General features: G+C 66.8%; 113 protein-coding genes and 10 pseudogenes (2 of these 123 cut by a window edge). 59 read left to right on the plus strand and 64 right to left on the minus strand.

All coding sequences use genetic code 11. The features are described from left to right. A protein-coding gene (locus tag GO592_RS41225) for a helix-turn-helix transcriptional regulator (protein ID WP_011599178.1) crosses the window boundary here: on the minus strand, window positions 1-489 show its 5' portion. The gene continues 201 nt to the left of window position 1, outside the view; the window shows 489 of its 690 coding nt (coding positions 1-489); it begins with the start codon at window positions 487-489; its stop codon lies beyond the left edge, outside the window. A 60-nt stretch (window positions 490-549) separates the two neighbouring features. Between GO592_RS41225 and fdxA the strand changes: the two genes are divergently transcribed. From fdxA to GO592_RS41255, 6 genes are all read left to right on the plus strand, one after another. Next, on the plus strand, window positions 550-936 hold the full coding sequence (gene fdxA, locus GO592_RS41230; RefSeq protein WP_007300312.1) for a ferredoxin: 387 nt from the start codon (window positions 550-552) through the stop codon (window positions 934-936). Next, window positions 933-2,681, plus strand: coding sequence for an aa3-type cytochrome oxidase subunit I (ctaD, locus tag GO592_RS41235; protein ID WP_007300311.1), 1,749 nt, complete (start codon window positions 933-935; stop codon window positions 2,679-2,681). The genes fdxA and ctaD overlap by 4 nt, the downstream gene beginning before the upstream one ends. Before the next feature lie 180 nt (window positions 2,682-2,861). Next, entirely contained in the window at window positions 2,862-3,308 is a 447-nt protein-coding gene (locus tag GO592_RS41240) for a hypothetical protein (protein WP_007300310.1), read from the plus strand. Next, window positions 3,296-3,964: a group III truncated hemoglobin gene (locus GO592_RS45480; protein ID WP_007300309.1), complete on the plus strand. Its 669-nt coding sequence runs from the start codon at window positions 3,296-3,298 to the stop codon at window positions 3,962-3,964. The genes GO592_RS41240 and GO592_RS45480 overlap by 13 nt, the downstream gene beginning before the upstream one ends. Next, entirely contained in the window at window positions 3,961-4,272 is a 312-nt protein-coding gene (locus tag GO592_RS41250) for a dsRBD fold-containing protein (RefSeq protein WP_007300308.1), read from the plus strand. The genes GO592_RS45480 and GO592_RS41250 overlap by 4 nt, the downstream gene beginning before the upstream one ends. A 94-nt stretch (window positions 4,273-4,366) precedes the next feature. Next, window positions 4,367-4,777 carry a DUF952 domain-containing protein gene (locus GO592_RS41255; RefSeq protein WP_007300307.1) on the plus strand — a complete coding sequence of 137 codons (411 nt, stop codon included), beginning with the start codon at window positions 4,367-4,369 and terminating at the stop codon, window positions 4,775-4,777. A gap of 330 nt (window positions 4,778-5,107) precedes the next feature. On the opposite strand, the gene GO592_RS41260 is transcribed toward GO592_RS41255, so the two are convergent. Then, window positions 5,108-5,803: a helix-turn-helix transcriptional regulator gene (locus tag GO592_RS41260; RefSeq protein ID WP_007300306.1), complete on the minus strand. Its 696-nt coding sequence runs from the start codon at window positions 5,801-5,803 to the stop codon at window positions 5,108-5,110. 157 nt (window positions 5,804-5,960) lie between these two features. On the opposite strand from GO592_RS41260, the pseudogene GO592_RS41265 reads away from it, so the two are divergent. The 3 genes and pseudogenes from GO592_RS41265 to GO592_RS41275 all read left to right on the plus strand — a co-directional run bounded on the left by GO592_RS41265 (window position 5,961) and on the right by GO592_RS41275 (window position 8,654). Next, window positions 5,961-6,820 (plus strand): annotated as a pseudogene (locus GO592_RS41265) (GTP pyrophosphokinase). A gap of 154 nt (window positions 6,821-6,974) precedes the next feature. After that, a complete protein-coding gene (locus GO592_RS41270) occupies window positions 6,975-7,490 on the plus strand; it encodes a DUF5994 family protein (protein WP_007300304.1) in 516 nt (171 codons plus the stop codon). A 735-nt stretch (window positions 7,491-8,225) separates the two neighbouring features. Beyond that, window positions 8,226-8,654 (plus strand): hypothetical protein, encoded by a 429-nt coding sequence (locus GO592_RS41275; RefSeq protein ID WP_007300303.1) that lies wholly within the window; start codon window positions 8,226-8,228, stop codon window positions 8,652-8,654. Here the strand turns inward: GO592_RS41275 and GO592_RS46795 are convergent. Further along, a pseudogene (locus tag GO592_RS46795) lies at window positions 8,651-8,913 on the minus strand (IS701 family transposase); the annotation flags it as partial. The gene GO592_RS41275 and the pseudogene GO592_RS46795 sit on opposite strands and share 4 nt — an antisense overlap. 49 nt (window positions 8,914-8,962) lie before the next feature. Next, complete coding sequence (locus tag GO592_RS41285; RefSeq protein WP_007300301.1) at window positions 8,963-9,457, minus strand: MarR family winged helix-turn-helix transcriptional regulator; 495 nt, start codon at window positions 9,455-9,457, stop codon at window positions 8,963-8,965. Window positions 9,458-9,654: 197 nt separating this feature from the next. Here GO592_RS41285 and GO592_RS41290 point away from each other — a divergent pair, with 197 nt between their 5' ends. The 4 genes and pseudogenes from GO592_RS41290 to GO592_RS41300 form a co-directional block, all read left to right on the plus strand. Further along, window positions 9,655-10,272 (plus strand): carbonic anhydrase, encoded by a 618-nt coding sequence (locus GO592_RS41290; RefSeq protein WP_007300300.1) that lies wholly within the window; start codon window positions 9,655-9,657, stop codon window positions 10,270-10,272. Beyond that, a pseudogene (locus GO592_RS45485) lies at window positions 10,256-10,513 on the plus strand (amidase family protein); the annotation flags it as partial. The gene GO592_RS41290 and the pseudogene GO592_RS45485, both read left to right, overlap by 17 nt. A gap of 71 nt (window positions 10,514-10,584) precedes the next feature. Beyond that, complete coding sequence (locus GO592_RS45490; RefSeq protein WP_007300298.1) at window positions 10,585-10,818, plus strand: molybdopterin dinucleotide binding domain-containing protein; 234 nt, start codon at window positions 10,585-10,587, stop codon at window positions 10,816-10,818. 125 nt (window positions 10,819-10,943) lie between these two features. After that, window positions 10,944-11,459 (plus strand): annotated as a pseudogene (locus GO592_RS41300) (IS256 family transposase); the annotation flags it as partial. Window positions 11,460-11,474: 15 nt separating this feature from the next. Here the strand turns inward: GO592_RS41300 and GO592_RS41305 are convergent. Beyond that, entirely contained in the window at window positions 11,475-12,659 is a 1,185-nt protein-coding gene (locus GO592_RS41305; RefSeq protein WP_172651997.1) for an IS30 family transposase, read from the minus strand. 48 nt (window positions 12,660-12,707) lie between these two features. Between GO592_RS41305 and GO592_RS41310 the strand changes: the two are divergent. The 6 genes and pseudogenes from GO592_RS41310 to GO592_RS41335 form a co-directional block, all read left to right on the plus strand. After that, window positions 12,708-12,854, plus strand: a pseudogene (locus GO592_RS41310) (transposase); the annotation flags it as partial. 143 nt (window positions 12,855-12,997) lie between these two features. Next, window positions 12,998-14,051 (plus strand): annotated as a pseudogene (locus tag GO592_RS41315) (tyrosine-type recombinase/integrase). 2 nt (window positions 14,052-14,053) lie between these two features. After that, window positions 14,054-14,371: a helix-turn-helix domain-containing protein gene (locus GO592_RS41320; protein WP_007296740.1), complete on the plus strand. Its 318-nt coding sequence runs from the start codon at window positions 14,054-14,056 to the stop codon at window positions 14,369-14,371. A 2-nt stretch (window positions 14,372-14,373) separates the two neighbouring features. Further along, window positions 14,374-15,984, plus strand: a complete 1,611-nt coding sequence (locus GO592_RS41325) for a hypothetical protein (protein WP_007296739.1) — start codon at window positions 14,374-14,376, stop codon at window positions 15,982-15,984. A 36-nt stretch (window positions 15,985-16,020) separates the two neighbouring features. Continuing rightward, window positions 16,021-16,632: an IS256 family transposase gene (locus GO592_RS41330; protein WP_011599191.1), complete on the plus strand. Its 612-nt coding sequence runs from the start codon at window positions 16,021-16,023 to the stop codon at window positions 16,630-16,632. Window positions 16,633-17,269: 637 nt separating this feature from the next. After that, complete coding sequence (locus GO592_RS41335) at window positions 17,270-17,533, plus strand: YciI family protein (RefSeq protein WP_007296737.1); 264 nt, start codon at window positions 17,270-17,272, stop codon at window positions 17,531-17,533. Between the two features lie 438 nt (window positions 17,534-17,971). On the opposite strand, the gene GO592_RS41340 is transcribed toward GO592_RS41335, so the two are convergent. Then, complete coding sequence (locus GO592_RS41340) at window positions 17,972-19,579, minus strand: FMN-binding glutamate synthase family protein (RefSeq protein WP_007296736.1); 1,608 nt, start codon at window positions 19,577-19,579, stop codon at window positions 17,972-17,974. A gap of 296 nt (window positions 19,580-19,875) precedes the next feature. On the opposite strand from GO592_RS41340, the gene GO592_RS41345 reads away from it, so the two are divergent. Then, window positions 19,876-20,382, plus strand: coding sequence for a MarR family winged helix-turn-helix transcriptional regulator (locus tag GO592_RS41345; RefSeq protein WP_007296735.1), 507 nt, complete (start codon window positions 19,876-19,878; stop codon window positions 20,380-20,382). On the opposite strand, the gene GO592_RS41350 is transcribed toward GO592_RS41345, so the two are convergent. From GO592_RS41350 to GO592_RS41360, 3 genes are read right to left on the minus strand one after another with little or no spacing between them, the layout of a single operon-like run. After that, window positions 20,354-20,731, minus strand: coding sequence for a hypothetical protein (locus tag GO592_RS41350; protein ID WP_007296734.1), 378 nt, complete (start codon window positions 20,729-20,731; stop codon window positions 20,354-20,356). The genes GO592_RS41345 and GO592_RS41350 overlap by 29 nt on opposite strands. After that, entirely contained in the window at window positions 20,728-21,750 is a 1,023-nt protein-coding gene (locus GO592_RS41355; RefSeq protein ID WP_007296733.1) for an SDR family oxidoreductase, read from the minus strand. Before GO592_RS41355 ends, GO592_RS41350 begins: the two co-directional genes overlap by 4 nt. Window positions 21,751-21,797: 47 nt before the next feature. Then, the gene (locus GO592_RS41360; RefSeq protein ID WP_011599193.1) at window positions 21,798-23,558 is read right to left on the minus strand and encodes a glycoside hydrolase family 15 protein; all 1,761 of its coding nucleotides are present in this window, start codon (window positions 23,556-23,558) and stop codon (window positions 21,798-21,800) included. A 355-nt stretch (window positions 23,559-23,913) separates the two neighbouring features. Between GO592_RS41360 and GO592_RS41365 the strand changes: the two genes are divergently transcribed. The 5 genes from GO592_RS41365 to GO592_RS41385 all read left to right on the plus strand — a co-directional run bounded on the left by GO592_RS41365 (window position 23,914) and on the right by GO592_RS41385 (window position 32,113). Then, window positions 23,914-25,707, plus strand: a complete 1,794-nt coding sequence (locus GO592_RS41365) for a thiamine pyrophosphate-requiring protein (protein ID WP_007296731.1) — start codon at window positions 23,914-23,916, stop codon at window positions 25,705-25,707. 13 nt (window positions 25,708-25,720) lie between these two features. Further along, window positions 25,721-26,824 carry an enolase C-terminal domain-like protein gene (locus GO592_RS41370; RefSeq protein WP_007296730.1) on the plus strand — a complete coding sequence of 368 codons (1,104 nt, stop codon included), beginning with the start codon at window positions 25,721-25,723 and terminating at the stop codon, window positions 26,822-26,824. A 72-nt stretch (window positions 26,825-26,896) separates the two neighbouring features. Continuing rightward, window positions 26,897-29,968, plus strand: a complete 3,072-nt coding sequence (locus GO592_RS41375; RefSeq protein WP_011599194.1) for an FAD-binding and (Fe-S)-binding domain-containing protein — start codon at window positions 26,897-26,899, stop codon at window positions 29,966-29,968. A gap of 23 nt (window positions 29,969-29,991) precedes the next feature. Next, entirely contained in the window at window positions 29,992-31,551 is a 1,560-nt protein-coding gene (locus tag GO592_RS41380) for a phytoene desaturase family protein (RefSeq protein ID WP_007296728.1), read from the plus strand. A 283-nt stretch (window positions 31,552-31,834) separates the two neighbouring features. Then, a complete protein-coding gene (locus GO592_RS41385; protein ID WP_007296727.1) occupies window positions 31,835-32,113 on the plus strand; it encodes a hypothetical protein in 279 nt (92 codons plus the stop codon). Window positions 32,114-32,307: 194 nt separating this feature from the next. Here GO592_RS41385 and GO592_RS41390 read toward each other — a convergent pair whose 3' ends face one another. Beyond that, window positions 32,308-33,084, minus strand: a complete 777-nt coding sequence (locus GO592_RS41390; RefSeq protein WP_011599196.1) for a DUF998 domain-containing protein — start codon at window positions 33,082-33,084, stop codon at window positions 32,308-32,310. Between the two features lie 47 nt (window positions 33,085-33,131). Further along, window positions 33,132-33,569 carry a hypothetical protein gene (locus GO592_RS41395; protein ID WP_039950952.1) on the minus strand — a complete coding sequence of 146 codons (438 nt, stop codon included), beginning with the start codon at window positions 33,567-33,569 and terminating at the stop codon, window positions 33,132-33,134. Between the two features lie 362 nt (window positions 33,570-33,931). On the opposite strand from GO592_RS41395, the pseudogene GO592_RS41400 reads away from it, so the two are divergent. The 3 genes and pseudogenes from GO592_RS41400 to GO592_RS41410 form a co-directional block, all read left to right on the plus strand. After that, window positions 33,932-34,222: pseudogene (locus GO592_RS41400) on the plus strand (hypothetical protein); the annotation flags it as partial. Window positions 34,223-34,270: 48 nt separating this feature from the next. After that, window positions 34,271-35,353, plus strand: a complete 1,083-nt coding sequence (locus GO592_RS41405) for an IS630 family transposase (RefSeq protein ID WP_011599198.1) — start codon at window positions 34,271-34,273, stop codon at window positions 35,351-35,353. A 15-nt stretch (window positions 35,354-35,368) separates the two neighbouring features. Next, a pseudogene (locus GO592_RS41410) lies at window positions 35,369-35,770 on the plus strand (hypothetical protein); the annotation flags it as partial. 834 nt (window positions 35,771-36,604) lie between these two features. On the opposite strand, the gene GO592_RS41415 reads toward GO592_RS41410, so the two are convergent. Beyond that, window positions 36,605-38,074: an aminotransferase class I/II-fold pyridoxal phosphate-dependent enzyme gene (locus GO592_RS41415; RefSeq protein ID WP_007297490.1), complete on the minus strand. Its 1,470-nt coding sequence runs from the start codon at window positions 38,072-38,074 to the stop codon at window positions 36,605-36,607. A gap of 260 nt (window positions 38,075-38,334) precedes the next feature. Here GO592_RS41415 and GO592_RS41420 point away from each other — a divergent pair, with 260 nt between their 5' ends. Further along, complete coding sequence (locus GO592_RS41420) at window positions 38,335-39,411, plus strand: C45 family autoproteolytic acyltransferase/hydolase (RefSeq protein ID WP_007297491.1); 1,077 nt, start codon at window positions 38,335-38,337, stop codon at window positions 39,409-39,411. A gap of 242 nt (window positions 39,412-39,653) precedes the next feature. On the opposite strand, the gene GO592_RS41425 is transcribed toward GO592_RS41420, so the two are convergent. Continuing rightward, complete coding sequence (locus GO592_RS41425; protein WP_011599201.1) at window positions 39,654-40,262, minus strand: Rv1733c family protein; 609 nt, start codon at window positions 40,260-40,262, stop codon at window positions 39,654-39,656. A 140-nt stretch (window positions 40,263-40,402) separates the two neighbouring features. Here GO592_RS41425 and GO592_RS41430 point away from each other — a divergent pair, with 140 nt between their 5' ends. Continuing rightward, entirely contained in the window at window positions 40,403-41,566 is a 1,164-nt protein-coding gene (locus GO592_RS41430) for a patatin-like phospholipase family protein (protein WP_007297494.1), read from the plus strand. An 88-nt stretch (window positions 41,567-41,654) separates the two neighbouring features. Here GO592_RS41430 and GO592_RS41435 read toward each other — a convergent pair. Further along, window positions 41,655-42,848: pseudogene (locus GO592_RS41435) on the minus strand (IS110 family transposase). Between the two features lie 262 nt (window positions 42,849-43,110). On the opposite strand from GO592_RS41435, the gene GO592_RS41440 reads away from it, so the two are divergent. Continuing rightward, on the plus strand, window positions 43,111-43,560 hold the full coding sequence (locus GO592_RS41440) for a DUF1931 family protein (protein WP_007297498.1): 450 nt from the start codon (window positions 43,111-43,113) through the stop codon (window positions 43,558-43,560). A gap of 432 nt (window positions 43,561-43,992) precedes the next feature. On the opposite strand, the pseudogene GO592_RS45495 reads toward GO592_RS41440, so the two are convergent. Beyond that, window positions 43,993-44,477, minus strand: a pseudogene (locus tag GO592_RS45495) (dihydrofolate reductase family protein); the annotation flags it as partial. Window positions 44,478-45,337: 860 nt separating this feature from the next. On the opposite strand from GO592_RS45495, the gene phoU reads away from it, so the two are divergent. Then, window positions 45,338-45,985 (plus strand): phosphate signaling complex protein PhoU, encoded by a 648-nt coding sequence (phoU, locus tag GO592_RS41450; protein ID WP_007297502.1) that lies wholly within the window; start codon window positions 45,338-45,340, stop codon window positions 45,983-45,985. Window positions 45,986-46,642: 657 nt separating this feature from the next. Here phoU and GO592_RS41455 read toward each other — a convergent pair. Then, a complete protein-coding gene (locus tag GO592_RS41455; protein WP_007297503.1) occupies window positions 46,643-47,179 on the minus strand; it encodes a DUF488 domain-containing protein in 537 nt (178 codons plus the stop codon). Between the two features lie 300 nt (window positions 47,180-47,479). Here GO592_RS41455 and GO592_RS41460 point away from each other — a divergent pair, with 300 nt between their 5' ends. From GO592_RS41460 to GO592_RS41475, 4 genes are all read left to right on the plus strand, one after another. Further along, the gene (locus GO592_RS41460) at window positions 47,480-48,160 is read left to right on the plus strand and encodes a TetR/AcrR family transcriptional regulator (protein WP_007297504.1); all 681 of its coding nucleotides are present in this window, start codon (window positions 47,480-47,482) and stop codon (window positions 48,158-48,160) included. Between the two features lie 179 nt (window positions 48,161-48,339). After that, complete coding sequence (locus GO592_RS41465; protein ID WP_007297505.1) at window positions 48,340-48,651, plus strand: hypothetical protein; 312 nt, start codon at window positions 48,340-48,342, stop codon at window positions 48,649-48,651. A gap of 331 nt (window positions 48,652-48,982) precedes the next feature. Next, a complete protein-coding gene (locus tag GO592_RS41470; RefSeq protein ID WP_007297506.1) occupies window positions 48,983-50,203 on the plus strand; it encodes a L,D-transpeptidase in 1,221 nt (406 codons plus the stop codon). Between the two features lie 223 nt (window positions 50,204-50,426). Next, window positions 50,427-50,960, plus strand: coding sequence for an STAS domain-containing protein (locus GO592_RS41475; RefSeq protein WP_007297507.1), 534 nt, complete (start codon window positions 50,427-50,429; stop codon window positions 50,958-50,960). Between the two features lie 148 nt (window positions 50,961-51,108). On the opposite strand, the gene GO592_RS41480 is transcribed toward GO592_RS41475, so the two are convergent. The 6 genes from GO592_RS41480 to GO592_RS41505 all read right to left on the minus strand — a co-directional run bounded on the left by GO592_RS41480 (window position 51,109) and on the right by GO592_RS41505 (window position 54,927). Beyond that, the gene (locus tag GO592_RS41480; protein WP_039951302.1) at window positions 51,109-51,699 is read right to left on the minus strand and encodes an Rv1733c family protein; all 591 of its coding nucleotides are present in this window, start codon (window positions 51,697-51,699) and stop codon (window positions 51,109-51,111) included. 108 nt (window positions 51,700-51,807) lie between these two features. After that, the gene (locus GO592_RS41485; RefSeq protein WP_007297509.1) at window positions 51,808-52,587 is read right to left on the minus strand and encodes a GAF and ANTAR domain-containing protein; all 780 of its coding nucleotides are present in this window, start codon (window positions 52,585-52,587) and stop codon (window positions 51,808-51,810) included. A gap of 58 nt (window positions 52,588-52,645) precedes the next feature. Further along, entirely contained in the window at window positions 52,646-52,960 is a 315-nt protein-coding gene (locus GO592_RS41490; RefSeq protein ID WP_007297510.1) for a hypothetical protein, read from the minus strand. A 496-nt stretch (window positions 52,961-53,456) separates the two neighbouring features. Beyond that, window positions 53,457-53,891, minus strand: coding sequence for a hypothetical protein (locus GO592_RS41495; RefSeq protein ID WP_237720422.1), 435 nt, complete (start codon window positions 53,889-53,891; stop codon window positions 53,457-53,459). A gap of 99 nt (window positions 53,892-53,990) precedes the next feature. After that, a complete protein-coding gene (locus tag GO592_RS41500; protein ID WP_007297512.1) occupies window positions 53,991-54,224 on the minus strand; it encodes a hypothetical protein in 234 nt (77 codons plus the stop codon). Window positions 54,225-54,492: 268 nt separating this feature from the next. Further along, window positions 54,493-54,927, minus strand: coding sequence for a hypothetical protein (locus GO592_RS41505; RefSeq protein WP_007297513.1), 435 nt, complete (start codon window positions 54,925-54,927; stop codon window positions 54,493-54,495). A gap of 180 nt (window positions 54,928-55,107) precedes the next feature. Between GO592_RS41505 and GO592_RS41510 the strand changes: the two genes are divergently transcribed. Both GO592_RS41510 and GO592_RS41515 read left to right on the plus strand, forming a co-directional pair. Beyond that, window positions 55,108-55,272, plus strand: a complete 165-nt coding sequence (locus GO592_RS41510) for a hypothetical protein (protein ID WP_157234238.1) — start codon at window positions 55,108-55,110, stop codon at window positions 55,270-55,272. Window positions 55,273-55,491: 219 nt separating this feature from the next. After that, the gene (locus GO592_RS41515) at window positions 55,492-56,460 is read left to right on the plus strand and encodes a hypothetical protein (RefSeq protein ID WP_007297514.1); all 969 of its coding nucleotides are present in this window, start codon (window positions 55,492-55,494) and stop codon (window positions 56,458-56,460) included. Between the two features lie 2 nt (window positions 56,461-56,462). Here the strand turns inward: GO592_RS41515 and GO592_RS41520 are convergent, their stop codons facing one another. From GO592_RS41520 to GO592_RS41530, 3 genes are all read right to left on the minus strand, one after another. Then, window positions 56,463-56,915: a J domain-containing protein gene (locus GO592_RS41520; RefSeq protein WP_007297515.1), complete on the minus strand. Its 453-nt coding sequence runs from the start codon at window positions 56,913-56,915 to the stop codon at window positions 56,463-56,465. Window positions 56,916-57,296: 381 nt separating this feature from the next. Next, entirely contained in the window at window positions 57,297-57,641 is a 345-nt protein-coding gene (locus GO592_RS41525) for a hypothetical protein (protein ID WP_007297516.1), read from the minus strand. A 32-nt stretch (window positions 57,642-57,673) separates the two neighbouring features. After that, the gene (locus GO592_RS41530; RefSeq protein ID WP_007297517.1) at window positions 57,674-58,096 is read right to left on the minus strand and encodes an Hsp20/alpha crystallin family protein; all 423 of its coding nucleotides are present in this window, start codon (window positions 58,094-58,096) and stop codon (window positions 57,674-57,676) included. Between the two features lie 129 nt (window positions 58,097-58,225). Here GO592_RS41530 and GO592_RS41535 point away from each other — a divergent pair, with 129 nt between their 5' ends. Then, entirely contained in the window at window positions 58,226-58,723 is a 498-nt protein-coding gene (locus GO592_RS41535) for a MerR family transcriptional regulator (RefSeq protein ID WP_007297518.1), read from the plus strand. A gap of 674 nt (window positions 58,724-59,397) precedes the next feature. Then, entirely contained in the window at window positions 59,398-59,757 is a 360-nt protein-coding gene (locus GO592_RS41540; RefSeq protein ID WP_007297519.1) for a WhiB family transcriptional regulator, read from the plus strand. A 183-nt stretch (window positions 59,758-59,940) separates the two neighbouring features. Here the strand turns inward: GO592_RS41540 and GO592_RS41545 are convergent, their stop codons facing one another. Continuing rightward, complete coding sequence (locus tag GO592_RS41545; RefSeq protein ID WP_007300063.1) at window positions 59,941-60,117, minus strand: hypothetical protein; 177 nt, start codon at window positions 60,115-60,117, stop codon at window positions 59,941-59,943. A gap of 385 nt (window positions 60,118-60,502) precedes the next feature. Here GO592_RS41545 and GO592_RS41550 point away from each other — a divergent pair, with 385 nt between their 5' ends. The 3 genes from GO592_RS41550 to GO592_RS41560 all read left to right on the plus strand — a co-directional run bounded on the left by GO592_RS41550 (window position 60,503) and on the right by GO592_RS41560 (window position 61,866). Continuing rightward, the gene (locus GO592_RS41550) at window positions 60,503-60,769 is read left to right on the plus strand and encodes a hypothetical protein (protein WP_007300062.1); all 267 of its coding nucleotides are present in this window, start codon (window positions 60,503-60,505) and stop codon (window positions 60,767-60,769) included. Between the two features lie 81 nt (window positions 60,770-60,850). Beyond that, complete coding sequence (locus tag GO592_RS41555; protein ID WP_231869100.1) at window positions 60,851-61,417, plus strand: helix-turn-helix transcriptional regulator; 567 nt, start codon at window positions 60,851-60,853, stop codon at window positions 61,415-61,417. Further along, window positions 61,414-61,866, plus strand: a complete 453-nt coding sequence (locus GO592_RS41560; protein WP_007300060.1) for a hypothetical protein — start codon at window positions 61,414-61,416, stop codon at window positions 61,864-61,866. Before GO592_RS41555 ends, GO592_RS41560 begins: the two co-directional genes overlap by 4 nt. Before the next feature lie 21 nt (window positions 61,867-61,887). Here the strand turns inward: GO592_RS41560 and GO592_RS41565 are convergent, their stop codons facing one another. Genes GO592_RS41565 through GO592_RS41580 form a run of 4 tightly spaced genes read right to left on the minus strand, consistent with a single transcriptional unit; the run spans window position 61,888 to window position 68,208 of the window. Continuing rightward, entirely contained in the window at window positions 61,888-64,233 is a 2,346-nt protein-coding gene (locus tag GO592_RS41565) for a TniQ family protein (protein WP_007300059.1), read from the minus strand. After that, a complete protein-coding gene (locus GO592_RS41570; protein ID WP_007300058.1) occupies window positions 64,230-65,333 on the minus strand; it encodes a TniB family NTP-binding protein in 1,104 nt (367 codons plus the stop codon). Before GO592_RS41570 ends, GO592_RS41565 begins: the two co-directional genes overlap by 4 nt. Continuing rightward, window positions 65,330-67,471 carry a DDE-type integrase/transposase/recombinase gene (locus tag GO592_RS41575; protein WP_007300057.1) on the minus strand — a complete coding sequence of 714 codons (2,142 nt, stop codon included), beginning with the start codon at window positions 67,469-67,471 and terminating at the stop codon, window positions 65,330-65,332. Before GO592_RS41575 ends, GO592_RS41570 begins: the two co-directional genes overlap by 4 nt. Then, window positions 67,468-68,208 (minus strand): TnsA-like heteromeric transposase endonuclease subunit, encoded by a 741-nt coding sequence (locus GO592_RS41580; protein WP_012686801.1) that lies wholly within the window; start codon window positions 68,206-68,208, stop codon window positions 67,468-67,470. The genes GO592_RS41575 and GO592_RS41580 overlap by 4 nt, the downstream gene beginning before the upstream one ends. Window positions 68,209-68,459: 251 nt before the next feature. Between GO592_RS41580 and GO592_RS41585 the strand changes: the two genes are divergently transcribed. The 5 genes from GO592_RS41585 to GO592_RS41605 all read left to right on the plus strand — a co-directional run bounded on the left by GO592_RS41585 (window position 68,460) and on the right by GO592_RS41605 (window position 73,825). Beyond that, window positions 68,460-69,632 (plus strand): ATP-binding protein, encoded by a 1,173-nt coding sequence (locus GO592_RS41585; RefSeq protein ID WP_012686800.1) that lies wholly within the window; start codon window positions 68,460-68,462, stop codon window positions 69,630-69,632. Between the two features lie 558 nt (window positions 69,633-70,190). Then, the gene (locus tag GO592_RS41590) at window positions 70,191-70,700 is read left to right on the plus strand and encodes a helix-turn-helix domain-containing protein (RefSeq protein ID WP_237737256.1); all 510 of its coding nucleotides are present in this window, start codon (window positions 70,191-70,193) and stop codon (window positions 70,698-70,700) included. 220 nt (window positions 70,701-70,920) lie between these two features. Further along, the gene (locus tag GO592_RS41595) at window positions 70,921-71,874 is read left to right on the plus strand and encodes a phosphatidylserine/phosphatidylglycerophosphate/cardiolipin synthase family protein (protein ID WP_202715263.1); all 954 of its coding nucleotides are present in this window, start codon (window positions 70,921-70,923) and stop codon (window positions 71,872-71,874) included. A 357-nt stretch (window positions 71,875-72,231) separates the two neighbouring features. Continuing rightward, window positions 72,232-72,723, plus strand: coding sequence for a helicase associated domain-containing protein (locus tag GO592_RS41600; protein ID WP_080512611.1), 492 nt, complete (start codon window positions 72,232-72,234; stop codon window positions 72,721-72,723). Window positions 72,724-72,915: 192 nt separating this feature from the next. After that, window positions 72,916-73,825, plus strand: a protein-coding gene (locus tag GO592_RS41605; protein ID WP_231869098.1) for an IS5 family transposase whose coding sequence is annotated in 2 segments (ribosomal slippage) — window positions 72,916-73,290 and window positions 73,292-73,825 — 909 coding nt in all. Because the reading frame shifts where the segments join, the coding sequence is not laid out codon by codon here. A gap of 47 nt (window positions 73,826-73,872) precedes the next feature. Here GO592_RS41605 and GO592_RS41610 read toward each other — a convergent pair. The 9 genes from GO592_RS41610 to GO592_RS41650 all read right to left on the minus strand — a co-directional run bounded on the left by GO592_RS41610 (window position 73,873) and on the right by GO592_RS41650 (window position 82,642). After that, a complete protein-coding gene (locus GO592_RS41610) occupies window positions 73,873-74,670 on the minus strand; it encodes a hypothetical protein (RefSeq protein ID WP_007299925.1) in 798 nt (265 codons plus the stop codon). Further along, window positions 74,670-76,508 (minus strand): hypothetical protein, encoded by a 1,839-nt coding sequence (locus GO592_RS41615; protein ID WP_012686794.1) that lies wholly within the window; start codon window positions 76,506-76,508, stop codon window positions 74,670-74,672. Before GO592_RS41615 ends, GO592_RS41610 begins: the two co-directional genes overlap by 1 nt. A 2-nt stretch (window positions 76,509-76,510) precedes the next feature. Next, window positions 76,511-76,927 (minus strand): hypothetical protein, encoded by a 417-nt coding sequence (locus tag GO592_RS46800; protein WP_373418959.1) that lies wholly within the window; start codon window positions 76,925-76,927, stop codon window positions 76,511-76,513. Between the two features lie 243 nt (window positions 76,928-77,170). Next, window positions 77,171-77,515: a hypothetical protein gene (locus GO592_RS41625; protein WP_007299928.1), complete on the minus strand. Its 345-nt coding sequence runs from the start codon at window positions 77,513-77,515 to the stop codon at window positions 77,171-77,173. A gap of 27 nt (window positions 77,516-77,542) precedes the next feature. After that, window positions 77,543-78,841, minus strand: coding sequence for an AAA family ATPase (locus GO592_RS41630; protein WP_007299929.1), 1,299 nt, complete (start codon window positions 78,839-78,841; stop codon window positions 77,543-77,545). 69 nt (window positions 78,842-78,910) lie between these two features. Then, window positions 78,911-80,101, minus strand: coding sequence for a hypothetical protein (locus GO592_RS41635; protein ID WP_007299930.1), 1,191 nt, complete (start codon window positions 80,099-80,101; stop codon window positions 78,911-78,913). Further along, window positions 80,098-80,292 (minus strand): hypothetical protein, encoded by a 195-nt coding sequence (locus GO592_RS41640; protein WP_007299931.1) that lies wholly within the window; start codon window positions 80,290-80,292, stop codon window positions 80,098-80,100. Before GO592_RS41640 ends, GO592_RS41635 begins: the two co-directional genes overlap by 4 nt. Beyond that, on the minus strand, window positions 80,289-81,545 hold the full coding sequence (locus GO592_RS41645) for a vWA domain-containing protein (protein WP_007299932.1): 1,257 nt from the start codon (window positions 81,543-81,545) through the stop codon (window positions 80,289-80,291). Before GO592_RS41645 ends, GO592_RS41640 begins: the two co-directional genes overlap by 4 nt. Then, window positions 81,542-82,642, minus strand: coding sequence for an ATP-binding protein (locus GO592_RS41650; RefSeq protein WP_012686791.1), 1,101 nt, complete (start codon window positions 82,640-82,642; stop codon window positions 81,542-81,544). Before GO592_RS41650 ends, GO592_RS41645 begins: the two co-directional genes overlap by 4 nt. A 310-nt stretch (window positions 82,643-82,952) precedes the next feature. Here GO592_RS41650 and GO592_RS41655 point away from each other — a divergent pair, with 310 nt between their 5' ends. Both GO592_RS41655 and GO592_RS41660 read left to right on the plus strand, forming a co-directional pair. Next, window positions 82,953-83,171, plus strand: coding sequence for a hypothetical protein (locus GO592_RS41655; RefSeq protein ID WP_007299934.1), 219 nt, complete (start codon window positions 82,953-82,955; stop codon window positions 83,169-83,171). 32 nt (window positions 83,172-83,203) lie between these two features. Further along, window positions 83,204-83,500 carry a hypothetical protein gene (locus GO592_RS41660; RefSeq protein WP_007299935.1) on the plus strand — a complete coding sequence of 99 codons (297 nt, stop codon included), beginning with the start codon at window positions 83,204-83,206 and terminating at the stop codon, window positions 83,498-83,500. Window positions 83,501-83,734: 234 nt separating this feature from the next. Here GO592_RS41660 and GO592_RS41665 read toward each other — a convergent pair whose 3' ends face one another. From GO592_RS41665 to GO592_RS41675, 3 genes are all read right to left on the minus strand, one after another. Further along, window positions 83,735-83,914: a hypothetical protein gene (locus GO592_RS41665; RefSeq protein WP_007299936.1), complete on the minus strand. Its 180-nt coding sequence runs from the start codon at window positions 83,912-83,914 to the stop codon at window positions 83,735-83,737. A gap of 132 nt (window positions 83,915-84,046) precedes the next feature. Then, complete coding sequence (locus GO592_RS41670) at window positions 84,047-84,196, minus strand: hypothetical protein (protein WP_007299937.1); 150 nt, start codon at window positions 84,194-84,196, stop codon at window positions 84,047-84,049. A gap of 142 nt (window positions 84,197-84,338) precedes the next feature. Beyond that, window positions 84,339-85,199 carry a DUF3800 domain-containing protein gene (locus GO592_RS41675; protein ID WP_148222645.1) on the minus strand — a complete coding sequence of 287 codons (861 nt, stop codon included), beginning with the start codon at window positions 85,197-85,199 and terminating at the stop codon, window positions 84,339-84,341. A 457-nt stretch (window positions 85,200-85,656) separates the two neighbouring features. Between GO592_RS41675 and GO592_RS45505 the strand changes: the two genes are divergently transcribed. The 3 genes from GO592_RS45505 (at window position 85,657) to GO592_RS41690 (ending at window position 86,978) form a co-directional block, all read left to right on the plus strand. Further along, window positions 85,657-85,848, plus strand: a complete 192-nt coding sequence (locus GO592_RS45505) for a hypothetical protein (RefSeq protein ID WP_231869096.1) — start codon at window positions 85,657-85,659, stop codon at window positions 85,846-85,848. Then, window positions 85,838-86,335 (plus strand): hypothetical protein, encoded by a 498-nt coding sequence (locus GO592_RS41685; RefSeq protein WP_007299939.1) that lies wholly within the window; start codon window positions 85,838-85,840, stop codon window positions 86,333-86,335. The genes GO592_RS45505 and GO592_RS41685 overlap by 11 nt, the downstream gene beginning before the upstream one ends. Before the next feature lie 118 nt (window positions 86,336-86,453). Continuing rightward, window positions 86,454-86,978: a DUF2441 domain-containing protein gene (locus GO592_RS41690; RefSeq protein ID WP_007299940.1), complete on the plus strand. Its 525-nt coding sequence runs from the start codon at window positions 86,454-86,456 to the stop codon at window positions 86,976-86,978. 36 nt (window positions 86,979-87,014) lie between these two features. On the opposite strand, the gene GO592_RS41695 is transcribed toward GO592_RS41690, so the two are convergent. Continuing rightward, entirely contained in the window at window positions 87,015-87,275 is a 261-nt protein-coding gene (locus tag GO592_RS41695) for a hypothetical protein (protein ID WP_007299941.1), read from the minus strand. An 815-nt stretch (window positions 87,276-88,090) separates the two neighbouring features. Then, window positions 88,091-88,360, minus strand: a complete 270-nt coding sequence (locus GO592_RS41700) for a WhiB family transcriptional regulator (protein ID WP_007299942.1) — start codon at window positions 88,358-88,360, stop codon at window positions 88,091-88,093. A gap of 721 nt (window positions 88,361-89,081) precedes the next feature. Between GO592_RS41700 and GO592_RS45510 the strand changes: the two genes are divergently transcribed. After that, window positions 89,082-89,450, plus strand: a complete 369-nt coding sequence (locus GO592_RS45510; protein WP_237720584.1) for a hypothetical protein — start codon at window positions 89,082-89,084, stop codon at window positions 89,448-89,450. A gap of 25 nt (window positions 89,451-89,475) precedes the next feature. On the opposite strand, the gene GO592_RS41710 is transcribed toward GO592_RS45510, so the two are convergent. From GO592_RS41710 to GO592_RS41725, 4 genes are read right to left on the minus strand one after another with little or no spacing between them, the layout of a single operon-like run. Further along, window positions 89,476-90,201, minus strand: a complete 726-nt coding sequence (locus GO592_RS41710) for a hypothetical protein (RefSeq protein WP_007299944.1) — start codon at window positions 90,199-90,201, stop codon at window positions 89,476-89,478. After that, on the minus strand, window positions 90,198-91,067 hold the full coding sequence (locus GO592_RS41715) for an RAMP superfamily CRISPR-associated protein (RefSeq protein WP_012686783.1): 870 nt from the start codon (window positions 91,065-91,067) through the stop codon (window positions 90,198-90,200). The genes GO592_RS41710 and GO592_RS41715 overlap by 4 nt, the downstream gene beginning before the upstream one ends. Further along, window positions 91,064-91,480 carry a hypothetical protein gene (locus GO592_RS41720; RefSeq protein ID WP_007299946.1) on the minus strand — a complete coding sequence of 139 codons (417 nt, stop codon included), beginning with the start codon at window positions 91,478-91,480 and terminating at the stop codon, window positions 91,064-91,066. Before GO592_RS41720 ends, GO592_RS41715 begins: the two co-directional genes overlap by 4 nt. Further along, a complete protein-coding gene (locus GO592_RS41725) occupies window positions 91,477-92,154 on the minus strand; it encodes a hypothetical protein (protein ID WP_007299947.1) in 678 nt (225 codons plus the stop codon). The genes GO592_RS41720 and GO592_RS41725 overlap by 4 nt, the downstream gene beginning before the upstream one ends. Before the next feature lie 127 nt (window positions 92,155-92,281). Between GO592_RS41725 and GO592_RS41730 the strand changes: the two genes are divergently transcribed. Beyond that, window positions 92,282-93,136: a phosphoadenosine phosphosulfate reductase domain-containing protein gene (locus GO592_RS41730; RefSeq protein WP_007299948.1), complete on the plus strand. Its 855-nt coding sequence runs from the start codon at window positions 92,282-92,284 to the stop codon at window positions 93,134-93,136. Between the two features lie 160 nt (window positions 93,137-93,296). Here the strand turns inward: GO592_RS41730 and GO592_RS41735 are convergent, their stop codons facing one another. The 11 genes from GO592_RS41735 to GO592_RS41785 all read right to left on the minus strand — a co-directional run bounded on the left by GO592_RS41735 (window position 93,297) and on the right by GO592_RS41785 (window position 103,304). Beyond that, window positions 93,297-94,049 (minus strand): RES domain-containing protein, encoded by a 753-nt coding sequence (locus GO592_RS41735; RefSeq protein WP_007299949.1) that lies wholly within the window; start codon window positions 94,047-94,049, stop codon window positions 93,297-93,299. After that, window positions 94,046-94,438, minus strand: coding sequence for a hypothetical protein (locus GO592_RS41740; protein ID WP_007299950.1), 393 nt, complete (start codon window positions 94,436-94,438; stop codon window positions 94,046-94,048). The genes GO592_RS41735 and GO592_RS41740 overlap by 4 nt, the downstream gene beginning before the upstream one ends. Before the next feature lie 96 nt (window positions 94,439-94,534). Then, on the minus strand, window positions 94,535-95,107 hold the full coding sequence (locus GO592_RS41745) for a 3'-5' exonuclease (RefSeq protein WP_007299951.1): 573 nt from the start codon (window positions 95,105-95,107) through the stop codon (window positions 94,535-94,537). Between the two features lie 167 nt (window positions 95,108-95,274). Continuing rightward, a complete protein-coding gene (locus GO592_RS41750; RefSeq protein WP_007299952.1) occupies window positions 95,275-95,691 on the minus strand; it encodes a hypothetical protein in 417 nt (138 codons plus the stop codon). 128 nt (window positions 95,692-95,819) lie between these two features. After that, the gene (locus GO592_RS46165; protein ID WP_007299953.1) at window positions 95,820-96,767 is read right to left on the minus strand and encodes a C40 family peptidase; all 948 of its coding nucleotides are present in this window, start codon (window positions 96,765-96,767) and stop codon (window positions 95,820-95,822) included. Window positions 96,768-97,038: 271 nt separating this feature from the next. Beyond that, window positions 97,039-97,233, minus strand: a complete 195-nt coding sequence (locus GO592_RS41760) for a hypothetical protein (RefSeq protein WP_148222644.1) — start codon at window positions 97,231-97,233, stop codon at window positions 97,039-97,041. 56 nt (window positions 97,234-97,289) lie between these two features. Further along, window positions 97,290-98,177: a hypothetical protein gene (locus GO592_RS41765; RefSeq protein ID WP_007299954.1), complete on the minus strand. Its 888-nt coding sequence runs from the start codon at window positions 98,175-98,177 to the stop codon at window positions 97,290-97,292. Further along, window positions 98,177-99,214, minus strand: a complete 1,038-nt coding sequence (locus GO592_RS41770; protein ID WP_007299955.1) for a hypothetical protein — start codon at window positions 99,212-99,214, stop codon at window positions 98,177-98,179. The genes GO592_RS41765 and GO592_RS41770 overlap by 1 nt, the downstream gene beginning before the upstream one ends. Before the next feature lie 439 nt (window positions 99,215-99,653). Then, a complete protein-coding gene (locus GO592_RS41775; RefSeq protein ID WP_007299957.1) occupies window positions 99,654-100,607 on the minus strand; it encodes an alpha/beta fold hydrolase in 954 nt (317 codons plus the stop codon). Window positions 100,608-101,578: 971 nt separating this feature from the next. Then, entirely contained in the window at window positions 101,579-101,977 is a 399-nt protein-coding gene (locus GO592_RS41780; RefSeq protein WP_148222643.1) for a hypothetical protein, read from the minus strand. Window positions 101,978-102,440: 463 nt separating this feature from the next. After that, window positions 102,441-103,304 (minus strand): hypothetical protein, encoded by an 864-nt coding sequence (locus tag GO592_RS41785; RefSeq protein ID WP_012686779.1) that lies wholly within the window; start codon window positions 103,302-103,304, stop codon window positions 102,441-102,443. A gap of 422 nt (window positions 103,305-103,726) precedes the next feature. On the opposite strand from GO592_RS41785, the gene GO592_RS41790 reads away from it, so the two are divergent. The 4 genes from GO592_RS41790 (at window position 103,727) to GO592_RS41805 (ending at window position 107,914) form a co-directional block, all read left to right on the plus strand. Continuing rightward, on the plus strand, window positions 103,727-104,068 hold the full coding sequence (locus tag GO592_RS41790) for a hypothetical protein (protein ID WP_007299961.1): 342 nt from the start codon (window positions 103,727-103,729) through the stop codon (window positions 104,066-104,068). A 99-nt stretch (window positions 104,069-104,167) separates the two neighbouring features. Further along, entirely contained in the window at window positions 104,168-104,758 is a 591-nt protein-coding gene (locus GO592_RS41795) for a hypothetical protein (RefSeq protein ID WP_007299962.1), read from the plus strand. A 354-nt stretch (window positions 104,759-105,112) separates the two neighbouring features. After that, window positions 105,113-107,206 (plus strand): ISAzo13-like element ISRop2 family transposase, encoded by a 2,094-nt coding sequence (locus GO592_RS41800; protein ID WP_007299963.1) that lies wholly within the window; start codon window positions 105,113-105,115, stop codon window positions 107,204-107,206. A gap of 108 nt (window positions 107,207-107,314) precedes the next feature. After that, window positions 107,315-107,914: a CPBP family intramembrane glutamic endopeptidase gene (locus tag GO592_RS41805; protein ID WP_080512609.1), complete on the plus strand. Its 600-nt coding sequence runs from the start codon at window positions 107,315-107,317 to the stop codon at window positions 107,912-107,914. Window positions 107,915-108,033: 119 nt separating this feature from the next. Here the strand turns inward: GO592_RS41805 and GO592_RS41810 are convergent, their stop codons facing one another. The 5 genes from GO592_RS41810 to GO592_RS41830 all read right to left on the minus strand — a co-directional run. Next, a complete protein-coding gene (locus GO592_RS41810; protein WP_012686776.1) occupies window positions 108,034-108,900 on the minus strand; it encodes a CopG family transcriptional regulator in 867 nt (288 codons plus the stop codon). Between the two features lie 217 nt (window positions 108,901-109,117). Next, window positions 109,118-109,507: a hypothetical protein gene (locus GO592_RS41815; RefSeq protein WP_007299966.1), complete on the minus strand. Its 390-nt coding sequence runs from the start codon at window positions 109,505-109,507 to the stop codon at window positions 109,118-109,120. A 1,254-nt stretch (window positions 109,508-110,761) separates the two neighbouring features. Beyond that, window positions 110,762-111,400 (minus strand): hypothetical protein, encoded by a 639-nt coding sequence (locus GO592_RS41820; protein WP_007299967.1) that lies wholly within the window; start codon window positions 111,398-111,400, stop codon window positions 110,762-110,764. A gap of 11 nt (window positions 111,401-111,411) precedes the next feature. Further along, window positions 111,412-111,972, minus strand: a complete 561-nt coding sequence (locus GO592_RS41825; protein WP_007299968.1) for a hypothetical protein — start codon at window positions 111,970-111,972, stop codon at window positions 111,412-111,414. Continuing rightward, window positions 111,969-112,840: the end of a LysM peptidoglycan-binding domain-containing protein gene (locus tag GO592_RS41830; protein WP_007299969.1), read on the minus strand. Its footprint extends 2,320 nt past the window's final position; the window shows 872 of its 3,192 coding nt (coding positions 2,321-3,192); its start codon lies off the right edge, out of view; the stop codon is at window positions 111,969-111,971. Before GO592_RS41830 ends, GO592_RS41825 begins: the two co-directional genes overlap by 4 nt.

Below are 112,840 nucleotides of genomic sequence, written 5' to 3' on the forward strand. Positions count from 1 at the left end.
CTCGAGCTCGGGGTCGAATCCCATCTCCGCGAACAGGGTGGTGAGGGTGCTCGCGGCGTCCTCGATCGATCGGGGTGCCCCGGAGGTGCCGGTGAGGTCGTCGAGTGCCCACGCCCGCCCGGCCGCCTCCGCCCGGCCCACGGGGTCGTCCTCGGAGCTCGCCCAGTGCGCCGCCAACACCCGAGCCAACCCCTGGTATCCGGAATCGGCGTGCCCCGGTTCGAGGGGGGCCAGCGCCCGGTAGAGCCGACGCGGGCGGCCTCGCGCCGGATTCCGCTCGGGTTCGGCCGAGACCAATCCGGCGCCGGTCAACGCGTCGAGATGGAAGCGAACCGTGGTCACGTGCAGCTCGCACAGCGCCGCCAGTTCCCCGACGGTCATCGGTGTCGGACTGGCCCGCAAAGCGTCCAGCAGCTGGACCCGCCTGCGCGAGGCCAACACTGCGTGCGTCCCGGCGCGTCCGGCACCGGTTCCTTTTCGTATCGCCATACTGTATGACTTTAGAGGAAGGGATTCCTCTAAAAAAGGGTTAGCTTCCCGGAGGTGGCCATGACCTATGTGATCGCAGAGCCGTGCATCGATGTGATGGACCGGGCCTGCGTCGAGGAATGCCCGGTGGACTGCATCTACGAGGGCGGCCGGTCGCTGTACATCCACCCCGACGAATGCATCGACTGCGGCGCATGCGAGCCGGTCTGCCCGGTGGAGGCCATCTACTACGAGGCCGACCTGCCCGCCCGGTGGGAGGCGTTCACCGACGACAACGCCCGGTTCTTCCACAGCCCGCTCCCCGGCGCGAGTGCCGCACTGGGGATGCCGGGAGGGGCGGGCAAGCTCGGCCGGCTCGCCGCCGACACCGAATTGGTCAGTGGGCATCCACATTCGGACCCCGCCGCTACCGGCGAGGGGTCCCCCTGCGGCGGCGGTGCATCGTGACCCCTCTCACCGTAGACGTCGTCCCCGTCCGGCCGTACCCACAACGGCGCGGGATCAAGGGGACGTTCCTCTACAAGGCCGCCACCACCACCGACCCCAAGATGCTGGGTCTGATGTACATGGTCACCTCGTTCGTGTTCTTCATGGTCGGCGGGTTGATGGCGCTGCTGATCCGCACCGAACTCGCGGTCCCCGGTCTGCAGTTCCTGTCCAACGAGCAGTACAACCAGCTGTTCACGATGCACGGCACCATCATGCTGCTGCTGTACGCGACGCCGATCGTCTTCGGATTCGCGAACTACATTCTGCCGCTGCAGATCGGCGCACCCGACGTGGCGTTCCCCCGGCTGAACGCGCTGAGCTACTGGCTGTACCTGTTCGGCGCGATCATCACCGTGTCCGGGTTCCTCACCCCGGGAGGGGCCGCGGACTTCGGCTGGACCGGGTATTCCCCCCTGACCAGCGCGGTGCATTCGCCGGGGGTGGGCGGCGACCTGTGGATCACGGGACTGGCGTTGGCGGGTGTGGGCACCATCCTCGGTGGCGTCAACATGATCACCACCGTCATCTGCCTGCGGGCGCCGGGGATGACGATGTTCCGGATGCCGATCTTCACCTGGAACATCTTCATCACCATGATCCTGGTCCTGATCGCCTTCCCGATTCTGGCCGCGGCACTGTTGGGCCTACTCGTGGATCGGCACCTGGGGGCGCACCTGTTCGACCCGGCCACCGGCGGCGCCCTGCTCTGGCAACACCTGTTCTGGTTCTTCGGTCACCCCGAGGTGTACATCGTCGCGATCCCCTTCTTCGGCATCGTCTCGGAGATCTTCCCGGTCTTCAGCCGCAAACCGCTCTTCGGCTACACCGGCCTCGTCTACGCGACCATCGCCATCGCCGCACTGTCCACCGCGGTGTGGGCGCACCACATGTTCGCCACCGGCGCCGTTCTGCTGCCGTTCTTCTCGCTGATGAGCTTCTTCATCGCGGTGCCCACCGGGGTGAAGTTCTTCAACTGGATCGGCACCATGTGGAAAGGGCAGCTCACCTTCGAAACCCCCATGCTGTTCTCGCTCGGTTTCGTGGTGACCTTTCTGTTCGGTGGCCTGTCCGGCGTGTTGCTCGCGAGCCCGCCGCTGGACTTCCACGTCACCGACTCCTACTTCCTCGTCGCGCATTTCCACTACGTGCTGTTCGGCACCATCGTGTTCGCCACCTACGCCGGCATCTACTTCTGGTTCCCGAAGATGACCGGAAGGCTGATGGATGAACGCCTCGGCAGATGGCACTTCTGGACCACGTTCATCGGTTTCCACACCACCTTCCTGGTCCAACACTGGCTCGGCGCCGAGGGCATGCCCCGCCGCTACGCCGACTACCTCCCCACAGACGGGTTCACCACCCTCAACACGATCTCGACGATCGGCTCGTTCGTCCTCGGCGGGTCGGTGTTGCCGTTCGTCTGGAATGTCTTCAAGTCCTACCGGTACGGCCAGGTGGTCACGGTCGATGACCCCTGGGGTTACGGGAACTCGCTCGAGTGGGCCACCAGTTGTCCCCCACCGCGCCACAACTTCACCGAGCTGCCCCGAATCCGTTCCGAGCGCCCCGCGTTCGAATTGCACTACCCCCACATGGTGAAACGGATGCGCGCCGAAACGTACGTCGGCCGACGGCCCAAGTCGGTCACGGTCACCGCCGGCACAGCCCGGGTCCCGAGCGAGAAACGGGCCGGCGATGAGTGACACCGCCGATCGTTCCCACAGTTTCCTGCGGTGCCCCGAAGCCGAGGCGGCCGCGACGCCTGCACGGTCCTGGTCCGGTGAGCGGCGGCGACCGGCCGACCCCGCGGGACGACTACTGCTGCACCCGTCCACCGGAGAACGTCCGACGGACCCGAACCCGCCCGACAAGGGGGGTGGCACATGACTGAAGTGGCGCGCTACACGCAGTTGATCCTGCCGGTCTTCTGGTTCGGGATGGTGGTGGCGATTTCGTTTCTCGAGGCGCCGATCAAATTTCGGGCCCCGGGCGTGACCCTGGCCATCGGGCTCGGCATCGGCCGGAAGGTCTTCCTCGCCCTCAATGCGGTGGAATTGGTTCTGGCACTCGCGTTGTTGGCGTCGTGCGTCGGCGCGCCCCCGGACGCAACCGTGTTGACGGTGCTCGCGCTTGTCACGGTGGTGCTGGTGGTGCAGATCGCGGTGGTCCGCCCGCCCCTGAGTACACGATCGGACCGGATCCTCGCCGGAGAGCACCTGCCACGATCGAGGATGCACCTGGTGTACATCGGACTGGAAGTAGCGAAGGTCGCATTGCTGATCGCGTTGATCTTCCAGCTCTTTCGGGCGGTGGCCTCATGCCTTCACTGACACCAGACGAACCTACGCGCACGGATCTGGCCACTCGCACCGACATCGAGGACCTGCTCCGCCGCTTCTACGGGCGCGTGCTCGTCGACGACCTCCTCGCCGACCCGTTCGCCGAGATCCGCGAGAGCGGACTCGAATCACACCTGCCGATCATGTGCGACTTCTGGGAGACCGTCCTGTTCGGGGCCCGCCTCTACCAGGGCAGCGCCCTGCGGGTGCACCGGAGCGTCCACACCCGGCGTCGACTCGAGGCACGACACTTCCTACGATGGCTCACCCTCTGGTCCACCACGGTCGGGCAGATGTTTCAGGGTCCGATCGCCGAACACGCCACAGTCCACGCCACCAGGATCGCCCGGGCGATGCACCGCAATCTGACCGGCACCGACTCCGCCGAACTCGACGCCCTCACCTCCCGACTTCACCGTCGGGTCCGCGAGGACCACACGCCTGATCGCTCCCCCAGCGGTCACCTCGAGGACAGAACGGCATCGCATCGCCGGGCGCACGGTCAGGCCACGGATCTCCCGGAAAACCACCACAATCCGCGCCGAACAGAGCAGACAGTGGCCGCAGACACCCCCCCCCGGGGCCATCAGGGTCGACCCGGATGCGTCCGCGACGGCAGAACACGAAAGGAAGTGCATCAACCGTGAACGAGAAGACATGGTCGGTGAACATCGTCATCGACGAACACAAATCGGCGGAGACCGGCGCCCAGACACGCGCGAGGGCCCGTCTGCGTACCAGCGGCCGGGCCGCCTTCGTGGGAACGGGACTCGCCCGGCGCAATCCGCGCCATACCGACGTCCCGGAGGTCAGCGATGACATGGCCGCTGCCCGCGCCCTGGCAGACCTGTCGCATCAACTGTACGAAGCGGCCGCGCAGCGGGAAGCGGTCACGCGCAGCGCGCTCACCTCCGCACGCGCCGCCGACTTCGGCCGTCGACGTTCGTCGGCCTGAACTCGGCACGCACGAATCCCCTGTCGACCCGTTGGCGCGGGGCGGCGCCCGACACCTGCATTCCCCGCGGACATTCCTCCACAAGGACATCACGATGAGCGAACATCTCTTTCACATAGCCCTCGCCGACGACTGGGAAGGCGCCGCACGGTTCGGAGAATACGAGGCGTCCACCCGCGCCCACACACTCGATCAGATCGGATTCATCCACGCCGCGACCGCGGAGCAACTCGAGCACGTCCTCGCCGCCGTCTACGGTGACGTCAATCTTCCCCTGGCGGTGATTGTGATCGATCAGGACGCACTCCGCGATGCCGGTGTCGACGTTCGATGGGACGAGATGGCGGGGCCGTCGGGTACGCCCGGTCGGTGGGTTCCGCGGATCATGGGAGCGGTGCCGTTGGATCCGGACATTGTTGTGGCGACCATCCCGCTCGAGAAACACGGTGAGAATTGGGCCGTCCCCGACCTTTCCGGGTACAGCGTCGGCGAGGCGGCGTCGTAGCAATCCCCCTGCCCGTAAACCCGGCCCACCGCTGTCGGCACACGTCCGCCGACACGGGCCAACTGTGCAGATTCGCGCGCGGCCGCACCGGTAGCGTTGGCGCACAGTGCAGCTCGGGCGTTCACGAGTGCCTCACATCACCAGATGCGATCGAAAGAAACCCGGAGCCTACAGATTTCGATGGAATCGAACATTATCCACAGAGTCACTCTCGGAAACAACGTGTCACGACGCGTTCCGGAGAACGATCGCCACAATATTCCCGGCATCGCCGCCGTCACCCCGACCCAGACCCTGGCACCGGCAGCGCCGCGTTTCGGGCAACCTGACTCATCCCGCCACCAGCCTGGCCACGCACAGTTCGGGTTCGACGAACGGCTCGAGGTGAGCCGAGATGGCCGGTCGCTGCGGCTTTCGGTTTCCCTCGGTCGCTGACGTGTCCAGCAGACCCTGCAGCAACCCCCGATGCACTCCGCACACCACCTCTGGATGCGACCGGGCCAGATCCCGTACCGGGCAGGCGTGCAGGCGAATGATCCGTTCACGTTCGCCCGCGGGGCCGCCGCTGTCCGTCGACGGCGGTGTCGACGGTCCCGGCGCCGAGACCAGCTCGGGGCCGAACCCCATCCGCGCGAAAGCATTCGTGGTGCGGGCCGCCGCGTGATCGAGCGCATCATCGGCATCCGACTGCGGGGTGTGCCCGCTGTCACCGGTGCCTGCGCTGCGGGAAGCCGTCATCCGCGTGGCCCATTCGTGCCCGGCGTGCTGCGCGCGGCGAGCCCGCGTCTGCACCGTCTGGCCCAGCTCCATCGCGAGGACGTCGGCGAGAGTCCGGTAGTCCACGCGTTCCTCGATCGCCAGATAGCCGGTACGGGGCCGGCCGGCGCCCGGCCGGTTCATCCGGGTGCGCGTGATCGCGCCGTCGTCACACAGCGCGTCCAGATGGAACCGCACCGTCGTCACGTGCACACCGAGCTGTGATGCCAGTTCGACGGCGTCCACCGCACCCTCGTGCTCACGCACCATCCGAAGAACACGTTCCCGTTGCCGGTTGCGCGGCAGGAAATTTCGCCGCGGCCCCCGGGTATCGCTTTCCTCGTCCACCTCGTCACCTTACATTCGACCAATTTAACGGATATACTTCCGTTAAATACTAACCGCTTCACAACAGCAGAGGTAGGGCATGACGGTCGACAACATCTGCGATCCCGACTTACCGATGACGACGCAGTTCGAGCTCTTCGGTCCCGAATTCACCCAGTTCGTGTTGCCCTACCAATGCGCAATCGCGACGTTGACCACCAAAGTGCAAATCCTGCGAAAGGGTTTCACGCACCTGGATCGCCACTGCCCGATCGAGCATGTCTCGGCACGGGTGAAATCCCCGACAGCATCATGGCCAAAGCGCAGCGTCTGCGCTGCCCGCTCACGGCCGCCGACATTCGTCAGAACATCCGCGATATCGCCGGAGTCCGCATCACCTGCGGTCTCATCTCGGACACCTACCGCGTTGCGGACCTGATCGGCGGTCAGCCCGATGTCACCGTGCTCGAGGTCGAAGACTACATCGCGAAGCCGAAATCCAATGGCTACAAAAGTTTGCATGTGGCAGTCGAGATCCCGGTGTTCTTGAGCGACCGAGTTGTCCAGGTACCCGTCGAGCTGCAAATCCGGACAATCGCCATGGACTTCTGGGCCAGCCTCGAGCACAAGATCTACTACAAGTACCAGCGCTCCGTCCCCCGCCGATTGTTGCAGGAGCTGACCGAGGCCGCCGACGTCGCGCACCGACTCGACAGGAAGATGGAGCGGCTGCACAACGAAGTTGCCGGTCTGAAGTCGGCGCTGGACTCCGACGACGGTCCACTGAGCCTCAAGGCCATTGACCACGATCACGGCGATCGCTCTCAGAACCGTGCCGGAAACCACACAACGCGACCGCCGGGCCTCTCGTTCGATACCCGCCGGCAGGTCGTGTGGATGTCTGCCGAACCACCACACACGTCACCTAACGGAGCGTTGCAGGACAACACCCGAGAATGACCTAGCACCACAGCAGTGCCGACGAAACCCCAATCCGTAAATCCCACGACACCAGTTTCATCAATCATCAACAGGCGGGAGGCCACTCATGTCCACACCAACTTTGCATGTGGATGCCTCGAAGGCGACACCCTCAACCGGTCGAGGACTGCGATTGCGGCTCAAGCCCGCCCAGTCCCGTGGATTCGTACAGGGCGCCTGGTGGCCACGATCGACTCACCTCACCGATGAACTTCCGGCCCTGCTCACGGCCCTCTCGCGGCGGCTGGGCCACATCGACCGGATCATCTACGACGAGAACGGCTGGGCGCCAGCACCGTCGTGTATCGACCACGCAGGCAACACGGTGGATCTGCGACACTCCAGCGACCAGTCGAGCAATACCCTGGCGATCACCGGCGAGAAGTTCGGGCGGCTGGTCCTGCTGGTGGTCCCTCCCTACACCGACCCGGTCTTCGCCTATGCGACCATAATGACGGCGGCGAGTCCGCGCGACGTCTCCACCGCCGACGAACTGCTGGCGATCGGTGCGCGCGAGGCCGAGGATCGCCGGCTGGCACTGCTCGCCCAATACCGCTGGGAGTCCGAAGGCGGAGCACTACGCCACCGTGGAGACAGGTCTGTGCGGCCGCACCGCACCGGCGACCGCGACGGGGTGCGACGCGGCTGAGTGAGACCCTGGGGGACACAAATCTTGTCCGTCCACCCTGCCACCGCCACAGTGATCCTCGACAATGGGCGGTCAGGGTGAGAGCACCCAGTGCCCTCGTGGACAACGCGTGCGACAGCAGCCCGTCGAGCCACGCGCGAAACGTTGTCCAACGGACGCGGAAGTTCCGCATGCGCTCAGAAGTCGTGCGCGTCGCGGCGCGGTCATCGTGTTCCACCATTCACCTGGTGATAAACGACTCCACGGCGCAGAAGCGTCCGTACCGCTGAGTGAATGGGACACGTGCTCGCAGAATCGCAAGACGGTGCGGTCGGTGCCTTTTCATGTCCGCGGGTAGTTCGGCGGATTACCGACGGCCTCACCGAAGAGGGCGGAACTGCGACCCACACACGCCTCGATGCCCGAAGTTCGACATCCACAGGATGTCCCCCCGTCTGGTGCTGGTGCTGCCTCCTCCAGTGCCACTCCCCCCTGCCACCACCAGTCGCATAGCCGAGAGGCACTGTCGTTCCGGCCCACTCACACTACCGAGCACACAAGTGAGACAGCCAGTGCAAGTGTTGCTTGATACAATTGTCGTGCACACCACGGCACGGATACCAACGTCGTTTGCGTGCTGTGGGACGCGAAAAGTCCTCCTCCGATGGGATTCTCACGTCGAGGTTCTGTCTCAGTGGAAGTATGTCGAGTATGCGAAGACGCTGGCCGGCCGCACCCCCACCCTCGTGGCGCGGGGTGGGTATTGTTCACGGGCGTTCCGTTCTCGCTGCGGGCCTCGGGATCACCGTCGAACTCATCGACCTTCTTCGCTACCCGGCCGGGGTGGAACTGCGTCTTGCCCTCACCGCCTACGGGCACGCGGCCCAGCAGGCACGCTATGAAACACGACCGCTGACTGACCCCGGGGACCCGTCGCCGCGGTGGTCGTTCCTCCGGACGCACGTGCGCGCCGGGGATCTCACGGGCGAGGCCGACCCGTACCAGGCCCCGATCCTGTCGACCGGAACGACGCGGTTAATCGACTTCCGCACCACGCCGCGGTACTGGATAGACGGAATCCCCGCGCCGGTGTCGCTTACGGTGACCGTGGAATGGGCCCGGATCGGACTGGCGGCAACGTCGTCGACCATCGAGATCGGACCCGTACCCCACGCCCTCCCCTAGTAGGACGGCGCCAAGCGGTGTGGTGGCACAGTCGGCAGGTACCGATCCAACGAGCAAGTGCGCGTTGCACGTTCGCGGAGGCAGTTCTGCCCAGCCTGTTTTGGAGACAATCGGATCAATCGCAGGGCGGTAAGAGGTGGGCGGCGGCGGTGACCAGGGTGGCGTGGTGGTGCCTGTCGAGCCAGGTGGGCTCGCCGTAATGGTCCAGTCCGAGCCCGGTTTCCAGTTCCCGGTAGTCGCGCTCGATGCGCCATCGGATCGCACGTGTGACCTTTTCGCACGAGCCGGTCACCACGGGAGCGGGCAGTTCACCGCACGAACGAACTGAGCGCGGGTGGTGTCGACGTTCCGTCGAGGCACTCGTGTATGCGACGCAGGGTGGCCGCACAGTCGGACCGCTCGGTGGGGTCGAGTTGGTCGAGGATGCGACGTAGCTCCCCTTGCCGTCGTGCATTCACTTGCTCGACGACGGCGCGCCCCCGTGCCGTCGATTCCAGGGTGACGACGCTGCGATTCGATTGATCCGCGCCTCGTCTGAGGTGCCCGGAGGCGAGGAGACGATCCGCGAGGCGGGTGACCGTCGATGCGGCAACACCCAGTGCTCGCGCCGCTTGACTCGAACTCACTGTGCCCTCCTCGCTGAGTACCATCAGCAGCCTCAGCTGCGGCAACGTGACGTCGACGTCGCCGCCCTCGATGCTGCGGAGCGCCACACCCACGAGATCTCGGGTGGCGACTTCGAATGCTCGCAGATCCTCGGGGCTCGTGCTCACCGACTCGTCGTCACCGCCGCGTTTGCGCATAGCTCAAGTATTGCAGAAGCTAAGCCTTGCATGCTGCAAGAACTTGGGTAGCTTGGTGGGTACTGGACCACCGCGCCGGCTGAGCCTCGTCAGTGATGTTCGAGCTTCGGCCCGAGCCGGGCCCGGCGCAGCGACACGAGTACCCAGCCCGCTCGAGACGAAATGAGGCCTCAGTGCACACAGATTCCCCGCACCCTATGACCCCCGCGTCCGCATGGAAGATTCTGTGGCAGGGAAACGAGCGATTCGTCGACGGGACCCCACTGCATCCCAACCAGGGGATCGCGGACCGCGCAGCGCTCTCCGACGGGCAGCACCCCACCGCCGTGTTGTTCGGATGCGGAGACTCGCGAGTCGCCGCCGAAATCATCTTCGATCAGGGTCTCGGTGACGTGTTCGTCGTGCGCACCGCAGGCCACGTCCTCGACGACGCCGTTCTCGGCTCGATCGAGTACGCCGTCGAAATCGTGAACGTTCCGCTCATCGTCGTGCTCGGCCACGACGGCTGTGGCGCCGTGAAGGCGACGCTCGACGCGCTCGACAACGGCGCGGTGCCGGACGGGTTCATTCGCACTGTTGTCGAACGCGTGGCACCGTCGGTCATGACGGGACGTCGTGAAGGGCTCTGCACCGCAGACGAACTCGAGGCCCGTCACGTAGTGGAGACCGGCGAACTTCTCGCGCAGCGTTCACGCCTCATCGCCGGACGCATCGAGGCCGGTGCCTGCGCCATCGCGGGCGTCACCTACAAGCTGTCCGACGGCCGAATACATCTTCAGGGGACGGTGGGAGACATCGGTGAGCCCGGCAACTGACTCCCCAGAACCACGACTTACGTCGGATCCAACACCACCACATCACTCACCACCGGCGGATAGCGCGGGCGGGGCACCGGCGCGGCCGCGGATCGACCAGATCGACCCCGCGATCAACGCCATAGTCACTGTCCAACCCGAGCACGCACTCGAACTCGCCCGAAAAGCCTATGTCCGCACCATGTCTGGTGAACCACTCGGCCCCCTCCACGGGTTGCCGATCGCCCACAAGGACACCCTCGATACCGCGGGGCTGCGCACCACCCATGGGTCCCCGATCTTCGCCGACCACATCCCTCCCGCAGCCAACTCGTGGTCGAACGCACCCACGCCGCCGGCGCAATCCCGCACCAACACGGCATCGTCGACGGGGACGTGCTCGCGATCTCCACCCCGCGAGGAACCCTGCACGCCCAGGCGCGGATCACTGGCATCCGACCCGGCGTGCTGTTCGTCCCGTTCCACTACGGCTACATGAACACTCGCCGCATACAAGACCTCGTGTCGACTATAGGTCGAATGTTGCATATTGCCAGTAGCCGCTGAGCCGGTAGTACCCGACGGTGTCCAACCACTGCTCCGCGGCCGCGGGGTCGACGAGGGACTGTCGGGATAACGGTTGAACTGGATCTGGCCGACACGCCGAGTTCTCTTGGCGAGAAGGCAAGACGATGACCGAAACACTTGATCACATGGATCAGTCGAAGATTGACCACCAGAAGCTGGCCCAACAACTGTTGGCCCAGGCCAAAGCCGAGGGCGTCGAGCTGGTCGGACCGAACGGACTACTCAACCAGCTCACCGCGAACGTCCTCGAAACCGCACTCGAAGCCGAAATGGACGAGCACCTCGGCTACGAGAAACACCACGTCACGGGACGAAACAGAGAAAACTCCCGGAACGGGAGGCGGACGAAGACCGTGCTCACCGAAATCGGACCGGTACAGATCCAGGTGCCACGAGACACCGATGCCTCGTTCGATCCGCAGATCGTCAAGAAACGGCAGCGACGCCTGACCGGGGTCGACGAAATCATTTTGTCCCTCTCGGCGAAAGGCCTGACCACAGGCGAAATCGCAGCACACTTCGACGACGTCTACGGCGCATCGGTCTCGAAGGAGACCATCAGCAAGATCACCGACAAGGTCCTCACGGAGATGGCCGAATGGTCCGTCCGTCCCCTCGACCCGGGGCGGATTCCACTAGTCGTGGCGAATCATCGGGTAATCGTGCAGGGGCCACCATCGTCGCACAGCCTGGTTCGGAGTGAGGTCATTCAGGCATAGCCTCGGACGGTCGTTGAGTTCGGTGGCGACCTCGTCGAGCTGGTCTTGGGTCCAGCCGCTTAGGTCAGTTCCCTTCGGGAAATACTGCCGCAGAAGTCCATTCGTGTTTTCGTTTGATCCCCGCTGCCACGGCGAGTGGGGATCGGCGAAGTAGATCTTCAGGCCGGTGGCGTCCGCGATACGCTCGTGGTGAAACATCTCGTTGCCCTGGTCCCAGGTAAGCGACCGACGCAGGGAGACGGGCATCTGCGTGAAGCGCTCGATGAGAGCATCCCCGACGACTTGCGCGGAGTGGCCACCACGGATCGCGACCAGGATGGTCAATCGCGTCTTGCGCTCGACGAGTGTCGCGATCGCCGATCTCTGGCCGGCGCCGATGATGAGGTCGCCCTCGATATGCCCTACCCGACGACGTGATTCCACGTGGGCTGGCCGTTGCGCGATGGGCGTCATATTCGTTGACTGCTTGAGCGAACCGTCCCGGGATCGTCCGCGGCCACGGCGCCGGCGATAAGTCCGGCCGGTGCGCAAAGACCCGCCAGTCGCAGCCAAGACCAGTCCGCGGTACACCGCTTCATAGATCGTCTCAACGCACACGTGCCACGCCGTGCGGCGTGGGTAACGTCGCCGCAGCCACCGGCTGATCTGTGCCGGTGACCAGCGCTTGCCGAGCTTAGCGGCGACGAGCCGACGCAGCGTGTCATCGTGGGTGAACACACGCACTTTCGGGCGTCGTCGACGCTGGTGTGCCTGGTTGTGGGCGTACCACGGTTGGTAGCGACCATCGGATTTTCGATTGCGTGCGATCTCCTTGTACACCGACTGGAAGCTTTTGCCGATGCGTTCCGCGATCGTCTTGACCGACTCCTCACGGGCCAGCCCGTCGGCGATCTCGATACGGTCGTCTTGGCTCAAGTAACGGCTACTGATCGGACTCTCGACATAAGACATACTGCCAGCGTCGATGAACCACAGCGACCCACAGCTCAGCGACACGCCGACCGTCGCTGCCGCCTTCGATCCTGAGTGGCCTTGTCTGATCAGCTCGAAGTAGCGGCGCTTGTCTTCCTGTGGTGACTTGTTCCACGCATACCTGGGCATCGTAATCCTCTCGGGAAAGGATTCGCCTCGATCAGTGGAATCCGCCCGGTGTATCCGGTGCTGTTCATCGATGCCATCCACGTCAAGATCCGCGACGGTCAGGTCGCCAACCGGCCCGTCTATGTCGCCATCGGCGTCACCACCGCCGGGGAACGCGAGATCCTCGGGCTGTGGGCAGGTGACGGCGGGGAGGGATATGGAACGCGCACAGGTTCGTTTCCGTAGTTTTGTGCTGCTGCCTGAGGGTTTCCCACTGATTGGCGTGTCGTTGATCTTCGAGGTGGAAGCCCGCGAGTTAAGGTGTTACCGCGAAATGCTAGGTGCGAGGAAGGCGTGCGGTGGGCGACGAGCGATTGCGGGTGATCTCGGGCGACGTCGCACCGATCGTGGCGACGCGAGATCCGCAGTGGTTCCAGGCCGAATGCGTGGAGGCGTTCGTCGCGTCGTGGACCGCGCGTGGATTCGCGGCATCGACGATCGCCAACGACATCGGTGTCCTGGAGCGGATGCTCGCGGGGCTGGGTCGGCCGGTGTGGGAGGTGACCGCCGCCGACGTCGACCGGGTGGTGGGCGAGCTGGCCAACTCGGGTCGAGCGGTATCGACGCGGCGTAACTACCTGCAGGTGTTCAAGGGGTTTCACCGGTTCCTCGAGGTCCGCAAGGCCGCGGAGATCGAGGCAGCATTCGGGGTGCGGCTGGCCTGTCCGCTGGACGAGTTCAACGCCACCCGCCACGTCAGCGACGACTCGCCGGCTGCGGAGGCACCGCCGACACCGGAGCGGGTGGGCGGCGTTCTTCGAGGTCCTCAAGCAACGGATCGCGACCGCCCGCAAGTACGGCCCGGCCGCGCGGGACTACGCGTTGTTCCGCACGCTGTACCACGCCGGCCTACGATCCGAGGAGGTCGTGATGCTCGACCGCGGCGACGTCCACTTCGGGCGAGGCACGTTCGGCAAACTGCATGTGCGCTTCGGAAAGGGCGCCAAAGGATCCGGGCCGCGGCCGCGCTGGGTGCCGATGCTGGACGGGCTGGATCTGGTGTTGCGCTGGTATCTCGACGACGTGCGCGGCCGGTTCCCGGACAGCGCGGCGCTGCTGTGCGACGAGTCCGGCGGACGGATGGCCGCGGCCACGATCCGCAACCGGCTGCGGCACCTGATGAGCGTGGAAGGACGGCCCGAAGCGGAGTGGTTCAGCCCGCACGCGATGCGTCGCGCCTGCGCCACCCACAACTACGAGCGCGGCGTGGATCTGGTTGCCATCCAACAACTTCTAGGCCACTGGACGGTCGCGTCGACCATGCGGTACGTGCGCCCGTCGGAAACGTTCATCGAAGACGCCTACCAACGCGCGATCTCGGCGACGCTGACCGAGTTGGCCGGACAGGAGTGAGCATGCAGATCAGGTGGAAACTCCGGATGGCCGCCGCCCACCGCGAGGTCTGGACCGGCACCCAGCTGCAACGGCTGCTCGCCGAGAAGGCCGGATTGGAACTGTCCTCGGCGTCGGTGTCGGCGTTGTTCACCAAACAGCCCAGCCAGCTCAAGCTGTCCACCCTGATCGCGCTGTGCACCGCCTTGGACTGCACACCGAACGACCTGTTCGACATCGATACCACCCCAGTCGCACAACCGATCTCGTCGAACCCGACCAAGGTCGCGGCGAACGACACACAGGCGTCGCGGCGGGGCCGGTCGATGCCGCCGATCTGAGCATGACCCGCCGGATCCGGGACTGCCGCCGCTGCGGCCGCGCGGTCGGCAAACCCGACCGTGACCTGTGTGCACGCTGCCACTGGGCGGCCTCCCACGCCCCGGTCACCCACCCCTGCCCGCGCTGCGGCGTCGACCGGGTCCTGCAGCCGGACACCGGCCGCTGCGTGCGCTGCTCGCGCACCTGCCGACAGTGCCAGGCCCCGGTGTTGTTCGTCGACCGAGACCTGTGCAAGGAATGTCTCCGACGGCAACGGCGAGACGCCGATCGAGCCGACTGCCCGCGCTGCAGCAAACGCCGGATACTGCGACCGGCCACCGGCCTGTGCGGTTCGTGTTCGCATCCGGGCCGGCCACCGAATCCGGACACGGCCTGCGTCGACTGCGGCCGGGTCACCCGACTGACCGGTGCCGGGCGGTGTCGATCCTGTTGGGAACGCTCGCCGCACAGGATCACCGTCCGCGCCGCCAATCTCGCCGAGGCACTGGCTGATCCGCCAAACTGGCTGGGCACCTTCGCCGCCTACCTGGTCGGCCGCCATCACCCCAGCCGCGCGTGCGCCATGCTCACCCGACTCGGCAAGCACCTGACCGACGAGCACCCGACGCATCCGCAGGCACTGCTGGGAGCTGTCGCCGACGACGTGCCGCTCGCGCGGGCCCTGGAAGACTTCCTCACCGCGAGCAAGCTGGCACTGCCGCCCGACCGCGACGAACGCCGCGCCGCCGCCCGCCGCCAGTCCCGCATCGACGCCGTGCCCGCCCCCTTGCGACCGGCGGTGACCGGGTTCGCCGAACACCTTGTCGCCGGCCGCGATCGCGCCCGCCGCGCCGGCACCCGCCCGCGCGGGCACACCACGCTCGAGGCTCGCCTCACCGCGGTGCGTGACTTCGCGCAATTCCTGACCGCGCGCCGCTGCAAGACCGACTGGGCGACCGCCGATGTCGGCGACATCGAAGCGTTCCTGCACGCACATCCCGGCCGACGGGCCTCCTACCTGACCGGACTGCGCCAATTCTGCCGCTACGCGCTGCGCCGACGGTTGCTGCTCATCGACCCCACCGCAGGGGTGCAAGCGCCGCAGACCATGGCATTCAGGGGACCGACGCTTCCCGTCGACCGGCAGCGCGAGTTGTTCCGGCGATGGAGCACCGACCCCGAGGTGCACCCGCACGAGGCGTTCGTCGGGCTGGCCGCCCTACTGCACGGCGCTACCACCCAGGAACTGCAACACCTCACCGACGACGATATCGACCATGAACAGCACCGCATCAGGCTGGGGCGTCGACCGCAGCCTACTCCGTTGGACCCGTGGACCTGGACCGCGCTGCAACGCTGCCTGCAGCACCGTAAGAACTTGGGCAGCAACAACGCCCATGTGCTGATCACTATGCAGACCAAGGCCACCCGCGCGGCCGCCTCCGACTCCTACGTCAAGCAGACCCTGCGCGAGGTCGGTATCCAACCCAGAATCCTGCGCTCCACCCGGCTGGTCGACCTCATCGGCACGGTCGACGCGAAACTCGTCGCCGCCGCTTACGGCATGACCAGCGAGGCCGTCATCGCCTACCTCTCCGACCACGTCGACTTCGCCCGGCTGCCGAACCCGTGACAGTTCAGGCGCCACCTCGCACACGTTCGCGCGAACGTGTGCGCTTTGGCCAAGTTCTGGCTCGCCGTCCTGACGGAAATCCGCAACCGCGGGGTCGCAGACGTGTGCATCGCCGTCTGCGACGGACTCAAGGGACTGCCCGACGCGATCACTACCGTGTGGCCACTCACGGTGGTGCAGACCTGCCTGATTCACCTCTTGCGTAACACCTTTCGTTACGCATCGCGTCAGTACTGGGACGAAATGTCACGGGACCTGCGGCCGATATACACCGCTGTCAACGAGGCCGCGGCCAAGGAGCAGTTCACCGAGTTCGCCGACAAATGGGGGCCGAGGTATCCGGCGATTGTCCGGCTGTGGGAAAGCGCCTGGAGCGAGTTCGTGCCCTTCCTCGACTACGACCCCGAGATCCGCCGGGTCATTTGCTCAACGAACGCGATCGAGTCCCTCAACGCGCGCTACCGGCGGGCGGTGCGGGCGAGGGGCCACTTCCCCAGCGAGCAGGCCGCGCTCAAGTGCCTCTACCTCGCCACCCGGTCGCTGGACCCGACGGGTAAGGGAAGAGCACGATGGGTGACGAGGTGGAAGCCGGCCCTCAATGCGTTTGCTATCACATTCGAAGGCCGAATCACCCCAACCGTGATCTAGATTCATGCGCCAGAACTGGATCCACCGATGTTCTGACAGTCCCGTCGACGATCGTCATGCCCCGCGATTCCAGCAGCTGCCGTGCTGGGGAATGGTCTTGAACGGTTTGCCGTAGGCGGGCTGGCTCATGAGGATAAAGAAAACCAGCCTCCCCCTCGAATGAGTGGAAGGCTGGCCGTGTTGGCGTCAACTGTACCGGAACCGGTCTGGTCGTTCCTTCCTCGGTTCGGCGCCAGGTGTCGGCGCCACTTGTCTTCCATACAACGCGCAATGGTTGCGATTGCGCAATGGTTGGGTGCAGGATTGGGTATGAGGCGTGTGTGCGCCGGCAGCTGCAGACCGGCAACGGGGCAGGTGAGGCGGTGGTGTGACGTCGCGTGCTGGTCGGGCATCGCGACGGCGTCGGGTGTCGGGGTCGAGGACGTCGTCCCGACGCCGCACTGTAGGTGCGGTTGCCGAGGGCACGAGGTGAATTCGTCAGACGGTGACCTCGCGTCTAGGCAATGTGCCTGCGCCACCGACCGCCGTGCCGGAAGCGCGCACGCAACCATGGGAGTGGGCTGACAAGTGGCAGTGGTGGTCGTTCGCGACTGCGCACCATCCCGAGAGGTCGCCCCGGGAAGAAATCGAGAACAGTATGCCTACGTTCGTCGTCGAGTACACCTACAGTCCCGAATCCTCGTCCGGTCGTGACGATCACCGCACCGATCATCATGCATGGCTCGCGGAATTGGTTCGCCGCAAGGTGGTGCTGTCGTCGAGTCCCGTCGCCGACCACAGCGGCTTCCAGTTCATCGTCGACGCCGCCGATGCCGACACCGTGGCCCGCCTGTTCGGGCACGACCCGTTTGCGCAGGCACACCTCGTATCCCATGTATCCATCAGCCCCTGGAACCGGTGACAGGACGATCTCACGAGTTATGGGAGCCGGTTGTGGGCAAAGGTTGAGATGTCCGGTGACGAGGTAGCTGAGAGCGACTCGTACCCGCAACGGTGCAGCCTCCGGTCACGATCCGGGACCGGAGGGGCCCCGCGGGTGCCCGGAGGCGATCGACGTGGCTCCTCCCGCTGCCACGTGTCGAAGCGTCGCGCCCGCGCGATGTGGGGGTACCCCAACCGCGCGGTGGGGCACGGAACCTTCCGTAGCCGTCCGGCTGGGATGTGACGGTGAAAAGGGACTGTGACAGATTGCGCGGCAGAAGACCCGCACTGCGAGGGTTCGTACATTTCGGGTGGCGTCCTGACCCGTGACGCCGGCCGCTTTCCCGGGCGAGGGTCTTGCGCTGCCCGCCAACGTCCACGCGTCTGAGTATCACTCGTTTCCGGGGTTTGGTGCGCTTTAGGGTCGGTGTCCCGGCTCGGCGCCGGGGTGGAAGGTGTCCGCGCTGGCTTCGGCCCAGTCGGCGGCCCAGGCGCGCGGTGTGTGATGGAGAAGTTCACCGGGCGTCAACCATTCGTAGATTTCGGCGTAGGAACTCACCCGGGTCGGGGTGATCTTCTTTCGCAGCAGGTGCGGGCCGAGCCCGGACGGGTCGGTGACGCCCATCGAGGCCATGATCTGCACGGCCTGGCGGACGGTGGCCTCGTGGTAGCGGTACGCGCGAAGGCTCTTGTCCGCCACGTCGAGGGCCCGGGTGCGCTTCGGGTCCTGGGTCGCGACACCGACCGGGCAGGTGTTGGTGTGACAGCGTTGCGCCTGGATGCAGCCGATGGCCATCATCATCGCCCGGGCGGCGTTGGTGTAGTCCGCGCCCTGGATCAGCCGCTTGACGATGTCGTTGCCGACCGCGACCTTGCCGCTGGCCCCGAGCCGGATCTGCTCCCGCAGTCCGGTGCCGACGAGGGCGTTGTGGACGGTCATCAACCCATCGGTCAGCGGCAGACCCACATGGTCTTCGTATTCGAGGGGTGCGGCGGCGCTGCCGCCCTCGGCGCCGTCGACGACGATGAAGTCCGGTCCCGTGCCCATCTCCAGGATCGCCTTGCAGATCGCGAGGAGCTCCACCCGCGAGCCCACACACAGCTTCAGTCCAACCGGTTTGCCGCCGGAAATATCGCGCATCCGGGCAACGAATTCGATCATCTCCCGTGGGGTGTGGAACGCGGAATGCGCCGCGGGGCTGACGCATTTCTCCCCGACCGGCACGCCCCGGTATTCGGCGATCTCGGCGCTCACCTTCGCTGCCGGCAGCACACCCCCGACGCCGGGTTTCGCGCCCTGGCTCAGCTTCAGCGAGATCGCCTTGACCTGTTCGTGTGCGGCCTTGTCGGCGAACCGGTGCGGATCGAACTGCCCACCTGGGGTGCGGGTGCCGAAGTATCCGGACCCGATCTCCCAGATGATGTCACCGCCGCCGGACAGGTGGTACGGGGTCAGGCCGCCCTCGCCGGTATCGTGGGCGAACCCGCCCCGGGCGGCGGCGCTATTCAACGCGCGCAGCGCGTTCGCGGACAGCGCACCGAAACTCATCGAGGAAATGTTCAGCAGGGACATCGAATACGGCCGGGAGCAGTCCGCGCCGCCGACGAGCACCCGCGGCGGATGCTCGGGTTCGGCGGCCGGCATCACCGAGTGCACCAGATATTCGTAGCCGACCTCTTCGATGTCGCGTTCGGTGCCGAACGACAGTTCACCGTGGATCCCTTTGGCGCGTTCGTAGATGACGGTGCGCACGTCCCGGTCGAAGGGGCGGCCGTCGAAGTTGCGTTCGATGAAGTACTGCTGCAGTTCCGGGCGCAGGCTTTCCAGTAGATACCGCAGATGCCCGAGGATCGGATAGTTACGCAGCACCGAATGCCGACGCTGCAGCAGGTCGTAGAGGCCGACGATCAGCAACACCGCCAGCAGCGAAGCAACCGCCCACCATGCCCAGGACCCGAGCGCGGCCGCGGCGGTGACGACACCGAGCCCGAGGACGGTGAATCCGACGATCAGGAACCGGAACATCGACACCCTTCCCCGCCGAGGAACAACGAAGGCGGAGCATCCCAGGTTCGAGCTGATGGGCACGGAGTGCAGGACACCCCTGACCAACCGGCGTGCCCGCTCCCCCACGGCCCGGCGTTGCGACCATGCAGCCGTCTCATCGGCAGTTCACTTCCTTGAAGGCCGTCCCGCCGCGAGAGGCAGGTGGTCCCGGATGGTTGCGCCTGCCGGCAGGCGAGGTAGTTGCGGGGAGAGCCCACCTACCATCCAACGCGCAATGGTTGCGGTTGCGCAATGGTCGGGTGCAGGATTTGGGTATGAGCGCGGTGCGGGGACAGCAGGCGGAGTCGGGGCAACGGTTCACCGAGCAGGTGGAGGCGGTGTTGTGGGCGTCGCGGGCGCTGGTGGGGATCGCGGCGGCCTCGGTCGCCGAGGTCGAGGATCTCGTCACGGTGCCGCACCTGCGGATTCTGGTGATGGTCGACACCCGGGGGCCGCTGAATCTGGGGGCGGTCGCCGAGGCGCTGGGAGTCAATCCCTCCAACGCCTCGAGGGCGGTGGACCGGCTGATCAAGTCCGGGTTGCTGGATCGGCGCGATGCCCCGGAGGATCGGCGGAATCTGAATCTGACGCTCACCGCCGCCGGGCAGGAGCTGGTGGATCGGGTCAGCACCCATCGCCGGGAGGCGATTTCGGGGGTCCTGGAGCGGATGACACCGGAGGATCGGGATGCGTTGGCGTCCGCGTTGCGCCGCTTCGCCGCCGCCGCGGGCGAGCCGATCGACGGTGATGTGCTCACGTTGTTGTGGCCGCCCGCCCACTGAGCGTGCTGTCGGCGCAGGCGTGTGCGGTCCGCACACCGGCGATGGTGAAACCGTTGGCGCACACCATTTCTGCGATCGCGGTCCGGCGGCGGCGCCGATCGCACGCGGCGACCATCATGCTGGCCGCGTGCACGGCGTCGACACTCGCGCCGCACCGCAGCGCCGATGGTGTGGGCAGCGCGGTGGTGACCGCGGCCTGCAGCAGATGCCGGGCGCCGAGTAGCCGCAGCACCAGCTGGTCGCGGCGGCGCAGCGGCCGTCTCAGTAGGCGGGCGGGCACCAGGTTCGGGGCGCTCAGTTGCAGCAGCCCGTAACCGACTCGAATTACCACGAGGGTGCGGGCGGTCATCGTCGCCGCCGGGCCGTAAGGACGGTGGCGGCGCCGGCGGCGAGCAGGCCGGCGGCGGCGCCGAGGATCCCGTGGTGCTGGGAGGCCCACAGTTGCCCGCTGCGGGTGTGGGCTTGGGCGTCGAAGATGCCGTGGGCGCCGAAGTCGTGGCCGTCGGGGTCGTCGGCGGGGTGCCACAGATTCGTCGGTTGCTGCGGGTCGCGGGGCTGGTCGGTTTGCTGGGAGGAGATCCCGGTGGCCGCGAGGTACCGGTCGAGCAGACCCGGGGCGATGGCGTTGGCGGCGAGGGTGGCGGCGGTGCTGGCGCCGACCCAGTATTCGCGGCGGGCGGGGTGCTCGGCGGCGTAGAGGACGGCGCGGGCGGCGACCTCGGGTTGGAAGATCGGCGGCACCGGCTGCGCGTGGTGGGGCAGCCGGCTGAGCACCCAGGAGAACTGGGGGGTGTTGACCGCGGGCATCTGCACCATCGTCACCCGGATGTTCGAGCCCTCGTGCAGCAACTCGCAGCGCAGTGCCTCGTGAAATCCCTGGATGGCGTGCTTGGCGCCGCAGTAGGCGCTCTGCAGCGGGATGCCGCGGTAGGCGAGTGCGGAGCCGACCTGCACGATCGTGCCCGCATTCCGGGGCCGCATGCGGCGCAGCGCGGCCATCGTGGCGTAGACGTAGCCGAGGTAGCTGACCTCGGTAACCCGGCGGTATTCGGCCGCGGAGATGTCGGTGAACGGGGCGAAGACGGAGGTGAAGGCGACGTTGACCCAGATGTCGATCGGTCCGAGGGTGTTCTCGACGAGGTCGGCGGCGGCCTCGACCTGGTCGGGGTCGGCGACGTCGGTGGGCACCGCCAGCGCGATTGCCCCGGCGTCCTCCACCTCCCGAACGGCTCCTTCGAGGCCCTTCTTTCCGCGGGCGAGGAGGGCGATCTGGTCGTGGCGGCCGGCGAACGCGCGGGCGACGGCGCGGCCGATGCCGCCGGAGGCGCCGGTGATCACGACGACGCGTCCGGGTGCCGGTGTGCTCATGGTGGGCGTTCCTTTCGGGCGTGGCAGTTCCTGGCGGCAAGGGATTTTCAGGGGTCCGCCGGCCACGGGCGGGCGAGGCGGTGCGCGGATTCGAGCAGCAGTGCGTGGACGAACGCCTGCGGCAGGTTGCCCCGCAGTTGGTGTTCGATGACGTCGAATTCCTCGGTGAACAGGGCCGGGGAGCCGCAGGCGGCCCGGTTGCGTTCGAACCAGCGCACCGCGTCGATGTCGCGGCCTTGCTGGTGTTCGGCCAGGGCCAGGAGGAACCCGCAGAGCAGGAACGCGCCTTCGGCGTCGGCGAGGGGCCGCTCGTCCTGGCGGAACCGGTACACGTAGCCGTCGCGGCCGAGTTCGCTACGCACGGCGGCCAGGGTCCGGGTGGTGCGCGGATCCGAGGCCGGCAGGGCCCCGCGGAGCGCCGGCAGCAGCAGCGCCGCATCGACCCGCTCGTCACGGGGGGTGCGTTGCCACCGGCCGGTGTGGTGCACGCAATCTCGGGCGGTGTCGGTGACAATCCGGTCGGCGAGATGAGACCAGGACGCCGACTGCGGGGCCGGGGCGGCGGCGGCGATCGCCCGCAGCCCGGCCGCGCAGATCAGCCGCGAGTGCGCCCAATGCTCGTTACGGAGTTCCCAGATGCCGGCGTCGCGGCGTCGCCAGCGGTGCTCGATCGCCGCCACCGCGATTTCGGCGGACTTCCAGTGCTCGCGGTCGAGCCGGTCGTGGCGGTCGGCGGCGGCGAGCAGCAGCAGCGCCTCACCGAAATTGTCGAGTTGGAACTGGTCGTTGACCCAGTTTCCGGTGCGGGCGTCACCGCCCGGATAGCCGGGCAGATCGAGGGTGGTCTCGTCCGGAACGCGGCCCCCGCCGACGGTGTAGGCGGGTTTGAGGTCGGGGCCGTCGGCGAGCAGGCGGTCGCTGACGAAGCCGACGGCGTCGTCGAGGAGCGGCAGCGGACCGGCTGCGGCGACGGCGTGTCCGGCGTAGCACTGGTCCCGGATCCAGCAGTACCGGTAGTCGTAGTTGCGGCCCTGCTCGGCGCGTTCGGGCAGGGCGGTGGTGGCGGCGGCGACCATGCCCCCGGTGCTGCTGGTCAGCCCGCGCAGTACCGCGTAGGCGTGCCGGGTGTCGCGGTCGGCCAGCGATCCGTCGATCCGCGGAACCTCCTGGTGCCAGGCGTGTTCGGTGCGCTCCCACAACCGGCCTGGGTCCGGCACGGTACCGGGCAGGGCGTTGTCGCCGATCTCGAGGACCAGATCGTGATGATGGCCGGCGGGGATGTCGAGAACCGCCTCGAGCCGTCCGCTGCGGTGATGCGCCGCCGGCGCCCCGGACCAGCGCACCTGCAGGGGCCCGGCGCGCAGTGTCCGGATCCCGTCCCGGTGGCCGATCTGCTGCATCGGATGTGCACCGAAGTCGGCGGCCACGTCGAGTCGCACCGTGACCTGCGCGTCGCCGTCGACGGCCAGGACCCGGCGCAGCAGGACCGCGGTGTGCCGGTCGCCGGGAAAGGCGAGCGCCTCACGGCATTCGACGATGCCGGTGGTCGTAACCCAGCGGCTGCGCCAGATCAGCGTGCCGTGCTCGTAGTACCCACCCCAGGTGAACCGCCGGTCGGTCGGCGCGAGGGCGTAGACGCCGGGACCACCGAGCAACACCGAGAACACCGCGTCGTCGTGCCAGGTCGGCACGCACAACCACGCGATGTCCCCGCGCGGGCCGATCAACGCGCCGCGCTCACCGTCGGCGATCAACGAATACTCCCGCAGCACGTGTGGGGGAAACAGCGCACCGGCCGTGGTCACCATCGAACCACCCTTCACATCGCAATCTTTGCGCGCTCGCAAACAACTGTCGTCGAATCGAGTTCCCGATGACCGGACGCTCAAACCGTGAACTCGGATTGATCAGGAAAATCTCAGAATGTGCGACCGCCGCGGGGCCGCCGTCGAGATCGGCGAAACTTTGCCTCAGCCCTTGCGCTATCGCAACCTTTGCGCGTACAGATGGAGGAGGACGTCCGCCGCTCGAGAAGGCCACACCCTGCGAGCCGGCGCGGACCGCGTCACGTCGCGGGACGTCGATCCCGTGTCGGTCAGACGCCCCAGCCGGCCGACCCCCGCCGGGCCGAAGACGTCGCACCTGCCGCGAGGAGGACCACCGATGGCCAGCCAGAACGTCGCCGACTACCTACTCGAACGCCTGCGCGCGTGGGGGATCGAGCACGTGTTCGCCTACGCCGGGGACGGCATCAACGCCATCCTCGCCGCCTGGGCCCGCGCGGACAACCGGCCGCAGTTCGTCCAGGCCCGGCACGAGGAGATGTGCGCATTCGAAGCCGTCGGCTACGCGAAGTTCACCGGCCGGGTCGGGGTGTGCATGGCCACCTCCGGGCCGGGCGCGGTGCACCTGCTCAACGGCCTCTACGACGCCAAACTCGACCACGTCCCGGTGGTCGCGATCGTCGGGCAGACCAACCGCACCGCCATGGGCGGCTCCTATCAGCAGGAGATCGACCTACTCAGCCTCTACAAGGACGTCGCCAGCGACTACGTGCAGATGGTCACCGTCCCGCAGCAACTGCCCAACGTCCTCGACCGGGCCATCCGGGTGGCCCTGACCCAACGCGCCCCCACCGCCCTGATCATCCCGGCGGACGTGCAGGAACTCGACTACTCCCCGCCCACCCACGAGTTCAAGATGGTGCCCTCCAGCATCGGTATCGACTGGCCCACCACCACCCCCGACGATCAGGCGATCATGCGGGCGGCGGAGATCCTCAACGCCGGCAGCAAGGTCGCGATGTTGGTCGGGCAGGGTGCCCGCGGCGCGCACGAGGAGATCGCCCAGGTCGCCGACCTGCTCGGCGCCGGGGCCGCGAAGGCACTGCTGGGCAAGGACGTGCTCTCCGACGAACTGACCTGGGTCACCGGGTCCATCGGTCTGCTGGGTACCCGCCCGTCCTACGAGCTGATGACCGGCTGCGACACCCTACTCACCATCGGGTCGTCCTTCCCCTACAGCCAGTTCCTGCCCGAGTACGGGCAGGCCCGCGGCGTGCAGATCGACATCGACGGCCGGATGATCGGGATCCGCTACCCCAACGAGGTCAACCTGGTCGCCGACGCGACAACCGCGCTGCGCGCCCTGATCCCCCATCTGATCCGTAAGGACGATCGGTCCTGGCGGGAGGAGATCGAGGCGAATGTGGCCCGCTGGTGGGAAACGATGGACATGCAAGCCCAGGTGGACGGCGATCCGGTCAACCCTCTGCGGCTGTTCGGCGAACTGTCCCCCCGGCTGCCCGACGATGCGATCGTCACCGCCGACTCCGGGTCGTCGGCGAACTGGTACGCCCGCCAGTTGCGGTTCCGCGGGAACATGCGCGGCTCCCTGTCCGGGACGCTGGCAACCATGGGACCCGGTGTCCCGTACGGGATCGGCGCCAAATTCGCCCATCCCGGCCGCCCGGTGATCGTCTTCGCCGGCGACGGCGCCATGCAGATGAACGGGCTCGCCGAACTGATCACCGTCAAGCATTACTGGCGGCAGTGGGACGACCCTCGGCTGATCATCGCGATCCTGCACAACAACGACCTCAACCAGGTCACCTGGGAGATGCGGGCGATGTCCGGGTCCCCCAAATTCGCCGAGTCGCAAACCCTTCCGGACGTCGACTACGCCGGGTTCGCCGCGTCCCTGGGATTGCACGGCGACACCGTCACCGGCCCCGATCAACTCGCCGGGGTCTGGGAGACAGCGTTGTCGGCGGACCGGCCCACCGTCCTGGACGTGCACACCGACCCGAACATGCCCCCGATCCCCCCGCATGCGACGTGGGAGCAGTTCAAGTCCGCCACCGCCGCGGTCCTGGGCGGCGACGAGGACTCCTGGGGGTTCATCAAGACCGGGATCAAGACCAAGGCGCAGGAATTCCTCCCCCACAAGAACACGTGAGCCGAGATCCGTCATGATCGACACCCCGATCACCGACCTGACCGCGACCGCCTACACCATCCCCACCGACGCGCCGGAGGCCGACGGCACCCTGACCTGGGACTCCACCACGATGGTGCTGGCGCAGGTGTCCGCGGGCGGGCAGGTCGGGACGGGCTGGACCTACGCACCCCCCGCGGCCGCGGCCGTGGTCACCGGGATCCTCGCCGACCTGATCACCGGCGGCGACCCGACGGCAGTGCCCGGCCTGCACGAAACCATGGCCGCGGCAATCCGCAACGCCGGCCGCCCCGGGATCGCCGGGTGCGCCCTCTCCGCGGTCGACATCGCCCTGTGGGACCTCAAAGCCCGGCTACTCGCGGTGCCGCTGCACCGGTTGCTCGGCGCCGCCCGCGACACGGTGCCGATATACGGGTCCGGCGGATTCACCACCTATCACCGTCACCAACTCGAGACGCAACTGTCCGAATGGGTGCAGGAGCAGTCGATTCCGCGGGTGAAGATCAAGATCGGCGAAGGCTGGGGCACCCGCACCGACCGGGACCTCGACCGGATCCGGCAGGCCCGCCGCGTCATCGGTGACGACACCGAACTGTATGTGGACGCCAACGGCGCCTACGGGCGCAAACAGGCGATCCGGGTGGCCGCCAACGCCGCCGACGCGAATGTGGTCTGGTTCGAAGAACCGGTCTCCTCCGACGACCTCGACGGACTTCGCGAGATCCGGCAGGTCGTGCGCCCGGATGTGGCCGCCGGCGAATACGGCTACGACCTGCCCTATTTCGAGCGGATGTGCGCCGCCGGGGCGGTGGACTGCCTGCAGGCCGACATCACCCGCTGCGGCGGCATCACCGACTGGCTGCGGGTGGCCGCCGTCGCCGCCGCCCACAACCTGGAGATCTCCGGGCACTGCGCACCCCATGCGCACGCCCATGCCGCCGCCGCGATCCCGAATCTGCGGCACCTGGAGTGGTTTCACGACCACGTCCGGATCGAACAGCGGTTCTTCGACGGCGCGTTCAATCCCGCCGGCGGTGCCCTGCGACCGGACCCGCACGCTCCGGGGCACGGTCTTGCCCTGCGCGCACCCGACATCGCACCGTTCCAGATCGCCTGATCCGGACATGAAGGAGTCGACACCGATGTCCAGGACTTACCCCGGTCGCGTCCTCGCCGCACCGGTTCCCGCATGTTGCGAAGCTCTGTCCGCTCCTGGCTCGAGGAGGTTGCGGTGACCGTCGAGCACACCCGTACCACTCCCCTGTTCCAGGCTCTCGAACAGCGCCTGCGCGAGACGGTCGACGGTGAGGTGCGGTTCGACCCCGGTTCGCGGGCAGCGTATTCCACCGACGCCTCCAATTACCGGCAGGTCCCGATCGGGGTGGTCATCCCCCGCACCCCGGATGCCGCCGCGGCGGCGATCGCGGTGTGCCACGAGCACGACGTTCCAGTCCTCTCCCGCGGTGGGGCGACCAGCCTGGCTGGGCAGTGCTGCAACACCGCGGTGGTGCTGGATTGGAGCAAGCACTGCACCGACATCGAATCCCTGGACGCCGAGGCCGGCACCCTGGTGGTGCAACCCGGCATCGCCCTCGACCCGCTCAACGACCACCTCGCCCGGTGGGGGTGGATGGTCGGCCCGAAACCGTCCACCCACGTCTCCTGCACCATCGGCGGCATGATCGGCAACAACTCCTGCGGGTCCACCGCGCAGGCCTACGGGAAAATGGCCGACTCGGTCCGCCGCCTGGAAATCCTCACCTACGACGGACACCGGATGTGGGTCGGCCCCACCACACCAGCCGAACTCGAGCGCATCACCGCCACCGGCGACCGCACCGCCGACATCTACACCGGCCTACGTCAACTGGCCGACACCTACGCCGACGAGATCCGTGCCCGCTACCCCGACATCCCCCGCCGGGTATCCGGCTACAACCTCGACCAACTGTTGCCCGAGAACAACTTCCATGTCGCCCGCCTGCTCGTCGGCTCGGAAAGCACCCTGGTCACCGTCCTGCGGGCGGAACTGTCCCTGGTGCGGGTGCCGGCAGCGACATCGCTGGTCCTGCTCGGGTTCGACAACATCTGCGCCGCCGCCGACGCCGTCCCCCAGATCCTCGAACACACCCCGGCCGCACTGGAAGGGATCGACCACCGGTTGGTGCAGCTCGAGCACAGCCAGCACCTCGCCGCCGCCGCCCTGCGGGAGCTCCCCGACGGAAACGCGTGGCTGATGGTGCAATTCAACGGCGACACCAAAGACGACGCCGACCGCGCAGCGCAGGCCATGATCGACGACCTGCACTCGGTCACCCCGCACGCAAAGCTCCTCGACAATCCCGACCACGAGAAACAGGTATGGGCCGCCCGCGAGGCCGGCCTCGGCGCCACCGCCTATCCGCCGAACGACCCGGAAACCCACGAGGGCTGGGAGGACGCCGCCGTCCCACCCCGCTTCCTCGGCAACTACCTCCGCGACTTCCGCAGGCTGCTCGATGACTACGGGTACGGGACCGCGTCCCTGTACGGGCATTTCGGGCACGGCTGCGTCCACACCCGCATCCCGTTCGACCTGCGCACCGCCGAGGGCATCGCGAAGTACCGGTCCTTCGCCACCGCATCCGCCCAGCTGGTGGTCGACTACGGCGGATCTTTGTCCGGGGAGCACGGCGACGGGCAATCCCGCGGGGAACTGCTGCCGATCATGTTCGGGGACCGCCTGGTCACCGCCTTCGAAACCCTCAAACGACTCTTCGACCCCGACAACCGGATGAACCCCGGCAAGATCGTCCACCCCTACCGCCTCGACGAAAACCTGCGGCAAGGAACCCACTACCTGCCGCTCGAACCGGCCACCCACTTCGCCTACCCCGACGACGAGCACCGGTTCAGCCGCGCCGCCGCCCGCTGCGTCGGCGTCGGCAAATGCCGAGGCCACGAATCCGGGGTGATGTGCCCGTCCTACCGGGCCACCGGCGAAGAGGAACACTCCACCCGCGGACGCGCCCGACTGCTGTTCGAAATGCTCCAGGGCGAGGTCATCACCGACGGCTGGAAATCGGTCGCCGTCCGCGATGCCCTCGACCTGTGCCTGGCCTGCAAAGGCTGCCTGTCCGACTGCCCGGTGAACGTCGACATGGCCACCTACAAAGCCGAATTCCTCTCCCACCACTACCGGCGGCGGATCCGGCCCCGCGCCCACTATTCGATGGGCGCGATACCCCTATGGGCCCGGATTGCGGCCGTCGCACCCACCCTGATCAACAACCTCACCCACACCCCCGGACTGAAGACGGTGCTCGAGGCCGCCGGCGGCGTCGACTCCCGCCGGCCGTTCCCTCGGTTCGCGCGGCGGCGGTTCACCGCCACCTGGCGCCGCCGAGCACCGGCGCCCCGCCCCGGCAGCCGGGGACGGGTGGTGCTCTGGCCGGACACCTTCACCAACAACTTCGACCCGCAGATCGCCGCCGATGCGGTCACCGTGCTCGAGGCCGCCGGGTTCACCGTCGAGGTCCCCACCCAGGCGGTGTGCTGCGGGCTGACCTGGATCTCCACCGGCCAACTCACCACCGCCAAGCATGTTCTCCGCCGCACCCTGACGGTGCTGGCGCCCGCGCTGCGGGCCGGCACCCCGATCGTGGTCCTCGAACCGAGCTGCGCGGCGGTGTTCCGCTCGGACCTGCCGGAGTTGTTGCACGGCAACGAAGATGCCCACCGGCTCGCCCAACAGACCGTCACCCTGGGCGAGCTCCTGCAACAGAAGGCACCGGACTGGTCCCCACCGAGGCTTCACGGGGTGGCGGCGCTGGTCCAGCCGCATTGCCACCAGCACGCGGTCCTCGGCTACGACTCCGACGACAAGGCCCTGCGAGCGGCCGGGGTGGACACCCGCGTCCTCGACGCCGGATGCTGCGGTCTCGCCGGGAACTTCGGGTTCGAAAAAGGGCACTACGAGGTGTCCGTCGCCTGCGCCGAAGACACCCTCCTACCCACCCTCCGCACAGCGGACCCCTCGACCCTGGTGCTCGCCGACGGGTTCAGTTGCCGCACCCAGATCCGCGACCTGCACCCCGGCGCGTCGCCTCTGCACGGGGCGCAGGTCCTCGCCGCCGCCATCCGCGGCGACGACCCCACCGACTCCCGGGCACAGGCCGAGGTGTCCCGGCCCACCGTCCCGACGCGGACCGCGCTCCTGGCCGCCCCCACCGCGGTGGCCCTCGCCCTGCTCGTCCGCCGGATGCGCCACCCACACCACTGACCCCGCCCGGTACAGGAGAAATTATGCCCAGACACATCAACGATGTCGTGGTCATCGGATCGGGACCGAACGGGCTGGCCGCCGCCGTCCTCTGCGCCCGCGCCGGACTGGACGTCCAGGTCCTCGAGGACCAACCCACCCCCGGCGGTGGGTGCCGCACCGAGGAGATCGCCCTCGCCGGCGCCGCACTGCCGCACGACCTCTGCTCGGCGGTGCACCCGATGGCCGCCGCGTCCCCGTTCTTCACCGCCTTCGACCTCCCCGCCCGCGGGGTCCAACTCAACGTTCCCGCAGCGTCCTACGCCCACCCGCTCGACCACCGTCCCGCCGGGATCGCCTACCCCGACCTGACACGGACGACCACCGAACTCGCCGAATACGGCACCCCCGGCGACGCCGCCGCCTGGCAGAACCTGATGCACCCGCTGGTCGACGACTTCACCACCCTCGTCGCCCTCTGTCTCGGGGACATGCGCTCGATTCCCCCCGCCGCCCGCGACGTGCCCGGGATTCGGACCGCGCTCGGCTTCGCCACCCGGGTCCTCGAGCAAGGAACCCGGGCATGGAACCGCCGGTTCACCGACGACCTGGCGCCGGCGATGCTGACCGGCATCGGCGGGCACGTCCCCGCCCCCATGCCCTCGCTCGCCGGCGCCGCCACCATGCTGCTGCTCGGCTCCGCCGCCCACACCGTCGGCTGGCCGATCCCCACCGGCGGCTCCCAGGCCATCACCAACGCACTGATCAACGACCTGCACGCTCACGGCGGACACCTCGACTGCGAGCAAGGTGTCTCGGACTGGCGGCTGCTGCCCCCGGCCCGAGCGTATCTATTCGACACCTCCCCCTGGATGCTGGCCCACATCCTCGGCAACCGGCTGCCGAGCCGGTACCGGCGGGCGATCAACCGCTACCGTCCCGGCCTCGGGATCGCGAAGGTCGACTTCGTCCTCAATGATGCGGTGCCATGGGCGGATCCGCGGGTGCAGCAGGCCGGGTCGGTGCACTGCGGCGGCACCCGGGCCGAGATCACCGCCGCCGAAACCGCCATCGCCGCCGGCCACCACCCACCCAGACCCTTGGTTCTGGTCAGCCAACCCGCCGTCGTCGACCCCACCCGGGTCAATCGGGAGGCCCGGCCGCTGTGGACCTACACCCACGTCCCCAACGGCTCCGACACCGATGTCACCGAGACGATCACCGCGCAGATCGAACGATTCGCACCCGGCTTCCGCGACACCGTCGTCACCTCCCGCTGCACTCCCGCCGCCCGGCTGAGCGCCCACGACCTCAACTACCGCGGCGGCGACATCGCCGCCGGACGGGTGTCGATGTACCGGATGATTGCCCGCCCCGCACCGAAATGGAACCCGTACCGCACCCCGCTCGACGGCGTGTACCTGTGCTCGGCATCCACCCCACCCGGACCCAGCGTCCACGGAATGCCCGGCTACTACGCCGCCCGGCAGGTCCTGAAAGACAAATTCGGTATCACCACACTCCCCCACCTCGGACCCACCCCGGAACAACGCGCCACCGCACCGACGAACACCGACGATCGAAACCGGCGGTCGTCTCCGTGAACCCGCATCGGCTCCGCCACAACGACATCGACGTACAGCGCACCCGCGGCCCCGACCGTCGACGGTGCCGCGATCACCCCGTGCCGGTGCCTACCCGACAAGGTCGCTCACCGAACTGCTCTACGACCCACCGCCGTGGCAACCCAACCCTTCACCCTCCCACCGGCCTTCTGCCACTGTCGCCATCGGCGAGAACGGCCACGTGGCAGACGCACCGCGTCCACCGTCGCCCCACGGCACGGACAACCTTCCTACCCACCACAACTACACGAGGAGCACCGTCATGACCTGTCGGCACGTGACCACCGACCACAACGAGATCCGCCTCTGGATCCAAACCCACCACGGCGCACCCGCCCGCATCACACCCCCGGCCCGCACCGGCGACGCGCAACTGTGCATCGACTTCCTCGGCCTGAGCACCCCGAACCTCGAGCACCTCGGGTGGCAGGACTGGTTCACCGCGTTCGACGCGCAGTCACTCGCCCTGAGCTACCCCGACACCGCACCATCTCGCGGCCCCGGGATGTGGGAGCTGGTCCACCGCCCCCACACACGGTGAGATCCCGGCCCGCCTCCGCGGAATATCCCTGGGCTCGACGAGCACGCCCGAGAATTGTGACGGCGGCCGGCGGTCGGACCCGTTCCGGGACTACCGACGCGGCATCGAGCGTCACTTCCGCCACGCGGGGAGGCGGATGGTGGGGCGGTGTCGGTCCGCAGCTCACCGGCGATCATCGGAGCCTCCCCCACTCCTCATTCTTCGGCGGACCCGGGGTGCGGCGACGATGCGCGCGAGGTAATCGCGACCGCCAGCGGCCACACCGGCTGGGCGAACACGCACACCCGCTCCGCCAACCCGAGCAACGACCACCCATCGATGGCGGCACCGGCCAACCAACCCAGCAACCCGAGCAGCACCGCCGCCGCGGCGATCGCCACCGGCGCCCGGCACGCCGCCGCGGCGTCCGGTTCGCGGGAGATCACCAGAATCGGCCACACCGCGATCAACAGCGCCCCCACCGCCGTTGCGGCCACGTGCACCGGCACCGCCCGAGGCGCCGGCGGGAACACCGTCAGCACGAATCCGCACAAGCCCGCCAACGCCAGCGTGATCCGGGCCGGCATCCGCAGCACCCGCAACCCCACCGCGGTGACGACGTAACAGCAGGCGACCGCCAGGAACCCGGCGGTCATCACGGCATGACCGTGTCCATGGGCGGCCAGCGTGCTCAGTGTCTGCCCCAACGGGCTGTAGCCCGGCGGCTGCATCCACCGAGCCGCCGTCGCGGTCACCACCAGGATCACCGGGGACAGTGCCGCGGCCAGCAACGCCCACACCGGCACCACCGGTGCAGTCGCACGCGGTCCGCGACGCCGCCGCGCCCACTGCGGCACACCACCGGAGGCGAATGCCCGAACCTGCTCACACGGACCGGTCCGAGCGCCGACGCGGCGATCGTCGGTGCAGGGCCAAATCTGCCGGTCGCTGCCCGCCGCCGCGGCGGCGCCTGGGGCTACCCGCGGGCTCATGTTCTCCACCGCTCCACATCCTTGTAGGCCGTTCCGCCGAATCACCTCTACGCCGCGTCGGCATCGAGGAGATAGTCCAACCACACCACGGCATCGATGAGGATTTGGGTCCGCACCGACGCCTCACCACCGTCCGGTAACGGCGCCTGCGACCGGTGGCCGTGCGCCGCGATCGTCAGCACCGAATCGAGCAGCCACCGAGCCGGAATCGGCAACAGTTCCTGCCCGAGACCCCGCTGATCGTGCGCAATGAATAACACGGCAACGAAACTGTCGACGGCATGGGTGACACCGGCCCGGGCGGTGACCACCTCGGCGATCGTCATCACTAACCAATCCAACACCGATTCGAAAAGGGCCCGCCCACGTTCGCACGTCAACTGGCAGACCTCGTCCGCCAGAGCCTCCACCTCGCGGTCGCCGACAAGTTCGAGCAACCTCCCGCCACACCGGGCAGCATCTTTACCCGAATTGTGTACGTCCATGATGAAAGGATTCCCACACCAACACATTCCACACCCACGAACAGACAATGAAAGAGGATTCCCCCGAGTAGCGGCGGCGAAGGTGCACCCCGCGCGGAGGTCTGCGCACAGGGCGGGGTCACAAATCACGGCGAGCGAACCGAACAGAACCCTGAGATGAATCCCGCCCTTCCTCGGCCTCGTGCGTGACCCGTCCTCCGGCCATGTGAAAACCGTCGCCCCACCACTTCCCGCTGGCGGGGTGTGTCGCCATTCGCACATACAACCCCGCCAGTCACGCACGCGGTGCGCTCATGTATCCGGGCCCGGGCATCGACTATCTCCTCACACCGCCGAAGGCACGTCCGGATACCATCCCCCGCATGCTGACTGCCGTGCTGTATGGACTGGGGACTGCACTGCCTTTGCTGGTCGGGGCCGGCGTCGGCCTCCGGTACAACCTGCCCAGACCACTCCTCGCCGCGCTGATGGCGTTCGGGGCCGGCACCATGGTCGCCGCGGTCTCCACTGAACTGTTCCAGCCGGCGTTCGAGACCGAAGGCATCTGGGGGGCTGGTGCGGCCCTGTTCGCGGGCGCACTGGTCTACGTCGTCGCCGACCACGTGATCGAGAACAAACTCGGCGCCGGCGCCCTCGGATGGGCTCTGATGCTAGTGGTGTGTCTCGCAAATAATTCTTGATCGATTCGATAGAATCCGTACATGAGGAACCCGGTACCAGCTTTGGAGATTTCCGATGGGCAGCGCGTTGTACTCGAGTCGTTGGCGCGCTCGCAGTCGGGTGCACATCGGGAGGTGGTGCGGGCCAAGGCGTTGTTGATGGCGGCCGAGGGCTTGGCTAACACTGCTATCGCGCAGGCGTTGTCGGTATCGCCGGGATCGGTGGCGAACTGGCGGGTGCGGTTCGCCGAGGACGGCATGGCGCGGTTGGGTGAGGTGCGCAAGGGTCGTGGTCGCAAGCCCTCGATCCCGCAGGAGAAGATCGAGGAGATCGTGGACCTGACGCAGAACTACCGCCCGAAAGGCGAGACTCATTGGAGTTGCCGGACGATGGCAGAGTATGTCGGGGTCTCCAAGGACACCGTCCAGCGCGTGTGGTCTGCTCGCGGACTCAAGCCGCACCGGGTCGAGACGTTCAAACTGTCGAATGATCCGCGATTCGAGGACAAGCTCGTCGACGTCGTCGGTCTGTATCTGAACCCGCCCGAGCGGGCGATCGTGTTGTGCGCGGACGAGAAGTCGTCGGTGCAAGCCCTCGACCGGACCCAGGCCTCGCTCCCGATGATCAAGGGCCGCGGCGAGACGATGACCCACGACTACAAGCGTCACGGCACCACCACCTTGTTTGCCGCGCTCGACGTCCTTACCGGCAAGGTGATCGGCCAGTGCCTGCCGCGCCACCGTCACCAGGAGTTCTTGAGATTTCTGCGCACCATCGACCGTGAGGTGCCCAAGGACTTGGAGATCCATCTGATCCTGGACAACTACGCCACCCACAAGCACGAGAAGGTCCGGGCTTGGCTCGATAAGCATCCACGGTTCCACCTGCACTTCACTCCCACCTCCTCCTCGTGGCTTAATCTCGTCGAACGTTGGTTCCGAGAGCTGACAGATAAAGCTCTGCGGCGCGGGGTCTTTCACTCCGTACCGCACCTCATCGCCTCCATTGAGGAATACCTCGATGCCCACAATGAAAGCCCCCGACCGTACGAATGGACCGCGACCGCCGAATCCATCCTCGCCAAGGTTGCGCGCGGCCGCGTCGCACTGGAAAAGATCAGCTAAATCAGAGACACACCACTAGGTGCCCTACTCGACGGCGTACCGGAAAACACGGCACTCGGGGTCACCCTCGGCGGCACCGGCGGGATCGTGCTGCTCGTCGCGGTCGCGGTCGGCAACGTCCCCGAGGCCGTCGCCGGGGCGGCGTCGATGCGCGCCCAACCCGGTTTCAACCGTCTGCGAGCCTTCGCCGTGTGGGCAGCGACCGCAGCGCTACTCGTCCTCGTCGTCATCGGGGCGAATCTGGTCTCCGACCAGATCTCCGACGGCGCGATCGCCACCATCCAGGCCTTCGCCGGCGGCGCGACCATCGCCGTACTGGCGGATTCGTTGATGCCCGAGGCCTACAAGGAAGGCGGTTGGTGGGTCGGTCTGTCCACCGCGCTGGGATTCCTCGTCGCATTCGGACTCGGAGCATAAGCAGCCATGACGTCCTGTCCCTGCCGGACCATGGGTGCGGCCGCTCCCCCATATTGGTGTCCCGGGGGTGCCCTGTCGGAATGGTCGCAGCTCGCAGCAGGTCCGGGCTCGCCGAGACGGGCGCCCCCAGCCGAGTCGCCCGTCGCCGAGCCGGTGTTGACGATCCTGCCGTCCCGGCAACTACTGACGGTATGGAGCACCGCCGTCTTGCGGTACCGTCGATGTCCCAAATCTGTGCGCTCGCCCGGTGTGCCGCCGATTCGGCCGACATGGTCCAGCAGTCGGGCCCACCGACACGGCCGGATTCTGCCCCCTGCACGGACATTGAACCCCGGCGAGGCTCACCGTGGTGGACAGGAGGAACAGTGAGCGCGTGGGCTCAGTGGATCCTCGCGGTACTTTCTACGCAGGTGCTCGGCGGTCTCGGTGTGTACCAGCTGTGGTGGAGGCCCCGGGTGCGCAATGTGAGGTTGGCGCGTTGGATCGAGCAGGGCGGTCCCTGGGTAATTTTGGGGACCTGCTCCGGGCCGGTTGAGGTGCAGGTCCGCGACGGCGGTGTCATCCGTCGGTGACCGCTCGACGCCGCCGACGACCGTCGCCGCCGCGTCTTCGAACTTCTCGACGAGTACGGGTGAAGTCGCGTGGACCCCGCCACGATCGTCGACCAACAGACATTCTTCTTGCCGGTGACCCATCGGCCTCACCAGTGACCGCGAGGCACTGAAATACCCCCAACACGAGACCCATCCGGGTCGTCGGCAATCAGCGTGCACCCGGACAGGCGGAAAGATCCCGGGCTGTCCGGGTGCCAGGGCTATCGACCGGGCTACACTGTCATCGTGACCCGGTGACCACCCGGATGCGGCGGAGGGTGCCGTCGGCGGCATCGGGTATTCCCATTCCGGCATCCACGCCGCTGCGCAGATAGTCGATCACCGGTCGGTCGAGTCGCTCTCCCGGCACCACCGCGGGAATGCCCGGTGGATACGGGGTCAGGGGTTCGGCCGCGATCCGCCCGGCGGCCCGGTCCGCGTCGACCATCTCCGCCGCGCCGAAGAACGCATCCCGCGGTGACATCACCGACTCGAGCTGCAGTTGTTCGGGACTCGGCAACGACACCGGCGGTGGCGGATCGAACGAGGCCGCCGCCTGAGCCAGCTCGTCGAGCGCGGTGACCAGCCGGCCGCTGGTGGTGTCGTCGTCGGCCATCGACAAGGTCGCTGCGATGCGACGGTGATCGTGCATGCCGACGTCGAGGTGGCAGTGCTCCCGCAACCAGTCGGTGCACTGGAACCCGGATACACCGAGTTCGCTGACATCGATGAGGACCTGCAACCGGTCGAGGTCGTGCGAGGCCTGCTCCCCGAGCAGCCGGTCCTCGAGCACGGTCAATCCGTCGATACCGGCGATCCGTTCCCTGGTGCTGGCGGCGAGCGCGAGAGCGCGGCCGAGCAGGTCCGTGCCGTGCTCGGCCATCTGCCGGCGCCACCCGTCGATGGCCGCGTACAGCATCACGTTCGGGCTCGTGGTCGTCAACAGGTCCGCGCACTGCGACAGGTGCGTGCCGTCGACCAGCTCCCCCTGCAGGTGATAGACCGATCCCTGCTCGAAACCGGCGCCCATCTTGTGGACGCTGACCACGCAGACGTCGGCGCAGGCGTCCATCGCCCAGGTCGGCAGGTCGTCGTGGAAGGGAAGGTGCGCACCCCACGCCTCGTCCACGATCAGCGGCTTACCCCGCTCATGGCACACCCGTGCGATGGCGGCGAGGTCGGCGCACGTGCCGTACGGACTGGGGCTCACGATCAGCGCCCCGGCGGCGTCGGGGTACTTCTCCCACACAGCACGGACCTGGTCCGGGGACGGAGGATGAGAAAAGTGCATGTCCTCGTCCCAGCGCGGGGTGATCCAGCGGGGCGTCACACCACTGAAAATCAGTCCGGCGACGATCGACTTGTGCGAGTCGCGGGAGACCAACAAACCGCCGGGATCGTTTCCGGCGACGGCCAGCATCGCCGCCTTCACCGACAGTGAGCTGCCGCAGGTCGAGAAGAAGGCCCGCTCGGCCCGAACCGCGTCGGCCATCAGTTGCTCGGCCCGGGACAGGTACCCATTACTCGACCGACGGTCGTCCAGTCCGCCGGAGGCGAGCACGTCCGCACGGAACGGGTCGGCGCCGAGCACCTTCTTCACACGCTCATCCGCGCCTCGCCCCTGCCGATGCCCCGGTGGGGAGAACCCGTATCGGTCGAGCCGGTGGTACTGCTCCAACGCATCCAACAACGGTGCCTGCGACTGGTCCATACCCGAAGGGATACCCCCACCCCTGCGGCCCTGAACCTGGCGTCGGCTGCCAGCACCCCGCCCGGTTCCCGCGCCCTCCTCCCCCGCCGGGCGTACCGTAGATTCCTGTGCCCGACATCGGTGAGTTGGCGGCCTTCGACTTCACCGGCGACGACGAACTGCGTCGGTAACTACCCCCCCCCGTGCCGCAGTCGACCAATCACCTCGAACCCGAACGGTGTTATACGACAGGGCAGTCGACAACGACGAGGGAAGGATCGATGACGGTCATCGAATGCACCGGGAACGGCCGCGAGCGTGGCCGCGCCCACGGTGAGCAGGCCCGCGACCTGGTCCACGCCGCCCTGGACCGGTGGCGCGAGGGCACGAGCACTCGAAGTCGCCGGCACCTCGCGTCGACCGGACTCCTCGCCGCGGTCGAGGCCGCCGTGCCCGACCTGGCCGAGGAGATGCGCGGCATCGCGGAGGCGACCGCGGTTCCGTTCGCGGAGATCCTCGCGTACAACTTCATGGACGAACAGTGGTGGATGCACCGCGAGCACCTCGAACTCGGCTGCAGTGTCATCGGACGAGCCCACACCAATGGGGTGTTCCTCGCCCAGAACATGGACCTGCCCGATTTCATGGACCGATCCCAGGTCGTTCTACGCCTCCGCCCCGAGACCGGCCCGGAGGCGCTCGTACTGAGCTCGGCGGGAATGATCGGATTGACCGGGATCAACGCCGCCGGCGTCGGAATCTGCGTGAACGCCCTCGGCATGCTGCACCACGACTCCACCGGCCTGCCGGTCGCGGCCGTGATCCGAGGCGCCCTCGCTCATTCGTCCCGCGACCAGGCGGTGGATTTCCTGCACCGTATCTCGCACGCGAGCGGGCAACACTACGCGCTGTCCGATGCCCACGGTTTCCACGGCGTCGAGTGTTCGTCGGCCGCAGTCGTTGTCAGTTGCCCGGCAGGGTCGCCCCTGCTGTTCCACACCAATCATCCACTGGCGAACAGTGACCTCGACCCGGCCGCCGAGCGCGAATTGGAGCGGGAGGGACGGATCACCGATTCCCGGGTTCGCCTCGCCTTCCTGGAAACGATGGTGGCGTCGGTCCGGGACCGGTCCGCCGCCGAGCGCGTCCTCGCCGACCGCACCGCACCCCTGTGCGTCACACCCCGGCCAGGCCGCCGGACGCAGACGTTCGGGGCCGTCGCCTTCGAGTTCGGCACAACCCCGCCGACAGCCCGCTTCTGCCTCGGCCTACCCGACCAGCAGCCCTGGATCGAACCCGGATGGCGTTCATCACCCCACCCGGTCACCTGCGGTCGCCCGCCGGGCGAAGCAGGGTAGTGCGTGCCCACTGACGATCCGATATCGATGACGAGGTAAGAGTCACCGGGTCCACCGTGCCAGGGGGACCGGGCGGGATCGGCCACAGGAGGCCCGACGCGGCGCGGCCTGCCCTCACCCTGGTCGACGTCGTGATGAGCATCAGCCCACCCACCGCGAACGTCGTCCAGGGCTCTGGTCGACCCGCGCATGGGGGCCGCTCTCCGAGGCGCATCGGCGCCTCTTTTCGGGCAGGGTGTTCGTCATGACTGGCCAGGGTCTGCGCCGAACCGGCTCCATTCGCGATCCCACCTGCGCATCCGTTGCCGGAGCAGGATCCGGTGCAGACCGACGAGGACCAGGTTGGCCACGCCGGCACCCAGTGCCCATACCCCGCAGGCGGCGGTCACCGCTACTGCCGCGTTCTGTGTGCCCGATCGGCCGGGATCGGCGAGGTTGCCGGCGGCATCGACCAGGACGGTGACCGTCTGCCCGGCCGTCGCGCCGGCGGCGGTGGGGACCACACCGGTGCGCTCTCTGCCCGCGGCCGACCACCGCGCCAGGGCGCTGTCACCGGGCTCGGGGTGTTGGAGTGAGGCTTCGATGTGGGCAGCGGGGTGGGCGTCGCCGAGCAGCACCGCGGGAACCGGACGCACCGTGGTGCGGACGATCTCGGCCTGGCGCTGCATGCGGGTGTAGGTCGCCGTCCCGAACGAGGCGGCGAACGGCACCAGCGCCGCCAAGACCATCGCAGTCACCAGCAGCGCGACTGCCTCGGCCCGGTCACCGCCCCGCATCAGCCGGTTGCGGCTCCAGGGCCGAAGTCGCCACCACCGCACCGGTGCCGGGACCGGAGCCGGATGTCGCATCATCGACCTCCATCGAGCGTCCCTTCACTCGATTGTGCGACCGGATCACCGGTTCGTGCACCCCACCCACCCGACCGGTGCGGCCGCGGACGACGACGCCGAGAATCCTCCGCCGGGTCACGGGCATTCGATATGGTCGGCGGGTGACCGACCGGGTGGGACTCGTGGTCGCGGGTGGTGGCGCCCGCGGCGCCTACGAGGCCGGTGCGATCACCTCGCTGCTTCCCCGGCTGGGCCGATCGCCGACGATCCTGGTCGGAACCAGCGCCGGCGCCCTGAACGTGGTCGGGCTGGCCGCAGGGGCCCATCACGGCATCGACCAGGCCGCCGAACGCGTGGTGTCGTTGTGGGATTCGGTGTCACTGGGCGATGTGTTCTCGGTGACCGGCAGCCTCACCAGGGGCGGCCTGCGGTATCTCGGGCAACTCGCCGGGTTGCCGATGCGGTTGCCGAGCCTGTTCGACACCACCCGAATGCGTGAGACCATCGGTGCCCTGGTCTCGTTCGAGAAGGTGCAGGAGAACATCGATCGGGGGCTGGTCGAGGCCGTGGCCGTCGCGGCCACCTCGGTGGCAACCGGCGGCACCGTCGTGTTCGTGCACAAACACCCCGCGATCGCCCTGCCACCATTCGACGCAAACCGCAACATCACCTACGTCGAAACCACATTGCAGCCCGAACACGTCCTCGCGTCGGCGGCCGTGCCGGCGCTGTTTCGGCCCATCCACATCGACACCCCGGCAGCGTGGGCCGGCTGGTACGTCGACGGCGGCGTCCGGCTGAACATGCCCCTCAAACCGGCTGTCCAGATGGGCGCCGGTCGGCTCGGTGTGGTCGCCACCCGCCCTCGGCACTGGCCGGTCGGGTTGCCCTCGCAGCAAACGACCGGCACCGGGGAGCCGGACTTGTTCAACACCGCCGCGGTGATCTTGCGGGCCATGCTCGCCGACCGGATGGTCGAGGACCTGCACCGTCTCGAAAGCCGCAACGCGGAAGCCCGGGCGCACCCTGAGGCGGTGCTCTATCGACACATCGACGTCGAATTCGCGGGGCCCCCGTTGGACCGGGCGAACAGTCTCGCCGTCCTCGCCGACGAGATCCTCCGTCAGCGCTTCCGCGGGCTGCAGCGTCTGCGGAATCCGCAACTGAGTCTGCTGGCGAAACTGTTCGGTGGCGAGTCCGCGCAACCCGCCGACCTGCTCAGTTTCCTGTTCTTCGACCCCGCCTTCACCACACCGGCGGCCGCCCTCGGACGGGCCGACGGCAGGCTCCGGTATCACCCCCGCCCGGCCGGGCACTCGCGGTAGTACCACGACAGGTCCCGACTGCCTCCGACACCGGCGAGCGGACCGGAACGATCCCGGTACAGCAAAGGGGGTGTCCCTATGGTTTTCGTCAAGCCGCTGAGGGGGTTGGATTCCGGTAGAGTTCCTTGTTCTTGAGCATGGCGTAGAGGACGTCGCAGCGGCGTCGGGCGAGGCAGATCAGGGCCGCGTTGTGTTTCTTCTTCTCGTCCCGTTTCTTGTCGTAGTAGGCGCGACTGGTGGGGTCGTGGAGGGCGGCGAAGGCGGACAGGAACAGGGCGCGTTTGAGTTTCTTGTTGCCGGAGCGGGCGGGGTGCTCGCCACGGATGGAGGATCCCGATTTTCGGGTGACCGGTGCGATGCCGGCATAGGCCGCCAGGTGGGCGGCGGAGGGGAAGGCGGAGCCGTCGCCGACCTCGATCAGGATCCGAGCTGCTGTCCTGACGCCGATGCCGGGCATCGAGGTCAGGACTGGGAAAGAGGGTGGTCATCGAGGGCCCTCTCCACGTCCGCGGCGACCGCTTTGCGTTGTAACAGGGTCTCTTTCAGTGAATCCGCGAGTTTGGGTAGAACGGTTTCGGCGGCCGTGGTGCCGGGCACCACCACGGCCTGCTCGTCGAGGGCGGCAAGGATGTCGGTGGCCAACCTGGCGCCCATTCGGGGTGCGTGCTTGACCGCGATCGCGGTGAGCTTGCGCTTGCCGGCCTGCCGGATTCCGGCCGGCCCGCCGCAGCGGGAGAGGATCTCGAGGACCGCCGGATGGGTTATGCGGGGGCCGAGGACCCGCTCGAGGGCCGGGTGGATGGAGGTGAGCAGGCCGCGGATGCGGCCCAATGACCCGGGTGGCCTCACCGGCAAGGTCGTCGTCGAATCCGACGAGGACCTCGAGCTCGGCGAGGGCCTCGTCGCCGGTATCGACCCGGCGCAGGGTGTGCGGCATGGTGCGGGCGGTATCGGCGATGATGAACGCGTCTCGGGCGTCGGTTTTCGCCTGTCCGGGGTACAGGTCGGCGATGCGGCGCATCGCCAGTCCGGGCAGGTAGCCGACCTCGTGGCCGCCTACGCGGGCCACGGTGACCGGCAGGGCGCCGATCGTATTGGGTTGGTCGACGACCACCAGCACCGATCCGTGGCTGGCCAGGCGGTCGAAGACCGCCCGCAGCTTCGCTTCGTCGTTCGGCAACGCCTTGTCGTAGATCTTCTTTCCGGCGGCGGTCAGTCCGACGGCGTGGTGTTCGCCTTTGCCGACGTCGATGCCGCAGTACACCGCATAGTTCGAGTCCATTCAGGGGTCGTCCCTTGTGTCTCGGTCGGCCGGTCGCCGATCCGGCATCGACGCCCGGCACCCACGTTACAAAGAGACCTACCCAATTTCGGTTGGCCGTGTCCCTATTAGCGGTCCGTCGACGCCACCACACCCGGCGTCACCACCCCCCGGATCATGCGAGAGACAGGGGCAAGGAGTCATACCGGGTCTGGCGACCGTAGCCCTTCTGTGAAGGACCGTGAATAAGGTAACGGGCGTGAGTGAGAGGAGGTGTGTACGGATGACCGTGATGGATGTGGCGGCATTTCAGCGTCTGTTTCGGCGGGCGGCCGGGATCGACGTCGACGGCACCGACCTCACCCGCTACAACGCCGTGGTCACCCGCAAACTCTACGACCTACTGCTGGCCGGGCAGGCGTCTGCGGCGAGCCACCGCCGGTACATCATCGAACCCGAGGACCTGCCGATCACCCCCGGAATGCAGACAAACATCCGCATCTTCGCCTCCTTCGAGCACCGGATCGAACTGGAGCGCATCCTCGCTCAACTGGCCCTGTATCCACCGCTCGACCGGATTCCGGCGACCGAAACGAAAGCCCTGTTCCCGGACATCGTCGGCGGCCTCAGCGTCGCGCCCGCCCGCACCCTCGCAATCGTCCACCCCGGTATCGCGGCGCCGCAACCCGAACACTGGGAAAAGCTACGCACCCTCATCGACCTGTACCTGTAAGCGAACGGCCCGGCTCCGCTGATCGTGGAGCGGTGCATCCGGGCGCCATCCTTGGCACAGTCTCCTTGCCTGGCGCGGGCGTCACAGGGTGCTCTCATCTGGTGCTGGCGCAATCCGTCCGCGCGGCGCAGTCTCGACAGTGGGGAGGAGTAACCGGTGCCCGGCGGCACCCGGCGACCCCTCCGTCGGAGTCGTCCACGTCGTTACGGATGCCCCTGATCGTCGACTACCTCGTCGGCACCGACACCGAGATCGCCGACGGCCGCGGTGCGTTGACTGGGGTCACACAAAGCAGGGAGAGGCGTGCGAGCTGGGTTCGGGTGGGCTGGCGCGATGAGCCCTTGATGAACCCTTGAGAGAGTGCCGATGTTTCACGGCGACCACCCGACACCATCGATGTGGCCCTGCCTCTTCCGTTCTCGGCTTTTCACATCAGGTTTGGCTGCGTGACGGGGTGGGTGCATGAACGCACTCAGAAATGACGGTGGGCTGGTAGACGAACTCTTGGACGTTGTTGTCGAGTGTCCGGTTCTCGACCAGCTCCAGGTCGAAGTCCGTCGCCCCTTGGAAGATCGGGTGATCGCCAGCCTGAGCGTGATCACCGGGAACAGCGTCACCTGCTGGCGGTCGACGAGGCCGGCGGCCATCAGCGTCCGGGTCATCGACAGGCTGCCGTGCGAGCGCAACGGCACCTCGGACTCCTCCTTGAGCCGGGCGTCGACGTCGACGCCGTCACCGCTCACGACGGTCGCGTCCGTCCAGTCGAGAGGTCCTTCCCGCGTCGTCGACACCACCGTCGCCGGCAGGCTCCTCATCTAGGTGGCCCACGGGTCGAGCACCGACTCCTCGGTGCTCGAGGCCAACAGCTGTGTGAACGCCCGACAGGTGTTGGCTCCGAATATCATCCGCTGCTCTGCCGTTCTGGAACCGCGCCCGGCAGCACCTGTGCCCGCAGTACCGGCACGGTTGGTGACAACAATTTGATGACACCCCGCTATCCGGACCCCGCCGTGAGGCGGGCGGTTCAGGCCGGAGGAAGCAGCGGCGGTACCCGGCGAAGACGCCCACACGGTCGCAGCCGGTAGAGATGCGGGGCAGCACGGCATCGGGCCCGGTCGCTCTACGGGACTGACCATCTCCTAGAACATCATCTGGACAGTCGGGACGACCATCACCGTCAATCGCGCCTCCGCCCTTCCCGGTGGCCGATGCCGTTCAGTCACATGGCGGTGCGTCGTCGTCGCTCGAATCAGGCTCTTCGGCAGCGCGGATTCCGGCCCTCGATCACTGCCGGGGTGTGCAGGGGTCGGCGAATCGAAGCAGCACTGGCATCGACCTTCTTTAACCGTCCTCGGTGGCCGGACAACGAGGACGGCCAAGGCCACGACCGGGGCGCCATCGAGTCGCATATCGATTGCGCACCGGTTCAGGACATTGTCACGGATTCGGCGTACACGTTCCGCGCCCGAGCCGAGGGCACCACAGTCACCTACCTGCTTCCGGCCGACCGTTCCGAGGCAGCGTCGGGGCGCGCCTACCCGAAGCCGTGGACGAGGGGATCGCCGACCGCTGAGGACCTCAAAGCCGAACAGCATCCGCCGGTAACGTTGCCCCGCATCCGAGCGGTGTACCCGGTGTCCCGCCGGCAGCGTCAGTCGTGTTTCGCGCCGGCGGGACCCTTCTCCCTAACCGGATCTCCCGCGCAGACTTTGCTGTCGACGACGGAAGCACCCAATCGGCTGCCGTTGTCAGTAGCGAATACACCAGGATGGTGCCCATGCGGATGAAGTTTCAGGAGAAACTCGATGCGCTGACCGACCGGTTGGCGTCGATGTGTCACCTGGCAGGACAGGCCGTCGAGTCGGCAACAGATGCCCTGGTGGTGGCCGATTTGCGCGGGGCAGAGCGGGTATTCGACCTCAGCGAGCAGATTGAGGCGTTGCGGGGTCCGTGTGAGGAGCAGGCGATGGCGCTGCTGGCGTTGCAGGCTCCGGTCGCGCGGGATCTGCGGCAGGTCATTACCGGGGTGCACCTGGTGACGGATCTGAGCCGGATGGGTGGGTTGGCGCAGCATGTGGCCGAAAGCGTGCGCCGCCGGCACCCGAACCACGTCACTTCTGGGGAAGCCGAGCAACTTCTCGGACGGATGGGGCGGTTGGCGGGCGCGTTGGCGGGTCTGGCCGAGCAGGTGCTGCGGACCCGAGATCCGGAGCTGGCCGCGGAACTGGACCGGCGCGACGACGAACTCGACAGCCCGCATCGTCGGTTGTTGGACCTGATTCAGAAGCCCGCGTGGTCCGACAGCGTCACCGCTGCGGTCGACGCGACCTTGCTCGGCCGCTTCTACGAACGATTCGGTGACCACACCGCGGTGGTCGGCCGCCGAGTGATCTTCTTGGTAACCGGAGAGCAGATGGCGCAGTAGCCCAAGTGCCCAGGGTCGGATGGCTTGCAGCGATGGCGTGGCTGCCATCCGTAAGCCTCCCGAGAAGTGGGTCCCTCGGCCCATTCCCGCCCGCGACGGGCGTGGTCAGTGCGCCGAGCAGGGCGTCGCGGCGGGCGGAGACGTCGACGACGAATTCCGGGTCCCCTGGGCAAAGCACAGTGTCGCCTGCACTACACCGGCACCACCCCGTCGTCGGCGACATCACCATCGACTACGAAACAATGCCGCGGCCCGCCGACCCCGGCCGGGTCCCGAACCTCAACAGCGTCGAACCCGTCCGCCGACGCCATGACCCTGCTCGCCCACTGGGCAGCCACCACGCTCGCCGCCATCGCATCCGCCGACCACCCGGCCTACACCACCCGGGAAAAGCGGTTCGGCGACTCCACCTCACGAAACGCGCCAGGTATCGACGTGCGATCATCGGCAACTCACCTCGGTCTCGCGGCGGCCACAGCCGGGTGCGTCCTGTGCGGCATCACGGTGTTCTGCTGCGTTTACCCTTTCTCCAGGGTGCGGTAGCTGGCGGTCCCCGCCAGTCGCGTCGTGCGCATCGTCTCGTCGGCACCCTGAATCTCGCTCGCGACCATATGTTTTCAGCACAGACAGGACACCACCACGGGGATGGTTGAGGAATCAATGCGTTACCCGAATGTCGTCCCACACCACTTGGCCGTCGGGTCGCACCCGAGCGCCGTCGGCCGGCAGGTGCGGAACTTGCCGGCCATCGTGCATGAGGTGCTCGACCTGCACCCCGGCCTGTAGCACCGCGACATCGGCGACAAGTCGGCGATGGCAACGCCACCACACGCTTTCGCTGCACATCATCGCCGGACGTTGCCGTGTCGCCTGGTCCAGCAATTCGGTGAAGGCCGCGGCGAATTCCGCGGTGCGAGTATGGGCGGCGTACGCGGCGAACTGTTCGACGCGCCACCAGGGGTCCTCGCACGGTGTTCCGCGCGGCAGGCGTCGGCGCCCACCCAGCCGCGGCTCGAGACGATATCCGATCCCCGCCTGCGGCAGCCACTGTGTCAGTGCCTCGCTGCTGACGTCGGGGTTGCGGCGGCTGCCGGGATACCGTCGGATATCGACGACGGCGTCGACGGCGGCGGCATGCAGCAACGCTGCGAGTGCCTCGCGATCGAGGCGGCCGTGTCCCACCGAAATCAACATCAGGCCACCTCATCGGAGAATGAACATCGTCGTCCTCCACTATCCACCGCGCGTGGACGGGACGAGATGGTGAGAGTGGACGTCGCGGTCTGCGCACCGTGCTGCCGCACGATCCTCCGCATACGTAGCTGACCACCCGGCAGCCCTGCTCTGGTACCCAATTCCGGAACCCGCGCATTTCGTTACGCCTGTGGACATGCGATTCGGCAAAGAATGCCACGATTTTCGACGCCAGCGGTTCGGCCGACGCCTCGGGCCGACTCGAGACCCATCTTCTGCGCCACCGTTTAGGATCGGGCGATGCCCCGGCTTTCCGCAGACGCCCGCCGCCACCAACTTCTCGAGGCGGCCCTATCCGTCGCCGAGGACCGCGGAATCGGGGACGTATCGCTGCGGGCGGTCGCCGAGGCCGCCGGAGTGTCCCTCGGGCTGTTGCACTACCGATTCGCCGACAAGAACGAACTCATCGCGGCGATGGCCGATGCCCTGATCGTCCAGATCAGCGACGGCCTGCGGCTGGCGTTCGGACAGATCGCCAGCGCCCCCCACCTGACCGGTGTCGACGGACTGCGGCGGGTGCTGCAGACCGGGATCGGGGCCCTGGTCCCGATCCTCGAATCCACCGCCGGACGGCAACTACTCACCTACGAGATCACCACCACGGCGCTCCGCCGCCGCGACACCGGGGACAGCGACGGCGGGCAGGTCGCCGACCGCCAATACCGCACCATGGACACCGAGGCCGTCGACTTCCTCCACCGGTGCGCGGAACGGACCGGCACCACCTGGCGCATCCCGGTCAGCCTCGTCGCCCGCTCCGCCCTCGCCGGGTTGGACGGGCTGGTGCTGCGGTGGCTGGTCGACCGGAACACCGATGCTCTGATCACTGGCCTCGACGACCTCATCTCGATGATCACAGTCAAGGCGATAGCGTCCCCCATCGATGCAACACCGGCGGTTCGTCCTATCTCGCGCGCGTAAATAGTCAGGTCCCAGATCCCGTGCAGCACACGACGGAACGACGGCCTTACTCATGTGAGGTGCCCGTTTTAGCTGCCGAGCCGCGCGACCCTCTGTACCGCCTGGGCGGGGTGCGTGATGTGATTCGGTCGAGGTGTCCGCGCTGTGCGATCCCGCGTGCACGGAAGAGGAGGGCCGGGATGATCGAAGTCGACTACATCGACGTGATCGGGGCGCAGTCCGTGCTCGAGGTGGCCGAAGTGGTCGCCGCGGCGCTCGGTGCCCGGATGGAGATGGGCGGCGAACCCGGCCTCATCGTGGTCACCGGAGCGCCCGATCCCGATCTCCGGATTGTCATCGGGCTGGCGATCAACGACCGCGGGTTACCCGACAGGTGGACCAGGCGAATCACGATCACCCACGAACGCGGTGGCGACGAACGGCGCCGCTGGGCCCAGTACCTCCACGGCGCCCTCACCGAACGTCGGAACTGGACCCTCACCTCACCATGAGTATCCGGCTGGGCCCTCCGGCCGAAGGGGTCAGACGACCGGAGGGTCCGGGCTGTCGCGTGGAGTTGTCGTCCGAGGTCACGCGGCAGCACGCCCACCGGATACCCCGACCCGACCGGTTCACTCCTGATCCCGTTCCGGCGTATTACGGGGTGCCACACCCCACATGGGCACCCCTCGACGCACACCGGCTCGCAGAAAAGGACGCGAGCACGCCACGTTGCAGGTGGGGCCGCGAGGGTAAGGGGCAATGCCGCGAGCTGCCTTGGGTGACCGCCGTCGCACAGGAACTGCACCCGCGCGTACCCTTCTGCACGGGAGAATCGGTGCCATGCACGCCCGCCGCCGTCTCGGTCAACTCGCCGCCGTTCTCGCAGTCCTGCTGCTCGCTGTCGCGGCTGCCTGCGCACCGTCCACCGAACAACCCGCTGGGCCGGCCACGCCGCCGCCGGGACCGAAGATCACCGTGTCCCCAGCCGACGGCACCGCCACGGTCAACCCGCTCGACCCGGTGTCGGTGAACACCACCGGTGGCACCCTCGAGACGGTCACCATGACCAACGACGAAGGCCGGGTCATCGAGGGCATCTTCACCCCCGACCGCCTGTCCTGGAAACCGGGAGTACCCCTCGGCTACGGCCGCACCTACACCCTCGCGGTGACCGCCATCGGCGACCAGGGTATTCGGAGCGAGAAGACCAGCACCTTCTCCACCGTCACCCCAGGAAACCAGACCAAACCCACCTTCGTCACCACCGGCGGGAACCTGCTCGCCGACGGCGGCACCTTCGGCGTCGGCATCGTCATCGTCACCCACTTCGACGAACCGATCACCGACCGCGCCGCCGCCGAGAAGGCCCTGCACGTAGAAGCCACACCCCCGGTCAACGGCTCCTGGTACTGGGCCGACGACCAGAACGTGCACTGGCGACCGGAGAACTACTGGACACCCGGCACCCAGGTCACCGTCCGCGCCGCCGTGTACGGCATTCCCCTCGGCGAAGGCCTCTTCGGACAGGAGGATGCGCAGACCTCGTTCACCATCGGTGACGCCCACATCTCCGTCGCTGACGACACCACCAAACAGGTCACCGTCACCGACAACGGGCAAGTGGTCCGCACGATGCCGACGTCGATGGGTCGTGGCGGCACCGAGGTCGTGGGCGGGCAGACCCTCTCGTTCTGGACCCAACCGGGCATCTACACCGTCATCAATAAGGCCAACCCGGTCATCATGGATTCCTCCACCTATGGGTTGCCGGTGAACTCCCGCCTCGGATACAAGGAAACGATCAACTACGCCACCCGCATCAGCAACGACGGCATCTACCTCCACGAACTCGCCGACACCATCTGGGCGCAGGGCAACACCAACGTCTCCCACGGGTGCCTGAACCTCAGCCCCGACAATGCCCGCTGGTTCTACGACTTCTCCGTGCCCGGCGACATCGTCGAGGTCCGCAATACCGGCGGCGCTCCCCTCGAGCTGTGGCAGAACGGCGACTGGTCGCTCCCGTGGGACCAATGGCAGGCCGGCAGCGCCCTGACCTGACGAGGAGACCGGGGCGGTCATGGCCGTCGCAGGAGCAGCTCGTGCGATCAGGCTGCGGTTGAGGGTTTCGTGACCGCCCCGATCCGGTTACCGTCAAGGGCGCAGGTTCAGACACCAGCCCGGCAGTCCACCCATCACCGCGGACGGGTGCCCGCCCACCTCGGCGGGGGAGCTCTCCCCCCCAGGGTCCGCTCCCGCCCGCTCACCCGGGGGAGCACCTTCCATGGTCTATCTTCGTTCCGTCATCGACAGCCCGCAGCATCTGCGGCTTGCCCTGTCGCAGACCGCGTTCTTCGACCAGGCCGATCCCGACGAAGGCGGTTTCGCCCTCGAGGTCGACGAACCGGCCGGCGGCCCGATCGTGCTCCGGGTGAGCGGCGACCTCGATATGGTCACCGCACCGATTCTGGCGGCCTGCCTCGACGAGGTCGTGTTGCGCGGGCGCTGCGCCGTCGTCGACCTGCTGCCCGCCGGGTTCGTCGGCTGCGCCGCACTGGCCGTCCTCGCCGACGCCGGCACCCGGCTCCGTGAGCAACGCAGCCGACTGACCGTCGCCGCATTCGGACCCCTGCGGCACATCCTCGACGACGCCGGGATCGATGCGGTGCAGTGCTGCGGCACCCTCCCCGACGCGTTCACCGCCGCCCACACCGGGTCTGCGTCCGTGGTGGAGTTGGTGCGGCCGAGGCCGGGCCGTCCGGCCGCACCGCGCCGCCGACCGTTCGGCGCGCGCCGGCCCACCCCATCCATCGGATGACCGCATCTGGTGGGAGAGATGAGTTTCGGCCACGACACGGTGGGGCGTAGCGTCGGGGAGGTGGATTCGGTGTGCATTCTCCGATCCGGTCCGGATACGGCTTTGTGAGCCCCTGGGGGCTGTATCCGGACACCGGGGAAGCGGCGGGTCAGCGGGGTGGTTCCGCGAACTTCTTCAACGCCTGATCCCACACGCGCAGCCGGGACCGGACCAGCATCCGGTGCACCCCGCCGATCACCAGCCCGCCGGCGCCGGCCAGGACCGCCCACAACCCGCAGGCCGCCGCGATCGCCAGCACCGCATTCTCGGTGCCACCGCGCGGGTCGAGCAGCTCCCCGTCCGGGCCCACCTGCACGGTGACGGTGTCTCCGGCCCGCGCCTGCGGTGGCGCCGGAACCTGTCCGGTGTGCTCACGCCCGTCCACCGTCCACCGCGCCCAGGACGAGGCGCCGGTGTCGATGATCCGCACCGCCGGTTCGGCCTGCGGATCGATACCGGCGTCGACGAGCAGGACCGCGGGGACCGGCCGCGCCTGCGCGGCCAGCGCCCGGCTCTGCTGCTGCAGCGAGGTGAAGGTTTCGGTCCCCACCGCCGCGCACACCGGCACCAGCAACAACACCACCGTGACCACCAGCGCAACCACCACCGCCTCGACCCGATCGGTGCCCCGCATCAACGGGTTACGGCTGCACGGCTGCAACCGCCACCACCGCACCGGATCCGGTGCCCGCCCCGCCATGATGCTGCCCTTTCGAATACTCCCCTGCGCCTTCGGCATTCGGACCGAACCACCGCCCATCCTGCGATCGCCTCACCCGGTGGCCTCGACGCACGTCGCTTCCGGATCTCACAGCGGCGGTGGGTGATCGGGGTCGGCGAACTCGGCCATGAGGTGGCGGGCGACGGCATGGACCTTGGTGTTGGTGCGTTGGGAGATCTCGGACAACCGGGTGAAGGCCTCGTCGGCGCCGATCCGGTGCATCGCCATCATCACCCCCTTGGCCTGGTCGATGTCCGCCCGGGAGGTCAGCGCCTCGGTGAGGTGCTCGACCTGCCTCTGCGCGCGTCGCCACCGACGGGCGTTGCTGATCGCGGCCGAGGCGGCGGTGGTCAGCAGCTGCATCAGTTTCTCGTCGAACGGGTCGAACGCCGCCGCGGTGCGGGCGTAGACGTTGAACGAGCCCGCCAGCTCTCCCGGATCCTCGCCGGGGGTGTCGACGATCAACGGCACCGACAGATACGCCCGGATCCCCGCGGCTCGCGCGGCGGCGGTGAATTCCGGCCACCGGTCGGCGTGCTCGCCGACAACCGCCCGCACCGGGCGCCGTGAGATCGCCGCCTGCAGGCACGGACCGCGGCCGGCGGCGTACTGGTCCCCGTCGATGGCGGCGAGGGTGTCGTCGGTCAGGGCCACGGTGCGCGGGCCGGCGTCGTCGAGATGGGTGACGCTGACCGCGTCCGCGTCGGGCACCGCGGTGGCCGCCGTGCGGGCCAGCCGCCCGAGCACCTCCTCGAGCGGCTCCTGCGCGGGGGTCTCGTCCCGCAGCACCGCCAGTGCGCGGGTGACGGTGTCGAGGGCGTGCGCCGCCTCGGACCGCGACAGCGGCGCGGTGCTGATCTCGCTCATCTCGCACCCCTTTCCGCGGCCCGGCCGGTGCCGTCCGGCGGGGCCGGCGTGGTTACAGCTATTCCTCCACCACCTCGTACCCCACCGCCCCGCCGGCGGGTTCGTCTCGATCCTCGTCGTCGAAGGCGACGGTGGTGGCCTGCTCGAGCCGGTCGGCTTCGGGCACATCCCATTCCGTCTCGAGACCCCCGGCACGCCACGAGTCTTCGGCAGAGCTGACCGGTTGGGTCTGCTCGAATCGGTCGGCCTCCGGCGCATCCCAGGTGGCGTCTGCCTCCCAGTCGGCGGGGCCGGCCGCACCGAGGGCGGGATCGGCGGACAGGTCTTGTTCGAGGCGATCGGCCTCGGGCACGGTGTGCAACGGATCGTTCATGGCGCTCACCCCTTTCCGCTCGAAACCGGGACATTGCGCTCCCGGATATCCAACGAAATTCTGGACATATTCTACGACGTCCAGAGGAGTAAATCTATTGCTTCTGTGCAAGATCACGAAGGGGTGGTGACACCGCCGTGCTCCGCCGTCACCGGTCACCCTGTCCGGCGGTGGAGCCATCGACTCATTCGCGGACACGGGCCCGCGTACTCGTCGGCCCAGCGGGTACCCGAACTCCGGCAAGGGCGACAACCGCCCGTCCGCCCCGTCCTGGAGGTGAGTACGGTGATCAATCTGTACTATCCGCTGGTCATCGTCCTGTACGTCATCTCGGCGCTGTGGCAGGGAAACCTCGGACACTGGTGAACTCGATCGATCATTGACCGATCTCTTTGCGTGCGGCCGGGCCCAACCGCATTCCGCGCCCGGACTGCGGGGGCTGTTCTCCCCCAGGTAACCGATTCTCACCACTGGGCGCTGCCGTCCTTCACCAGCGCTATCGGTGATCGTCGCGCTTGGGGTCGGCAAACGTGCGCAGGAACACCCGGAACGTGCGGGGTAATCGGGGTGTTCCATCGGGTCCGGTCACGAGGATCGCGCTACCCGCGACCGTGGTGAGCAGCCGCAGGATGGTGGTCGTGGGCCGGCCACCGCCGGTCAGGGTGAGGAGCTTCGCCCGTTCGGTGGGACCGAGCCGCGACCACAGCTTCACGTAGCTGATGTTCTCGGGGACCCGGGTGTCGGCTTGGTGAGTCCAGTAGGTGAAGGTGAACCGCCGGATCAGCGGGGACCGGGTCGGGGAGGTGGTCCGCAACTCCAACCGCTCCCACCCGGCGATGCCCCGCTCGCCGAGCTCGGTGGACGCATGCTCGAGCGCCACGTCGTGGGAGCAGAACGCGGGCAGGTCCAGAGTCAACCGGATCGACGGCACCTCGCCCACCCTAGGCCGCTGCGCCCGGTACATCCCGACACCGGGGACGAGGCGTGGCGGGCAGTGCCGCCGACCCAGGACGCGGCAGACGGGAATGCCTCAGGGAGTTTCGTCTCCGCGTCCGGTTGTCCCGCCGCGTCCCGCCGCGGCCAGCAAACGTCGCCGCGCGAGGCCTTCGAGTCCGGGCGGATTCGGGTCGGCCCGTCGGTGGACGCTGCTGCTGCTCGCTTCGCGCCGACACTGCCGCACGATCTGCGTGACCGTCGGCAGCGGCACCCGGCCGTCGAACTCGCCGCACAGCCGCTCGACGATGTCGGCGTAGGAATCGGGCACCGCACTCACCACCTCCGAGAAACCCCAGTGACCACGTACCCCGGACCGGTGTCCGGCAAAACCGGCGTCCGCGACACGGGTGCGCGACGCAGCGACAGCCCCGCGTGCACGACCGGTGTCACCAGCAGGTGAGAGGGCGACTCCCATGCGATCACAGGAGCATTGGGGAACGGTGTCGAGTCGACAGATCCAAATTTTTCGGCGACGGTTGCCGTCTCCGACCGACGGTGCCCATCCGTTGCGCCCGGTGGTTACCTCGTCTCGGTGGTCAGCCGGATTCGGTGGAGAATGGGCTGACCCCGAGGTCGAGGACGTCGACGGAGGCGGGCAGTCTGATCTGGTGCCAGCTGGTGGTCAGGGTGAGGGCCCCGCCGGTGCGGGGGTAGCCGGGGATCCAGTAGCAGGGTGCGGTGCGGTACTGCTCCGGCGGCCCGGGCGGCGCCGCACACGACGCCGGTTCGTACGGGTCGGCGTCCCCGGCCTGGTCGTCCATCCTCACCCGCACCCGCAGATACGACCAGTGCGCGGACTCATCGTGGGGGTCGGTCAGCGGGCGGGTCTCGTGGCGGGCGAGTTCGGCGCGGATGCCGGTGGCCACCAGGACCAGGGACAGTGCCACCCCGGCCTGGTAAGCGGTGACGCCGGTCAGCTGCACTGCCACCTCTGGCCGGGCGATGAGGACTCGGCGGCCGTGCACCGCCATACCACCGGATGCAGGTGGGGCGATCCCGGGCCATCGGTTCCGCGCCATATCCCATGGTCGCACCGGGTTCGCCGCCCCTGCCACCTCCTCCCCTGGTTCCTGACCGGACGGTGTGGAAGGCGATCGCCCGCGCCGGTGTTGCACCGGAGGGACAACGATCGAAGAATCGGCGGAAAACCGATGAACAGGAATGTGCGATACGCCGTCGCAACGTTCCTCGGGGTGGATCTGGCCACCGCGACCGAAGAGCAGGTCCGTCGAGTCGACTTCTACACCACCCTGATGGAGGCGCAGGTCGTCCGAATGTTGCTGCGGTTCGAGGACTTTCGTCCATCTTGGGGATGATCGGTTCCGGTTATCCGGGGCCGGCTGCACGTCCCGGATGGTGAGGGGCAGTTTCCCGGCCACGCAGTGTCTACACGTGTCCGGCGCATACACGTGCGCTTCCTCCTGCTGCGGGTTACACCCGCGCCGGGTGGGGTAGTCCTGCCAGCGGTGCCCGTGCGGGCACCGCGTACCGAAGATCCCGATCCGAACCATTCTTCGTGAAGGGGTGATGCCCTGATGGCTTCGACCCCGAATACCGCCGCCGCCCTGCTGGCGCAGCTGCGCGCGATCCACGAGCTGACCAACACCGAGATCCAGATCGCCGAGACCCGCATCGCCCAGGCCCGCACCGACGCGGTGCGCCGCGAGCTGACCGAGAACGCCGACAACGCCCGCGCCCGGGCGGCGGCGATCGAGGCGGCGATCCGCGACCTCGGCGGGCTCCCCGACGTGGTCGGTCCGCTGGTCGGACGCGCCGCCGCGGCGGTGAAGGCGGTGACCGAACAGGCCCAGCCGTTCGACGAGGCCCTGCTCGGGGACCTCGCGCTCGAACACCAGCTCCTCGTCCGGGCCCGGTACCTCAAGGCCCTCGCCGCCGCCACCAAACGCACCGAGATCGAGGCGCTGGCGTTCCGGCTGATCACCGCGCATTCGGCCACCGTGGACTGGCTGACCATCGTGCTCGCCGAGGACGCCCTCGGCGGTCCCGCGGCGTTGCGGCGCACCCCGATGCAGGCCGCGGCCGGCACCGCGGTCCGGTGGATCAACACCCCGGTGTCCTGGTCCACCCGCGGGCTGGACCGGGCGATCGACACCGCCCGTGCCGCCCGCCCCCGCCTCGAGGCACTGCTCGGCCGGGGCGCGCACGCCGGCGACGTCGCCGTCAAAACCCTGACCGCCTCCCGCGACGCCGCGCTCGCGACCGCCGAAGAAATCACCCGCCGCGAAGGCGCCACCGCGGTGGCCGAGGCGATCCACTCCGCCCGCACCACCGCCGGTGTCCTCGAACCGGGTGAGCTGCCGATCGGCGACTACGACGACCTCACCGTCCCGCAGGCCGTCGCCGCGGTCAAGGACCTGACCGATCCCGCCGATATCCGTGCCGTCGTGGTGTACGAGGAAGCCCACAAGAACCGGCACGGGGTCGTCTCCGCCGCCCAGACCCGCTTGGCCGCCATCGCCCAGGAAGTCGCCGGCATCGACTGATCTCAGCGGTGTCGTCGGACCGGTCCGATCCACAGGCCGGTCGCCGGTCGCCGCGGCGGGGGTGGGGTGTCGACCACGACGATCACGCGGATCCCCGGCGGGACCGGGACCCGCGGCGCTCGTCCGGGGCGGGCCCGGGGTTCGGCCGCCCGCTCGGCTGCCAATCGCTCGGCCGATCGTTCGGCGACCAATCGCTCGGCCGCCGCCCGTCGGGCTGCTTCCCGCTCGGTCGCTTCCCGGTCGTGGGCGGCCCGGGACTGCGGGTCGCGCAGCAGGGCGTACGCGGTCAGGATGTGCTGGAGGTGCTCGTCCGCGGCCGGGTCGGTGGGTTGGTCGCCGGTGCGGGTGTCGGGGTGGTGTTCGCGCAGCAGTCGCCGGTAGGCGCTGGCGATCTCGGACTGCGACGCCGCAGAGGACAGTCCCAGCACCCGATACGGATCCTGCTCGGTGGCCATCACCCTCGCCTCTTTTAGTGCCGGGTGCACGAGAAAGGTGGTCCCGGGCTCGGGATGCCGGAACCACCAAGGCGGGGCGGGCCCGACCCGCACGAAGGGACCGCCCCCGCTTGTCACGACTATCGGGTGGGCACTGCCCGCCCGGCACGGCCGATGGTTACCGTCTGCCAGTCAATGGCGGTGCGCCCCGGTCGAATCCGACACTCCGAGCATGGGTTTGCCGGATCGGCGGTCGGCGCCGTCACGTTTCTCACTCGGCGGGTCGGCGGTGCCGGACGGTGTGGTCGAAAGCGGGTTCGCCGCGCCGCGCGGGAAGGCAATGACAGGTGAACAAGGCGGCAGCGGGCGAACCCGGTCAGCTGATGCACTCGTGTGGGTTCATCACCCCTTTCGTGCTCGACGACCAACTGTGCTCGTCTGTGGACAGATCGGGTTTCTCGGTCTCGGAGGTGAGCGTTGCGTGGCCCGGATTCCGGGGGCCGGCGGAGCCGTCACCGTCCACCTCGGCGATGTGGGAGGGGATGGGCGCGGCGGGCCGGCCGGTGCGGTGGCCACCCGGTGGAGCAGGACTACGGCCTGCGGCGTGAGCGCGTCGGCGAGGATGCGGTCCGAATCGGCCACGAGCTGTGCGTATTCGAGTTCGTGCCACGGCCACATCATCTCGTGTTCGGTGCGCTCTTTGGTGTCGGTGGCGTTCACCTCGGCGACCATGTTCGCCTGTGTCATCTTCTGCTCACCCCCTCCCGAACCTTCTCGTCTCAGGCGTTGACGGCCTTCCTCTCGGAATGTCCGCTGCTGATCTCGATCTTGCGGGGCTTGGCCTTCTCCGCGACCGGGATCGTCAACCGCAGCACCCCGGCGTCGTAGTTCGCCTCGATCTTGTCGGCATCGAGATTCTCACCGAGGAACAGCTGCCGGCTGAACACCCCGCGTGGGCGCTCGGCGGCGACCATTTCCTGGTTGTCGTCGAGTGCGGCCCGTTCGGCGCGCACGGTCAGCGTGTTCTTGTCGACGTCCAGATCCAGCGAGTCGGCATTCACACCGGGCAGATCGAACTCCACCACGAACCGGTCCTCTTCCCGCCAGGCGTCCATCGGCATCACCGCCGGACGGGCCGCGGTACCGAGGATCTGCTGCGTCAGACGGTCGAGGTCGCGGAACGGATCCGTCCGCATCAACATCATGTCCACCTCCTGAAACCCTTTCATTCCACCAGGTAAACTTCCAGCAGATGCTGTAGGTTCGTTATAGCATCTGTCGTAGACTATGACAAGAGATTGTGCGAGAAAATTCCCGATCGGAGCACGAAAATGTCCGAGAAGTCCGAGCAGCCCGAGGCCGAATCACCGTCGGTGCGTGGTGTTTACGGCATCTCGGTGGCCGCCGAGCTGTCCGGGTTCGGGGTTGCGGCGCTGCGCCTGTACGAGGACTACGGACTGATCACCCCCGGCCGCACCGCCGGGGGCACCCGCCGCTACAGCGACTACGACCTCGCCCGGCTCAAACGCATCGCCGAACTCATCGACGCCGGCGTCAACCTCGTGGGCATCGGCCGGGTCCTCGACCTTGAGACCCGCACCGGCGACCTCGAACGCGACAACCGCCGCCTGGAAGCGGACAACGCCCAACTCCGTGCCGAACAGGACCCCGGCACCACCTCCGCCGAACCCGCCCGCGAGCCCACCGGTGACGCGGCACCGGAGCCGGAGACCACACCAACCGGGCGACGTCGGCGCCCAGCGTCCCGCGGCCGAACCCGCCTGGGGGACGGTCCCGCCCGGGAAAGAGCCAGCGGCGACCACCACTGAGGGCATGCCCCGCTGGGGCTACGATTCCCCGGGCAGATGCATCGCCAGGGTCGTGCCCGTGGGATGGTGTCCGAACCTGCGTGCCGACGGACGGGTCCGGACCTGACGGACAGTGAGGGGCCCCGGCGTCGGGGGGTTACGTCGGGGCCGATATTCCTCGAATCCGGACTCGGATGGGGGATTTTCTCGAGGAACACCGTCGAGAATACGCCGCCCCTACGGCGGTGGTCCGCCGGGTCACCGGGAACGAAGAGGGGTCGGGCTGGAGAAACCGACCAGCGTGTCGTTATCATGTGGAGCACGCGTCACGTTACCCCGGACCCCGGTGGCGAGAGAGGTGAACCTCGTTGCCCCGGACCCCGGTGACGAGCGACGCGGAAGAGGCCCCGAACAGTGTGGCCTTCCCTCCTCGTCTGCGATGTCGTCCCATGCCCGCCGAACTCGAGCCAGGGATCGGCGATCCGGCAACATCGTCTGTCACATTGTCGGCCGATCACTTATCCCCGTCGCACGCTGGCCGCTCACTGCGATCCGTCCGCTGTCTCGACGCGGGGCCTCGACCGATGCCGTGGTGTGCGCGGCGTCGAGGGGTCGCCTCGCACACCACGTTTCGACCCAAGTCGGCGCACCGGCCGGTCGCGTGCACCCGAGCACCCGAGCACCCAAAAGGATCCATGACCTCCCCGCACCGTCACACGCCGCCCCGCCCCGCCGACTGGGGCTGGCAGCGCCACGGGTCCTGCCACGGCGCCGGCACCGCGATGTTCTTCTCCCCCGACGGTGAACGCAGCTCCGCTCGCGTCCACCGCGAACAGCAGGCGCGGCAACTGTGCGCGCAGTGCCCGGTGCGCACCGTCTGCCGCGATCACGCGCTCACCGCCGGTGAGCCCTACGGGATCTGGGGTGGCATGAGCGAGGCCGATCGGACCCGCCACCGCCGCCGCGGCCGCCGCCGTGAGAGCGCCGATCCTCGCCCGCACCGACGTGACCACGACACCTACCATTCCCGACCCCGTGAGAGGACCCATCGATGACCAACATCGCCCTGCTGATCCTGGTGATCGTCCCCGGGCTCGCCGCATCGCGCGCACTGCAGCATCACCTCGAGCACACCACCCGCCGGGCGACATCTGGGGGTCTACCCGCGGACATGGCCGCCCACACATCAGCGCACCGCAGGGCTCGCGCCGGCACCGGGTCGGGGCCGCGGCGGGTGCTCAGAGGTCGGGGTGCTGTGGCCGCCGAGCGGCGGCGGAACACCTCGCGGTGGGCCGATAGTTCTCGAGGAGGTCGACGGGATCGTCGGGAATCCCGCCGGGCGGGAGGTCGGCGCCACCGCTGCAACGATCGGCGTGGATGCGCTGCTGCCAGTATGTTTCGCTCCGGCCGATCATGCCGATCCCTCCTTGGGTCGTGCCGACCCGGTCTCCGACTCGCGTCGGGGAATCGCCTCGTTCCGGGGTAAGTCCCTGAGGGGCAACCGACGCCGTGATCTCTGTGCCGTCGTGTATCAGGCACTTGATGTCACAGTTCATCGTGCTCCGCGGGTGTGGGAGCTGTCCACATCACTGCCGGTCCGACAGAAACGCTCGGTGACGGTGTCTAGCCCTAAACTCTGTGCGCAGTGCAGGAGGTTCTGGAAGGTCCGTTTCCTGACTCAGGTGGCCGCGACGACGTTGGAGGTTCCGATCAACACCGAGCCCGGTAAACCCACACGCTGTCGCCACCGTGTGGGCACAGGCGCGTCTCGGCACGCGGCCCCGCACCCGAGGCCGGCGAATGGGTGAGGCGTGGGATGAAGTCAGCCTCAAGGATGCCCGGCGGTCGCTGGACAGCGAGGTCTATGCGGTCGTCGAGGACCTCGTGAAGAACAAGGGCTGGCGCCTGCGGGAACAGGGGCACAAGTACGCGATCTACTGCCCTTGCACTGACGGGCGAGCGAACTTCATCACGCTCCCCGGGACGTCCAGGAACCCCGGAAACGCCGCCAAGCGGGTCAAACGATCCGCATCACGTTGCCCTGACCGGCACGAGCTGATGAAATAACGATCGCTGTTTCCAGTTGACAACAGCATCGGGGATGAGGAAGCTGGGGTCATGTCCCCGACCGAATTCGAGCTTATTTTCGTGACCCCAGAAGTCTCCGGCCCAGGTGATACCCGGATCGCGGCGGTCGAGGAACTGCTGGACATCGTGGTGGAGTCGCACAGCGGTTTGACGCTTGCCACGGTGACCGCCGAGGGTGACGACGCGGTGACCGCGGCGCTGGACGCTGCGGCAGTGCTGTCGTCACGCGGCCTCCCGGTCGTGCGGTCGTACCCCGACCTGGTCACCCGCCAGGACATCGCCGACCGAGCCGAGGTATCGCGGCAAGCAGTCGGAAACTGGGTGCGCGGTGACCGCATGCAATCGGACCCTTTCCCGGCGCCGGTGAACCTGGTCGGTGGCGGCGCGTGGTTGTGGGGAGATGTTGTCGCGTGGCTCCGCCGACAGGATTACAAGATCGACGACATCGAGTTCCCCTCGATGGACGACCATGTCCGCATCGACGCGGCACTCGTCGGTGCCCCGAGAAGGACGCCGAAGATCAGCGGACATCTCGAGGCGAAGGTCGGGTTCGCCCCTGCCGTTGTCGGAATCAGCCGCGACTGGGCCGGGGACAGCTTTCAGTCGAGCTATGCACTAGCCGTATGACAGAAACATCGTCTCCTCGCACTGTCGCGGACGCCCGCGAGTTCCTCGAGCTGACGGAGCTCACCGATATCGTGTTCTTCGAAACGGGCGCTCGGCGCAAACCCGACGTGGAAGAAACTCCACTGTCCATCCAGATTGCGCTGCGCCGCGAAGAACTCCTCCTGGAAGTTCGATGCCGGGCAACCGTCTCCGGTTCAGGGGGCGAGTACCTCGCCGACGCCTCGGCGGTCTTCACCCTCCGGGAGCCGATCGAAGCCTCCGATGCGATCATCACAGAGTTCGTCGAGCGTGTCGGAGTGATGTCCGTCTACCCGTATCTCCGCGAATCCATCACCCAGTCCGGCGCCAAGCTAGGCCTCGACCGTCCCGTCTTGAAATTGCTGCGACCGGGCGATATCCACATCACTGTCGAGGACTCCGACGGCGACGAATCAACCGACGCCACCTGACGCGTCAGGGGATCGCCGCGCTCACTGGGACGTCCGGTGTCGGCGCGCAGCGTCGCCGGTACGGCAGGCCTCGCTCGGTGGGCGAATCGGGATGCCGTAATCCTTCGCGATCCGGCTCATTTGCGGCACGCTGCGCCCCGTCTCGTGTCCGAGTTCCCGCAGTGTTCGCCGCTGGGTGACGTACTGGTCGTGAAGCCATGCCGGATCGACCGGGGGCCGACCGGACTGGGGTGTGATGCCGTGGTGTCGTGCCAGCCGACCTGCCGCCTTCCTGCTGACTCCGATCATCGCGGCGATCTCGGCGAGGGTGCGGCGTTGCACGCAGTAGAGGTCGACGAACTCCGTCCGGCTCACCGCCTCCTCTGCCGCGGCCTGGGTTGCGCGTCGTCCGAACCGCTCTGCGGCAGGGGGCGATGCGGGTGCTGGGTGGTTTACGAGGAGGTGGCGGATCACATCGAGGGTGGTGTCCAGTTGCCGTGCGATCTCCGACAGCGCGGTGTGGTCGCGGCGGGTCAGGTCGTGGAGGGCGGCGAGGTCCACTGAATTCGGATCGGGTCCGGGCAGGTCAAGCCCGTCGAGCAAGTCCCGGGGTGGATGCCAGTAGACCGGTTCCTCGCCCAGCCCCTGATCGTCGAGGAACCGGTGGGCCGCCGCGTCGACCTGCGCGGCCAGGGCGGGGGTAAGGGCGCGCGGGAACTCGGACAGTTTCGCGCGGACGTCGTAGCCGGCCGCGAGGAACGGGGAACGGTCGGCGGGGAGCCCGCTGAGTCGTTCGAACAACAGGCAGCGGGCGAAGTCCGCCTTCTGACCGGCGCCGGGGGGTGTTCCGGTCCGGCGGCAGATCTGTTTCCACATGTCGTCGGGTAGTAAGCCGCGGTAGTCCAAATGGCGCCGCCGCTCGTAGTCGATCGGTGGCGGCTCGGCGGCGAGGTGGTCTGCCAGCCGGATCAGCGCGGTCAGGGTGTCGTCCCACCGAGGAGAGCTCCGCAGGCATGCCAGCGTGCGGGTGACCCCGTCGGCTCGGACCGCCGATCCCAGGCGGTCGGCGGCCTCGCCGACGGTGAGCGTGGTGCCCACCAGCATCAGTGCTGCCGACAAGGCCGGTCGGACCTGCGCCGGGCTGCACGGCGGCACCGTGAACCGCAGCGACCATTCCGGCCAGAGCAGGGTCGGGATGCGGCGGGCGGCGTCGTTCACGGCGGTGGCACTGACAGTCGGGTAGCTCGGGAGGTCGGCGGCGCTGCGATACCGCAGCTGATCGACGGCGCGCACGAACAGGGGCCGCAACGCGGCGAGCTGGACGGCCGCCAATCTCGTGCTGGTGGCGCTGCCCCAGTCGCCCTTGACGCCGGCGTTGACCTGCCGGCCCAGGCGCCGACCGCCGTGCACCAGCCACCGCAACGCCTCACCGGCGTCGGCGATGTCGGGCCGATCCAGCACAGCGGCGGCCGCGGTCACCGCAACGGCGGTTGCGATCGCTCCGCCGGCACCAGAGAGCTCCGATCCTCGTGACGTCAGTGCTTCCGATGCGGAAGACGACCGAACCCGGGCCAGCGCGTCGGCGAGGCCGGCGGGGACCCGCTCGGCAATCTCCGCGTCGGTGCCGTAGACAAGGACGCGGGATGCGACTGCGTGCAGATCGGCCAGAACCTCGCGGGCCCCGAGGGGACGCTCGGCGTATACACCGAAGGTGCCCTGGCCGGCCGCGAGGACATCGAGCACGAGTTGCTGGGCCCACAACGCCGGGTGATCCGCGCGTAACCGCGTCACCGGTGCCGAGGTCAGGTCCGCCCCGCACCGGGCGAGCCCACTCGGCGCAGCGGTGTCCGCACTCCAGTGGGCGCAGCGGCCCGGACTCGGAATCACCTCACGGAGGGGACGCCTGCACCGTTGGAAGCCTCCGCAGTGCGGGCAGGTATCCGCCAGCAGGCAGTGATGTTCGCTGCAGGCGAATACGCACCCCAGCCGCCAGCGCAGTTGCCATCGCCCGCCGGAGACGGCGAGGCAGGCCGGGCAGTATCGGGATCGTCGTCCGCGACCCCACGGCAGGCCCGCGGCCGCACGTCCCTTCCTACCGTTCAGCGACAGGGCGATGCCGTCGTAGCGGGCCAACGTCATCGCTTCGACAGTGGCCGCGGGCAGTTCCGCCGCCGCCGCGATGGTGTCCACTTCCCGTGGAGGCAGGTGCACCGGCCACACGCTCGGGCGCCGAACCCTTTCGGCGGCAGTCCGGTCCTCGCGGTGCAGGGCCGTGTCCAGGTCACCGAACGCCGTGCCGGTGCGGTGCGCGATGGCCTCGAGCCAGGAATCGATTGCCTCGCCGGGCAGCGGGGCGACCCGGATCGGCAGGGACCGCACCCCGGTCATCGGCGGCGGCGTGTCGGCCGGGTGGTGATGCGCCGCGCCTCGAGGGCGGCCGCGAGTTCTCGCCGCGCGGTCTCGGCGTCCTCGTCGTTGCTCACCCCGTCCAATACGCCGGCGTCGAGGCGCTCACGGCCGGTGACGACGGCGCGGTGACAGCCGCGGTTGATCAGCACCATCAGCGACCCAATGTGGCCGGTGCTGCGGGTGAACAGGTAGTCCGAGAGGTCGTCGGCGAGCATGCCGGGATATTTGTCGGCGAGCACCAGTCCCTGTTCGATCGCCAGCAGCATGGTCCGCCATTCGCGGCGGCCGGTGTCGGTGTCGATGAGGAACGGCTGCATCCCCACCAACGTGGTGCGCCGCGCTGTCTGCGCCTCGGCGAACAGGCCGCGTTCGGCCAGCTTCACCCCGACAAAGACCACGGTGACCGGGAACTCGTTGGCGATGTACTTGAAGTGGTTGCTGATCTCGACGCCGCTGGTGGCGTGCATGCGCAGGAAATGCAGATCATCGACCACCAAAAGTCTTGTCTCACATGATGTCACGCAGTCCAGGGCGCGGCGGGACAGGTCGGCGCTGGTGCCGCGGGTGGTCCCGGGGTGGGCGTAGAACTCGAGCATCGCCCGGTTGAACTCCTTGAGGCCGGTGTTGCCGGTCAACCCGACCCGGCACACCGGCCACCGCTGGTGCCCGTCGCGGGTGTGGGTGCCCTTGATCCGGATCTCGCGGCGATGAAACGCCTTGGCGAACGCCAACACCGACGTCGTCTTGCCCAGGCCGGGATAGGCGTCGATCGCGACCGCCCCCTTGGCCTTGTCGCCGAACTGGAGGTTGCTGTCGACCACGGTCGAGAGCTGCTCGTGCAACGCGGTCAGTTGCGGCGTCCGGATCGGCCCCAGATTCGCGTGCCACAGCTGCCGGAAATGGTTGTAGACCTCGGCGTCGTCCGCGCTCAACGCCTGCAGCTGCGTGCGGGTCAACACCGCCGGCGCGACCAGAGCGGGCGCGTCGGCGAACTCCCGCCACCCCTCCTTACGGGAGAGCGCCACATTACCCAGCGGCGCGCAGTCCTGCAGACGCTGCCGGATCAGCGCGATCGTCACAGGTACTCCAGCGCATCCGCGTAGAAATCGTCGCCGTCGTCGGGTCGGTTCAGCTCGTCCTCGGCGTCGTCGTCACCGATGTCCTTGCCGTCCTGCGCGGCGTAGACCGGCGCCGTCGCGTCGTGACGCGTCACTGATGGCGGTCCGGTCGCGTCGGTCGGTTCGTCCGGGTCGAGGTCGAGCGCGGTGTCCTCACGTGCCATACGCAACGCCATGCGGCGCTCGGTCATGCTCGACCCGAGGCCGAGGTTCCAGCGCTCGAGCAGGTCGGCGACCGCGATCCGGTCGTCGGGGTAGGTGTACTTCGCCTTCGCCAACCGGCGCGCGAACGCCAAAGCGTCCTCACTCAGCGGCATCTGCATCGACCGGGCGTGCTCCCACTCGAGCGGATACCACCGCCGCGAGGTCGGATCCCGCAGATAGACCCGGGTGACGTCGTCCGGGTCGACATGCAGCGGCCACCACCGGCCCTTGCCCTTTCCCCGGTCCGGGTACGGGCTGGCACCGTCGCGGCACCCGGGCGGCAGATCGCCGTGGTAGCGGCGACCGTGCACCTCGAAACCGTAGTGCTGGAGGGTGCGCCACTCCACCTTGAGGAACTCGTATCCCAGGTCCGGATCGCGGGGCACCTCGATGTAGCCGGCGCGGGCGATGCCGTGCTCGAACATCACCGCCGGCGACATCTTCACCGACGGCAGATGCGGATCGAGCAGGCTCTCGTGCGGCCGGTGGTGATACACCACCGCCACCCACTCCCGGATGATCGCCTCCAACTCGTCGAGGTAGAAGAATGCCTCCGACTCCGGCGCCACCCCCCGCGAGTGCACGTCCGGTCCCTTGTACCCGGGCAAAGCCTGCAACAGGTCCTCCCGAATGGTGCGGAAGAACCGCTCGACCGGCCCCTTGTCGCGGCCGGTCCGCAACCGGGCCGGCTGGATCGAGATCCCCATCCGCTGACACACACTGGTCAGATGCTCGGAGACGTAAATCTTGCCGTGATCGATCACGATGGTCTCCGGCGCCAGCGCCGGACTCGCCGCCCCGGCGATCGGACCGTCGATCGCCGAGGCGTCGACCAGCAGGGACCGGGGAATGCCGTGCTCGGGCCACACTGCATGCGCGGGCCAGTCCTTGCCCGCCGGTCGCGGCCGGAACGCCTGATACAACGTGGCGGCGGCGTCCACCGCCTTCGTCGACACCGGCGTCAGCCGGATACCGACGATACAGCGGGTGTACCAGTCCATTCCCACGGTCAGCTCGGCCTGCACCCAGCGCAATGTCACCGGATCCAGGGCGAACACGTCCAGCCGGGTGGTGTCCATCAGCAGGTACTCACCTGGTCGGGTCGGGCGCAGCTTCCCGTACGGCTCGTCCGGTCGGGCCGCGATATCCCGATTGCGTTTGGTGCTCAGCCGGAACGTCGGATGCCGCCGTTCCAACTCCTCGAGCACCCGAAACGCCGTTGCCCGCGAGGGCAGCCGCACCACGTCCGCCCCGAACCGGGCGACCGCCCGGGCATTCGCACGCTCGATCACCATCGTCCGCGACGGCCGCGACTGATCGGTGTGCTCGACCATCACTTCCAGGGCCGTCTCCACCCACCGGTCATCGGTTCTCGTCGAACTCACTGACGAAGGGTCGCGCCGCACCGCCAGCCCGGCCTCGCCGGCCTTCTGGAACTTGCCGGCCCAGCGCTCGATCGTGCGAACTCCGACCCCTAACTCGGCGGCCTTCGCGGCATACCGGTCCGACAACGCGACATTCTCGCTGTATTGGGGGCGAGGCTCGCCGGGGCCGGCGATCAGCGGGTTTCCGGATCGATATCCGGTAAGTACCTCGCGCACATGGGCTGCTCGCGCGGTGAGTTGCTCCTGCTCGGTCGTGGTCAGCTGGGCCAGGACTACGCTGGCGACTTCCTGATCATCGTCGCTCGCCGGGCCGGGGCTGTCCGGGATCACCCTGGCGCGTTCGCACGCCAGGAGTTCCTTCAGCGCGAAGCGTCGATACTGCCGGCCGGTCGCGTCCTTGACGACGACCTCGTTCCCGGAAGCGGTCGACACCATCTCCACTACCTCGACGGTTTCGCCGTCGTAGAGGAACCGAGTCCCGACGCCGACTCGCACACCCGCGCCGCTCACGAACGCTCTCCCAGCACGCTGTCCGAACTCAGGGTCTTGCTCAAGTCGACCGTGAAATGGTGTCGCCACAATAAGTGCAGGACAGTCGATCGCATGACAGGTTCCGGCCGGTCGGACAGGCATCGGACGGCCTCACCGAGCGTGGCGCCGTCCAAGTCGACCGAACGCAGATCCGCCAGCAAGTCGTCGTCGAACAGCCAGTCACGGCGATACCCGGCGAGGAATCGGACATTGCTCAATTCTGTCTCCGCCGGTTCGCTGGCAATCTGGTACCGCCATCCACGTGACTCCACCACCTGCCGCGTCCACGCAAACGTCTGCATGACCTCCGGTTTCGCCAGTCGCCAAGCGGGTTTCACGTCAACAACAACCGGACCATCGTCGCTCAGCAGCAGATAGTCCGGCACGTGCCGTCGTCGCGCGCCCGCCACGTCGGCTTCGAGCAGGAACGGCTGAGCGAGAATGCGCCGCACCGAGCGATCGAAATCTGCCAATAGCAGTCGAGCCAACTCCAGCCGCGACTCGTAGATCACCAACGCTTGCTCCGTGCTGGACCAATACGCACCGGAATAGTGCTTCTGACCGTGATACCAGCGGAACGTTCGCCACGGCGCAGCGGCGCCGACCAGCGACTCCGGCACTAGGGCGTCCCAATCAGCCTCGCATTCAACACCATCGGCGCTGCGGCGGACGTTCGCCACAACCGATGTCGGGCGTGGATCAAGATCAACGACCATCAGACAACCTCGATGCCGAAGCGGGCCACACCACCGCAGCCCTCACCATCGATCATCACCCCGGTCGACCCAATGACCTTGCATTCAAAATGGGCGTGTCTCACACCGATGGCGGATCCGCCATCGGCCCGCCACTCGCCGTGAGATTCCGCCACCGATCTCGAGACCCTACAGGAACCGGACCTCTCGGCACCTATCGCAACTTATAGAGGTTTATGGCATCCTTCCCATAACCCTCTATACTTACCGATATGGATCCTGCGCTGAACCCGTTCAAACCCGGCTCGGGCCTGCGACCCCCGGCTCTGGAGGGCCGGGACCAGGAGCGCCAGGAGTTCGATCTGCTCGTCGCCCGCAGCAAGCGAGGCAACTATGACCGCGGGATGGTGCTCTCCGGGCTCCGCGGGGTCGGCAAGACCACCCTGCTCAACAACCTGGCCGAGCACGCCGAGCGGCAGGGATGGTTGGCGATCACCATCGAGGCCAGACCGAACGAGGCCGGGATCGCCGCGGTCCGCGCCCGCCTCGGCTACGAACTCGCCGTCGGTCTGCGCCGCTTCAGCCGCAAACACCAGCTGCACAAGGTCATCGACGATCTCGTCTCCCTCGCGAGGGGTTTCACCCTCGGTGTCGGCCTGGGCCCGGCCAAGATCGAAATCGCCCTCGGTGGGCGTGCCGCCAGCGGCGACATCGACCTCGACCTCGAGGAGTTGGTCGAAGCGATCAGCGACGTCATGCGCAAGAAGGGTGCCGCGTTCGGACTGTTCATCGACGAAATGCAGGACCTCGACCCTGATTTGCTCGGTGCCTTGCTCGCGGTGCAGCACCGTGCCAGCCAACGTGAATGGCCGTTCTTCGTCATCGGTGCCGGTCTGCCCAGCCTACCGGCGGTGCTCGCCGACAGCCGCTCCTACGCCGAACGGCAATTCTCCTACCGGACCATCGGCCCGCTCTCCCCGGCCGATGCCGCCGACGCGCTCCGGGTCCCGGTCGAGGCGCACGGGGGTGCGTTCACCCCGGACGCGCTCGAGATCCTTGTCGAAGCCAGCGGCGGCTACCCGTACTTCCTGCAAGAGTTCGGCAAGGCGATCTGGCACACCGCCCCCACCTCCCCATTCGATGCCGAGGACGCCCACACCGCGGTCGAAGAGGGCCGTCGAGCACTCGATGACGGGTTCTTTCCGTCTCGGTGGATCCGGGCCACCGATCGGGAGCGCCGGTACCTGCGCGCCATCGCGGAAGCCGGGGAGCCCACTCCTCGGTCCGGGAAGGTCGCCGCAGCCATGGGGGTGGCGACGACCGCGGTCAGTGATGTCCGTGATTCCGCCATCAAGAAGGGCCTCGTCTGGTCTCCCGAGCACGGTCGCATCGCGTTCACCGTCCCGGGAATGGCCGACTTCATTCGACGCCAGCCCACCGCCTGAAACTCCTACACTCACACGCCATCGGCTCTCGCGGCGTGCGCCGACACACTGCAGAAGAAAAGGTGTGTTGCCTGAGAAAACCACCCGAGGCACGGGGAAACGTCCTTCGACAGCAGACACCCGTACTCACGAGTGAGCAGTCACCTGTAGTTCACGAGTGAGATGGTGGCCTTGCTTGTGCGCCGGGTCATCCGGGGCCGACCGGTGTTGAGCGTCTCTGCATATGACGACCACGGGGCCACCAACCGTCACCCGTGATGCAGATGGGTTCCGGGCAGAGGGCCGATCGTCTGCATCGTCACCGTGCCGAGGAACGAGAACAGCCGTGATGAGCGATGCCGGATCGGGCGGACACGACCGTGCGGTGACGGCGGCGACGTCGTTCGTCGTCCGGCGTGACGGCGTGCCGTGAGAAGCGCTGCTACCAACACGAACCGGCCCCTGGTGCGATTGGATGTAGTCGTCGACACTGGTCCCACCATGAGCGGAGTCATCGGCTGTGATCGTCATACGCCGGCCCGAGGAGGCCGACACCTTCCTCGACGCCGGCACCATGCGATGCCCGCAGTGCCGGGGCACGGTGGCCAGGTGGGGACACGGGCGTGCCCGCACCGTCCGCGAGACGACCCTGACCGTGCGCCCACAAGGGTGCGCTGCCGCGACTGCGGCGCCACGCACATCCTGTTGCCCACCGCCCTGCAGGTGCGCCGGGCCGACACCGCCGAGGTGATCGGGAATGCGTTGGCCCACAAGGCGAAAGGCCTGGGGTTCCGGAGGATCGCCGAGCGGATGGGCCGCCCGGAATCGACCGTGCGCCGCTGGCTACGTCGCACTACCGGTGAGCATGTGCAGTGGCTACATCGCCGGGGTACCGAGCGGCTGGGCCTCGTCGCCCGCGAGGCGTTCTGCACCATCCGGTACGTCGGGAATCCGCTCGGGGACGCACTGTGCGTCCTGTCGGCGGCCGCGGTCGAGGATCGTCGCCGCTTCGGGTTCCCCGATCCACCGTGGGACCTGATCGGGATCTACACACAGGGACGTCTGCTGTCCCCACCCCGCAGCGGCTGACAAAACTGTCCCGTCCGGTCTTGCCGTGCCCGGGTACGTCCGTCATCGTGCCGATCGGCGGCGTTCACAATGACGCACAGCAGTCACCGTGCCGACGGGCCCGTCAGCCTGCCGACGAACGGCGACACCTGCGTCTGCAAATTCCGTGACGCCATCGTCTGCATTCTCAGCGACGGCCAACAACCGGCCGAAGCGGTCATCCCCGCTACCCTTTTCGGGTATGGGGATCACCTTCCACGGGCCGAGTCCGTGGCCGCACATCACCCGCGCCATCCGCACGCGCGGACCTCGGCATGGCGCGATCGCCTACCTCGGAGAGGACGCGCCCACTCTGCTGCCGCTGCGTGCCGGGGACGTCCTCGTCGTCAACGCCTCGAGGGCCGCGGTGCGCGCACACGCGACCTCCCCGGCCGCGCTCGCGCACTACGTGGACGCCGGGGTGCGGGTGCTGTCGTCACCGAATCTGCACGCCAATGTGATTGTCACCGATCGGCGGGCGGTCATCGGTTCCGCCAACGCCTCCCACAGCTCCACCATCGCCGATGAGGCCGTGGTCATCACCGAGGACCCCGACATTGTCGCCGCCGTGCGGAAGTTCATCGACGGTATCGAGGAGATCACCGAGGTCGACCAGGTGTTTCTCGACAACGCCACCGCTATCTGGCAGATCGGCCGCGCCGTCCCCCTGCCCGGGATCGGCGGCCGCAACCGTGCCGAACCCGACTTCCTCCCCACCCCGGTAACCCGGATGTTCCTGTGGCACATCACCGACTACCAACCCGGCGCCGCGGAGGAACACGAGCGGGCGGCCCACACCAGCCGCCACCGTACGTCTGCGGGGCCGGCGGCGACGTACCAGCTCGAATGGTTCCGCATCGACACCCCCGGCGGCCGCGGGCAGCTCCAGCGCGGTGACGTCCTGCTCCAGGTCACCGCCGACAACGAATGGCTCTACCCGCCCGCGGTCGTGGACTCCGATCCGATCGCGATCCCGCACACCCGCCGAGCGGTGGCGTACCAACTGCGCACCCGAATGGACCTGGAGCCGATCGCGGTGACCGACGCAGAAGTATGGCTTGCCGACGTCGGGCACCCTAATCCCCGGCTGCGCACCGACCACCGCATCGTCTCAGCCAGCCTGCGAGCCGCGGTGCTCCGACTCTGGAACCTCTGAACCGAGAACCGATCCGGACGTTTCCAGGCTTGACCTGTGAATACGCCATGTCCATGAGGGTGACGGCGTACCGACATCGCCGTGGCACAGGCTGGAGTGATCAGGCCAGCGCTAGGACGCGGGAGCGCGCTTTCCTCCACCGGGGGACGGGCCCAGGCCCTCGGCGTGCCGGTGCGCGAGCGCGAAAGGTCTCTTCACGCTGGTGATCAGACTTGTGAGTTCCACCGGCTCTCGCACCTGCCAAGTTGCAACCCAACACGTGTCGACTTCCGTGACAGATCGTCAAATAGGTTGACATACTTGGGGTAATGACTATCCGGGCAACGCTTGACGGCTTTCACAAAGGATGTGATTTCGATGCGGGCAAACCGGTCCTCAGCCTCACCTCTGCAGCTCTACGCTGCGTTTCGCCGCCATCACCCCCGAATCGTGGTGCCCGTCGACTATGTCACCGAATGCGGTTTTCGACTGGGACTTTGGCAGGACCGCCAGCGGGTTGCCCGTATGCTCGGCACCCTTCCGCCCCAACGCATTGCGCAACTCGATGCGATCGGGTTCGTGTGGAGTGATGACGATCTTCCACTTCCTGCCGTGTCACCGGCCGACGGCAAGCGGCGACGGATGCTTTCCGAAATTGCCGCCTACCGCGAAGAGCACGGCGACGCACTCGTTCCCGCGAACTATGTCACTGCCGACGGTGAACAGGTAGGCCAGTGGCTCTACCAGGCGGTGAAGAAGTGGCGAGCCAACGCATTGCCCGACGACGAGAGGCGTCCACTTGCGGCCCTCGGGGTCTCCCCCGGACCACGCCCACGGGGGCCGCGAATGTCAGCACAGCCTGTGGGATAAACATCCCACCCTCTTGTCTATGGAGGCAATGGGCGCGCTCGCCCCTCTATCCGGCGGACAGCGGTAGTTGACCCGCTGGGTGGGCAGACCGCTGTCCCCGGCCTGCCACGCCCACGGCGAGGTGAGGAGCACGGTGTCGATCTAGGGTGTGTCTCCCAATGATTTGTGGTGTTGTGCTGCAGACTCTTCGGTGTGGCAGACGTTGTTGATCGGTTTGAGGTGTTGACGGACAAGCAGTGGGAGTTGCTCGCGCTGCTGTTGCCCAGTTCCGATGGGCTCCGGGGGCGGAAGTTCCGGAACAATCGTGTGGTGGTCGAGGGGATGCTGTATCGACTGCGGACCGGGTTGCCCTGGCGAGATCTCCCGTCGCATTTCGGGCCGTGGAAGACGGTGTGGAAGCGACATCGCCGCTACGCCGGAGACGGAACCTGGGATCGGGTGCTGACGGCTCTGGTCGCGATGGCCGACGCCGGCGGGAACCTGGACTGGGCGGTCTCTGTCGATTCCACAGTGGTCCGGGTCCATCAGCACGGTGCGAACGCCGCCCGCCACACAGGGGGATCTACCGAATTACACGAACCTCGGTGACGAGCCTGCCGATCACGGCATCGGCCGGTCGAGGGGCGGATTGACCAGCAAGGCGCACCTGGCGTGCGACGGTCACGGGCGCCCGCTGTCGGTGCTGGTCGGCCCAGGCCAAGCCGGTGACAGTCCGATGTTCGCCCACGTGCTGGAGGGCATCTGCGTGCCGCGGCTCGCGGGCGGAGCGCACCGCACGCGCCCCGACGAGGTCCGGGCCGACAAGGCGTACTCATCACGGGCAAACCGGGAACTGCTGCGCAGCAGAGGCATCAAGGCGGTGATCCCCGAGAAGACCGATCAGGCAGCGAACCGGGTGAACAAGGGCCGCGCGGGCGGGCGGCCACCGAACTTCGACCCGGAGTCCTACAAGGGGCGCAACGTGGTCGAACGGGCCTTCAACAAGGCGAAACAGTGGCGTGCGGTGGCCACTCGCTACGACAAACTCGCCCTCACCTACCGCGCCGGATTCCTGCTCGCCGGCATCGTCGAGTGGCTCAAGTTATTGGGAGACATGCCCTAGCAGCCCGGTGGACCTTCGGCGCGGCCAGCCGAGGTAGTGGAGGACTGTTAGATCCAGTCGATGTGGACGGAGTCGATGTGGTCGAAGTGGAATCCGAACTGGTCGCTGTACTTGTCGAAACCCTTGTTCTCGGGGTAGTCGAGGGTGGCGTGCCGCTCGAGCAGTGCCACGACGCGGGCGTGATCGTCGTTGGCCAGTGCGGCGGCCAGTTCGCGGGACTCTTCACTGGTGAACGGTGTGTCGGAGTTCGCGAAATCCAGGGTGCGGACCCGGTAGTCGTATCCCTCGTCGGCGCCGTTGCGCACCATGACACCGCCCTTGACCCGGATGACGGCCTTCTTCGGTGTTCCGTCCGGTCGCAACACGCCGGCGCGTTTCATGATGTCCTGCGCCTTCACGTTGCGGAGTTTCTTGCTCGCGTCGGCACGCAACTCGTTCGTTTCACCGGACCGGTACCGGGACACGGCGGAGCGGGACCGGCCGATCTTGGCGGCCACGGCATCGACACCGCCGAGGCGTTCGATCGCGGCACGGCGCTGGGCTCGCTCGAGGACGTCCGGGTGGGGGATCCGGCCTTGCTGCGCCCACCGGCGCAACGTGCGAGCCGATGGGGGTGTGCGGCCGGCATCGATCGCCGCCTGCCGCAGGCCCTCGTTGCCGAGTTCCTTGCGCAACTGCTTGACCGAGACCTTGCTGGTCAACCCGGCGAGTCCCCCACTCTTGACCTGCTTCGACTTCTCGACACCGCTGGTGGCGGCGTTGGCAACGGTAACCTTGAGTCCGTCGAGGCCGACCGCCTCCTGCGCGGGCTTCTTGGTGCGCGGCTTCGGGAGATGCAGGGCCATCAGTCCTCCCCTTCCTCTTCGTCGTCGGCGGCGTCCTCGTTGTCGGCGAAGGCGGCCTTGATCGCGAGGTTCACCTCGTGAACGTCCTGCGCCGAAGTGAAGGCGGACAGGAGGGTGTCGGTGAGGACCACGTCCTTCTCGACCGACATCTTCCCCAGCGCCTCGCTTGCGTCGGCGATGTCCTCACCGCCGGCGAGGAGGTACACCCAGGAGTCGGTGACGGTGCGGACCGGCCAGCGGCCGTGCTCGCGGGCAATCCGCATCGCGACACGGCGGCCGCGCCACCGGCAGTGCGCGATGATCGACGCCCGCCAGAGCGGTTGGTGGTGATGTTGCATCTGCTTCGCAGTCCACATGTCCGGGTTGACCATTCGCCCGATGTAGCCCTTGTAACAGGTGCCGAGGAACCGCTTCGTCGCGTCGTCTTCGGTATCGACCGCGGCCTTGCGGGCCTCGCGCAGGATTTTGGCCCACTTGTCCAGCGCCCGGCCCTGCTGTGGGTAGACCCAGGCCTCGGTGATGTCGAGGTCGCCCCGGTCGGCGCCGATTCCTCCGTCTGCCACTGGTGAGCACAGCCCGTCGAGGCTGACCGTGGTCACCCAGGTCTGTACCGGTTGGTCCGCGAGCATGTGGGGGTGCGGCAGAGGTAGCTTCTCGGGCAGCGAAAGTGTTTGCCCGGGCGGCAGGGTGATCCGCCACAGCCCGAACGGTGCACCCTTCTCCCCCACCGCCGCAGTGGCCGCCGCGTCCCCGGTCAGGTGTGTGGGCTGCCCGTAGCCGAATTCGAGCATGCCCGCGGAGGCGAGGTAGGCGGCGCGTTGGTCAATCGAGACCAACCGGTGGGCGTTGTCGAGGTCGTCAGACTCCGGGACGCGGGTCCAGCCGACAGCAGGTTCGAGATCTCCCCGCGGCGGGCCGTCCAGGGGTGGAACCGAGCCGGGTGCGGTGACGACGATGCCTTTGCCGCTGCGGGTGCGTTCACGCTTGATCTTGTCGACGAGGGCGGCGCCGGTCCGGGCGGGCGTCGGTCCCGGGAGCACCCCGAGGTGCTTGGCGCACCAGGCCAACCGGCGACCGAGTTCACGTGCCGCCGACAGGTCGTCGTCCGGGAGATACGTTCCGGCGGTGGGTGAGCCGAGGATGCCCATGTCGCCGACGCGGTTGTGCCAACCGAAGTCCTTGTTCCAGTAGGTCCACACGTACGGTTCGATCACCACATCGACCATGGAGGTGAAGTTCCCGATCGAGCGGGACAGGTGCACCACGTGCCCCGGTTCGCCACGGAGTTCCCACCCTGCATTCAGCAGTGGGGTGAGGGTGGCGTGGAGGACGGCGGTCAGTTCTTGGGCGGCGCGGTTGCGAAGGGCTTCCATGTCGTCGACGTCGTCTTCGCTGCCGGGGTCGATGATCCACCCGAGCAGTTCGCACGCGGCCTGTCCGACGACCCAGATCTGTGCGGGGGCGCCCAACGGTGTCAGCGCGGCCCAGCGGATCAGCTTGTCCAGCTTCTCGACCGAATCGACCGAACCGGTCAGTTCCCGCCCGGACGGCGTGTAGGTCCCGTCGGCGGTCACGATCAACGCATGGCCATCGGCTTCCTCTCCTGCGGGCAATGCCTCCCATACCGGTGCGGGTGGTGTTGCCGCCGGCTCGGTCGCCGATGCATTCAGCAGATTTGCGGCAGCGGCGGTTGTCGTCGGTTCCGCCGAAGCTGGTTCCGCTGGAGCTGTTTCCTCCGGTGCAATCTCGGTGGCATCGTCGCCAGGCTCCGGGGCGGGTGCGGGAGGTGCTGGTTCGTGCAGGTCGAACAGTGCAATCTGCTCCCACGGACGGGTCACGTTTACTGCTCCACGATCCGGCCCTCGATGTCCGCCGGCGGTACGTGGTGGCGGTCGAACAACTCCTGCAGGGCCACGTCAACCACGCTGGTAACCGAGAAGTTGCGGTTCTTCACCAGCCAGTTCAGCCGCGCCTCCGTCGAGGCCAGAACCCGAGTATTGAGTTGCACTTTGGTCGGACCCCTCCGCGGTTCCAGCTTCGCTAGCGCCCCCACGGTCGGTGCCATCACGTCGGAATCTCCTCCTGCGCTGAGAACTTCATCCTGCGATCGCACTGCACGTCCGTTCCCCACCCCCGTCGGACGCTGGCGAGCGCCCTTCCGCTTTCCGGCCTGCACCATGCCTCGCTCCTCTGCTGCACTCCGGGACGGCCACTGACCAACCCGCCTACGGCCGCGTATTTCCGGGACCTTCGGCATTCATGCTAGAGAAGGACTCGCCGAATCACACGCATCTTTACTCGCGTGTCTGCACGCATTTTGACACGCAGGTCGACACGCGGAATGAAACGCAGGTGGGCCCGCAGAGTGACACGCATCAATCAGCGCGGTCGATGCGGGTGATGGCCACAGGCGAATCGGGAAGTACCGGTCCCCGGCGCACCCGGTGCCGGGGACTGCCGGCCGAACGGGTCCTTGGGACCGTCCAGCCGTCAGTTCCCTTTAATCCGCGCCGTACAACTCGGCGGTGTAGTGGACCGCTCCCCTTCGCTGTGCTTCGTCCCAGTCGACGCCCATCGCATCGGCCAGATGGTGCAGATCGCCGAGGAAGTCCCCGAAGACCGTCATGGCCTCCTCCTGATCGGTATTGCAGATTCGGGCGTAGGTGATCAGCCCGTCCCCTGCCCGCAACGCGCGGACGCCGTTGTCGTGGACCTGAGAATCGTCGTCGTACTCGTAGGTGAAGTTCGGTCGGATCCTCCCCGCGAATGCGGCTGCCAGCTGGGCTGGTGAGTCGACGTCCGCCAGTCGTTCTGCGTGGTATGCGGTCATGATTTCATCGGACATTGCGTAAATCCCTTTCCTTTTGAGTTGCTACACAGCGGGAGTGCGGTGCAGCGCGGCCAACAGGGCGGTATTGGTGGCGTGCGCGGTCGAGGGTTCGGTGTTGGCGAGTACCTCGGCGCTCGCGTCATCGATGACGACGCTCATGTGGGCGCGGTGGCGGGAGAGCATCACGCAGGCGCGGCCCGGATCGAGGCTGAACGGTTCGGCGGTGCGGTATCCGGCCAGCGGATGCAGCACCACCACAGCGGCACGCTCGAGCCCTTGCAGTGAGTTCGCGGTGCCGACCAGCACGTCCGGGTGATCGGACAGGAGGGCGCGGATCGCCGCCGCCTGCGTCACGTGGGGAACCACCACCGCGATATCGGCGGCGCTCATCGGTCGCTGGTCCTCGGCGGTGACCAGGACGGCGTCGAGCAGCTCCCGCGCCCGCTGTGCGCACGCGGTCACCAGCGCCGGATCGGACGGGCCACCGCAGACCGTGACCGGGCGGTGCGCCAACTCGGGCACGACTCCGCCAGCGTCGGTCAGGTGCTCCGGTGGTCGTCGGGAGGTAAACGGCAGGTCGGGGTAGAACAACGGCCCGATCAGGGCGGTGGTGTCCGCTCCGAAGCGCCAGGTGTGGCGCAGCCGGACCACGCCCACAGCGTCGCCGTGTGCGGCTTGCAGCGCGATCGGTCCCGGCAGGTTCGGGGCGGTATCGCTGCCGTCCCATCGCGACACGTCGCCGGTCACCACCGGATCGATCTGACCGGGATCGCCCACACAGACCACCTGCCTTGCCATGGCGCCGAGTGCGCCCAGATCGGCGTAGGTGCATTGCCACGATTCGTCGACGATCAGCACGTCGGCGCCGACCCGGTCGGGGTCCGAGAACAGCCATCGGGCGGTCGTGCCGATCAGGATCGCGCCCACGTCGCCGGGCCACCGCACCTTCTGCCCCGACACCGCTGGCGTCTCGCCGCTGTCGGGTTTCGGCGGTTTCGTTTTCCACATCAGTGCAGCGCGATCGGTGAGGGTGCCGAGGCGCCGCGCAATCTCCACTGCCTGTTCGCGGGTCTGGGCCGCGATGCCGACACGCAGATCGCCGCGGTGCGCCAATGCCGCCGCGAGCAGGGCAACCAGTCGGGTCTTGCCCGCACCGGGTGGCGACGGGACGACGACGGCGGGATCACCGGACCACACCGAGAACAGCACACGTGCGGTGATCGGATCGGACATGATCTGCGATCCCGGCCACTGCGTGAGCGACGGCGCGCTCGGCCTGGGTGCCGGTGCGCTCGAGGGTGCCGGTTTGGGGATATCGGGTCGGGGGGCGAGGATGCGCATGACGGTGCAACCTTTCACGAAAGGTGATGTGAAGCAGGAGTTTTTGGGTTGTGGTGCAGGCTGCCGGGGCTAGTCCTCTGCGCCCGCGATCAGCACGTCGAGGGGAACCTCACGCCGCGCAGCGACCGGTGTTTGGCCGGTGGAGAGCCAGGAACGGCGGGCACGGTAGAGCCGCCAGTATCGGCCCCGACCCGCGCGCATCGTCTGCGGGGACGGCGGCCCAGGCATCAAGCACACCCTTGCTCCCGGTGCGGGGGCGTGTGCGCCGACCGAGCCGAGACCGAGGACTAATTTTCCCTCTACGACCTGTGCCGAGGTGACCTCGACAAAGAACCGCTCGAAGGGCTTGTCCGCTGGGGTGCCCATCCAGCCGGTGACCTCGGATCCGACGCGTAACCGTGAATCGAGCCGATCACAGGTCACCGACAGCGATGCGTTGCGCCGACGCGACCCTTTCGGCGGCGGGGTCACCGATGCCACCCCGACCGCCACGTGCCCGGTATGGACTGCGCGTTGCCGCCAGAGCGGATCATCGAGCAGGGCGGCAGATTTCAACTCGGCGGCATCGCATCGGGTGCGCAGTCCCATGGCGGCGCTGGCAGTGTTGTCCGGACGCGACCAGTCATGCCCGGCCGTCGCTGCCGACAGCGCGCGGTCCCACGAATAGCGGTCGTCCTCGTGAATCGGCTCCAGTAGTGGTAGCAGCGGCCCGCCGCTGATCTTCGCGGCCCACTCATGCAAGCCGCTGACGCCGTCATCGCAGATGCGCAGCCACTGCCGCCACGTGGTCGCCGATCGTTCGGCCTCCGGGGTGGTGCCGAGGACGTACCGCGCCGACGACGCGGCCACCAGATTCACCACCGCCGACGTGCCGGGATGGTCTGCCCGATCCGCCCACCACGCCACCATGGCCGCCGCTCCGGCCACCTGCGGGTCCGGGTGGTGTGCGTGCGCCCGCGCCAGGGTCACCAGCGCGGGCAGGGTGCCGGTGTCGTCGGTGAGCAACGGTGCCGGGTCGCATCGCCCCACGATGGTGCCGCCGTGTGCGGCCAGCAGTCCCAGGGCATCCACGTCGCGGGCGCGTTCCTCGCGGCCCTCGAACCCGGCCACTGACACGGTGACGCTGCCGCCACGTGCCACCGCGCGCACCGCCAGCGCCGCCGTGGACGCCGCGAACGTGGTGTGCGTGAGCCGAGCGACCGGCGACCGGGTTTCGGCGGCATAGAGTCGCTGAGCGAGGTCGAACCATTCCACGCTCATGCAGCTCCCCGCTCCTCGTCGCTTCCCTGCACCGGATTCGCGGCACAGCGCCAACCGGCGCGCAGTGCCGTCGCCGCCGCATCGGTCGCCGCACCTGCCACTACCGCCGCGACCTGGTTCGCGGTGATCCCGGTACCGGCCAACACTCGGTCGGCGTAGCGGACCAGGTCGCCGTTTCCTGCCGCGCTCATGCACGCGCTCCCGCGCCGACCGGCACGTACACCGTCGATGCCCACGACGGTGTACGTGCCGCAGCCGTGTCGCTGCCGATCACCGCGCACACCAGATGCGACCGCGACGGGCGATCCGGCCACGGCGTATCCCCGTCCGTCAGGACGATCACCACATGCGGCTGCGGACGCGCAGCATTGGCGGCGTCGATACCCACCCGCATGTCGGTGCCGCCGCCGATCAGTTTCACGTCCGCGATGGACCGAACCGGCTGCGCCGTTGTGCTCGACGCGTCACAGGCCAGAATCCGCACCCGATCCCGTGACACACCGCCAGCCCGCAGCACCCCGGCAACCTCACTCATCGCCGCATCCAGATCGTCTGCCGACATCGATCCCGAGGTGTCGACCACAATCGAGACCGTGATCGACGGGCCGCGCATCGCCGGAGCGACTATGCCCGGGATCCCGCGCCGCGACGGCCGCGAATACGTGTAGTTCGTCCGCCCCGCCTGATCCGCCAAGACGCGCCGGATCGCCGCACGCAGCAACCGATCCCACGCCACGGTCGGCGGTGCCAGTACCTCACCGGCCCACCGCACCAGCCCGGCCGGGGCGCTCCCCCTGCCCTTTCCCGAAGACTCACGAACGGCCTGCGCGACGTACCGCCGCACCAGGTCTGCCTCCGCGCCGTCGAGACCTTCGGTGACCTCATTCCCTGCCGCACCCAACTCGCCGGGCACGGCAGGGCACCCCGCACCGGACCCGCACCCCGGATCACCGTCGCCGTCTGCGGGTGCGTTCGGAGATGGAGAGGCAGACGGATCGACCAGGTTCGTGTAGTAGTCCTCCGCAATGCCTCCCGATGCGCAGCCGAACGACTCCGGGGTGATCACCCCTTCGGGCAGTCCGACACCGGCCGCGAGAAGGTCATCGTTGATTTCCGCATCGGCGGCGTAGTTCCACGCCAGGTGCTGGACCGGTTTCGGCAAGGACGCGGCGCGCGCGGCATGTGCCCGCAGCAGGTGCCCTACTTCGTGCAACAGGACCGCACCCGCCACCGGGACCGGCCAGGCGTTCGCACCGACCAGCAATGCCGGATCAAGATACAACCGCCACTGCGCATCCACCGCGAACGTGCCCAGCCCCGGCGCAGCCACAGGTTGCGCCGCGAACAACGCCCGCATGAAGTACGGCATCTGTTCGGCAGAGACCAACCGGGCCAACCGAAACGGGCGCAACTCGTCCGGGTCGAGTACCCGCACCGCGCTCACGCCGCCTCACCGACCAGACCCGCAGCCACCAACATCGGGGAGAACCGTTTCGCCGCAGCCGGAACCACAGCCTTGGCGGGCCGCGCCTTCGCCAACGTCCGCGCCGCAGCGCCCGCCACATCAGGTGCACCCGCTTCCGCAGCCGCGATCAGCGGCCCCCACGCGCTGCGCCACGCCTCGACAGTGCCCCGCCCCGCAGCCCACGCCGTCACACCCGACAGAACTGCCCACACCAGGTCCGGACGAGACTGCCAGTCGAACGCCGTTTCCGGATTCTCGATCACCGCCACCGGGTCGGGCAGATCGGCATTCCTGCGCCATTCCAGGAACTCGACACCGGTCCCCTCACCGATCAGCCCGAACACCACCGCATTGATCGCCGCGTTGTCGTCGTCACGCAGATGCGGCAACACCGCCGCCAACATCGCCCATGTGCGGCGCGACGGCCACGCTCCCCCGGTCTGCGCCGCCGACGACGGGAACGCGTCCAACGCTTCCGGGTTGCGCTGGACATATCCGGTGATCGAACTACGCACCAGCGCCACGCGCTGTTCGTCCGTCGCCACCGCACGCGAGGCGGGCGGCGTAGCCCACCCCGTCGCCATACCATCCAACCACTCGTCAACAGACGGAGTGAACTCCACATGGCAGAACCGATTCGCCAATGGCGCTTCCAGTTCGTACCCACCGGCAGCGCAATCGGGAGGATTCGCACCCGCAATCACCCGCGTTCCCTTCGGCAATTGCAGATCACCGACCTTCAGGTCCAACGCGACCGCGAGCATCGCCGCCTGCACCGCAGGCGGACTCGTCGTCAACTCGTCCAGAAACAGATAGCCGCCACCCTCGGCGTGAATGCGCTTCGCCCAGTCCGGAGCCTCCAACGTCACCCCGTGCTCACGCACCACCGGCAGGCCAGCGAAGTCGGCCGGTTCACGCAACGACCCGAGGACCGTCTCGCACAGCACCCCGTCCGACGCCGCCAACCCACGAACCAGACTCGACTTACCCATACCCGGACCCGAGATCAACAACGACGGAACACCAGCCCGCCCATTCGCATCCAACACCGTCACAGCAGTCGCCAAATCAGCCACAGAAAATCCTTCAGAGTCGAGCGAGTTGGTCAGTCTCGCTACCGAATTAGACTCCTCGATTATACGGTCTGACCTGCAGAAATAGGGGTTTTGCGCTCGTCCCGCGTCCCCGGCGCACCCTGTGCCGGGGACGCGGGACGAGCGCCCACCCTGCACCGCGCGGAAAGATCGTCTGCGGGCCCCGCGGAGGGATCAAACATCGCCGGCCGCGGCACAATCCTGTTTTCCGCCACGCCCCCGGACGAGCCGTTCGATCGAGACCTGATCTAAAGAGGAGAGGTTGTCGGAGGTGAGGTCTACGCTGCCGCTCATGAATCTGATTCAGCGCACCAGTCCTGAACCGCAGGCGTTCAGTAGTCATGGTTTCAAGATCCCGCGCCCCAGCGGTGAGCACAGCGCCCGCATCTGGCAGGCTGCCGAGACGTTCGGCAAGGACAGCAATGCTGTGTCCGAGGCGACGTTCCACGCGGTCGTCGCCCTCGAAGCCGAGGTGGTTGCCCTCCGCCGCGCCACAGGTACGTCTGAGTAACTTCACCGACCTGAACCGAAAGGCACTCACCCATGCTCCCCCGGATCCAGGAGTCTCCGACTCGCATTCTGTCCGCGACGCTCACCGTGTCCGATCTGCTCGACTTCCAGAGCACCGACGAAGCACCACTGCTAGTGGAGGTCGACACCACGGACGACGACGGCCGAACGTACCGTCAGAGTCATATCGTCGCCAAACTCTCGGAGAAGCACGACACCGTGAAGGGTCACCACGAGTTCACCATCTGCTTCGCAGACCCCACGCTTGCGGCGCACACGTACGGTCCCGAAGACACGGTGACCATCCACCGCATGTTCTTCGCGCCGTGACCGGGGGAGCAACCAAACCTTTGCTGCCGATCGCTCCTGGTCCTTGTGGGCAGGATCCGAGACTCATTGTCAATAAGCCTGGCTCGTCTCCCCACGCTGCATCTTTCTGGGGATTTCGCACGCTCGACGCGCGGACCTCATGAATATAGGGGTCGGTGTCATGAAATCTGACCCCACCCCACGGGCAGGCCGCCGGATCCTCGAATATCGCGCGGAGGCGTGCGCGATATGTACTCACACACAGGAGGCCGGCGCTGACAAAAGAGGAGGGAGACCACACAAGGTGGCGACCGCCACCAGTGCCGCGATTCCACGGACCTTGGTCCAGAAGGCCGACTGGCGGGCGATGTCGACCTCTTCGGCGCGCTCAGAGCGGCGCAGCTCCCCCGCGACCACGAGGTCTGCCTCAGCCATCTCCCGCGGCTATCGCGTCGTCCCTCTCGGCGTTGCCGCTCGAGGAGTGCCAACAGCCTGGGGTCGACTGGGGCGGTTCCGAGTTGACGGATCAGTTCGCGGAGCAGGCAACGGGGGGCAGGGTTGACATCATCATTTGTCCCCTGATTGCGGATCAATTTCGTCGAACTTGAGATTCCCCTCGCGTGCCGCCTTCGCGAACCGCAGAACGATCTTCGCGAACACGTCGTCGGGCGCCGGTCCGACGGTCTTGACCCACTGGTTGATCTCTTCGTCTGTCAATCGTCGCCCCCACCTCGATCAGCAAATCCCTGGGCTGAAATTCTCCGTATTGGCACACAACCCTGTAACGTGGGCGACAGCGCTCAACCTTTCCCAATGGATTGGCTAGGCGCTAGCTGCCCCCCAGCCGAGCTGGGGGGCCTTATCTTTTCCGTATGACAACGCCAGGCGCGCCGTTGCGAGTGACACTGTTGACCACCCTGTGCGTCGCCAAACCAACGTGACGCCACATGTCCGACGGGCAGACCTCAGCCACCTTCTTGCTCGGAGGCATGTACGTTCTCCAACCTGCGTACGCCACCATGTCCGCTGTCTGGATTAACTGCGAATTATGCGATGCCCGCGACACAGGATCGTCCAGGAACAGCGTCCCCTTTGACCTGATCTGGCCAGAACCGTAAGCGCTGCCCGCGGTCAAATGCCGTCGGGCCTTGCGAAATTCTCTTCGCACCGCATGGTCCTCACCCTCGTCATGAAGGATCATAAGCGTCGACTTCTCTTTGGTGCTTGTGCGCTCCAAGCGGTTCAACAACGTTTCCCACGCCATGTGGAAACACTCCTGACCAGAGAGTTTGGTTGCCTCCTTGTCGACAACCACGGTGAATGCGCGTGCGCCGATTTCATGGAGCATCTTCAGATGGCCGCGGTAGACGAGATGCCGAATGCCCGGAGGCAACGCGAGAGCCTTCAGCGGGCCTCCGCCGCGGATGAGGTAGTTCGCCTTCAGCTCCCAGCGCTGATTTATCCCGTACGTCTTGGACAAACGCCGCCGAAAGTCGAGCATCTTGTCGAATGCTTCCGGCCACTGCGAGTCGTCGATCAAGACGCAACCGAGCGCGTAACAGTTGGTACCGCCCTTGGCGATCAATCCAGTGTCACCGGTCTCATCGATGTAGGCCATCAGCACCAGGTGATTATGCCGATCGTGACCGACAGCGATCATCACTGGGTTGCGCAGATATCCGAAGAGTGAATGGGAGGCCACGGCGGTCACCGGCGGCATGACACCCTGTCCCACGAGACTTCAAGCTCTCCGACGTCGGAAGGACCCGCCACACACCATGCCCATTTGAACTCTCTGGCTCGGCGCCGTGCTGGTCGTCGCTGGTCAGGCACCCAGATCACACATCGGGCCTCGGCAGCCCGAGCCCTCTGGCTGCTCGCCGTGCTCGCCTTCGCGGCCGCTGCCGTCGGGGCGGTGACCGTGTCGAGTTCTCGCTGCCCCTGCTGCTCACCGTGTTTGTCCCGATCGCGGCGACCATCGCCCTGAGCGTGGTCACCAGTGATCCGAAGAAATCCGTGGCCTCGAGAAGGGACGCCGAATGATCACAGCGATCTGCGCTATGGTCCTCGGTGTACTGCTCGGGGGATCGGACCTGGTTGACCGGTGGCGCACAGTCCAGTCGAAGCGGGTGCGTATCGCCTAGATCGCCACTAGTCTCGACCGCTTCCAGTGGTTGGTGCTCGAGGACCTCGCTGAGGGACGCCACCAGTTCCTGTACCGAGATCGCAGACAGGGGAACAAGCAGGTCATCGCGCTCATCGCAGCCCAAGAGCGCGCCACCAAGGTCGGTATCCCCGACGAACTGGCGGTGTACCGCCTGGCCGACCAGATCATCCGAGAACGGGACAAACAAGCCCATGCCCGCTGATCGCGGCAGCGTCCACACCGACTCCGACCAAGCGCTGCCGCACCTGGCCACCGATGACGTCTGGGCAGATTCGCACATCATCACGGCGGCCCGCACCGGAACGAATATTGAGCTGCAGATCCACACGTCCATCGCACCGTTCGGCGCCGCGGCCGAGGCGTGGTTCCCCGCGGCTACCGGGTTCACTGTCACCGTCATCGTGCACACCGTCGATGCGCAGACGGGCGAGCCCCGGTATTTGCCGCCCGCCGAGCCCGCCGAGTGGGCGCGGACGATCTTCTCCACCGTTGACGCCCCGCACGGGTACTTTCTCGGCGCCGTCGACCCAGCGACCGGCGTCCACCGGGGAAGTCAGCTCGCATATCGTCTCTACCTCGACAGCACTCGACGCACAATTCCCGTGCCCCGTCAAGTGGTCACCTGCCCGCACTACCTGCTCGCTGCCCTCGACGGCCGAGCCGAGGTCACCATCGATACCACCGCTTGACCAGCCGAGCGCCGCCCGCACGTACGTCCCTCCTGGTGGACACCATTTCGACCATGAGGAGATGGGGGCGGTCGGATGGTGAGTCGACTATCACTCACAGCTAGAGAGGTTTTCAGAAATGCCGCGCTTCTACACCGTCGACCGGAGAGGGACCCTTCACGAGGGACTGTCGCTCGGGCTCACCCGCTTCGACGACGTCGAACCGACAGCGCTGCAACAGCACCTCGACGTGCTGTTTCCCGATGGCGTTGCCGCGCACGGTGAGATTAACTTCGTCAACGCGGCCGCTCAGTTTCAAGTCACAGATCATCTGATCGAGCTGATATGGGAGAACGTGCGTCGGGCACACTTTCCGACCGCACCGTCTCGTTTTCAATCTGCCTTCGCAGTGGACACACTCGACGAGGCCCGCGCCTTCCGCACTGCCTTCGATCCGACTGAAGCAGCGAAGATCTGGCAGGTGGAGACCGATCACGACGGATTCCGGGCCAACATGGAGCTGCTCCGCGCCCCTGGCACCGCTCTGATGACGTCGTATCACTCCTATTGCTACTGGTCCCAGCAAAGCCCGGACCACGAGGTGCCCGTGACATGGGAGGTACTCCTGAGTCCACCTATCCGGGTTCTCGGCCCCGCCGAATAGGTTGTAATTGGGCGGTTCAACGAGAAGCGGAGCGGACTACCCGGTAAAGAGGTGCGCGGTCAGTCGCGACGCGAGTTCTTCCCGTGTGTCCTCGTCGCCGGGGTGCGAGTAGACAGGGCTGATCGGGCGACCGGCGTCGATCATGTCCTCGCGCGCTATCTTGACCGCCTCCGCACACTCGCGGAGGGCTTCGGCGAACTCAGCCACGAACGAGGCGTCTGTGGAGGGCGCCGCGTCCACGATGGCGTCGGAGAGGGCTTCGAGGTAGCGGACGGACTGTTCGAGGAGATCACGCATGCGATGACCGTAGCGCGGACGGAAGGGCCGTGTCACCGATGAATTAGGTTGTGCAGTAACAGCGGCGCCGCCAGCGGCACCGCTGAATCATAGCGAACTGATTCCGCATCGGGCGTGTCACGGCGTGTCGCTCGGGCCAAGGCGAGGAGTGATTGGGCGGTCGCCATCGCGGCGAACCTCCTACAACCGGCCCCGCTCGGGTCCACGGCCATGCTGGATACACCAACCCTGCCCACATTCGATTGAGCACCGACACCACCAACCGTGACGGGCAAGGACCCGAGCGACGCTGGTCAAGACCACCGAGCGTCACACGCTTCGGTGTGTCCGCCGACTACACATCGGCACGTCCGGCTCGGCTCCGCTCCCCAGAACAGGGCGACCACCAACCCCAGAACACCTACACCGCAGGCCAATGCCACGCCGAGGATGAACGCGTCACTCATCGCTTCCCCCCCCCATTCGCCGGTTCTCCATTACAACAGGTCCCATCAGCCTCCGGCTCCGGCTGCGTCGGCGACATCCACAAGTCCCGCTCGTCATGCGCGCGCGAGCAGCAGCGGGATGCTCAGGCTCCGCCCGCGCCCACCGCGTCTTCTGCTTCGGCAAACTCGCTGTGCCATAACAGGTCTCCTGCCAAACGTGGCGGATGAATGCCCACCCGCCGCGCAAGTCGGCGAAACTGTTGCGCCCATAGTGACAGCAGGTCGGCCGGGGCACGACCCGATCCCAAAGGTACCGGGCGAGTTGGATCGCTTTGGTGCCTCGCCGCCCTTCGGCCTGGCTGGTGTGTTCGAAGTCCATGGCCATGGCGGTCACCGGCGACGCTTCGGGTATCGCTTGCGGCGCTCGGCCGCGGTCAGCCCACCCCAGATCCCGAACCGCTCATCGTGGGCGAGTGCCTCGGCGAGGCAGGCCTCGCGAACCTCGCAGCCCGCGCACACCCGTTTCGCGGGGCGGCCGTTCTCCCCCGTTTCGGGGAAGAACGCTTCCGGATCGGTCACTCGGCAGAGCGCGAAGTCGCGCCACTCCGGAGCGTCCAACTCGATCCTGGGCCGTATGTCGGTATCGGTCATCTCGCTCATCTCCCTTTTCCCGCAGATGGTGTCTCGGTGAGGCGGACGGTAACGCCTGACCTGGACAGCTCCACACGAACTCGCACCTCCGGGACGCCCACCAGGTTCCAGCGACCAATCCGGGGCCAGTCCGATTGGGTTGTCTGTCATATCCGTGGTGACCTCTCCGGCGAAGTGCGAGTTGTTTTCACTGGGAGGAAGATCCGCGGCGTACGTGGTGAGTGACATCGCGTAATGGAACGTGCTCGACGAACCATCAACTACTCATCAGGGCAGGTGGAAACGCCGCTCCGACCTAGTTCTCGGCCGGTCACAGTCCACACCAACCCATTCCGCGACACCCGTGACCAGGACACCGGTCCCACACCGCTACTCTCGATGACGTCGTCCGCGCCACAACCGGCACGCATATGGAGGCTGACCACGACCCTGTTCACAGGGCGCCCGTCAGCCAGGGGAGAAAAGGGAAATGAACGATGATCATTCGCAGAACCACGATTGCTGCCGTGACTACCTGCACCGCACTGGGACTGACCCTGTCCGGGTGCGGCAATGGCGACGAACAGGCCACTCCCACTAGTCAGACCGCTACCTCGGCAGCGATGACCACCACTGGATCTACGACCACGACCGCAGCAACCAACCGGACCACGATCTCGTCGGATAACTCGGACACCATCGGCGGAACCGCTCAACTATTACCGCCGCCGACGTCACCGCCCGCATCGAGGTGAAAGAGCCCCAGCTGATCGAAAAGACCTCCATGGGGGAGCCGCGGATACTGTTGTTCCCGATCGTGCTCGACGTCGACTCCGGAACCCTGAACGCGACATCGACCAACTGGAAGGTCCGCACACTCAGCGGACAGACCATCACCGGCGATAATTCCTGGGGCAACATCCCCACCGCGATGGGGAACAACGCCCTCGACGGTCACGCCGAAGGCCTCGTCCTGTTCCCCGGAATCGGGGACAAGCTGACCGACGACGTGTCGATCGCCGAGGTCGCGCTCTATCCTCCGAACGGATCGAATACCCCACTTGCTCGCTGGACGCTGCCCGAACCGGTCGCTGTGCCCGACCTCCCGCGTTCCGAATAGTCGGCGAACCGCACCACGCGGCGGCTCATCGAGGTAGGTGGAGTTGCCGCATTCGGGTCGGGTGCATGTACGGCGGCCGCAGGCCAGCCAACCCGAAGCCGGCCGATTCCGGTTCGGGTCGATCGGGCAGACAGGCCGGTGGTGTGGTGCGCCCGAGAGTGCCGTCGCTATGTAGGTGCGCCGCCGCCCACCGGTCGGCGGCGGGGCAGTGTTCGAACTCCCACCTCAGGACCCGGCCCTCACCATGGGCCCGTTTCTTGCCGATGACATCCAGGCCACCCAGGATCCTGGCGACGGCGTCGAGATCTCCGACTCCGCGCCAGGTGACCGTGCGAGTGCTGGTGATCATCAGGGGCATGTAGCGGGCCCGGTAGCGGCCCTGTCGATCCGAGATCACCGCCGGCAGCGTGTGACTGAGTTGCTCGAGCCCGCGGTGATCGGCCCGCGACGCCCAGTGCCGCACCACGGGATCACCGGCCGGGTCCTCGGGGAACGAGCACGTCGCACACCAATGCCAGTCCTCGCCTGCGAGCTCGCACCGAGCCAGTGGCAGCGCGAGGTCGGGCGGGGCGCACTCGGGTGTCAGCGCCGGCACATACTCGCCTCGGTCGAGTGCCGCGGCCTTGTGATCGGCCCACAGTTCGGCGGCGAGGATCCCGTCGAGACTGATTCCCCACGGCGTCGCGTGCGCCAGTCCCGACGACAGGTGCGCCCGGACAACGAACGGTGCCATCTCCTCGGTGCCCGTCATGTCAGCCAGCACAACGCTTCGATGACCTCATCACGCAGTGGTGCGAGCTCGACGCGCCAGTCCACTGTCTGTGGGTCCGGGCCGGCCAACACCACCCGATCCGATTCGGCACGGACGCGTCCGTGACCTATCGCGCTGCGCCCTCCGAGGAATCCGTCACGCGCGAATCTGCCCCACACATCGGTGAAGAACGAGATTTCGAGAGGGGTGGCCCGGTCCAGCCGTAAGAACGTTTCGAAACGGGTTCCCGCAGGAAGTGTTTCGACCTCGAATCGCATCAGCATCGACGAGCCGACATCCTTGCCGGCTCCGCCCCCCGCGGAGGATTCGGGGAACGTCCGGGTGTCGGTGTCGTCGAATCGGCTGTAGCTCTCCAGGGAGACCAACTCGAACTGACTCATCAACCGGCCGTCATATGCCCGGGTCATGATCGTCTCGGTCTCACGCACCCGCGGGACCACCTTGCCCACCCTCAGGCAACCGTCGATCGGTGGCTGACCTCCGCCGTTGCCGCCGAACACCCCGATCGGGGGAACCAGCTCCCGCAGTCGATGCCGCCGACGACCGGTCAGACCGTCGCCGGTGACCTTCGTCAGAGAGCCTCCGTTGCGTAGCGCGTGCGCCGCCGAGAGCGGGATCTGCCCTTCGTAGCCGATGACATCGCGGAACAGCTCCTCAGCGATCCTGCGCAACCCGCCGCGTAGAGAGTTTCCGGACACGATCGGCACCAGCACCGGCCTTCCGTCCGGCTGGATCACCGGCTCGCGCCGGAACAGTGTCGTCGTCGTTCCGGAGTCCTCCCCCTTCTGGGAGATCGAGGACAGCGCGGTCAGCTCGACATCCCAGCGCACCGTCGACCTCATCATTTCTTCGTTCCCGAAGTCCGAGCGGCGGCCACCGCTTCGGCGACGATCCGCGTGCGCAACACGTACGAGGTGGGACGCTCACGCAGCAACGTCAGCACCGGCTCGGACTCCTCACGCAGCAACGTCGCCAGCTCCAGCCGCTGGTCGGTGTTCGTCGGTTCCGATTCGAGGGACCGGGAGACCACCGACCACCACCGGTCGAGATCGCCGCCACCGATATAGGTGGCGACCCGAACACGGTTCGGCAGGTGCTGGGTCCAGTACGTTTCCCGCCGCCGGCCGATCCATCCCGAATCCCAGTCGATCCCGTAGTGCAGCAACAGCAGCAGGCGTTCAGCCGTTGCCGCCGGACCCTCGAGCGGCGGCAGCCCCGCCGGTGCGGCAGCGAGCCATCGATCGGTCGGGCTGGTCATTTCGTTCCTTTCGCACTCGCCGACACGGTGGCTCGCAGCGCAAGCTCCCACCACTGCCCGACCTGGCGGTACGGGGCGAGACGATCCCAGTCCGCGAAGACCGCCGGCCACCGCCCGGGGGCGATCGTGGCGAGCACCGGATACGGGGCCGCAGGCTCGGCGAGCATCCGGGCCCCGAACCCCAGCGCCCGCAGTCGACGCATCGCTGTCACCGCCGCGACATCACGCGACGTCCAGGGCAGGCACGTGTCCTCGACAGCAATCCCGCCCCACCGCGCGTGCGGCAGGATGTGCTTTCGGCCGGGCCGCAAGGGCACCACCACGGCGGTATCCGGATCAAGTGGCCGCGACAAGATCCGTTCGAGATCCGCCGCGGTCACTGCCCTCATCGCTGGTCGTGTGGTGACCACATGCATGCTTCTGCGCAGATCCGGGTGCCGGTAGGCCCAGGCGCAGGACGTGCACAGCCCACCTTCCACGGGCGCTTTCCAGCAGTCGTAACCCGTGAACGTTCGGGACACCACCTTGGTCACCGCCTCCACCCGAACCGGGGACGCCGCGCATCTCGCACACCGGCCCACCCTCGCCACCTCGACTACCTCGCGCGTCTTCGTCGACGCGAATGCCGCGGCGACGACGTCCTTCCGGCCGGCCACTTCGCACAGTTTCCCCACACCACACTCCTCACATGCCCAGGCGACTTCAAACGCCCCTACGACTGGAGGAAGATCTACCGGGCGGACACTGTGTGACAGAAGCTGCGAGATCTCGATACCGACCGGACACCGTGAAGGAGGACGTGTGGCGGGCAAGCCCGAACCCGACGGCCTGGACCTGAACACCCTCCGGGCACTGCGCCGGCCCCGCCGCGACCTCGCAAAACTCACCGGCCGCATCGCCGGGCACCTCGACGACCACGACGGATACCTCGCCTTCTCCGGCGGCAAGGACTCACTCGTCGCACTCCACCTCACCCTGCAGGTCGAACCGAACATCCCCGTCGTGTTCTTCGACTCCGGCCTCGAGTACCCCGAGACCTACACCTACATCACCGCACTCGCCGACACCTGGAACCTGAACCTCGCACCCCACCGAGCCGACCCACCACTGCTGACCGTCCTCGCACAATCCGGCGAATGGGACCACCACCAGCCCACCCGAGCCACGAGCCAGAAACTGCGCGACATCCTCATCGGTGCCCCCTCCCGCGCGGCGCACGCAGCCCACGGGCCAGGAGAAATCTGGGGCGTACGCGCCGACGAATCCCCGAAAGGGACCGGCCGCTGGTCGCTGTACTACAACGCACTCAGCAGCCACGTCACACGCATGTGCGACGGCTGCTGCACCAACACCACCGAGCAACGCCGACACCACGGCGGCCTCATCGACCGAGCCGACGGAACCCGTGTCTTCGGGCCCGTATGGGACTGGAACACCGACGAGATCTGGACCTACATCGCCCACCACCAGCTACCGGTGAACCCCGTCTACGGCACACTCCGCCGACTCGGCACCCCCGAAAAACACCTACGGGTCTCCCACATGCTCGACGGCGCCTTCCTCGAACACGGCCGTATCACCCGCCTACGACGTGGGTGGCCGACACTCTTCGAAGAACTCGCCCACGTCCTCCCCCGGATCCGCGAATTCGTCTGATAGCGAGGGGGTATCACGGGACCGCGACAAGAGCGAGAGAGAGAAGTTAGCGCGGTGTCGCGTCGCTTGTGGACCTCCGCCGACCCAGCCACAACCGGTGTCGCGACTGTGGTTTCCGCCCCGACGCTGCGGAGAATCTCGTGATCCCACAACGGACGACTCATGTGTCGTCCCATTCGAGTCCGAGCAGACGCATCGCCTGGACAAGGTCACCGTCGTCGGGTGCCACCGGCACCTGATCCAGTGCGGTGACGTGGGGGCTGACCACCGGGTCACCCGGTCGCTCGTAGACTGCCCACAACCGCAGCCCGTCACCGTGTCGCGAGTCGAACTCGACTCCGGTGATCGGACATCCGTCCGGACCACCAAGGGTGTTGATCCACTTGGAGATTGCCTGCGTCAACGCCCGCGGGCGGCCGTCCCGAATCGCGGCGCCGTCGAGATCATCGAGTCCGTGCCGGATCGCGGCCGACCGAAACCCGACACGCAGCGTGGCCAGCGTCTCCGGGTGCCCGGGGACCGCGAACCACCCCGTCAGCGCGCCGTGGGCGGTCATGCGAGGCTCGCACCACGACCGTGGCACCCGGCCGGGTTCGACCGTGGGGAATGCGGCGGCATCCTCGTCGTCGACGACGATCTCGTCCAGATCTGCGATCACCTGCGCGCTCGGCCGGGCGTAGGCGAGGACCTCCAGGTAGCAGGCCAATCGGCTGGCACCCACATAGAGGGTGCGCCACACCCCGTCCGGGTCGTCCCACCGGCCGGTGAACCGGCCGTCGGTGGCGTACACCCACGGTGTCCATTCCCACGGCGACGGCGCGAACCCGACCCGATAGACCTCGCATCCGTATCGGTGGGCGCACCACATCGACCCTTGCGCCGTGGCGACGAGGGCATGGTCGAGCTGGGTCATCCGACGGCGGCGAACTGCCGGGCCGCGGCGAGGACCTGCGGGCCGACATCGGCGAGTTCCCCCTCGCGCAGCAACAAGGCGGGGGCGCGGTCGTCGAGGATCGGATTCAAACCCTGAAACCAGGCCTGCGCCACCGCCGGGGTGTCGCGGGCGGTGATCAGCCGTGCCGCCCGGTACGCGATCCGCAGCCGTTCCACATCCGAGTCGCTACCGATCGTCCGTGTGCCCTCCGCCCACTGGCGCACTGCCCGGGTCTCCTTGACCCGACCCAGATAGGCGACCAGCTTCGCGCCCAGCAGCTCCCGCAACGCGGTGACCAGCTCGGGCTGGGACATACGGGCGGCCTGGTTGTACGCCTCCAGATCCGGCCGGGGATGTGCTGCGGTCATCACGAACCACCTCCAGATCCCAGGGTAAATCACAATCACGATCGCAGCAAGGACACCAGCCAAGAGAACAGACTCAGAAGCAGATGACTCGGTGGACTACAGCGGCAAGTGGGAGGTAGTGGCGGGGTCCACGGTGGTGGATGGCGCCGAGGTGCCCTCCGCGATGCCGAGCAGGACGGTGCGCGCGGCCGCGGCGTCGCTGCGGGCTCGGTGTCCGCCATCGAGCCGAATGCTCTTCTCGGTGCCCTCGGCCTGCGATCGCATCCGCATGATGCATCCCCACATCTCGGGGTCGGCCAGGTGCGCAGGGTCGAGACCATGCCGAGCACAATCATGGAGAACGCGCCCCCTGTCGAACTCACTGTGGTAGCTGAGCGTCACTCGCCCAGTGGTCACCGCAATCAGAGCCTGGTGGACCGTAGACCAGCCAGGTGCGCCAATCAGATCGGCCAGGGCAATTCCATGCACGGCATAAGCGTCCGGGTGCATCGGAACGTCGCCCGGATCGACCAGGGTATCGAGCAGTGGATTGCCCGTGGCCGCGTCCAAAACGCAGATTTCGATGATGCTGCCGTCCAAATTGGTCGATTCAACGTCCAGCACCGCTGCCCGGCCGGGGACGAGCATGCCCCGTGCCCACTGCTGCGGAGACGTTTGTGTACTGGTCATGCCACTTCCTTCTCATGATCATCGTGACGGCACCCTCTGACATGTGGTTCTCACTCCGGCACCTATGCCAGCCCGGCGAAGTTCCTGGTAGCGCTCGGGAGCCGTCTCCCGACAAGGATCGGGACGACGGCGCCCGAGAGGCTGGGGCCACCCCACCGGACAGCTTCCTAGCTGTAGGAATGCTCAGGTTCGCGCTCGCTGGAGATCTGCCCGTCGGTGCTCGGCGGCTGATCGCCTCCCTGCGGTGCAGCAGCATCTGCGACGTCGGTCGTCTCAGTCGCGTCCTTACTGGCGCCACCACGCGCGGCCTTACTGGAGGCGTTCTTCCGCTTCTTCGGGGCGGTGTAGCCCATGGCTGCGAGCTCTTTGGCCGTCCATCCGCCTTCGATCGCGTTCTCGTGGGCCGTCCTGATTGCATCTACAGCTGCCTCGCGTGCGGAATCGAGTGCGGCAAGCTCTTCCACTGCTTCCCCGATGGCTCCGACAAGCGCGACTCTGGTTTCGATTGCCTTCTGCGCCAGTGCTTCCGCATTCTTTCGCGCGGTCTCGATTGCCTTCTTGTGGGCTGCTGGCGTAATCGTCATGTGTCACTGTCTCCTTCGTCTCTGCGGTCGTGCCGCACGTCGCGACACGACTTTTGACCGGTCTGGGTCTATAGTGGCGATCGTATTGTTCCGCTTCGGGATCAAGCACAGGGCACTGTCCCCGATGGTCACAGGAAGCGGGCGGGCACCATGTCCGAGCGCACGGCGCTGATCTGGATGAGCTCCCCGGTCTGCGGTGCTTCAAGCATTCTTCCGCCACCGAGGTAGATCGCGACGTGGTTGGCCCCGTCTGCCTGCCAGTTCCCGAACAGCAGGTCACCAGGCTGGGCTCGGTCCATGCTGATCTGCTGGCCTGCCCGGAACTGTTCCTGTGAGGTTCGCGGCAAGACCTTCGTGCCGCCGGTACCGATGTAGTAGGCGAAGCGAGTGAGCCCAGAGCAGTCGTAGCCGGCGGTAGCTCCTCCGGTGCCGTCGCCCATCGACGGTCCGGTGAGAAGGCCTCCGCCCCATTGGTAGGGCAATCCGATCGCACGCATCGCCGCTTCGATGACCGCACGCGCGAACTCGAGGTTGCGGGGAAAGCGGGGATCGAAGGTCAGATCGCTGACTGCGGTCGGGGCGAGCATTCCTGTCAGGGAGGGGATGCCGGCCGCAGTGGTGGGTGCTCCGCTGACGACAGGAGACAGGAATAACGGATTCGTCTCCTGCTGCGGAGTCGATGACGGTGCCTGAGCTGCGGGTCCCGCTGGGTCGGCGACACCGCCGGCGGGCCCGGGCTCCGGACTTGGGGCGGGCAGGACCACCTCGGGAATCAGACCCTGAGCCTCGGGCGGGAGCTGTTCCCTGGCCCCCTCAGCGGCATCCCGGACTTCCGGTGGAATGGCGTTCTCGATCTCGGCTTGCCACTCGTCGGGCAACTGCTCCTGCGCCTGCTGCACGGCCCGGGCCGCGTCGTCGAGGTAGGGCTGCGGGTCCGGGACATACTGGGCGAGAGCTGGCGGTAGTTTCTGTGCGACCGACGTGACGCTGTCGGTGATCGCGGGGTCCACTCCGCCGCCCTGGGCAGCTGATGCGCCGGCCACTGCGACGCCGATGATGATCGATGCGAAATCCATGATGTCTCCTAGCCGAGGGTGTGGCGGCCAAGGGCGGAAGTATTGTCTCGATGACCGCGAGGGTGTCGTGCGATCAGGACAGTAGAGATGGACCTGTACAACTCGACCGAACTCACAACCGGGGCAACCCAGTCGGGCATCCACAATCGGCCAATAGGGCGTAGAGAATTGGACCGGATGCGGAAGATCAAATAGGGTGTGGGTACTGAGAATGCACTGGGTGAGTCGGAGGCACACCATCTTGTAGGTGGCCTCCGACTTTTCTTTCTGCTCACAGCCCCTTGCCATCTCGTCGTCCGGTATGAGCGTCTGCGCCGGAGCCCTCCTTCCCTTGCGTTGTGTCCGTGGTCGGATCCGCATCGTCGTGTGGCGCGGCTTTCACCACTCTGAATTGCGCGGGCGCAGCGAAGATATCGGGATGAAAGGTCAGGTCGGGGCGCCGGTGGCGCGGCTTGTCCGCAGTCATGACTGTGTGTTCCTTCCCGTGGGTTGAATCTGTCTCGAACCCCCCGCCTCGACTCGTCATGGCGTCTCGTGATCGACGAGTTGGACGACCAGGCGCTCCCCTGGTGGCTGTCCGGGTCGCTCGTACGGCACAAAATGAGCCCCCACCACCTGTAGCTGCATTCCTCGTGGCAGTAAGTGGTGCGAGTTGTCTACGCGGGAAGATTGCCCGTAGTACATACCCCGGTCGGTCTGGATCTCGAAGACGACATCGGTGGGCCGGGCGGTCGAGTCCAGTTCGTGCAGCGAATGGGTTGCTGCAGTGAACCGGTCGAAGGACAGGACCGTCCCCGGCGATAGCGTCGAGGGCAGATCTGACGGGTTCACGACCGCGTTGGGGATGCTCACCGAGGTGTACACGAGATGACCTCGTCCGGATGCGCGTTCGTATCGTTGGATGGCCCTGTCCACTCGTTGGACCTGCTTGCGGCGAGCATCGTCGAGCTCGACAGCGTCGCCGGCCACAGCGGAGAGGGCGTTGTTCGTCTCCCGCCAGGTCTTCGGGTCCGAAGTCAACGACGCCAGCGCCGTGTACTGAGTTTTCGGCATGGCGTCGAGGACGCGGCGCTTCGCCGCGGATCGGGTGTTCCGTTGTCGTGCCGAGAGTGTGCGACGGAGTTCGATCGCCGGTGGCAGCTGGGGGCGTAGCCGAGAGTTTCCGATTGCCGCCGGCGTGGGCCGTGGATAGGCGCGGTTGAGGTCCCGTTGCGCTCGGGTCAATCCGGGTAGGTTCTCGGTAGCGGTGTCGAGTTCTCGTGCTCCGCTGCGGAGATCGGCTCGGGTGTCGTAGGCGTGCTGCGAGATCAGGGCGCCTTCCTTGCGGGTGGCGACGTCGCTGTCGCCCCGGTCGGGATCGAACACACCGTTGCCGCGGTCTGGGCTGATCCGGTCATGGCTGCGGCCCATCAGTTGCGCCGATCGAATCCGGTGACGTCGCCGCGCAGCTGGGCCAGCGCCTTTTCCCGCGCCTGGTGTTGATCGGCCAGGTCGGTGGCCAGGTCACCGATTGCCGACGCTGCGAGGTCATCATTCGCCGAGTTGACCAGCAGTTCTCCGAGCGCCGGTGCGTGAGCGTCGATGCGACCGAGAGCCGCAGTACCGTCGATGGAGTCCTGAAGCATCAGTAGGTCTTGGTGATATGTCCACAACGCTGCGACCCGCCCGATCAGTGATTCTTTGGCCTGTTCGAACCACCGTCGCTGCTCGTGGTGGGCGGCCCGAGCCGCGTCAGCCTCGGCACTGACTCCCCTCGTGGGTTCGCCGACGCTGGCCCGGAAAGTTGCCAGCTCACCGCAGTGGCAGAGAATCATTCGGAGTTGGTCCTCGATGTCGAGCCGGATGCGGTGGATGTCGAGGTCCTCGTGACTCCATGCCGGCACTTCACGAATATCGTCGACGATCGCGGACGCAGTCATGGCCAGACGAAGTTCGAAGTAGTCGCCGCCGGCCGAGACGTAGGCATCGAGCTTGGCAATGCTGCCGCGGATCATCTGCTTGTCCGCCGCGGTCAGTCTGAGGGGATCGCGGCGGATCCACCACCACATCGCGAGGACCTCCACACCTGCAGCCGCGGAGATGAATACCGTCAGATCTGTGATCGGAGACTGAAACAGCGGATTCATGTTGAGTAGGACAGGAATCATGCCGATCAGAACAGGTGCGATCACGACGAGGGGAATCTCGACAACGACACCGCCGTTCGTCCGCCCGAACGGGACCTGCGTGCGCCAGATATTCCGTCGGGGATAGGTATTCACGTCGTGGGCGGTAAAACCCAGCTCCGCTCGCCTTGCGACGATTGTGGCCGCCCTCGGCGAGAGGAGTTGTAAGTGGATGCGGTCGAGCGCCGTCAGAAACTGGTCGCTCTCAGGGTCGATCTCGACGCGGTCGATCATGTCCAGAACAGCGCGGGCCGCGGGGTCGCCCGCTTCTGCCGGGATCATCGGCGTAGCTCGCTTCGCCCGATGGGCCGCTGCTCGCTGACCTGCCGCGATTCGGTGTCATTCTTTCCGGGATAGGTCCGTGGATCTGGCCTCCCCGAGGGGTGATGAGGGAAACCGTCGAATGCTTCGACGGCGGTGTCGAACTGCGCATGATCGCCGGCCCACCGGATGTGACCGCAGCGGCAATAGGTGACGTCTTGCCATGGGTTGTAGGTCTTCGGTTCGTGATGCAGATCGATGCACCGGTGCCGCGCCCCGACCTGCACACCACACGCTGCCACCCGGTTCAGAACATGGCGTGTGTACGACCTCGCGCCGCGGTGAACGAGCTTGTCCGTCCGGTGGTGCGCCGGACCGGATGACAGGTCAACGTCCTGGTGAATACTCACCACTTCTCCCATCAGTGGTTGTCTCGTCAGGTCTGAGGCACGCGCAGATCTCACGCCCCGACGAGGTCGGATTTGGATCTGCGGGTGGTGTCCTGTTCGCGGCGCCCTACCGCGCGGCCGAGCAGTCGATCGAGACTCTCGCTCACCACGTCAGGGCGCTCGAGTCCGACCATGTGCCGCGCTCCGCTCACCGGGATCAGTTCGGCGAGGGGAAGAGCCGCCGCGAGTCGCTGTGAGTGCCCGATCGGGGTCACCCTGTCCCGGGTTCCACAGATGATCGACGCCGGCACCTTCGCGAGCACGTCGAGCGCCGGGGAAGCGTCGTAGATCCGCAGGTCACGCAGGAAGGCGGCCACGGTGGCGATCGGCGTCGCGTGGACCATCCCGTAAGACGTGGCGGCGGCACGGACACTTGCACTCGGAGCAAGCGGGCAAGTTGCGCCGACCACCGGCGACAAGATGCGACGTGAGAGATTCCAGCTGCGCCCGACGAGCCCTGGGGCGTGAGCTGATGCCGACCGCAACAACGTCACCGCCGGTGTATTCAGAGCGCGCCCGATGCCGGCGCCGGCGACATTGTCGACGGCGGTCGAGATCAACCCGACTCCCACGACTTGCGCGGCCGCGGCCTCTTGGTGATGGGCGACGTAGGACATCACGGCCATCCCGCCCATCGAGTGCCCGACGAGGACAATCGGACCCTGTGGTGCCACCGTGCGAATCACCGCATCCAGGTCCCGTCCAAGCTGGCTGATCGTGTAACTGTCGGTGTCAGCCGCGCCGGATCCACCATGGCCGCGGTGATCGAAGAAGACCAACCGGGCACGCCCACGCCAGACCATAGCCAGGTAGGCCCGTTGCGGTGCCCAGGCGTCCATGTGGAGACAGAATCCGTGCGCGAAAATCACAGTGACCGGCGCCATCTGGGATCCGATCTCACGCACCGCAAGAGAGGTGCCGTCGGCGGTGAGGACGAGGCGTGTGCGATCCCCGGGGGCCCTCATCGCTGGCCATCCAGACCTCGAGCCAACCATCCGCATCCATACTGGTCCGCGCGGTGACGCCCGGTGAGCGACTCTGAATGAAGGTGGCGGCGGATTTTCTTCGCATCCGTCGGGTGGATACGGCGAACCTCAACATTCATCGGTACCACTCCTTAGTCCTCACGACAGCAATTGCGAGGACCATAGGTCCGGACCTTGACTGCCCCACCTCGACCGCGAGCGATCGGCAACTCCGCCACAACAGACGCTCCTCCGTCGTAGGAAGTGCCACCACTCCCAATCATCTGGAGGAAGATCCACACAACTGGGGTTGTGTGACATGTCTTTGGACAGAACCGATGGGTCTTCATCCACAGGCCGACATCGCTCAGCATGATGTCCGCGCCCGGAACACCGTTGGGGCGGCGGCCGTCCTATTTGAAGGCCAGTCTGCCGGTCAACGACACGGTGGCTCCGCGCCTATCGACGGATCACCGGCCACGCCCCATCGACCGTCCTTCCCAGAGGGATCTCGGTACACACGATGTCCTTTACTGAGTAGGCGATCGCCCCGCACCGAGGGCACTGCCCGGGCAGCTGTTGGTGTCGGATCATTGCCCAGTGCTCGTCACACAGGAGGTAGTCCACGCGAGCGTCGAAGTGGCAGCAATCCTTGACGACCACCGCCCAGCGAGCCGCACGCACGAAGCCGACGGGGTCACCGGGGAAGTACTGAGGATGCTCCGCGCAGAACTCACACGGCAGTTCCGTCTGAACGATCGACGGCATCGGGGCGGATTGGTCCGCATCGTCCATACCGAAACACCTCCCAATCTCGAAACCAGTCACCCGGCCCTCGACACCTCAGCCGAAGAACACGTTCGATCGCGCGCCGATCACGGCATCACCACCCCGCTCAGACACTCAATTTCGGATCGGTGGTCGCCGATACACGTTCCGAAACCTGCTCGCCGCCGTTTCGTACTCATCCATCACGCGCCCAAACTTGTTCCCTCCTCGTACGGAACCGAAGCGAGAATCAGCAACCTCTGATCGATGGTCGCAAGCAACTCGTCCACCCTCTCCGCTGGAACGGGGGCTGGTTTTCCCCTCAGAAGGAACCACGCCACCAAGTTAATCGTCAACCGATAGACATGCCCGAAAACTAGACGCAACCCTTTGACGGCCTCCCGCAGCCGCTCGTCGCAATCTCGTTGTGAGTCCGAACCCTCGGTAGCAGAAGCAAGTTCGAGCACCAACTCGCGAATGCCGATCAGCTGCGCAGGCAGTGTCGGATCGGTCAACCGCGTCGCCCTATGTCCACGACGCCGAGCCGCATCAAGCTCCCTCACAGCTAAAACAGAGGCGACCGAAAAAATGAAGACGGTCACTCCAGCAACCGCCGCCCACATCCCCGTCGATGAGGGCGCGATCGACTCCCCTTGCGATAGACGCAAAGTCGCGATGACGCCCAAGCTCACGACAATCGCGTAATGCCCAACGAGGAACCTGATGCAGTCGATGTTATTCGGGGAATAAGCTAGGAAGATTGGGAGCGTCAACCCAAGATAGCCGACCCAACAACCGACCCCTACCACCACCCGGTTGCCCCACCCTGAACGTCGACAACCATGAGCGCCCACAACGCCACACCGACAGCACACGCTAACGAGACACTTCCCACAGCAACAAGTCGAAGAACCTCGTCACGATAGGAAATCGGCCTTACCCGTATATCACTCACTCCCTCCCCCTTTCCTTCCCTTGTGTTTGGGAACACCCCCGGGAAACGTTCATCCGCATCGCACCTCCACTTGGCCACCACCAGGCAAAACCTAGGACTCCTTGCGGCGTTTAGATCCAGACGATCCACCACATCGGGGGGACCGCGATCGCCAGCGCGGTTCCGGAGACGAGGAAGGGGGCGAAACCGAACTCCCCCAAATCCTTCCGTCGTCCGATAAGTTTCACCCACAGCATCACCACGAGCGCGAGGACGTTCGGTAGCAACATCCCTGAGAGCACATTCATCCATCCGACCCATCCCAGGGCAGCACCCAGAATGAAACTCAAACGCACGTCGGCGAGCCCGGGGTAGCCGCGGGTGACGATCGCGAAGGCAAGGTTGAACGCGAACACCAGCATTCCGGCGAGAAGAGCGCGCCCACCTGCCGCAGGATCTTGATCCACCGCCACAGCGAATGCCCCGAACATCAGGCCCACTGCAGTGGTCAACCGGATCAACGTCAACGGAAACCGCAGCGTGAAGTGATCGATCCACCCTGCCCACACGCACAGCAGGCTCAGTGCAAGCCAGGCTGTCAAGATCGCGTCGCCGCGGGCGAGCAGCACGGCGCCAAACCACATTCCCGCGGTCGTAGCCGCAGGAACGATCCGCCGGCCGGTTGCCTCTGATGGAATATCGACCGCCTTACACAACCGGGCCATCATCGGCGCTATTGCCGCACTCAACGCCGCACCAACTGCAGCGCAGGCGCTTGCAGCCCACCACAGCGCTGTTATGCCGTATTCGGCATCAAACCACCGAACCGCGAACCACACCACCACACTCGCGACGACGACATTCCCAGCAGGCGCGTACACCGTCGCCGGCAGATGATCACTGCGTTGCCCTGCCGCATCTTCAGCACCGACGGCCGGCGATTGTGGCTCCTCGCTGAGACCACTGCCCGCCAACTCGGACGTCGGTTCGGTCATCTTGGGCACTCCTCCGCAACTGTGCGACAGACATAAGGGATAGATCGACACTAGCCGTCCACGTGGACAGTCTCAGCACCACCGAACCGATGCGGGAGCCCGCGCACTGGAAGGGCCCTTCGAGAAACCGCAGCTTGACCCGCTGGTGCGGCGGTGGTCGCGCCGGGCGTCGTTTTGTCCAGGTCATCACATATCACTGGGCTCGACATTGCGTCCTCCCTGTCGGACTGGAATAGAAGCGAGTACTCGTGAATCGACGAACCACCACGGAATTTGCTGCACTGTCCCTCATCACGGCCGCCATCCTCACCGGGTGCAGCAGCACAGAAGCCGAGACCGTATCCCCGTCAGCCGAACCAGCTGCTGCTGCCACAAGCGTCGAGTGGTCGACGAACCCTACCGTTGATCAAGGTCAGCCCGGCGTGGCCGACGCTCAGACCCGGCTATCCGAGACACAGCCGGCGACGACTACGCAGGCCACCGCATTGCCGCCCACGAGCGCTCAGTGCGGAATCGTCACGAACAACCTGAACGGTGCGACTGCACCTGTGATCATCATCGCCGGAACTCCGAGCTGCCCAGCAGCACTGAGCATCAGTGATCGCTACCTCAACGACCGCACGGTCGCCGCACAAGGACAAGGGCGATTCGCTGTCATCGACGCTTGGAACTGCAGCTGGCCCTACCTTCCGGACCGATCACACGCCGACTCCTATCTGCACTGCGTCGACCCGACCGGGAATGCCGTCAAGATCGGCGACTGACACAGAACACCGCGGCACACCGAACCTCGTGCAACCCACGCGCGACGCGCCGGCATCAGCGCTCGCACGAACGACACCAGACGAAGGCACTATTGACTCATGGGGGCACCAGTGAAGAAAACCACGCGCAACTCACGTCGGCCGCATTGTGGCCGCTCCACATCGCCGGTCCGCAGCTATACGGAATACACCAAGCGCCTCGCCGCTGGAGCGAAAACCGTCGTCATCGACGCCGACCCGGAGAACTGGCTGGACCTTGGTCACATCCCCAGCCAAGTCGAGGTCAAAATTATCGGACAAACCTGCGCGGGAATCGCCGGCGGCTCCATCGCAGCCGCCGGCCGGTGCTTCGTCCAAGCGTCCAACCACGCCAGGGTCACTGCCTACGAACATGCTCACATCGAAGCGTTCGACGACAGCACCGTCGATGCCCGCGGTAAGAGCCATATCGTCGGCACCGACAACGCCAGGATCCGCGCAGAAGACAGCGCCATCGTCTTCGCGCACAGTCATTGCCACGTCCAAGCCAACGGTCAAGCTCTGGTCGCCGCCACCGACACCACCACAGTCCGCATCGATGGCGAGGCCCACGTCCGAGTGAGCGGTGGCGTACGCATCATCGGGCCCGGTCGACCCGCGAATGTCGAAACCCATCCGATCAGCCGTCTCGCACGCCACCTGAATTTCTGAGCGAGACGATCCCCGCTGTCCGGATGTGCCGCGGGGCAGAACTGTCGAGCTGGGCAGCTCATCTACGCCCCACGCTGCACTCATCAACCGGTGATCGCATGACTGCGGTCCAACTCGCAGCAGACGTATCACCGCACAAACGCATTCACTGGAAAGGTAGCTCTCGTTGTCCAACGACAAGCCCCGAACATCAACGGGTGACCTGCTCGTAGCAAGTACAAATCCACGACGGCCCGCCACACTCGAGACCGGCTTCCCGAGATTGTGCTTGGCAGTCTTGCTGTGGGTATTGTGACTGTAAGGTAATAACATGGTGTTTTGCGGTTTGAGTCGGGTCGGTGCGGTAGGGCGGTTGTGAGCGAGGTCGACGGGCGGCTGCGGGAGCGGTTCGAGGTCTTGTTGCCGCATCTGAACGAGCGGCAGCGGCGTTTGGCGTTGGCGGCGGAGGCCCGGTCGCTGGGGCATGGCGGGGTGCGGGCGGTGGCCCGGGCGGTCGGTGTCAGCGAGACCACGGTTCGCAGGGGCGTGTTCGAGTTGGAGGCCGGCGAGCAGCCGGCGCCGACGGGTCGGGTCCGCCGTCCGGGTGGGGGCCGCAAGGGTGCGGACGCGCTGAATCCGCAGCTGGTGCCTGCGTTGTTGGCGCTGGTCGAGCCGGATGAGCGTGGGGATCCGGAGTCTCCGTTGCGGTGGACGACCAAGTCGCTGCGACACCTGGCCGAGGAGCTGACCCGGCAGGGCCATCCGGTGTCCGCGCCGACGGTGGGACGATTGTTGCGGGACAACGGATTCAGTTTGCAGGCCAACGCCAAGACGTTGGAAGGCGAGCAGCACCCGGACCGGGACGTGCAGTTCCGCTACATCAACGAGCAGGTCAAGGCGCACCAGGACGCGGGCGAGCCGGTGATCAGCGTCGATTCGAAGAAGAAGGAACAACTCGGCCAGCTGCCCACCCCGGGGCGCGAGTGGCGCCCGCAGGGCGATCCGGTGCGGGTGGTCGATCACAGTTTCTTCACCGGACCGAATGCGGACCGGGCCATCCCGTACGGCGTCTACGACTTGACCACCGACGCAGGTTGGGTCAATGTCGGCGTCGACCACGACACCGCCGCGTTCGCGGTCGCCTCCATCCGCCGCTGGTGGCAGGCCCGCGGCGCCGCCGACTACCCGCACGCGCGCCGGCTGCTGATCACCGCCGACGCCGGTGGCTCCAACAGCTACCGGTACCGGTTGTGGAAGGCCGAATTGGCTGCGCTGGCAACCGAGACCGGGTTGGCGATCACGGTCTGCCATTTCCCGCCCGGCACCTCGAAGTGGAACAAGATCGAGCACCGGTTGTTCTCCCAGATCACCATGAACTGGCGAGGGCGGCCGCTGACCAGCCATGAGGTCGTGGTCAAGACCATCGCCTCCACCCGCACCCGCACCGGGTTGCGCGTGGACGCCGAGCTGGACACCGGCGACTACCCGATCGGGATCTCGGTTGGTCGAGACGAGTTGCGCGCGTTGCCCATCCGACCGCACGCCCAGTGCGGAACGTGGAACTACACCATCGAACCCACTCACGCCGACGCCGCTCCGGTTCCCGGCCGGGACCGGGAAGGCGAGCGCGTCGCGGCTGTCGCGATGCTCGCCGACTCGCGTCTGACCGGCATGACGGGCGACGAGCTGGACGAACTCACCGCACGGCTGGCACCGGCCCAGGCCGCGCGCGCCGAGCAACGCCGCTGGCACCAACGCGGCGGCCGGCGCCGCAATGCCCCGGGTGCCGGCGGGCGACGGCTGCTGTCGGACGCCGCGGCCCTGCTGATCACCGTCGTGTATCTGCGGCAGGTCTGCCCTCAGCGGGTGCTGTCGGATCTGCTCGGGGTGAATCCGAACTCCATCGGCGAAATCATCGCCGAAACGCGGATGCTGCTCGACGAACACGGCCATCACGTCACCCCGACCATCGGGCTGCGCTTCAGCACCGCTGCAGACCTCGCGGGATTTCTCCGTGACGGCACGGCACCCGACCCGACACCGAATCGGCCGCTCCCCGAGGCACTGTCGCATCCGGCTCTGACCGGCATGAGTCGCCGGCAACTGGGCGACCTCGTCGAACGCCTCGCCGTCCGGCAAGCCGCCATGGTCGAGCGACGCCGCTACGCCCAACGCGGCGGCGAACGCATGCCAGGGGGCCGCGGCGGAATCTTCCTCCAGAAGATCACCGATGCCGAACGCGTCCTGGCCACCGTTCTGCATATACGCCAGCTCTGCAACCGCGCCGTCCTGGCCGAACTGTTCCAGGTCAGCCCCCGCACCATCGGCAATGCCCTGCTCGACGTGCGGCCACTGCTCGAACAGGACGGCTACACCCCGGCACCGGCAACCATCCGCTACCGCACCGCCGCCGCCCTCCTCGCCGCCATACCACCACGAGAGGGCGACACACCCGAATCGGCACATTAATTCCTTACAGTCACATTCCTCATCTTTTTTGCGGGCGTACCGACCATATCCGCTCAAGAAGGGAACGCGGTCGGACTCGGCCTTCTTGTTCTTGCCATCATCTGGGGCGTGTTCCTGCTCTGCATGCTTGCTCTGTTGGGTTCCTCCCATGGCGTCCGTGCCACGGTCGCCCGGGCCCGCTGGGCAGCACGCAGCATCGGCTGCGCACTTCCACAGCCTCGGACTATCGTGATGCTCCTTGCTGTCACAATCGTCACCCTGGCAGTGACGGCACTGCTGAGAGGCCCGATTTCCGACCTCGTGGTCGCGACAGCAGGAACGGACCAATCACCTGCGCAACGTGCCGCGGACGCTGATAGGTCCACCTGGTCAACGTCGGGTTGGGCCGGCCACATCCCTGGTCTGACGCTGATGTCCGGGGTCGTCACTGAAGAACTCATGTTCCGAGGACCACTTGTCGCTGCGGTCGTCTTTGCCCGCAGATACTTTCGCAGCGGCTGGCCAAAATGGGCAGCTCGCATCCTGATCGCCATTCTTTGGATTTTCCTTGGCTATGAATTCGGCATCGGACACGACACCTTCTCCGCCTTGAACGCAGCACTCATGGTGGTCGCCGGCCTTCTCTGGGGAGCCCTCGCCATCTGGACAAAGTCGCTGCTCCCCTCAATCGCGAGCCATGCGCTCTACAACCTCTTCGCAGACTGGTGACCACCACCCTCGTGTGGGCACGAAAGCCGGCCACCGAACGCAGCATTCTTGCGAGGGTTTCCAATCATGGGAGCACCGCAGGTGACTTAGCGTCGGGAACAGAAGGTTGTCCGCGGTGATCAGTCGGGCTGCGTGTGGCGTCGCGCCTGGCGGCGAGCGTGCCTGGCCATGAGGTGCTTCCGGTTCTTCTCGCTGCGGAAGACCTCGTTGTTCACTGCTTGTTCGATCTTTCCGGGTTCCTCGAGCACCCGTCTCGCGGCAAGGCGCATCAGCTCAGCGCGATCGGACCCGACCCGTGCAGCCAACCCGTCGAGCTTGTCGCGCAGAGGCTCGTCGAAGTGCACATTCGCCCTGGCGTAGATTTCGGGCCTGAGATCGCGCAGCGGCGCGATGGTTTCCAGGTCTCCGGCGAGGTCACCGGGCTCCTCGAGCAGGCGTCGTAGTGCGACCCGGAGCAAGGACGTGTTGAGCTTGTCCCCGTATCGGCCGGCGAGTCGCCAGATCTGCTGCTTGCTGGACGGGTTGACCATCACGTCGACCCAGTCGGACAAACCTGTCCGCTCGGCCTCGCGGAGCATCGGATGCTTGTAGCGGCCAGGCGCTTGCAGGAATCGGTGCAGCGCGATCCTCATCAGCGCGCTGACCGTAGTGTCATACGCGGCGGCCAGCGCCGCGAACTCCTGGGCTGTGTCCGGCTCCAGCTTAATCTTGAGCATGACCAGCGGGATTGCCCGCAGCGCTTCCGAAAGCCGTCGCTGTTCGGCGAGGCCAGTGCCGACAGCTTTGGGCTGGGTGACCAGTCGTCGGCAGGCAACACGAATCAACGCCCCGAATCGACGGGGGCCGATCCCCTCGGCCATGTCCTCGAGCTTGCGCTTGGGCTCTGGATCGAAGCGCAGTGCAATGGGATCGCCCACGGGGATCCGCCCTGGCCTCGTCTCCGTCACCCTCGATCCGTCCTCACTGCAATGAATGTGCCCCGGCATCGGTTGACGCCGGGGCAGAGGGGGGTTCTGGGAACAAAATTGGGGGGATGATCACCAGAACACCAATAACTCTAGCGGTTCGTCGATCGCTCGACGCATGCCCCCCACCATAAAGACTGGTGGCGGGCGTCTTCGATACTCATCAGCGCGGGTGGCTACGTACTCCCCAAGTTGAACGCCTGTGGAAGTGCCGTGGGGCAGCCTGCCGTCTGACTACCTACTTGATCCCCGCCGCGTCGAGAATAGATTGCGGGCTGCCGCAGACATCCGAGTTGTCGACTGCGCTGCCCTCTCCGTCGTGTCCGGCATAATCCAGCACGCCTTGGATCTGCGATGTAGACAGGCCTGCCTGATGTTGCCGAAGAACGAAATCGGAGTACGGCAGGCAGATCGCCTGTCGTACAACTCGTGGGTCGTCTACATCTGCCAGGTTCGAGATCGTTCGATCAACGCCCTCCGCCGCGGTGAAGACCATTGTCCCAATGAGAAAGCCGCCGAGCACGATCAACAAGGCGATCGCGACGGCCGCGACGGCCGTGACCTTCTGCGCAAGGGTGCTCACCGGCTTGGTTGCGGAAGTGGTCGTAACCGCCTGCTCTACGGTCATGCTGTTCTCCGTTCTGTTGGTTTCCGCAGGAGACAACAACTCGTCTCCTCGTTAGCGAGCCAGAACGTAGCAGTGGGCTTCTCCATCACACCCTCACTCAATTTGGCAATCAAACTCCAGCAGCAGCACCACTTCCTGATCTGAGCTACTTCACGGCTCATTGCACAGCTCGCGACGTCGACACCGCAGCGACGCGAGGGCATCGATCCGGGGACTCAGTCCTGCGCGTCCAGCGCCACTGAGTTTCTGACCGGACCGACGCCGCACCAACATCGAACGGAGTCCACGTCGAATCAATTGGGCGTAACCAGCACCTGTAGCTCACCGATTCGCTGTTGGTAGTTGGAGGTCAACGGAACAGGCACGACTCCACCTGCTCCGCCACCTGGCCATACTGCTGTCCAGTTCACAATCCAGGCCGCCGTCGCCGATACGTTGTTCACGCCGCCGGGCTGCGTGATCGATGTCTTCTCGATGTGGTGACCGCATGTCGGGGATGGCAATCCACTCGGTGGGGTCAGCGGACTGGCGTCGATCAGGTCGTTGTACGGGGTGAACGGTAGAAGCGCGCCCGGGCAGATTGTCGGGAGGGACCCGTCCCCCCAGTTGATCGTGACACTCGAGTTGACAGCTGTGGCGGTCACCACGACGCCTCCCGGACCAGGGACGACCCGTGTCACGGGACCGACGGTGCTCTCCCGGATCTGATCCGGGCAAACCCACGCCCACGCGTTCTTTCCGACCAAACCGGTTCTCCCACCAGGGAAGTTGGCAGGTTCGGGGGTCCAGCACATCGGCGGCTCCTCAAGCTGCATCCCGGTCACGGCTGTTCCCACCACATTCATGACCTGCGCCATGCTCACCGGGGTGGCCGGCATACCCACATCCGGACTCAGCGGAACGCAGTCCGTGAATCGGCCGCACGCCTTCAACTGCTCCCGAACCGGAGGTCCCGTAGGAGCGGCCACGACGTCACCACCACCGCTGTATCCAGACCCACCGCCGCCCGTCCCCGCTGCACTCGCCCCTGAGGAGCCGCCGGAGCCAGGCGACGCCGAAGGTACCTGGACGTAGCTGCCTTGAACGACAATGTTCGCACCCAGATTTCCGGAACCGGGAGCGACGTCTATTCCTCCAGAACCGAAGCCGGGTTGTCCAAGCGCTGAGTGTGGCGACGCAACCAGGCTCCCCAGAACGAGCGCGCCGATCACGGCCGCATGAAAACGACGACGATTTGGCATGTGTTCTCCTTGGTTATGGTGCATCACACGGCGCGTATCGGGCAGCTGCATCGCTGGTGACTCGCCAGCCGTTTGCATCGGGCCAATCCGCATTCCGGACGGTCAACTGGGCGAGCACAAACTGCGGCCGGTTGACGTCGTAGGCGGGACTACCGTCTGACTTCGTCCAGGTCATACCGGAGATGTCGGTGCAGGCGCGCACGTGGACCCAGGCGGGCCCGGAGATAGCCTTGCCGTCGTCGCCTACAGGTATGCCGGCGTCGGTGATCTTCGCATCGACAACCTTGACGTCGCCCGCTCCGACCACGTTCTGCGATCGACGCAGGGTGATATCTCCCCGCCAGCTATCCAGCACGGGACCACCGGCAACGGTGTCGAGCTGCTCAATCGGCGCAGCGGCATCGCCATCAAGCTTGCCCACGACAGCGTAAAAGTCATTGACCTTCGCAAGCGCCTGTTCCCGTGCCAACTCGTCAGGAGTCTTGTTCGACGTGTCCGCCCCGTCGGGACCCTCGAACGCCGGGTCACCGGTGACAGTGAGCTCTACCGCCGGATCCGCCGCGTCGGTGTCGGAGCAGGCGGTCACGCCGACCAATAGGGCCGTCGCAGCCAAGGCAGCGACGGCGGTTCGGCGGATGGTGGTGTGTGCCATAGTCGTATCTCCTAGAAAAGTCCGGCATTGCAGGGCGTACCGGGCAGTGTGTAGTCGGCTGTGACTCTCCATCCTGCTGGGTCGGGCCAAGCGGCGTTCGTCAGGATCGGCTTCCCGAGCTCGAGAACGTCGGTAGCGCGGGCGAGGCAGACGTCCATCTCGATGGTCGCGGTGCCGGGCGTAGGGATGCCGTTTTCGTCGATCGGGATGTTGTGGCGGGTGATGGTGTTCTTGAGAACCTTGACCTCGCCTGCGTCCGCCTCGATGCGATGCGCGGTGATGTCCCGCTTCGTCGATTGAAGGAAGTTGCCGGCCGCGACATTGTCGAGATCTGCGGGGTTGGCGGCGGGATCGGCACTCAGACGCGCGAGCACCGTGTAGTACTCGTTGACCTTCACCAGTGCGGCTTCACCGGCCTGTTGCTCGGGGGACTTTCCGGAGCCGGGCGGCCCGGTGAACGTGGGTCCGGCGTTGGTTTCGAGGATGACCGGTTCTGGGGTCAGGATGCTGCAGCTGGCTGTCAGGCACATCGCAGCAGTGAGTGTCGCCAGTGCGGCGATGCGGCGCGTCATGATGCTGCTCCGATCCGGTAGTGGCTCCCGTAGGTGGAGTCGAGCTGACTCAAGAGCATCTTGGTTTCGTGTTCGGGCTCTTCTTCAAGGGCGTCGAGCTCGGTGATCATGCGATCGATCAACCTTTGGGTGATCTCGGTGTCACCCGAAAAGTGGGTGGCGATGATCGCCGCACGCCAGCACCCTTCGTGGACTATGTCGACCTCGAGGCCCGTCTCCGCGGCGGCGTGTGCAGCCGCGAGGTCCTGGGGAACTTGTTGGCCGCGGATGTAGCGGGTGGCGAGCTCCTCGGCGACGTCGGTAACGGCGGAGATCATGTCCTGCTTGGTGTGGTCGGCCCACCCGTAGGCGGTGGGGTCATCGCTACTGAAAGGTTGACCGGTGACCAGAGCTAGTGCTGCGGATAGCCGGGCGATGTCGACGTCAGCGGGATGGGAATTGACGAGTTCCTCCCAGTAGTCCCAGTCGGTCGTGACGGCGTCGTGGAGCCGTTGCGGGGTCCGACCGGTTCGATCTCCGGACTTGATGAGGGCGGGTTCACCGGTCTCGGTGTCACCGAGCCACTTACGCAGGCGAGAGAGCGCTTCGTTGCGGCGCCGGCGGAGCCGGGCCTTCGCTTCTTTCTCCTGCTCGGCTGTGCCGGTTCTGGCGGCTTCGACGTCATGGGGCCAGATTTTGCTGTCGATGTCCGCGGCGAGGACTCCGCCATCAGTGGTGATGAGAAGCGCGGCGATTTCGGTCAGGCTCTTCTCTCGGCCTTCGGCCGGCCCTGGTGACGGGGGTGTGACGGCGGGTACGCCGAGCAGCCTGATCCAGATGTGATCCGCCTCCGGCAGCTCGCCTTCTGCGGTGACCTCATCCGAATCGG

This window comes from Rhodococcus sp. 21391, assembly GCF_016772255.1.
Classification (GTDB): Bacteria; Actinomycetota; Actinomycetes; order Mycobacteriales; family Mycobacteriaceae; genus Rhodococcus_F; species Rhodococcus_F opacus.

Bases quoted from the DNA above. Each gene is read 5' to 3' on its own strand.
- GO592_RS41540 (WP_007297519.1), top strand. From the start codon at position 59,398: ATGACCTCCCCGCACCGTCACACGCCGCCCCGCCCCGCCGACTGGGGC.
- GO592_RS41530 (WP_007297517.1), bottom strand. From the start codon at position 58,096: ATGTTGATGCGGACGGATCCGTTCCGCGACCTCGACCGTCTGACGCAG.
- GO592_RS41355 (WP_007296733.1), bottom strand. From the start codon at position 21,750: ATGAGCACACCGGCACCCGGACGCGTCGTCGTGATCACCGGCGCCTCC.
- GO592_RS41510 (WP_157234238.1), top strand. From the start codon at position 55,108: ATGAACAGGAATGTGCGATACGCCGTCGCAACGTTCCTCGGGGTGGAT.
- GO592_RS41260 (WP_007300306.1), bottom strand. From the start codon at position 5,803: ATGGTGCGTGAGCACGAGGGTGCGGTGGACGCCGTCGAACTGGCATCA.
- GO592_RS41505 (WP_007297513.1), bottom strand. From the start codon at position 54,927: ATGGCGGTGCACGGCCGCCGAGTCCTCATCGCCCGGCCAGAGGTGGCA.
- GO592_RS41635 (WP_007299930.1), bottom strand. From the start codon at position 80,101: ATGAGCGTGGAATGGTTCGACCTCGCTCAGCGACTCTATGCCGCCGAA.
- GO592_RS41825 (WP_007299968.1), bottom strand. From the start codon at position 111,972: ATGACGCGCCGCATCGCCGCACTGGCGACACTCACTGCTGCGATGTGC.
- GO592_RS41760 (WP_148222644.1), bottom strand. From the start codon at position 97,233: ATGACTGCGGACAAGCCGCGCCACCGGCGCCCCGACCTGACCTTTCAT.
- GO592_RS41475 (WP_007297507.1), top strand. From the start codon at position 50,427: ATGGTCTATCTTCGTTCCGTCATCGACAGCCCGCAGCATCTGCGGCTT.
- GO592_RS41625 (WP_007299928.1), bottom strand. From the start codon at position 77,515: ATGTCCGATGAAATCATGACCGCATACCACGCAGAACGACTGGCGGAC.
- GO592_RS41770 (WP_007299955.1), bottom strand. From the start codon at position 99,214: ATGATCCCGGCAGAAGCGGGCGACCCCGCGGCCCGCGCTGTTCTGGAC.
- GO592_RS41340 (WP_007296736.1), bottom strand. From the start codon at position 19,579: ATGTTCCGGTTCCTGATCGTCGGATTCACCGTCCTCGGGCTCGGTGTC.
- GO592_RS41525 (WP_007297516.1), bottom strand. From the start codon at position 57,641: ATGACACAGGCGAACATGGTCGCCGAGGTGAACGCCACCGACACCAAA.
- GO592_RS41405 (WP_011599198.1), top strand. From the start codon at position 34,271: ATGAGGAACCCGGTACCAGCTTTGGAGATTTCCGATGGGCAGCGCGTT.
- GO592_RS41385 (WP_007296727.1), top strand. From the start codon at position 31,835: ATGACCTGTCGGCACGTGACCACCGACCACAACGAGATCCGCCTCTGG.
- GO592_RS41465 (WP_007297505.1), top strand. From the start codon at position 48,340: ATGATCGAAGTCGACTACATCGACGTGATCGGGGCGCAGTCCGTGCTC.
- GO592_RS41550 (WP_007300062.1), top strand. From the start codon at position 60,503: ATGGGTGAGGCGTGGGATGAAGTCAGCCTCAAGGATGCCCGGCGGTCG.
- GO592_RS41480 (WP_039951302.1), bottom strand. From the start codon at position 51,699: ATGGCGGGGCGGGCACCGGATCCGGTGCGGTGGTGGCGGTTGCAGCCG.
- GO592_RS41365 (WP_007296731.1), top strand. From the start codon at position 23,914: ATGGCCAGCCAGAACGTCGCCGACTACCTACTCGAACGCCTGCGCGCG.
- GO592_RS41345 (WP_007296735.1), top strand. From the start codon at position 19,876: ATGAGCGCGGTGCGGGGACAGCAGGCGGAGTCGGGGCAACGGTTCACC.
- GO592_RS41325 (WP_007296739.1), top strand. From the start codon at position 14,374: ATGACCCGCCGGATCCGGGACTGCCGCCGCTGCGGCCGCGCGGTCGGC.
- GO592_RS41585 (WP_012686800.1), top strand. From the start codon at position 68,460: ATGGATCCTGCGCTGAACCCGTTCAAACCCGGCTCGGGCCTGCGACCC.
- GO592_RS41470 (WP_007297506.1), top strand. From the start codon at position 48,983: ATGCACGCCCGCCGCCGTCTCGGTCAACTCGCCGCCGTTCTCGCAGTC.
- GO592_RS41675 (WP_148222645.1), bottom strand. From the start codon at position 85,199: ATGCCGCCGGTGACCGCCGTGGCCTCCCATTCACTCTTCGGATATCTG.
- GO592_RS41785 (WP_012686779.1), bottom strand. From the start codon at position 103,304: ATGACCGAACCGACGTCCGAGTTGGCGGGCAGTGGTCTCAGCGAGGAG.
- GO592_RS41290 (WP_007300300.1), top strand. From the start codon at position 9,655: ATGACCCCCGCGTCCGCATGGAAGATTCTGTGGCAGGGAAACGAGCGA.
- GO592_RS41820 (WP_007299967.1), bottom strand. From the start codon at position 111,400: ATGGCACACACCACCATCCGCCGAACCGCCGTCGCTGCCTTGGCTGCG.
- GO592_RS41335 (WP_007296737.1), top strand. From the start codon at position 17,270: ATGCCTACGTTCGTCGTCGAGTACACCTACAGTCCCGAATCCTCGTCC.
- GO592_RS41515 (WP_007297514.1), top strand. From the start codon at position 55,492: ATGGCTTCGACCCCGAATACCGCCGCCGCCCTGCTGGCGCAGCTGCGC.
- GO592_RS46165 (WP_007299953.1), bottom strand. From the start codon at position 96,767: ATGGATTTCGCATCGATCATCATCGGCGTCGCAGTGGCCGGCGCATCA.
- GO592_RS41775 (WP_007299957.1), bottom strand. From the start codon at position 100,607: ATGAGGGCCCCCGGGGATCGCACACGCCTCGTCCTCACCGCCGACGGC.
- GO592_RS41350 (WP_007296734.1), bottom strand. From the start codon at position 20,731: ATGACCGCCCGCACCCTCGTGGTAATTCGAGTCGGTTACGGGCTGCTG.
- GO592_RS41710 (WP_007299944.1), bottom strand. From the start codon at position 90,201: ATGACGGGCACCGAGGAGATGGCACCGTTCGTTGTCCGGGCGCACCTG.
- GO592_RS41460 (WP_007297504.1), top strand. From the start codon at position 47,480: ATGCCCCGGCTTTCCGCAGACGCCCGCCGCCACCAACTTCTCGAGGCG.
- GO592_RS41485 (WP_007297509.1), bottom strand. From the start codon at position 52,587: ATGAGCGAGATCAGCACCGCGCCGCTGTCGCGGTCCGAGGCGGCGCAC.
- GO592_RS41655 (WP_007299934.1), top strand. From the start codon at position 82,953: ATGAATCTGATTCAGCGCACCAGTCCTGAACCGCAGGCGTTCAGTAGT.
- GO592_RS41420 (WP_007297491.1), top strand. From the start codon at position 38,335: ATGACGGTCATCGAATGCACCGGGAACGGCCGCGAGCGTGGCCGCGCC.
- GO592_RS41610 (WP_007299925.1), bottom strand. From the start codon at position 74,670: ATGGCCCTGCATCTCCCGAAGCCGCGCACCAAGAAGCCCGCGCAGGAG.
- GO592_RS41595 (WP_202715263.1), top strand. From the start codon at position 70,921: ATGGGGATCACCTTCCACGGGCCGAGTCCGTGGCCGCACATCACCCGC.
- GO592_RS41565 (WP_007300059.1), bottom strand. From the start codon at position 64,233: ATGACCGGGGTGCGGTCCCTGCCGATCCGGGTCGCCCCGCTGCCCGGC.
- GO592_RS41700 (WP_007299942.1), bottom strand. From the start codon at position 88,360: ATGAGCGAGATGACCGATACCGACATACGGCCCAGGATCGAGTTGGAC.
- GO592_RS41685 (WP_007299939.1), top strand. From the start codon at position 85,838: ATGCCCGCTGATCGCGGCAGCGTCCACACCGACTCCGACCAAGCGCTG.
- GO592_RS41630 (WP_007299929.1), bottom strand. From the start codon at position 78,841: ATGCGCATCCTCGCCCCCCGACCCGATATCCCCAAACCGGCACCCTCG.
- GO592_RS41740 (WP_007299950.1), bottom strand. From the start codon at position 94,438: ATGACCGCAGCACATCCCCGGCCGGATCTGGAGGCGTACAACCAGGCC.
- GO592_RS41380 (WP_007296728.1), top strand. From the start codon at position 29,992: ATGCCCAGACACATCAACGATGTCGTGGTCATCGGATCGGGACCGAAC.
- GO592_RS41795 (WP_007299962.1), top strand. From the start codon at position 104,168: ATGGGGGCACCAGTGAAGAAAACCACGCGCAACTCACGTCGGCCGCAT.
- GO592_RS41690 (WP_007299940.1), top strand. From the start codon at position 86,454: ATGCCGCGCTTCTACACCGTCGACCGGAGAGGGACCCTTCACGAGGGA.
- GO592_RS41640 (WP_007299931.1), bottom strand. From the start codon at position 80,292: ATGAGCGCGGCAGGAAACGGCGACCTGGTCCGCTACGCCGACCGAGTG.
- GO592_RS41660 (WP_007299935.1), top strand. From the start codon at position 83,204: ATGCTCCCCCGGATCCAGGAGTCTCCGACTCGCATTCTGTCCGCGACG.
- GO592_RS41600 (WP_080512611.1), top strand. From the start codon at position 72,232: ATGCGGGCAAACCGGTCCTCAGCCTCACCTCTGCAGCTCTACGCTGCG.
- GO592_RS41440 (WP_007297498.1), top strand. From the start codon at position 43,111: ATGACCGTGATGGATGTGGCGGCATTTCAGCGTCTGTTTCGGCGGGCG.
- GO592_RS41360 (WP_011599193.1), bottom strand. From the start codon at position 23,558: ATGGTGACCACGGCCGGTGCGCTGTTTCCCCCACACGTGCTGCGGGAG.
- GO592_RS41490 (WP_007297510.1), bottom strand. From the start codon at position 52,960: ATGAACGATCCGTTGCACACCGTGCCCGAGGCCGATCGCCTCGAACAA.
- GO592_RS41695 (WP_007299941.1), bottom strand. From the start codon at position 87,275: ATGCGTGATCTCCTCGAACAGTCCGTCCGCTACCTCGAAGCCCTCTCC.
- fdxA (WP_007300312.1), top strand. From the start codon at position 550: ATGACCTATGTGATCGCAGAGCCGTGCATCGATGTGATGGACCGGGCC.
- GO592_RS45480 (WP_007300309.1), top strand. From the start codon at position 3,296: ATGCCTTCACTGACACCAGACGAACCTACGCGCACGGATCTGGCCACT.
- GO592_RS41720 (WP_007299946.1), bottom strand. From the start codon at position 91,480: ATGACCAGCCCGACCGATCGATGGCTCGCTGCCGCACCGGCGGGGCTG.
- GO592_RS41715 (WP_012686783.1), bottom strand. From the start codon at position 91,067: ATGATGAGGTCGACGGTGCGCTGGGATGTCGAGCTGACCGCGCTGTCC.
- GO592_RS46800 (WP_373418959.1), bottom strand. From the start codon at position 76,927: ATGCCGAAGGTCCCGGAAATACGCGGCCGTAGGCGGGTTGGTCAGTGG.
- GO592_RS41425 (WP_011599201.1), bottom strand. From the start codon at position 40,262: ATGATGCGACATCCGGCTCCGGTCCCGGCACCGGTGCGGTGGTGGCGA.
- GO592_RS41735 (WP_007299949.1), bottom strand. From the start codon at position 94,049: ATGACCCAGCTCGACCATGCCCTCGTCGCCACGGCGCAAGGGTCGATG.
- GO592_RS41370 (WP_007296730.1), top strand. From the start codon at position 25,721: ATGATCGACACCCCGATCACCGACCTGACCGCGACCGCCTACACCATC.
- GO592_RS41520 (WP_007297515.1), bottom strand. From the start codon at position 56,915: ATGGCCACCGAGCAGGATCCGTATCGGGTGCTGGGACTGTCCTCTGCG.
- GO592_RS41255 (WP_007300307.1), top strand. From the start codon at position 4,367: ATGAGCGAACATCTCTTTCACATAGCCCTCGCCGACGACTGGGAAGGC.
- phoU (WP_007297502.1), top strand. From the start codon at position 45,338: ATGCGGATGAAGTTTCAGGAGAAACTCGATGCGCTGACCGACCGGTTG.
- GO592_RS41320 (WP_007296740.1), top strand. From the start codon at position 14,054: ATGCAGATCAGGTGGAAACTCCGGATGGCCGCCGCCCACCGCGAGGTC.
- GO592_RS41815 (WP_007299966.1), bottom strand. From the start codon at position 109,507: ATGACCGTAGAGCAGGCGGTTACGACCACTTCCGCAACCAAGCCGGTG.
- GO592_RS41415 (WP_007297490.1), bottom strand. From the start codon at position 38,074: ATGGACCAGTCGCAGGCACCGTTGTTGGATGCGTTGGAGCAGTACCAC.
- GO592_RS41305 (WP_172651997.1), bottom strand. From the start codon at position 12,659: ATGCCCAGGTATGCGTGGAACAAGTCACCACAGGAAGACAAGCGCCGC.
- GO592_RS41810 (WP_012686776.1), bottom strand. From the start codon at position 108,900: ATGCCGGGGCACATTCATTGCAGTGAGGACGGATCGAGGGTGACGGAG.
- GO592_RS41545 (WP_007300063.1), bottom strand. From the start codon at position 60,117: ATGATCGGCCGGAGCGAAACATACTGGCAGCAGCGCATCCACGCCGAT.
- GO592_RS41535 (WP_007297518.1), top strand. From the start codon at position 58,226: ATGTCCGAGAAGTCCGAGCAGCCCGAGGCCGAATCACCGTCGGTGCGT.
- GO592_RS41455 (WP_007297503.1), bottom strand. From the start codon at position 47,179: ATGTTGATTTCGGTGGGACACGGCCGCCTCGATCGCGAGGCACTCGCA.
- GO592_RS41580 (WP_012686801.1), bottom strand. From the start codon at position 68,208: ATGGTCGTTGATCTTGATCCACGCCCGACATCGGTTGTGGCGAACGTC.
- GO592_RS41240 (WP_007300310.1), top strand. From the start codon at position 2,862: ATGACTGAAGTGGCGCGCTACACGCAGTTGATCCTGCCGGTCTTCTGG.
- GO592_RS41750 (WP_007299952.1), bottom strand. From the start codon at position 95,691: ATGACGATTACGCCAGCAGCCCACAAGAAGGCAATCGAGACCGCGCGA.
- GO592_RS41285 (WP_007300301.1), bottom strand. From the start codon at position 9,457: ATGCGCAAACGCGGCGGTGACGACGAGTCGGTGAGCACGAGCCCCGAG.
- GO592_RS41560 (WP_007300060.1), top strand. From the start codon at position 61,414: ATGACAGAAACATCGTCTCCTCGCACTGTCGCGGACGCCCGCGAGTTC.
- GO592_RS41765 (WP_007299954.1), bottom strand. From the start codon at position 98,177: ATGGGCCGCAGCCATGACCGGATCAGCCCAGACCGCGGCAACGGTGTG.
- GO592_RS41395 (WP_039950952.1), bottom strand. From the start codon at position 33,569: ATGGACGTACACAATTCGGGTAAAGATGCTGCCCGGTGTGGCGGGAGG.
- GO592_RS41590 (WP_237737256.1), top strand. From the start codon at position 70,191: ATGCCCGCAGTGCCGGGGCACGGTGGCCAGGTGGGGACACGGGCGTGC.
- GO592_RS41665 (WP_007299936.1), bottom strand. From the start codon at position 83,914: ATGGCTGAGGCAGACCTCGTGGTCGCGGGGGAGCTGCGCCGCTCTGAG.
- GO592_RS41390 (WP_011599196.1), bottom strand. From the start codon at position 33,084: ATGAGCCCGCGGGTAGCCCCAGGCGCCGCCGCGGCGGCGGGCAGCGAC.
- GO592_RS41375 (WP_011599194.1), top strand. From the start codon at position 26,897: ATGTTGCGAAGCTCTGTCCGCTCCTGGCTCGAGGAGGTTGCGGTGACC.
- GO592_RS41745 (WP_007299951.1), bottom strand. From the start codon at position 95,107: ATGACCAGTACACAAACGTCTCCGCAGCAGTGGGCACGGGGCATGCTC.